Source organism: Enterobacter cloacae complex sp. P42RS (genome assembly GCF_014930595.1).
GTDB classification, from domain to species: Bacteria; Pseudomonadota; Gammaproteobacteria; order Enterobacterales; family Enterobacteriaceae; genus Enterobacter; species Enterobacter bugandensis.
Map to the genome: position 1 here is coordinate 57439 of NZ_JADBRK010000001.1, position 114249 is coordinate 171687.

113 protein-coding genes (2 of these 113 cut by a window edge) are annotated in these 114249 nt (G+C 56.5%); 40 read left to right on the forward strand and 73 right to left on the reverse strand.

All coding sequences use genetic code 11. The features are described from left to right. Nucleotides 1-842: the 5' portion of a purine nucleoside transporter PunC gene (gene punC / locus IM314_RS00285; protein ID WP_163332421.1), read on the reverse strand. It extends 349 nt beyond the left edge of the window; the window shows 842 of its 1191 coding nt (coding positions 1-842); it begins with the start codon at nt 840-842; the stop codon falls past the left edge of the window. Between the two features lie 114 nt (nt 843-956). Here punC and punR point away from each other — a divergent pair, with 114 nt between their 5' ends. Continuing rightward, nucleotides 957-1868 carry a DNA-binding transcriptional activator PunR gene (gene punR / locus IM314_RS00290; protein WP_193358338.1) on the forward strand — a complete coding sequence of 304 codons (912 nt, stop codon included), beginning with the start codon at nt 957-959 and terminating at the stop codon, nt 1866-1868. Between the two features lie 17 nt (nt 1869-1885). On the opposite strand, the gene purR is transcribed toward punR, so the two are convergent. Then, complete coding sequence (gene purR / locus IM314_RS00295) at nt 1886-2911, reverse strand: HTH-type transcriptional repressor PurR (protein ID WP_008500597.1); 1026 nt, start codon at nt 2909-2911, stop codon at nt 1886-1888. A 297-nt stretch (nt 2912-3208) separates the two neighbouring features. On the opposite strand from purR, the gene IM314_RS00300 reads away from it, so the two are divergent. Both IM314_RS00300 and IM314_RS00305 read left to right on the forward strand, forming a co-directional pair. Beyond that, nucleotides 3209-3298, forward strand: coding sequence for a YnhF family membrane protein (locus tag IM314_RS00300; protein ID WP_020688313.1), 90 nt, complete (start codon nt 3209-3211; stop codon nt 3296-3298). Nucleotides 3299-3461: 163 nt separating this feature from the next. Continuing rightward, entirely contained in the window at nt 3462-4628 is a 1167-nt protein-coding gene (locus IM314_RS00305; protein ID WP_028012891.1) for an MFS transporter, read from the forward strand. Between the two features lie 37 nt (nt 4629-4665). Here the strand turns inward: IM314_RS00305 and sodB are convergent, their stop codons facing one another. Together sodB and IM314_RS00315 are read right to left on the reverse strand one after the other, a co-directional pair. After that, nucleotides 4666-5247 (reverse strand): superoxide dismutase [Fe], encoded by a 582-nt coding sequence (gene sodB, locus IM314_RS00310; RefSeq protein ID WP_028012892.1) that lies wholly within the window; start codon nt 5245-5247, stop codon nt 4666-4668. A gap of 122 nt (nt 5248-5369) precedes the next feature. Then, complete coding sequence (locus tag IM314_RS00315; protein WP_028012893.1) at nt 5370-6143, reverse strand: C40 family peptidase; 774 nt, start codon at nt 6141-6143, stop codon at nt 5370-5372. Nucleotides 6144-6481: 338 nt separating this feature from the next. Between IM314_RS00315 and grxD the strand changes: the two genes are divergently transcribed. Beyond that, entirely contained in the window at nt 6482-6829 is a 348-nt protein-coding gene (gene grxD / locus IM314_RS00320; RefSeq protein WP_003832760.1) for a monothiol glutaredoxin 4, read from the forward strand. A gap of 44 nt (nt 6830-6873) precedes the next feature. Here the strand turns inward: grxD and rnt are convergent, their stop codons facing one another. The 5 genes from rnt to eptA all read right to left on the reverse strand — a co-directional run bounded on the left by rnt (nt 6874) and on the right by eptA (nt 11545). Beyond that, nucleotides 6874-7524 carry a ribonuclease T gene (gene rnt / locus IM314_RS00325; protein WP_028012894.1) on the reverse strand — a complete coding sequence of 217 codons (651 nt, stop codon included), beginning with the start codon at nt 7522-7524 and terminating at the stop codon, nt 6874-6876. Nucleotides 7525-7619: 95 nt separating this feature from the next. Then, entirely contained in the window at nt 7620-8027 is a 408-nt protein-coding gene (gene gloA / locus IM314_RS00330) for a lactoylglutathione lyase (RefSeq protein ID WP_013096923.1), read from the reverse strand. Between the two features lie 100 nt (nt 8028-8127). Further along, entirely contained in the window at nt 8128-9225 is a 1098-nt protein-coding gene (locus IM314_RS00335) for an alkene reductase (RefSeq protein ID WP_028012895.1), read from the reverse strand. 53 nt (nt 9226-9278) lie between these two features. Then, nucleotides 9279-9878: a TetR/AcrR family transcriptional regulator gene (locus tag IM314_RS00340; protein WP_041910343.1), complete on the reverse strand. Its 600-nt coding sequence runs from the start codon at nt 9876-9878 to the stop codon at nt 9279-9281. Nucleotides 9879-9919: 41 nt separating this feature from the next. Next, entirely contained in the window at nt 9920-11545 is a 1626-nt protein-coding gene (gene eptA, locus IM314_RS00345) for a phosphoethanolamine transferase EptA (RefSeq protein WP_193358337.1), read from the reverse strand. Nucleotides 11546-11694: 149 nt separating this feature from the next. On the opposite strand from eptA, the gene IM314_RS00350 reads away from it, so the two are divergent. The 3 genes from IM314_RS00350 to sodC all read left to right on the forward strand — a co-directional run bounded on the left by IM314_RS00350 (nt 11695) and on the right by sodC (nt 13478). Next, a complete protein-coding gene (locus IM314_RS00350; protein ID WP_028012898.1) occupies nt 11695-11934 on the forward strand; it encodes a DUF1289 domain-containing protein in 240 nt (79 codons plus the stop codon). 48 nt (nt 11935-11982) lie between these two features. Next, nucleotides 11983-12879 (forward strand): aldo/keto reductase family oxidoreductase, encoded by an 897-nt coding sequence (locus tag IM314_RS00355; RefSeq protein ID WP_028012899.1) that lies wholly within the window; start codon nt 11983-11985, stop codon nt 12877-12879. An 80-nt stretch (nt 12880-12959) separates the two neighbouring features. Further along, a complete protein-coding gene (sodC, locus tag IM314_RS00360) occupies nt 12960-13478 on the forward strand; it encodes a superoxide dismutase [Cu-Zn] SodC (RefSeq protein WP_193358336.1) in 519 nt (172 codons plus the stop codon). Here sodC and IM314_RS00365 read toward each other — a convergent pair. The 3 genes from IM314_RS00365 to IM314_RS00375 are packed head-to-tail and all read right to left on the reverse strand — an operon-like array spanning nt 13457 to nt 16589. After that, a complete protein-coding gene (locus tag IM314_RS00365) occupies nt 13457-15490 on the reverse strand; it encodes an FUSC family protein (protein ID WP_193358335.1) in 2034 nt (677 codons plus the stop codon). The genes sodC and IM314_RS00365 overlap by 22 nt on opposite strands. Further along, nucleotides 15490-16350 carry an HlyD family secretion protein gene (locus tag IM314_RS00370; protein ID WP_193358334.1) on the reverse strand — a complete coding sequence of 287 codons (861 nt, stop codon included), beginning with the start codon at nt 16348-16350 and terminating at the stop codon, nt 15490-15492. Before IM314_RS00370 ends, IM314_RS00365 begins: the two co-directional genes overlap by 1 nt. 2 nt (nt 16351-16352) lie before the next feature. After that, nucleotides 16353-16589: a DUF1656 domain-containing protein gene (locus tag IM314_RS00375; protein WP_028012903.1), complete on the reverse strand. Its 237-nt coding sequence runs from the start codon at nt 16587-16589 to the stop codon at nt 16353-16355. A 186-nt stretch (nt 16590-16775) separates the two neighbouring features. Between IM314_RS00375 and slyA the strand changes: the two genes are divergently transcribed. Further along, nucleotides 16776-17216 (forward strand): transcriptional regulator SlyA, encoded by a 441-nt coding sequence (gene slyA, locus IM314_RS00380; RefSeq protein WP_028012904.1) that lies wholly within the window; start codon nt 16776-16778, stop codon nt 17214-17216. 37 nt (nt 17217-17253) lie between these two features. On the opposite strand, the gene IM314_RS00385 is transcribed toward slyA, so the two are convergent. After that, a complete protein-coding gene (locus IM314_RS00385) occupies nt 17254-18615 on the reverse strand; it encodes a GGDEF domain-containing protein (protein ID WP_041910331.1) in 1362 nt (453 codons plus the stop codon). A 196-nt stretch (nt 18616-18811) separates the two neighbouring features. Next, complete coding sequence (gene slyB / locus IM314_RS00390) at nt 18812-19279, reverse strand: outer membrane lipoprotein SlyB (protein WP_028012906.1); 468 nt, start codon at nt 19277-19279, stop codon at nt 18812-18814. 255 nt (nt 19280-19534) lie between these two features. On the opposite strand from slyB, the gene anmK reads away from it, so the two are divergent. The 5 genes from anmK to pdxY all read left to right on the forward strand — a co-directional run bounded on the left by anmK (nt 19535) and on the right by pdxY (nt 24120). Beyond that, nucleotides 19535-20659: an anhydro-N-acetylmuramic acid kinase gene (gene anmK / locus IM314_RS00395; RefSeq protein ID WP_028012907.1), complete on the forward strand. Its 1125-nt coding sequence runs from the start codon at nt 19535-19537 to the stop codon at nt 20657-20659. Nucleotides 20660-20752: 93 nt separating this feature from the next. After that, the gene (gene mliC, locus IM314_RS00400; protein ID WP_193358333.1) at nt 20753-21079 is read left to right on the forward strand and encodes a C-type lysozyme inhibitor; all 327 of its coding nucleotides are present in this window, start codon (nt 20753-20755) and stop codon (nt 21077-21079) included. A gap of 57 nt (nt 21080-21136) precedes the next feature. After that, nucleotides 21137-21793: a pyridoxamine 5'-phosphate oxidase gene (pdxH, locus tag IM314_RS00405; RefSeq protein WP_047365377.1), complete on the forward strand. Its 657-nt coding sequence runs from the start codon at nt 21137-21139 to the stop codon at nt 21791-21793. 125 nt (nt 21794-21918) lie between these two features. Continuing rightward, nucleotides 21919-23193, forward strand: coding sequence for a tyrosine--tRNA ligase (gene tyrS, locus IM314_RS00410; RefSeq protein ID WP_028012910.1), 1275 nt, complete (start codon nt 21919-21921; stop codon nt 23191-23193). Between the two features lie 66 nt (nt 23194-23259). Continuing rightward, nucleotides 23260-24120 carry a pyridoxal kinase PdxY gene (gene pdxY, locus IM314_RS00415; protein ID WP_193358332.1) on the forward strand — a complete coding sequence of 287 codons (861 nt, stop codon included), beginning with the start codon at nt 23260-23262 and terminating at the stop codon, nt 24118-24120. A gap of 60 nt (nt 24121-24180) precedes the next feature. On the opposite strand, the gene gstA is transcribed toward pdxY, so the two are convergent. From gstA to blr, 12 genes are all read right to left on the reverse strand, one after another. Further along, the gene (gene gstA / locus IM314_RS00420) at nt 24181-24786 is read right to left on the reverse strand and encodes a glutathione transferase GstA (protein ID WP_028012912.1); all 606 of its coding nucleotides are present in this window, start codon (nt 24784-24786) and stop codon (nt 24181-24183) included. A gap of 105 nt (nt 24787-24891) precedes the next feature. Beyond that, nucleotides 24892-26400: a dipeptide/tripeptide permease DtpA gene (gene dtpA / locus IM314_RS00425; RefSeq protein WP_045630187.1), complete on the reverse strand. Its 1509-nt coding sequence runs from the start codon at nt 26398-26400 to the stop codon at nt 24892-24894. A gap of 592 nt (nt 26401-26992) precedes the next feature. Beyond that, complete coding sequence (nth, locus tag IM314_RS00430) at nt 26993-27628, reverse strand: endonuclease III (RefSeq protein WP_193358331.1); 636 nt, start codon at nt 27626-27628, stop codon at nt 26993-26995. After that, on the reverse strand, nt 27625-28311 hold the full coding sequence (locus tag IM314_RS00435; protein WP_023617347.1) for an electron transport complex subunit E: 687 nt from the start codon (nt 28309-28311) through the stop codon (nt 27625-27627). The genes nth and IM314_RS00435 overlap by 4 nt, the downstream gene beginning before the upstream one ends. Before the next feature lie 2 nt (nt 28312-28313). After that, entirely contained in the window at nt 28314-28934 is a 621-nt protein-coding gene (rsxG, locus tag IM314_RS00440; RefSeq protein WP_045261492.1) for an electron transport complex subunit RsxG, read from the reverse strand. A gap of 10 nt (nt 28935-28944) precedes the next feature. Beyond that, nucleotides 28945-29997, reverse strand: coding sequence for an electron transport complex subunit RsxD (rsxD, locus tag IM314_RS00445; protein ID WP_028012916.1), 1053 nt, complete (start codon nt 29995-29997; stop codon nt 28945-28947). After that, nucleotides 29998-32019: an electron transport complex subunit RsxC gene (gene rsxC, locus IM314_RS00450; RefSeq protein ID WP_193358330.1), complete on the reverse strand. Its 2022-nt coding sequence runs from the start codon at nt 32017-32019 to the stop codon at nt 29998-30000. After that, nucleotides 32012-32590 (reverse strand): electron transport complex subunit RsxB, encoded by a 579-nt coding sequence (gene rsxB, locus IM314_RS00455; RefSeq protein ID WP_032640037.1) that lies wholly within the window; start codon nt 32588-32590, stop codon nt 32012-32014. Before rsxB ends, rsxC begins: the two co-directional genes overlap by 8 nt. Beyond that, nucleotides 32590-33171 (reverse strand): electron transport complex subunit RsxA, encoded by a 582-nt coding sequence (gene rsxA, locus IM314_RS00460; RefSeq protein WP_028012919.1) that lies wholly within the window; start codon nt 33169-33171, stop codon nt 32590-32592. Before rsxA ends, rsxB begins: the two co-directional genes overlap by 1 nt. A 76-nt stretch (nt 33172-33247) precedes the next feature. Further along, nucleotides 33248-33688 carry a DUF2569 domain-containing protein gene (locus IM314_RS00465; RefSeq protein ID WP_025758365.1) on the reverse strand — a complete coding sequence of 147 codons (441 nt, stop codon included), beginning with the start codon at nt 33686-33688 and terminating at the stop codon, nt 33248-33250. An 86-nt stretch (nt 33689-33774) separates the two neighbouring features. Further along, nucleotides 33775-33990 (reverse strand): transcription modulator YdgT, encoded by a 216-nt coding sequence (gene ydgT / locus IM314_RS00470; protein WP_013096896.1) that lies wholly within the window; start codon nt 33988-33990, stop codon nt 33775-33777. Between the two features lie 233 nt (nt 33991-34223). Further along, nucleotides 34224-34349, reverse strand: a complete 126-nt coding sequence (gene blr, locus IM314_RS00475) for a division septum protein Blr (RefSeq protein WP_168733269.1) — start codon at nt 34347-34349, stop codon at nt 34224-34226. A gap of 241 nt (nt 34350-34590) precedes the next feature. On the opposite strand from blr, the gene IM314_RS00480 reads away from it, so the two are divergent. Next, nucleotides 34591-35631, forward strand: coding sequence for an oxidoreductase (locus IM314_RS00480; protein WP_045630190.1), 1041 nt, complete (start codon nt 34591-34593; stop codon nt 35629-35631). Nucleotides 35632-35685: 54 nt separating this feature from the next. Here IM314_RS00480 and add read toward each other — a convergent pair whose 3' ends face one another. From add to malX, 3 genes are all read right to left on the reverse strand, one after another. Continuing rightward, nucleotides 35686-36687, reverse strand: a complete 1002-nt coding sequence (gene add / locus IM314_RS00485; protein WP_193358329.1) for an adenosine deaminase — start codon at nt 36685-36687, stop codon at nt 35686-35688. A 96-nt stretch (nt 36688-36783) separates the two neighbouring features. Further along, nucleotides 36784-37956, reverse strand: a complete 1173-nt coding sequence (locus IM314_RS00490; protein WP_193358328.1) for a MalY/PatB family protein — start codon at nt 37954-37956, stop codon at nt 36784-36786. 48 nt (nt 37957-38004) lie between these two features. Further along, nucleotides 38005-39597: a maltose/glucose-specific PTS transporter subunit IIBC gene (malX, locus tag IM314_RS00495; protein ID WP_028012923.1), complete on the reverse strand. Its 1593-nt coding sequence runs from the start codon at nt 39595-39597 to the stop codon at nt 38005-38007. Nucleotides 39598-39774: 177 nt separating this feature from the next. Here malX and IM314_RS00500 point away from each other — a divergent pair, with 177 nt between their 5' ends. Next, nucleotides 39775-40803 carry a Mal regulon transcriptional regulator MalI gene (locus tag IM314_RS00500; RefSeq protein WP_028012924.1) on the forward strand — a complete coding sequence of 343 codons (1029 nt, stop codon included), beginning with the start codon at nt 39775-39777 and terminating at the stop codon, nt 40801-40803. A 1-nt stretch (nt 40804) separates the two neighbouring features. Here the strand turns inward: IM314_RS00500 and IM314_RS00505 are convergent, their stop codons facing one another. After that, the gene (locus IM314_RS00505) at nt 40805-41701 is read right to left on the reverse strand and encodes a LysR family transcriptional regulator (protein WP_045261486.1); all 897 of its coding nucleotides are present in this window, start codon (nt 41699-41701) and stop codon (nt 40805-40807) included. A 107-nt stretch (nt 41702-41808) separates the two neighbouring features. On the opposite strand from IM314_RS00505, the gene IM314_RS00510 reads away from it, so the two are divergent. Both IM314_RS00510 and IM314_RS00515 read left to right on the forward strand, forming a co-directional pair. Beyond that, on the forward strand, nt 41809-42789 hold the full coding sequence (locus IM314_RS00510) for an MBL fold metallo-hydrolase (protein WP_193358327.1): 981 nt from the start codon (nt 41809-41811) through the stop codon (nt 42787-42789). 15 nt (nt 42790-42804) lie between these two features. Next, nucleotides 42805-43659 carry an alpha/beta fold hydrolase gene (locus IM314_RS00515; protein ID WP_193358326.1) on the forward strand — a complete coding sequence of 285 codons (855 nt, stop codon included), beginning with the start codon at nt 42805-42807 and terminating at the stop codon, nt 43657-43659. A gap of 38 nt (nt 43660-43697) precedes the next feature. Here the strand turns inward: IM314_RS00515 and IM314_RS00520 are convergent, their stop codons facing one another. Then, a complete protein-coding gene (locus IM314_RS00520; RefSeq protein ID WP_193358325.1) occupies nt 43698-45230 on the reverse strand; it encodes a YdgA family protein in 1533 nt (510 codons plus the stop codon). Nucleotides 45231-45329: 99 nt separating this feature from the next. After that, on the reverse strand, nt 45330-46505 hold the full coding sequence (gene manA, locus IM314_RS00525) for a mannose-6-phosphate isomerase (protein WP_193358324.1): 1176 nt from the start codon (nt 46503-46505) through the stop codon (nt 45330-45332). Between the two features lie 199 nt (nt 46506-46704). Here manA and fumA point away from each other — a divergent pair, with 199 nt between their 5' ends. Together fumA and fumC are read left to right on the forward strand one after the other, a co-directional pair. Further along, entirely contained in the window at nt 46705-48351 is a 1647-nt protein-coding gene (gene fumA, locus IM314_RS00530) for a class I fumarate hydratase FumA (protein WP_193358323.1), read from the forward strand. A 137-nt stretch (nt 48352-48488) separates the two neighbouring features. Then, complete coding sequence (fumC, locus tag IM314_RS00535) at nt 48489-49883, forward strand: class II fumarate hydratase (RefSeq protein ID WP_193358322.1); 1395 nt, start codon at nt 48489-48491, stop codon at nt 49881-49883. On the opposite strand, the gene tus is transcribed toward fumC, so the two are convergent. From tus to rstA, 4 genes are all read right to left on the reverse strand, one after another. Continuing rightward, on the reverse strand, nt 49884-50813 hold the full coding sequence (gene tus, locus IM314_RS00540; RefSeq protein WP_193358321.1) for a DNA replication terminus site-binding protein: 930 nt from the start codon (nt 50811-50813) through the stop codon (nt 49884-49886). A gap of 73 nt (nt 50814-50886) precedes the next feature. Next, complete coding sequence (gene rstB / locus IM314_RS00545; protein ID WP_047365357.1) at nt 50887-52185, reverse strand: two-component system sensor histidine kinase RstB; 1299 nt, start codon at nt 52183-52185, stop codon at nt 50887-50889. A gap of 75 nt (nt 52186-52260) precedes the next feature. Continuing rightward, nucleotides 52261-52521 carry a hypothetical protein gene (locus IM314_RS00550; protein WP_047365355.1) on the reverse strand — a complete coding sequence of 87 codons (261 nt, stop codon included), beginning with the start codon at nt 52519-52521 and terminating at the stop codon, nt 52261-52263. A gap of 227 nt (nt 52522-52748) precedes the next feature. Then, nucleotides 52749-53465 (reverse strand): two-component system response regulator RstA, encoded by a 717-nt coding sequence (rstA, locus tag IM314_RS00555; protein WP_028012938.1) that lies wholly within the window; start codon nt 53463-53465, stop codon nt 52749-52751. Between the two features lie 128 nt (nt 53466-53593). Here rstA and IM314_RS00560 point away from each other — a divergent pair, with 128 nt between their 5' ends. Next, nucleotides 53594-53929, forward strand: coding sequence for a GlpM family protein (locus IM314_RS00560; protein ID WP_014883596.1), 336 nt, complete (start codon nt 53594-53596; stop codon nt 53927-53929). On the opposite strand, the gene folM is transcribed toward IM314_RS00560, so the two are convergent. From folM to ydgH, 3 genes are all read right to left on the reverse strand, one after another. Next, a complete protein-coding gene (gene folM, locus IM314_RS00565) occupies nt 53926-54648 on the reverse strand; it encodes a dihydromonapterin reductase (RefSeq protein WP_041910292.1) in 723 nt (240 codons plus the stop codon). The two genes, IM314_RS00560 and folM, sit on opposite strands and share 4 nt — an antisense overlap. Nucleotides 54649-54687: 39 nt before the next feature. Then, on the reverse strand, nt 54688-56070 hold the full coding sequence (locus tag IM314_RS00570) for an amino acid permease (protein WP_193358320.1): 1383 nt from the start codon (nt 56068-56070) through the stop codon (nt 54688-54690). Nucleotides 56071-56254: 184 nt separating this feature from the next. Then, the gene (gene ydgH, locus IM314_RS00575; RefSeq protein WP_028012941.1) at nt 56255-57199 is read right to left on the reverse strand and encodes a DUF1471 family protein YdgH; all 945 of its coding nucleotides are present in this window, start codon (nt 57197-57199) and stop codon (nt 56255-56257) included. Nucleotides 57200-57734: 535 nt separating this feature from the next. Here ydgH and pntA point away from each other — a divergent pair. The 3 genes from pntA to IM314_RS00590 all read left to right on the forward strand — a co-directional run bounded on the left by pntA (nt 57735) and on the right by IM314_RS00590 (nt 61879). Further along, nucleotides 57735-59264: a Re/Si-specific NAD(P)(+) transhydrogenase subunit alpha gene (gene pntA, locus IM314_RS00580; RefSeq protein ID WP_047365354.1), complete on the forward strand. Its 1530-nt coding sequence runs from the start codon at nt 57735-57737 to the stop codon at nt 59262-59264. A 10-nt stretch (nt 59265-59274) separates the two neighbouring features. Further along, on the forward strand, nt 59275-60663 hold the full coding sequence (gene pntB, locus IM314_RS00585; RefSeq protein WP_013096868.1) for a Re/Si-specific NAD(P)(+) transhydrogenase subunit beta: 1389 nt from the start codon (nt 59275-59277) through the stop codon (nt 60661-60663). A gap of 106 nt (nt 60664-60769) precedes the next feature. Further along, nucleotides 60770-61879, forward strand: coding sequence for a mechanosensitive ion channel family protein (locus IM314_RS00590; RefSeq protein WP_041910286.1), 1110 nt, complete (start codon nt 60770-60772; stop codon nt 61877-61879). Nucleotides 61880-61919: 40 nt separating this feature from the next. Here IM314_RS00590 and uspE read toward each other — a convergent pair whose 3' ends face one another. From uspE to IM314_RS00625, 7 genes are all read right to left on the reverse strand, one after another. Next, on the reverse strand, nt 61920-62870 hold the full coding sequence (gene uspE / locus IM314_RS00595; protein WP_028012944.1) for a universal stress protein UspE: 951 nt from the start codon (nt 62868-62870) through the stop codon (nt 61920-61922). A 109-nt stretch (nt 62871-62979) separates the two neighbouring features. Further along, nucleotides 62980-63132, reverse strand: a complete 153-nt coding sequence (locus IM314_RS00600; protein ID WP_223239597.1) for a hypothetical protein — start codon at nt 63130-63132, stop codon at nt 62980-62982. Between the two features lie 176 nt (nt 63133-63308). Then, nucleotides 63309-64061, reverse strand: coding sequence for a fumarate/nitrate reduction transcriptional regulator Fnr (gene fnr, locus IM314_RS00605; RefSeq protein ID WP_006174991.1), 753 nt, complete (start codon nt 64059-64061; stop codon nt 63309-63311). Nucleotides 64062-64244: 183 nt separating this feature from the next. Continuing rightward, entirely contained in the window at nt 64245-64760 is a 516-nt protein-coding gene (gene ogt / locus IM314_RS00610; RefSeq protein ID WP_028012946.1) for a methylated-DNA--[protein]-cysteine S-methyltransferase, read from the reverse strand. Between the two features lie 10 nt (nt 64761-64770). Beyond that, the gene (gene abgT, locus IM314_RS00615; RefSeq protein WP_048999464.1) at nt 64771-66297 is read right to left on the reverse strand and encodes a p-aminobenzoyl-glutamate transporter; all 1527 of its coding nucleotides are present in this window, start codon (nt 66295-66297) and stop codon (nt 64771-64773) included. 41 nt (nt 66298-66338) lie between these two features. Beyond that, nucleotides 66339-67784, reverse strand: coding sequence for a M20 family metallopeptidase (locus tag IM314_RS00620; RefSeq protein WP_193358319.1), 1446 nt, complete (start codon nt 67782-67784; stop codon nt 66339-66341). Continuing rightward, a complete protein-coding gene (locus IM314_RS00625) occupies nt 67784-69094 on the reverse strand; it encodes a M20 family metallo-hydrolase (RefSeq protein ID WP_045630202.1) in 1311 nt (436 codons plus the stop codon). Before IM314_RS00625 ends, IM314_RS00620 begins: the two co-directional genes overlap by 1 nt. A 175-nt stretch (nt 69095-69269) precedes the next feature. On the opposite strand from IM314_RS00625, the gene IM314_RS00630 reads away from it, so the two are divergent. Together IM314_RS00630 and smrA are read left to right on the forward strand one after the other, a co-directional pair. Then, the gene (locus IM314_RS00630; protein WP_028012950.1) at nt 69270-70181 is read left to right on the forward strand and encodes a LysR family transcriptional regulator; all 912 of its coding nucleotides are present in this window, start codon (nt 69270-69272) and stop codon (nt 70179-70181) included. 355 nt (nt 70182-70536) lie between these two features. Further along, on the forward strand, nt 70537-71100 hold the full coding sequence (smrA, locus tag IM314_RS00635) for a DNA endonuclease SmrA (RefSeq protein WP_045630204.1): 564 nt from the start codon (nt 70537-70539) through the stop codon (nt 71098-71100). A gap of 27 nt (nt 71101-71127) precedes the next feature. Here smrA and IM314_RS00640 read toward each other — a convergent pair whose 3' ends face one another. Further along, the gene (locus IM314_RS00640; protein ID WP_028012952.1) at nt 71128-72789 is read right to left on the reverse strand and encodes a methyl-accepting chemotaxis protein; all 1662 of its coding nucleotides are present in this window, start codon (nt 72787-72789) and stop codon (nt 71128-71130) included. A gap of 143 nt (nt 72790-72932) precedes the next feature. Here IM314_RS00640 and IM314_RS00645 point away from each other — a divergent pair, with 143 nt between their 5' ends. After that, entirely contained in the window at nt 72933-73799 is an 867-nt protein-coding gene (locus IM314_RS00645; protein ID WP_041910273.1) for an aldo/keto reductase family oxidoreductase, read from the forward strand. 46 nt (nt 73800-73845) lie between these two features. Here the strand turns inward: IM314_RS00645 and IM314_RS00650 are convergent, their stop codons facing one another. Further along, on the reverse strand, nt 73846-74046 hold the full coding sequence (locus IM314_RS00650) for a hypothetical protein (protein WP_028012954.1): 201 nt from the start codon (nt 74044-74046) through the stop codon (nt 73846-73848). A 309-nt stretch (nt 74047-74355) separates the two neighbouring features. On the opposite strand from IM314_RS00650, the gene umuD reads away from it, so the two are divergent. Both umuD and umuC read left to right on the forward strand, forming a co-directional pair. Beyond that, nucleotides 74356-74790 (forward strand): translesion error-prone DNA polymerase V autoproteolytic subunit, encoded by a 435-nt coding sequence (umuD, locus tag IM314_RS00655; RefSeq protein WP_028012955.1) that lies wholly within the window; start codon nt 74356-74358, stop codon nt 74788-74790. Further along, nucleotides 74774-76036 carry a translesion error-prone DNA polymerase V subunit UmuC gene (gene umuC / locus IM314_RS00660; RefSeq protein WP_045630206.1) on the forward strand — a complete coding sequence of 421 codons (1263 nt, stop codon included), beginning with the start codon at nt 74774-74776 and terminating at the stop codon, nt 76034-76036. The genes umuD and umuC overlap by 17 nt, the downstream gene beginning before the upstream one ends. Nucleotides 76037-76416: 380 nt before the next feature. Here umuC and IM314_RS00665 read toward each other — a convergent pair whose 3' ends face one another. From IM314_RS00665 to IM314_RS00680, 4 genes are all read right to left on the reverse strand, one after another. Next, nucleotides 76417-79488 carry an efflux RND transporter permease subunit gene (locus IM314_RS00665; protein WP_193358318.1) on the reverse strand — a complete coding sequence of 1024 codons (3072 nt, stop codon included), beginning with the start codon at nt 79486-79488 and terminating at the stop codon, nt 76417-76419. Beyond that, nucleotides 79485-80633: an efflux RND transporter periplasmic adaptor subunit gene (locus IM314_RS00670; RefSeq protein ID WP_193358317.1), complete on the reverse strand. Its 1149-nt coding sequence runs from the start codon at nt 80631-80633 to the stop codon at nt 79485-79487. Before IM314_RS00670 ends, IM314_RS00665 begins: the two co-directional genes overlap by 4 nt. Nucleotides 80634-80711: 78 nt before the next feature. Next, a complete protein-coding gene (locus IM314_RS00675) occupies nt 80712-81908 on the reverse strand; it encodes a cell wall metabolism sensor histidine kinase WalK (RefSeq protein WP_045630209.1) in 1197 nt (398 codons plus the stop codon). Further along, nucleotides 81905-82600, reverse strand: coding sequence for a response regulator (locus IM314_RS00680; RefSeq protein WP_028012960.1), 696 nt, complete (start codon nt 82598-82600; stop codon nt 81905-81907). The genes IM314_RS00675 and IM314_RS00680 overlap by 4 nt, the downstream gene beginning before the upstream one ends. Before the next feature lie 124 nt (nt 82601-82724). On the opposite strand from IM314_RS00680, the gene IM314_RS00685 reads away from it, so the two are divergent. After that, nucleotides 82725-83510, forward strand: a complete 786-nt coding sequence (locus IM314_RS00685) for a MipA/OmpV family protein (RefSeq protein ID WP_045630210.1) — start codon at nt 82725-82727, stop codon at nt 83508-83510. A 28-nt stretch (nt 83511-83538) separates the two neighbouring features. Here the strand turns inward: IM314_RS00685 and yajD are convergent, their stop codons facing one another. Beyond that, on the reverse strand, nt 83539-83886 hold the full coding sequence (gene yajD / locus IM314_RS00690; RefSeq protein ID WP_003857471.1) for an HNH nuclease YajD: 348 nt from the start codon (nt 83884-83886) through the stop codon (nt 83539-83541). A 177-nt stretch (nt 83887-84063) separates the two neighbouring features. Between yajD and IM314_RS00695 the strand changes: the two genes are divergently transcribed. Beyond that, nucleotides 84064-85089 (forward strand): LLM class flavin-dependent oxidoreductase, encoded by a 1026-nt coding sequence (locus tag IM314_RS00695; RefSeq protein WP_048956325.1) that lies wholly within the window; start codon nt 84064-84066, stop codon nt 85087-85089. 28 nt (nt 85090-85117) lie between these two features. After that, the gene (locus IM314_RS00700) at nt 85118-86065 is read left to right on the forward strand and encodes a zinc-dependent alcohol dehydrogenase family protein (RefSeq protein ID WP_193358316.1); all 948 of its coding nucleotides are present in this window, start codon (nt 85118-85120) and stop codon (nt 86063-86065) included. A gap of 3 nt (nt 86066-86068) precedes the next feature. On the opposite strand, the gene IM314_RS00705 is transcribed toward IM314_RS00700, so the two are convergent. Continuing rightward, a complete protein-coding gene (locus IM314_RS00705) occupies nt 86069-87103 on the reverse strand; it encodes an AI-2E family transporter (protein ID WP_041910260.1) in 1035 nt (344 codons plus the stop codon). Nucleotides 87104-87525: 422 nt separating this feature from the next. Here IM314_RS00705 and mdtJ point away from each other — a divergent pair, with 422 nt between their 5' ends. Beyond that, a complete protein-coding gene (gene mdtJ, locus IM314_RS00710; RefSeq protein WP_028012965.1) occupies nt 87526-87888 on the forward strand; it encodes a multidrug/spermidine efflux SMR transporter subunit MdtJ in 363 nt (120 codons plus the stop codon). After that, nucleotides 87875-88204, forward strand: a complete 330-nt coding sequence (gene mdtI / locus IM314_RS00715) for a multidrug/spermidine efflux SMR transporter subunit MdtI (RefSeq protein ID WP_028012966.1) — start codon at nt 87875-87877, stop codon at nt 88202-88204. Before mdtJ ends, mdtI begins: the two co-directional genes overlap by 14 nt. Before the next feature lie 38 nt (nt 88205-88242). On the opposite strand, the gene IM314_RS00720 is transcribed toward mdtI, so the two are convergent. The 9 genes from IM314_RS00720 to puuD form a co-directional block, all read right to left on the reverse strand. Next, nucleotides 88243-89064 (reverse strand): serine protease, encoded by an 822-nt coding sequence (locus IM314_RS00720; RefSeq protein WP_028012967.1) that lies wholly within the window; start codon nt 89062-89064, stop codon nt 88243-88245. Nucleotides 89065-89166: 102 nt separating this feature from the next. Further along, the gene (locus IM314_RS22090) at nt 89167-89250 is read right to left on the reverse strand and encodes a hypothetical protein (protein ID WP_023617729.1); all 84 of its coding nucleotides are present in this window, start codon (nt 89248-89250) and stop codon (nt 89167-89169) included. A gap of 93 nt (nt 89251-89343) precedes the next feature. Beyond that, a complete protein-coding gene (gene asr, locus IM314_RS00725; RefSeq protein WP_032642591.1) occupies nt 89344-89718 on the reverse strand; it encodes an acid resistance repetitive basic protein Asr in 375 nt (124 codons plus the stop codon). Between the two features lie 148 nt (nt 89719-89866). Further along, complete coding sequence (locus tag IM314_RS00730; protein ID WP_193358315.1) at nt 89867-91354, reverse strand: carboxypeptidase M32; 1488 nt, start codon at nt 91352-91354, stop codon at nt 89867-89869. Between the two features lie 150 nt (nt 91355-91504). Next, entirely contained in the window at nt 91505-92776 is a 1272-nt protein-coding gene (gene puuE / locus IM314_RS00735; protein ID WP_193358314.1) for a 4-aminobutyrate transaminase, read from the reverse strand. Nucleotides 92777-92801: 25 nt separating this feature from the next. Further along, complete coding sequence (locus IM314_RS00740) at nt 92802-94082, reverse strand: FAD-binding oxidoreductase (protein ID WP_063438448.1); 1281 nt, start codon at nt 94080-94082, stop codon at nt 92802-92804. Beyond that, nucleotides 94079-95572: an aldehyde dehydrogenase PuuC gene (puuC, locus tag IM314_RS00745; RefSeq protein ID WP_193358313.1), complete on the reverse strand. Its 1494-nt coding sequence runs from the start codon at nt 95570-95572 to the stop codon at nt 94079-94081. The genes IM314_RS00740 and puuC overlap by 4 nt, the downstream gene beginning before the upstream one ends. Before the next feature lie 157 nt (nt 95573-95729). After that, on the reverse strand, nt 95730-96287 hold the full coding sequence (puuR, locus tag IM314_RS00750; RefSeq protein ID WP_013096835.1) for an HTH-type transcriptional regulator PuuR: 558 nt from the start codon (nt 96285-96287) through the stop codon (nt 95730-95732). Nucleotides 96288-96312: 25 nt separating this feature from the next. Beyond that, entirely contained in the window at nt 96313-97077 is a 765-nt protein-coding gene (gene puuD / locus IM314_RS00755) for a gamma-glutamyl-gamma-aminobutyrate hydrolase (RefSeq protein ID WP_028012974.1), read from the reverse strand. 214 nt (nt 97078-97291) lie between these two features. Between puuD and IM314_RS00760 the strand changes: the two genes are divergently transcribed. Both IM314_RS00760 and IM314_RS00765 read left to right on the forward strand, forming a co-directional pair. Beyond that, on the forward strand, nt 97292-98710 hold the full coding sequence (locus tag IM314_RS00760; protein ID WP_047075214.1) for a glutamine synthetase family protein: 1419 nt from the start codon (nt 97292-97294) through the stop codon (nt 98708-98710). A gap of 356 nt (nt 98711-99066) precedes the next feature. After that, complete coding sequence (locus IM314_RS00765; protein ID WP_041910246.1) at nt 99067-100458, forward strand: APC family permease; 1392 nt, start codon at nt 99067-99069, stop codon at nt 100456-100458. A 63-nt stretch (nt 100459-100521) separates the two neighbouring features. Here IM314_RS00765 and IM314_RS00770 read toward each other — a convergent pair whose 3' ends face one another. After that, nucleotides 100522-101775, reverse strand: coding sequence for an MFS transporter (locus IM314_RS00770; protein WP_041912016.1), 1254 nt, complete (start codon nt 101773-101775; stop codon nt 100522-100524). A gap of 121 nt (nt 101776-101896) precedes the next feature. Between IM314_RS00770 and IM314_RS00775 the strand changes: the two genes are divergently transcribed. The 3 genes from IM314_RS00775 (at nt 101897) to bioD (ending at nt 104969) form a co-directional block, all read left to right on the forward strand. Further along, nucleotides 101897-102793 carry a LysR family transcriptional regulator gene (locus IM314_RS00775; protein ID WP_028012978.1) on the forward strand — a complete coding sequence of 299 codons (897 nt, stop codon included), beginning with the start codon at nt 101897-101899 and terminating at the stop codon, nt 102791-102793. Between the two features lie 129 nt (nt 102794-102922). Continuing rightward, nucleotides 102923-104143, forward strand: a complete 1221-nt coding sequence (gene mlc / locus IM314_RS00780) for a sugar metabolism global transcriptional regulator Mlc (RefSeq protein WP_041910244.1) — start codon at nt 102923-102925, stop codon at nt 104141-104143. A 130-nt stretch (nt 104144-104273) separates the two neighbouring features. Then, the gene (bioD, locus tag IM314_RS00785) at nt 104274-104969 is read left to right on the forward strand and encodes a dethiobiotin synthase (RefSeq protein WP_028012980.1); all 696 of its coding nucleotides are present in this window, start codon (nt 104274-104276) and stop codon (nt 104967-104969) included. Here bioD and clcB read toward each other — a convergent pair. From clcB to IM314_RS00820, 7 genes are all read right to left on the reverse strand, one after another. Continuing rightward, nucleotides 104904-106214 carry a voltage-gated ClC-type chloride channel ClcB gene (gene clcB / locus IM314_RS00790; protein WP_193358312.1) on the reverse strand — a complete coding sequence of 437 codons (1311 nt, stop codon included), beginning with the start codon at nt 106212-106214 and terminating at the stop codon, nt 104904-104906. The two genes, bioD and clcB, sit on opposite strands and share 66 nt — an antisense overlap. 102 nt (nt 106215-106316) lie before the next feature. Then, nucleotides 106317-107465, reverse strand: coding sequence for an osmoprotectant ABC transporter ATP-binding protein OsmV (gene osmV / locus IM314_RS00795; protein ID WP_193358311.1), 1149 nt, complete (start codon nt 107463-107465; stop codon nt 106317-106319). Beyond that, nucleotides 107465-108112, reverse strand: a complete 648-nt coding sequence (gene osmW, locus IM314_RS00800; protein WP_028012983.1) for an osmoprotectant ABC transporter permease OsmW — start codon at nt 108110-108112, stop codon at nt 107465-107467. Before osmW ends, osmV begins: the two co-directional genes overlap by 1 nt. An 8-nt stretch (nt 108113-108120) precedes the next feature. Further along, a complete protein-coding gene (gene osmX, locus IM314_RS00805; RefSeq protein WP_041910236.1) occupies nt 108121-109020 on the reverse strand; it encodes an osmoprotectant ABC transporter substrate-binding protein OsmX in 900 nt (299 codons plus the stop codon). A gap of 18 nt (nt 109021-109038) precedes the next feature. Next, nucleotides 109039-109749, reverse strand: a complete 711-nt coding sequence (osmY, locus tag IM314_RS00810) for an osmoprotectant ABC transporter permease OsmY (protein ID WP_193358310.1) — start codon at nt 109747-109749, stop codon at nt 109039-109041. Nucleotides 109750-110026: 277 nt separating this feature from the next. Continuing rightward, nucleotides 110027-110764, reverse strand: coding sequence for a YoaK family protein (locus tag IM314_RS00815; protein WP_193358309.1), 738 nt, complete (start codon nt 110762-110764; stop codon nt 110027-110029). Between the two features lie 155 nt (nt 110765-110919). Then, on the reverse strand, nt 110920-111543 hold the full coding sequence (locus IM314_RS00820) for a glutathione S-transferase family protein (protein ID WP_193358308.1): 624 nt from the start codon (nt 111541-111543) through the stop codon (nt 110920-110922). Nucleotides 111544-111793: 250 nt separating this feature from the next. Between IM314_RS00820 and catA the strand changes: the two genes are divergently transcribed. After that, nucleotides 111794-112459 carry a type A chloramphenicol O-acetyltransferase gene (gene catA, locus IM314_RS00825; RefSeq protein ID WP_193358307.1) on the forward strand — a complete coding sequence of 222 codons (666 nt, stop codon included), beginning with the start codon at nt 111794-111796 and terminating at the stop codon, nt 112457-112459. Nucleotides 112460-112523: 64 nt separating this feature from the next. Here the strand turns inward: catA and IM314_RS00830 are convergent, their stop codons facing one another. Next, nucleotides 112524-112814 (reverse strand): YebG family protein, encoded by a 291-nt coding sequence (locus IM314_RS00830; RefSeq protein WP_028012989.1) that lies wholly within the window; start codon nt 112812-112814, stop codon nt 112524-112526. A gap of 69 nt (nt 112815-112883) precedes the next feature. Next, on the reverse strand, nt 112884-113237 hold the full coding sequence (locus tag IM314_RS00835; protein ID WP_028012990.1) for a helix-turn-helix domain-containing protein: 354 nt from the start codon (nt 113235-113237) through the stop codon (nt 112884-112886). Between the two features lie 333 nt (nt 113238-113570). On the opposite strand from IM314_RS00835, the gene IM314_RS00840 reads away from it, so the two are divergent. Next, nucleotides 113571-114249, forward strand: the 5' portion of a protein-coding gene (locus tag IM314_RS00840) for an efflux RND transporter periplasmic adaptor subunit (protein ID WP_028012991.1). Its footprint extends 497 nt past the window's final position; the window shows 679 of its 1176 coding nt (coding positions 1-679); its start codon is at nt 113571-113573; the stop codon falls past the right edge of the window.

A 114249-nucleotide genomic window follows, 5' to 3' on the forward strand; every position in this document is an offset into this window, starting at 1 on the left:
AGCGCATAGAGCACCAGCAGCCACGGCAGCATCTGATGGCCTTCCCATTTTTGCAGCGCCGCGCGACAGCCGTACCCGCCCACCAGGAACGCGATGGTCTGCGGAACGTAGCTCAGGCCAATGGCCGCCGGGCTATAGCCCATATCGTGCAGAATAAACGGCGAACCGGTCAGCCACGCGAAGAAGCTCGCCGAGCAGGCGGCATAGATCAGAACGTTGCCGCGATACGCTTTCGCGCTCAGCAGGGAGGTGAAGGTAATCGGCTTCGCGTCTGCGTGCGCCTCTTTTTTATGCGCGGGCTTGAGGGCGAACGCCGGCAGCATCAGCACCAGCGTGATGGCAAACAGCGTGGCAAAGATGGCCTGCCAGTCAAAGTGCGCGAGGATCCAGCTTCCCAGCAGCGGGGCGAGGGCCGGTGAGAGCCCTACCAGCGGCATGATGGTGGCGAAAATACGGTTAGTGCGGTTCGCCGGATAGTAGTCGGTGACCAGCGCCTGCCAGGTCACGGCCGCGGCACAGACGCCGACCGCCTGAACAAACCGTAGCACCAGCAGCCAGGTGGCATCGCGCACCCATAGCATCCCCAGGCAGCCCACGGCAAAAATGGCCAGCCCCAGCAGCAGCACCGGTTTACGCCCAAAGCGATCCGAAAGCGGTCCCCAGAGCAGCTGCGCGAAGGCAAAACCGGCCAGGAACAGGCTCAGGCTGGCGCTGATGGCGGCAGCAGGGGTTTGCAAATCTTCCTGCATGGCGGCAAACGCCGGCAGGTACATATCGGTGGCCAAAAAGCCCAGCACGCTTAAGCCGCCGAGCCAGACTAAAAATCCTTTCCTGGGTTGCATTCTTTTATTCTCCTGAGGAGGCAGGTGTACTTTGGCGCAGAGTGTAGGGAGTGCAAAGCGGCTTGTGAAACGCTAATATTTGGCGGGTGCATTCAAATTTTTTGCAGGCAGAAAATGTGGTCAGATTATTCTCTTGAAGTGGTCGATGCTGTCGCGCGTAACGGCAGCTTTAGCGGAGCGGCGCAGGAGTTGCACCGCGTCCCTTCGGCCATCAGCTATACGGTGCGACAGCTTGAGGAGTGGCTGGCGGTACCGCTGTTTGAACGGCGGCATCGTGATGTGGAATTAACGCCCGCAGGGGCGTGGTTTTTAAAGGAAGGGCGTTCTGTTATCAAAAAAATGCAGATCACCCGCGAGCAGTGCCAGCAGATCGCGAACGGCTGGCGGGGCCACCTTTCCATTGCGGTGGATAACATCGTTAAGCCCGAGCGCACCCGGCAGATGATTGTCGATTTTTATCGGCATTTCTCTGACGTAGAACTGCGGGTCTCGCAGGAGGTGTTCAACGGCGTCTGGGATGCGCTGGCGGACGGCAGGGTAGAGATGGCGATTGGCGCAACCCAGGCGATCCCGGTCGGGGGACGTTACGCCTTTCGCGATATGGGGATGCTGAGCTGGAAATGCGTGGTGGCAAGCGATCATCCCCTGGCGGCGACGGAAGGGCCGCTGAGCGACGATACGCTGCGCAGTTGGCCGTCGCTGGTGCTGGAAGATACCTCCCGCTCGCTGCCGAAGCGAATTACCTGGCTGCTGGACAACCAGCGGCGGGTTGTCGCCCCTGACTGGGGATCGTCGGCGACGTGCCTCAGTGCCGGGCTCTGCGTAGGCATGGTGCCCGCCCATTTTGCACGTCCGCGAATCGACACCGCTGAGTGGGTTGAGCTAACGCTGGAGAATCCGTTCCCGGATGCGGCCTGCTGCCTCACCTGGCAACAAAATGATGTCTCGCCGGCGATGGCCTGGCTGCTGGACTATCTGGGGGACAGCGAAACGCTTAACCGGGAGTGGCTGCGGGAGCCAGACTGACTGGCTCCGCAATGAGATTAACGACGGTAGTCGCGGAACGGGCCATCCGCAACGGAACGGCGTTCGATGAGGCGAGGGTGAACTTCAATGGACTGCGACTCTTCACGCTTGTTGACGATCCTGTCCAGCAGCATATTGAAGGCGGTTTCACCCAGTGAATCTTTCGGCTGGTGAATGGTGGTTAACGCTGGCGTGAAGAAGCGCGCGTTGCGCACGTTGTCATACCCGATCACGGAGATGTCCTGCGGTACGCGCAGACCCAGCTCGTCGGCCGCACAGAGGGCGCCCATCGCCATGATATCGCCCCCGCAGAAGACGGCGGTTGGACGGTGAGGCTGGGAGACGATCTGCTGCATCGCGCGGTAGCCTGATTCCGGCTCAAAGTCGCCCTGCACGATCCAGTTTTCCGGCACGGTGATTAGCGCTTCTTCCATCGCTTTCATAAAACCGGCCAGGCGGCCCGCGCCGGTGTTGCGTTCCAGCGGACCCGGGATCACGCCAATCTCGCGGTGGCCGCGTTCGATCAGATAACGGCCCGCCATGTAACCGCCTTCAAAGGCGTTATCGATAACGGAGTCGGTGAAGTCGGCGCGCGCTTCGCCCCAGTCCATCACCACCATAGGGATATGGCGATACTCTTCCAGCATCGACAGCACGGATTCCGGGTACTCTGAACACATCACCAGCAGGCCGTCCACGCGCTTTTGCGCCATCATCGACAGGTAGGCGCGCTGTTTTTCAATGCTGTTCCAGGCGTTGCCGAGAATCAGGGTATAGCCTTTCTGGAAGCAGTTTTTTTCAACCGCTTCAATGATCTCGGCAAAATAGGCCGCTTCGCTGCTGGTCGCCAGCAGACCAATTGACTTGGTGTGATTAACCTTGAGGCTGCGCGCAACCGCGCTCGGCGAGTAGTGCAGCTCTTTGATCGCTGCCCAGACGGCGTTGCGCGTCTCTTCCGCCACAAAACGGGTTTTGTTAATTACATGTGATACGGTTGTAGTGGAAACGTTTGCGCGTTTTGCTACGTCTTTAATTGTTGCCATTAAATGTCACTCCAGACCATATCCTAAACTCCTGAAAAACTTGAAGGTAAACGTTTGCCTTCTCTCACCCTTATCACGCAATTTTGAATTGCGGCACGCCGGGAAAACGACACGGGACGTCAGGAGGGGGTCAATGGCCGGTACGCTAATAAATTTAGCGTGGAATTTTGGCCTATCTTGATGAAAAGGGGAAGAGGTAAAGTGTTTATCAGCTTAAATCCAGGAAGATTTTTGACGTAAACTGTGCAAAAATGAGCAAGCTCACTTTTCGTGGGGGGATTAAAAGGAGAAAAATTGATGAGTTCCGATCTGAAGTTTTCGCTGTTCACCACCGTTATTGTGCTGGCGCTGATTGTGGCGGCTGGCCTGACGGCTGCGCTGCATTGATTTACGCGGGGGGAGAGCCTTCTCCCTCCCGAACGCTCCGATTGTTACTTCTCTGGCAAAAATCTTTTGCCATTTTGTTAACTTCTCATTTTTTGTGATTGATGTCATGCTTTCCGCTTCTTTGTTCTGTGTCACCACATGACACGGCATCCGGAGTTGACGCATGAAAATCAATTTTCCCCTGCTGGCCCTGGCGATTGGCGCTTTTGGGATTGGCACCACTGAATTCTCCCCGATGGGGTTACTGCCCGTTATCGCCCGGGGCGTGGACGTCTCGATCCCGGCCGCCGGGATGTTAATCAGCGCCTACGCCATCGGCGTGATGGTAGGAGCGCCGCTGATGACGCTTCTGCTTTCGCACCGTGCGCGCCGCAATGCGCTGATTTTCCTGATGGCGATTTTCACCCTGGGCAACGTGCTTTCGGCCATTTCGCCGGATTACACCACTCTGATGCTGTCGCGCATTCTGACCAGCCTTAACCACGGCGCGTTCTTTGGTCTGGGCTCGGTCGTGGCCGCAAGCGTGGTGCCAAAACACAAGCAGGCCAGCGCCGTGGCCACCATGTTTATGGGGCTGACTATCGCTAACATCGGCGGTGTTCCCGCGGCAACCTGGCTGGGCGAGGTCATTGGCTGGCGGATGTCCTTCCTGGCGACGGCCGGACTGGGCGTGGTCGCGATGGTGGCGTTGTTCTTCTCCCTGCCAAAAGGCAGTGCGGGTGAACGCCCTGATGTACGCAGAGAGCTGTCGGTGCTGATGCGCCCGCAGGTACTCTCCGCGCTGCTGACCACCGTGCTGGGGGCAGGAGCGATGTTTACCCTCTACACCTATATTTCGCCGGTCTTACACGACATTACCCACGCAACGCCACTCTTTGTTACCGCGATGCTGGTGCTGATTGGCGTCGGCTTCTCGATTGGCAACTATCTCGGCGGGAAATTTGCTGACCGTTCCGTGAGCGGCACGCTGAAGGGCTTTTTAACCCTGCTGATTGTCATTATGGTCGCGATCCCGTGGCTGGCGCAGAATGAATTCGGCGCGGCGATTGCGATGGTTGTCTGGGGCGCTGCCACCTTTGCCGTGGTGCCACCGCTGCAGATGCGCGTGATGCGTGTCGCCCATGAGGCGCCGGGTCTTTCGTCTTCCGTGAATATCGGGGCGTTCAACCTCGGCAATGCGCTGGGCGCCGCAGCCGGAGGCGCCGTGATTTCAGGCGGTCTGGGGTACAGTTTTGTGCCGGTGATGGGGGCGATTATTGCCGCGCTCGGCCTGCTGCTGGTGATGATGTCCGGCCGTAAACAGCCTGAAGCGGTTTGCACGGCTGAATAAGCAAAAACGCAGAAGGGTTACCCCTTCTGCGTGTCTCTTACGCGGCGAAGTTCTTCGCGACAAAGTCCCAGTTAACCAGAGCCCAGAAGTGCTCCAGGTAGTTCGGGCGCGCGTTGCGGTAATCAATGTAGTAAGCATGTTCCCACACGTCCACGGTCATCAGCGGCGTAGCGCTGGTGGTCAGCGGGGTGCCCGCGTTAGACGTGGACACGATAGCCAGTTTGCCATCCGCCTCTTTTACCAGCCACGTCCAGCCAGAACCGAAGTTCTTGATGGCGGCATCGGTAAACTTCGCTTTAAACTCAGCAAAGCTGCCAAAGGCGGCGTTGATGGCGGCTGCCAGTTCACCGGCAGGTTCGCCACCGGCATTCGGCGCCAGGCAGTGCCAGTAGAAAGTGTGGTTCCACACCTGAGCCGCGTTGTTAAAAACGCCACCCTCTGAGCTGCGAACGATCTCTTCCAGCGTTTTGCCTTCAAAATCGGTGCCCTTGATGAGGTTGTTCAGGTTAGTGACGTACGTCTGATGATGCTTGCCGTAGTGGTATTCCAGGGTTTCCGCTGAAATGTGCGGTGCCAGGGCGTCTTTTGCATACGGTAGTGCAGGTAATTCGAACGACATTGCTTCTCTCCTTATTGTATTTTGTGTTGCCAATAACCCTACAGACAACAAGGACAGGATAGCAAATTGAAAGGGTATGCAAAAGAGGAACTTACCCTGCCGCAGATGCGGCAGGGCAGGGATTAACGAATGGTTTTTGGCGTCATGACGCGACGCGCGCCGACGTAATGACGTACCCAGTAATCTTCGCTGAGCGAGGTGATCTGAATGTCCTGACCGCTGCGCGGAGACTGGATGAATTTCCCGTTGCCGACGTAGACGCCCACGTGGTCAGCCGTACCGCGACCCTGCGTGCGGAAGAAGACCAGGTCGCCGTTTTCCAGCTCACCCCGGTTAACCGGTGACGCATCGCGCAGGTGATACATCTCATTGGCGGTACGTGGAATACGGAATTTAACCAGATCTTTGTAGGCGTAATAGACGAGGCCGCTGCAGTCGAAACCGGTACGCGGCGAACTGCCGCCCCAACGATAAGGCTTGCCAATCTGCCCCATCAGTTTATTCATCGCGGTTTTTTGCGCTTTTTGCACACGCACTTTATGCACATCCGCCAGCTTTGTTACCTTCGTGCATTTTGCTTTATGGCCTTTACGGGTAATGCATTTTTCTGTAACGAGGTTAGCGGCGGTCTGCGAAGCTTTATTTTTGGCGGTGCGGGTAGTGCGGGAAGATTTTGTTTTCGTCTTGCTGGAAGCGGTTTGTTTAGTCTGAGCGGTGGTTTTTTTCTTGTCGTTCTTGCTGCTGGTTTTTTTCTTACGTTCTGTGGCTTTCACCAGATGGCTTTTTTGTACAGCAGATTGCCGCGCCTGCTGAGAGGCGTTTGCCGCTGGCGTTAACGTGAGTGATGTAAACAGTAAAGCACAGAGCGTGATCGAGATTTTAGTTATCCGCGCCACTGGGCAGTCCCCTGATATATGCAGGTCATCAATAATACCCGCGTGTGATTTACAAAGCCCGTCGATTCTAATCCATAAAAACCCGAGAAGTTAATAGCATTTTTCAATCTAAAAACGTGTTTCGTTAGCAAGTGCAAAAAAATTCATCGTTCTGACGCACAATTGTTCACTCCCTAAGCAAAACCCTGACGGGCGAAGGGGTAAACACCATTTGCAATGCAACTTTTGTGGAGTCGGGGTAAAATATATAAACGTGACGAAAATGTTATTTTCCGATGCCAGCCTGACCCGCTACAATGTCAGACTACTGCCGTAACAGAAGTTAAAGGAAGCAAGACATGAGCACCACTATTGAAAAAATCCAGCGCCAGATCGCTGAAAACCCGATTCTGCTGTATATGAAAGGTTCTCCGAAGCTGCCAAGCTGCGGCTTCTCCGCGCAAGCGGTTCAGGCGCTTTCAGCCTGTGGTGAGCGTTTTGCTTACGTTGATATCCTGCAGAACCCGGACATCCGCGCTGAGCTGCCAAAATACGCTAACTGGCCGACCTTCCCGCAGCTGTGGGTAGACGGCGAATTGGTGGGCGGCTGCGATATCCTGATTGAGATGTATCAGCGCGGCGAACTGCAGCAGCTGATCAAAGAGACGGCGGCGAAGTACAAAACGGAAGAGCCGGACGCTGAATAATTTTCTGCGTTAATAAAAAAGCGACCTGAAGAGGTCGCTTTTTTTTATTCTTCACTGTCGCCCATCGGCAGCGGCCAGCCGCCCAGACGCTTCCAGCGGTTGACGATCTCACAGAACAGCTCTGCGGTGCGCTCCGTATCGTATAAGGCGGAGTGCGCCTGGGTACCGTCAAACGGTATACCCGCCGTAATGCAGGCTTTGGATAAAACCGTTTGTCCCAGCGCCAGGCCGCTTAGCGCGGCGGTGTCGAAGGTCACGAACGGGTGGAAAGGGTTGCGTTTGAGCGATGCGCGTTCGGCAGCGGCCATGGTAAAGCTGTGATCGAAGGTGGCGTTATGGGCTACCATGATGGCGCGGCTGCAGTTGCTCTCTTTCATGCCTTTACGCACCATTTTAAAAATGGCGTGCAGCGCATCATATTCACTGACTGCACCACGCAGCGGGTTATGCGGATCGATACCGTTAAACGCCAGCGCCTCCGGCTGTAAGTTTGCCCCTTCGAAAGGTTCAATGTGGAAATGCAGCGTGGTGTCCGGTGTAAGCCAGCCCTGTTCATCCATCTTCAGCGTGATGGCGGCAATTTCGAGCAGCGCATCGGTTTTAGCGTTAAATCCGGCTGTTTCTACATCAATGACAACGGGATAAAAACCACGAAAACGGTCGCACAGACCGCTAAATTGAGCGTTATCGGACATCAGGGTCTCTTACAAGGGGAAAAAGCAGTGCGCATTATGGCAAATTTTGCAGGGTGATGCAGTAAAACTACGGGCGCATGTTGCGCCCTGAGGGATCAGTTGCCCAGACCGCGACCCGCGTCTTTGGCTTCAATCAGCTCGATCTTGTAACCGTCCGGATCTTCTACAAAGGCAATAACGGTGGTGCCGCCTTTTACCGGGCCGGCTTCGCGCGTGACGTTACCGCCGTTGCTGCGAATGCGTTCACACGCCTCGGCCGCGTTGTCCACTTCCAGCGCGATATGGCCGTAGGCGGTGCCCAGTTCATAGCTGTCTACGCCCCAGTTGTAGGTCAGTTCAATGACCGCTTCATCCGTTTCCGGGCCGTAACCCACGAACGCCAGCGAGTATTTGTATTCCGGGTTTTCGCTGGTGCGCAGCAGCTTCATGCCCAGGACGTTAGTGTAGAAATCGATAGAACGTTGCAGATCGCCAACGCGCAGCATGGTGTGAAGTAGGCGCATAATTTCCTCATTAACCAATGGAATAGACTATTTTTTTGAACAGAAACGATGTTTTAGTATAGCGGCGAAGTATCGCCGCTATCAATGAACAATGGCGAGATTACAGTGAAGGGTAGTCGGTGTAGCCTTCCGCGCCGCCGCCGTAGAAGCTCTCAGGACGCTGCGGGTTCAGGGCCGCTTTCTGCTGCAGTCGAGCAACCAGATCCGGGTTGGCAATATAGTCGCGGCCAAACGCCACGGCGTCGATCAGCCCTTTATTAATCAGATCCTCGGCTTTCTCAGGGGTATAAGCGCCCGCACCGATGATCACCCCGTGGAAGCGCTCGCGCACTTTCTGACGGAAGGCTTCCGTATAAGGCTTACCGCCGGCCCAGTCCGGCTCGGACATGTGCAGATAGGCAATGCCGCGTTTCGCCAGCTCTTCAATCAGATACAGCGCGTCCGCTTCTTCATTCGGACCGTTGTCGACGTTCTGGAACGTACCGATTGGGGAGACGCGGATACCGATACGGTCCGGGCTCCACTCCTGACAAACGGCGTCAACCACTTCCAGCACCAGGCGGGCGCGGTTTTCGACGCTGCCGCCGTACTGGTCGGTACGATGGTTAGACGACGGTGACAGGAACTGGTGCAGCAGGTAACCGTGCGCGGAGTGCAGCTCAACCAGGTCAAAACCGGCTTCACGGGCGTTGGCAACGGCCTGACGGAAATCGTTCACGATACCCGGGATCTCATCCAGCTCCAGCGCGCGTGGCGTAGAGGTGTCGACGCGGATCGCGTTGCCGTTTTCATCGCGCAGGGAGGTGCGGGTGTTCGCGTTCAGGGCAGACGCTGAAACCGGCGCCTGACCGCCAGGCTGAATGCTGCTGTGGGAGATACGACCGGTATGCCACAGCTGGACCGCAATGCGACCGTCTTCAGCGTGAACGCCCGCGGTGATTTTCTGCCATGCGGCGATCTGCTCCGGGCTGTGCAGCCCCGGCGCACCCGCATATCCCTTGGCCTGAGCAGAAATCTGCGTGGCTTCAGTGATGATCAGGCCAGAGCTGGCGCGCTGACGATAGTATTCACCCATCAGTGGGGTTGGGATATCACCCGGCTCAATGCTGCGCAGACGGGTAAGCGGAGCCATAAACACGCGGTTTGGCGCGGTGACGGCACCCACTTTTAAGGGGGTAAATAATTTTTCAGCTGACATAACGACTCCTGAGTAGACCAGTCGACTAGTAATAACGTAAATAAAAACGCCTGCTAAGCGCCAGGCGCAGTAATCGTATTTTTCACATGTGCCAGCGCGCTTTCGAGCGGCACGGCACTGCGAGAAATTTTAGCCTGCAGGTTGGCGCCTAACCAGAGGGAGTAGAGCACCTGAGCCTGCGTTAAGGGATCCCCGGGGAAGGCGAGCGTATTTTCTTCGCGCCCCTTCGCCAGCGCCTGCGCCAGCAGGGCGATAACGCCGCTGGCGCCTTTATCCATTGCTGTGCGCATATCTTCTGAGAGATCGCACACTTCGGCAGAGAGTTTAACCGTCAGGCATCCGCTGATAATGCCCTGCTGACAGAACTGGTTCAGCGTTTCCTGGTAGTAGTTCAGAACACGATCCCGATAGTTACCTTCCCCCGTGGCGAAGTGGGTCGCGAGGCGCTGGTGGTAAGCAGCATAGTGCCGCTCCAGCATCGCCACGCCAAAGGCCTCTTTGGACCGAAAGTAGTGATAGAACGACCCTTTCGGTACCTCAGCGGTTTTTAATAGCTCGCTCAACCCCATACCGGTGAAGCCGCGGTGCATGCACAGCCGCTCGCCGGTCGCCAGGAGATGTTCGCGCGTGTCGTGTTCAGTATTTCTGCTCATGGATTCACTCTAATAGACCGTTCGGTCTAATGCAAGCGCTGTTACCGGTGACACGCATTCAGAATGTCCAACTGTTGCTGATAAACGCTTGATTTAACGTCCATCATGCCCAGCACCGTCGAGAATAAATTGTCCTGCGAAACCGCATTTTTTGCTGCGTGGTCGCGTAAACACTGCGCGTTGATGCCAAAGTTTTTCGCATAGTCCGGGGACAGCCAGAACATAAATGGAATGTGCGTCTGCTGCTCCGGCGCCAGCATGTACGGCGTGCCGTGCAGATAAATACCGCTTTCACCGAGCGATTCCCCGTGATCCGAGAGGTAAATCAGCGCGGTGTTCATGTTCGCCTGACGGGCTTTCAGCGCATCAATGGTTTTGCTGACCATGCTGTCGGTATACAGGATCGTATTGTCATAGGTGTTCATCAGCGCCTGATGGTCGCAATCCTGAATTTCGTTGGTGTCACAGGTGGGGGTGAATTTACGGAAATTATCCGGGTAACGGCGATAGTACGCCGGTCCGTGGCTGCCCATCAGGTGGATAACCAGCACCGTGTCCTGCTTCAGACCGTCCAGCACGTTGTCCAGGCGGTAGAAATTCACGTCATCAATACAGGACTGGTCTTTGCAGAACTGATCCAGCTTCCACTGCGTCATGTCGGTATGGGGAATACGATCGCAGGCACCTTTACAGCCACCGTCGTTGTCGCGCCACAGGAGGTTGATACCCGCATGGTTGAGCACGTCGAGCAGCCCTTCCTGATGGTGCGCCAGGTCAGCATCGTATTTGCTGCGCGTCATACCGGAGAACATGCACGGAACGGATACGGCGGTTTCAGTGCCGCACGATGAGGCCTGCGGGAAGTTAATCACATCCTGCTTTTTCAGCTCGGGGTTGGTTTCACGCCCGTAGCCATTGAGGGAGTAGTTCGCCGCGCGCGACGCTTCGCCGATGACCAGCACCAGAACGGTTTTCTTCTGCTGACCCGTAATCAGCGCGCCCTTGTGCGCATCTTCGCCAATCCGCACCAGCGTTTGATCGCCGGCAAACCAGCGCATCTTGCTGTATTTCACCACGGCGCTGACATAGTTCGCCGGAGTGACCATTTTGACGATGCTTTTGTTATTGCGGAACAGCGACGCGTAATCTTTATAAAACACCGCGGCGATAAGAATAATCACCAGCAGGGCACCGAGCATCGCGGCAACACGCGTCAGCAGGGCGTACCACCATTTGCCGGTACGAATACGGGTCAGCGCCAGCACCAGGGATGGAACAAGACCGGCTATGACAATCCACAGAATCATCTGCGGGGTCACCAGCGCGGTGGCTTCCTGGGAGTTAGTTTCGAACACGTTCACAATCATGTTCTGATCGATGACCGCGCCGTAGGTAAACATAAAGTAAGTTGCCGCAGCGCACCCGACAGTTAAGACGATCATCAGCGGCTTACGGATATACGGGATATTGAGCAGGCTAAATACAATGACCCAGCCACAAAACAGCACCACCGGTACGGATGCGGCGAAGAGAATATCGTGCAGATGCGCAGGGGCAATAATGGCCCAGCTGCGCTGGATAAACAGCCCGTTAAGCAGAGTAAAAAAGAGTGCACAGCCCAGAGTAAATTTTATGTCGTTACATTGTAACTTTTTACTTAACCACATCGATCGTAAAACCTGTCATTGTCATGATGTGGCGAGTATAAAGAGGGAAGATTAGTGAAACCTTAATGCCACAAAACTGTGGTAAAGCCCTTGCACGCGGCGCTTTTAGCGTCTTCACTGTAGGTGAGAAAGGTTAACCGGAGGTGAGTGTGGCAGAGCAACTGGAGTTTTTCCCCATCCAGAGCCCGTGCCGGGGGATTTGTCAGTCAGATGAACGCGGTTATTGCCGCGGGTGCATGCGTACCCGTGACGAGCGTTTCAACTGGCAAAACTTCAGCGACACGCAAAAGCAGGATGTGCTGCGCCTCTGCAGACAGCGACTTCTGCGCAAAATCCGCGCAAACAAAGCCTCTGAGACCGAAGAACCCCAGCAACCTTCACTGTTTTAATGCGGTAATTGCGTATACTCATGACATCACGTCCTTGAGGAAAATGTTATGGTTCAGCGTATTACCCTTGCCCCCCAGGGGCCAGAATTCTCCCGTTTTGTGATGGGCTACTGGCGCCTGATGGACTGGAATATGTCCCCCCTCCAGCTGGCAAGCTTTATTGAAGAGCATATCGATTTAGGGGTAACAACCGTCGATCATGCGGATATTTACGGTGGCTATCAGTGTGAAGCCGCCTTTGGCGAGGCGCTCAAGCTGGTTCCGGCACTCCGGGAGCGCATGGAGATCGTTACCAAATGCGGTATTGCCACCACGGCCAAACCGGAGCATGCCCTCGGCCACTACATCACCGACAGCGCCCATATCATCAAGAGCGCCGAGCAGTCGCTGGTCAATCTGGCAACCGATCGTATCGACCTGCTGCTGATTCACCGTCCGGACCCGCTCATGGATGCCGACGAGGTGGCGGAAGCCTTCCTGAGTCTGCATCAGAGTGGGAAGGTGCGTCACTTCGGCGTCTCCAACTTTACCCCGGCCCAGTTTGCGCTGCTTCAGTCTCGTCTGCCGTTTACGCTCGCCACTAACCAGGTTGAGATCTCCCCGGTGCATCAGCCGCTGCTGCTGGATGGCACGCTCGACCAGCTGCAGCAGCTGCGCATTCGCCCGATGGCCTGGTCGTGCCTCGGCGGTGGACGCCTGTTTAATGATGATGCGTTCCAGCCGCTGCGCAATGAGCTGGAAACCATCGCCCGCGAGCTGAACGCCCAGAGCATAGAGCAGGTGGTTTACGCCTGGATCCTGCGTCTGCCGTCAAAACCGCTGCCGATTATTGGCTCCGGCAAAATTGAACGCGTCCGTTCCGCGCTGGCCGCCGAAGAGCTGCAGATGACTCGCCAGCAGTGGTTCCGCATCCGCAAGGCCGCGCTGGGTTACGACGTGCCTTAGACCGCAAGAAGGTGACTTTCCGGTGAAATCTGTGCCCCTGGTATACACTTAAGGGGCAAAAAATAACCAGCGGAGGTCATATGAAGCGTTTTACTCTGGCATTGGTCACGCTGGTTGTTTGCGCAGGGGCGCAGGCAGCCAGCGACGAAGTAGAAATGAATCTCGTCACCTCACAGGGTGTGGGGCAGTCCATCGGGACGGTGAAAATCACCGAGACCGATAAAGGGCTGGAATTCGCACCCGATCTTAAAGCACTCCCGCCGGGCGAACACGGCTTCCATGTTCATGCCAAAGGGAGCTGTCAGCCAGCCATGAAAGAGGGCAAACCGTCGGCAGCGGAAGCAGCAGGGGGCCACCTCGACCCGCAGAATTCAGGTAAACATGAAGGGCCTGAAGGTATGGGACACCTGGGCGACTTGCCGATGCTGGTGGTAAACAATGACGGTAAAGCCACGGATCCGGTCGTGGCCCCGCGGCTGAAAAAGCTGGATGAGGTTAAAGGCAAAGCGCTGATGATCCATGTGGGCGGCGATAACATGTCCGATCAGCCTAAACCGCTTGGCGGCGGCGGGGCGCGCTATGCCTGCGGCGTAATCTGAACCCCAATCGTTCCCGGCGGGGGCGCCTGTTCCAGCTGCGACAGCGAGCAGTGCAGGCGCCAGATTATCGAGGCCAAATCGCGCGCTGCGGGAAGATGATGCCGGGCAAGTGTGTCGCAGATCCGCTGCAGTTCAGCAAGCGTGGCCTCCAGAGGCCGCTGCTGAACGCCGCGCTCGCTCATCACATCGCGTAGCAGAGAGATACACACATCACGTACCTGCGACAGCGGATCGGAGCGCGTTTCCCATGCGCGAAGCTGCCAGACCACGTGCGAGCAGTTCAACAGCACCACCCCCCAGCGCAGCAGCCAGCGTCGGGACAGCGCGTCCTGGCTGTTATTTAACTGGCTGACGTGGTGATAAACCAGCGATTCATACTCGCTTTCTTGCAGATGCGGCTTGCGGCTGAGCTGGTCGACAAACCCTCTGCGCAATTCACGGATATGTCGACGGCTTTTGCGTGCGTCAGAGCCGGGACGCAACACCGCGAAGGCCAGCCACGCCAGCCCGACGCCAAGAATCTTTGCCAGGTTGTCATTCAGAAAAGCGGCGTAATCATAAACCGGCGGATTCGTCACGGAGATAAACGAGCCCATAAAGACAATCAGCTGCCCCCACAGACCCGCCAGTTTCGGCATTTGCAGCTTAAGGAGCTGCATCGTAGTTAACAGCGGAAACAGGAACAGCAGAAACTGCCAGAGATCGCTTATCTGTACCATCAGGCCAAACTTCACCACAAAACTGAACAGTGATAGCAAAACAAGCGTTCGCAGCAGCAGCGTAAGCGAGTTAAACGGCGAGGCCGCGACGGAGTAAAGCACGCAGCTGATAGCGGCAAGCGTTAACGCCGCCGAGCCTGACTCCCACTGCGTGGTAATGCTCCACGCCCCCACCAGCATCAGTGCGCTGAAGGTGCGAAAACCGCTCCACAGCGCTTCCAGATAATCGGTGTGACGTGCGAGAGCCGGGCTGCCGGGAACGGCGAACTCCGTGACCGGGGTAGCATTCTCTACCGCCTTAATCCAGCGGCTGCTGCGCAGGTATAGCCGACAAAAGTAATTCAGCCGCTGCCAGAAGGCGCGATGGCGATAATCAAACTCATCCACCGGGGCGAGCGGGGCGATGATCTTCGCGACGGTATAGATGTCCGCATCCGGTCGCGCGAGCGCCGCGAGCAGGGTTTCGATTACCGCGCGGGTGTTTTCTGGCGGTGTCGGCCAGTTGAGCAGCATTCGGCGCAGGCTGGAGATAGCGCTGGTCATGCGCAACTGCTGGTGCAATAAATAGTTAAGCAGCGTGTTCTGACGGCGAAAACGGTAATGGCTCCAGAACGCCTGAATACGCAACAGATTCATGGTCAGGATCTGCCCGATAACCTTTTCATGCGCGAGGCGGATGTCATCGCTGGTATCCGGTTGCCACAGCAGGCTCGCATGTTCCAGCAGCCGGGTATGCATGGTTTTCAGCGCAGTGATAAGCGCAGTGCCGTCAGAGGTGCTGGGCAGGATCATCATCATAAATCCGCCGCAGAGGATCCCGACAATGACTTCGCAGACGCGCGCCTGTGCGATATCCCATAGCTCGGTGGTGTCGAGCACGTTGACGACCGGGAAGGCGATAATGGCGGCGGTATAGCCCGCCAGCTGGAAAGCATAGGCCACGTTATTGGTGAAATGGGCGCAGGCCCAGGTACAGCAACCCAGCCATGCCGCCATGCTCAGCAGGAACAGCCACGGATCGTTCAGCGTGTGGCCCGCGATAATTAACGCCGCGGTGGCGCCCAGCAGGCTACCTGCGATACGGCCAAGGCTTTTGCTGATCACCCCGCCAACGGTGGGGAAGCTTACCACCGCCGCGGAGGTCATCGCCCAGTAGGGTTCATCCAGGTTCAGATAATAGGCAACAGTCAGCGCCAGGCACATGGCAATGCCGTTACGCAGCGCGTAGCGCCACTGGGGGCGCGTCGCTTTCATCCACGGCGTGTTTTGCCAGGAGAGCGCCTGCAGCTTCATTAACGGGTTCCGATAGAGACAGTGCAGGTGGTGCCGGAAACCAGCGTGATGTCCTCCGGTAAACGGTCAAACTCCACGCGCACAGGCACGCGTTGAGCCAGGCGCACCCACGGTACGTTCGGCTTGATGTCCGGCACCAGCCCGGAATCCGTTTCAACGCTTTGATCATAAATGGCGCGGCCAATGCTGGAAACGTGACCCTGTAACTTTTGCGGGCCACTATACAGCGTTATGGCGGCGGGTGCGCCTTCACGGATATGACGAAGCTTGGTCTCTTCGAAATAGCCCACGACGTAGAACGAGTGGCTGTCGACGAGAGCAAAAACCGGCTGACCGGCGGTGGCATAATTTCCCACCCGGGTGGAGAGGTTGGTCACCCATCCGTCGACGGGGGCGGTGACCACGGTTTGGGTTAATTCCCACTGCGCCTGCTTAAGCGTGGCCTCAGCCACGTTGACGCTCGCCTGCATGGCCTTGACGTTGATATTGGCAGTATCTAAATCTTCCGCGGAGATGTAGTTTTTCGACAGGTGACGGCGGCGATTGGCCTCATTATTGGCCTTTGCAAGGTCAGACTGGGCTTTAGCCAGCTGCGCCTGGGCGTTCAGAATCGCAATGTGATACGGGGTGTCGTCGATGCGGAATAACACCTCTCCCTTTTTAACATACTGGTTATCCTTAACCAGCAGCGTTGTGATACTTCCCGAGACCTGGGGGGTGATGCTGACCTGCTCAGCGCGAACTTTGCCATCACGGGTCCAGGAGGACTGCATATAATAATTCCACAACCACCATCCAGCAGCCAGGGCGAGGACAAGAACGAACAGGGTGGAAAAGTACTTCAGCGTTTTCAGAGGCATATTCACCACACGATCAGAACAGCAAGGCCCAGGCATACGGAGAGGGCAAACAGGGAGAGATCCATCAGCATGGGGTGCCAGATTTCGCCGGAGTACATCCAGTCGCGAAGCAGGCGATGCGCGATGAGCCAGAGAACAAAGCCCACCAGCACGGCTTTAAACAGGGGAGGAAAGTAGACTGACGCACCGAAGATCAGGTCCTGAAGGGGTAAACCTTCTGAGCGATGAAAAAAGATCACAGGCAGAAATCCTTTGCAGTGAACAGAATGCCGCGTTGGCTTGTCTGAGTATGAAGAAGCATCATAATTCAGTGTAAGTCATACTTTTGAGTCCGATGAATGCAGTATTGCATTTGTTTTGCCAATACAAATGCTGCACACTATTCTAAAATCAGTATAATAACTTAGCAAGCTAATTATAAGGAGATGAAATTGGAATCGCCATTAGGTTCTGATCTGGCAAGGTTGGTACGCGTCTGGCGTGCTCTGATTGACCATCGCCTGAAACCTCTGGAACTGACGCAGACGCATTGGGTCACGTTGCACAACATTCATCAGCTGCCGCCCGACCAGTCGCAAATTCAACTGGCTAAAGCGATAGGCATTGAGCAACCGTCGCTGGTGCGCACGCTTGACCAACTGGAAGAGAAGGGACTGATATCCCGGCAAACCTGCGCCAGCGATCGTCGCGCCAAGCGCATTAAGCTGACGGAGAAAGCGGCGCCTATTATCACTGAAATGGAAGCGGTGATCACCAAAACGCGCGGTGAAATCCTTTCAGGGGTTTCACCGACGGAGCTGGAAATGCTCATCAGCCTCATTGCGCGCCTTGAGCAAAACATCCACGAGCTACAGTCTCGCGACTGACCAGACAACACGGCCTTGCATCTGCAAGGCCTTGTTTTTACTTAAAGACAACAACGCGGTTACGGCCCGTCTCTTTCGCTTCATACATCGCCTTATCGGCACTTTCCACGCACGCTTCTGCGCTTACCGACGAAGAGGTTGCCGTAAACACCCCCATGCTGATGGTAATCGGCTCTGGTAACTGACCCTCGCTGCTAATTTTATCAAAACCGCTTAGCTTCAACCGAATGCGCTCCGCCACCAGATATGCGTCTTCTGCGGAGGTGTTTGCAAGCATCAGGACAAACTCTTCGCCGCCGATTCGCGCTGCGATATCCTGCGGACGTACGGAGTCCATCAGCAGATTGGCGACAAACTGCAGGACTTTATCTCCCTGCAGGTGACCGTAGTTGTCGTTGATACGCTTGAAACGATCGAGATCGCTGACGATAACCGAAACCGGGCGGCTGGGTTTGGCGATGCCCAGCGCCTGGTTTAACGATTCATAAAAATAGCTGCGGTTATAAAGGCGCGTGAGCGGATCGCGAATCGAATTTTGATACGACTGCTGATACTTCAAATGGGAGTCACGATACAACCTGAAGACATCATAGAGCAGCACAAAAATAATAATCAGCGTCGCGACGGTTTCAAATAATCGGGCGCGATACCAGGATATATCTTCTGCATGTCCGCCTACCAACAGCATAGAGAGCGTGACGACATAGCAGACACACAGAAAATTACCGCCTACCCAGAACATATTACGCACGCGCGTAATAAGCATCAGCGTGGCTAGTGTCACGACCCAGAGAACGATTAATGAAATATTAATGCTGTGGCTCCAGAGAACCATAAATTGCCGCGTTTCATTATCAACCAGATCGAGGGATAAAAACGGGGAATGGCTGGAATACATCCAGGCCAGAATCACCATACATGCGGTAAAAAGAAATGAACTGCTAACGATGATAATATGCGCCAACCGTGAAAGGGACAGATTGCGCGTGGGATAAAGTAATGCCGAAACCATCATCAGCACCGCCATTAAGAGGTGGCGGAACATATAGTAGATCATCGCATCGTTGTAGTTTACAACGTTGAACTGATAGAGATCCAGCCACGCCGGAAAGCTGGTCAATGTTCCGACCATCAGCAAGGCCGAACCGGCAAAGGCAAATGAGATGGCAATCAGATAGAGCCGCCGCTTATCACACCAGTATTTCATTGCCATAAAGCAGGCAATAAACAGGTGAAACACGAGTAAAAAAATGGTGAGTGTGGGGAACAAAAGAGGCGAAAAGGATGGTACCCAGTCAACCAGTTTTGAAAATAAAACCTGTAATATTTCGATGACAACAAAGCAACCGAAACAGAACGAGATATAACGACCTTTTACAGAACGACTATTCGCAAGCATATAAAATTTTACAAATTAAAATAATTATGAAGAGATGATTGCGAAGAGTTTAATCAATTAGCACGCTAAATACTTTGCGCAGAAACAATATATGGTGCGTTTAATAATGTGTGGGGTGAATGTATTTTATAAATATATTTGTGAGGGTGATATATATTGTAAATGGATGTGGCCTGATGACCACATCCATTTTTAATTAACGCGGAGAAACGGTAACCTGGCTGCCGTTGCTCGCCAGCACGACGCGTTGACCCGCAGAGAAGCGGGTATTGCCCTGCTTCTGAACAACCATAATGGTGCTGCCGTCGTCTTTACGAATTTCCAGCTCTACGCCCTGGGTTTTGTTCATCGCGCCTTGAACGCCCTGACCCGCGACACCACCCGCAACAGCGCCCGCTGCGGTTGCCAGAGAACGGCCCGTGCCGCCGCCAACGGTATTACCCAGGAAACCACCCAGTACAGCACCGCCGATTGCGCCCATCACGTTGTTTTCATCACCACCCTGAATTTGTACAGGACGGGCGTTAACAACGGTACCGTAAGTCACGCTCTGAACCTGTTTTGCTTCAGAAGCGCTGTAAACGTCGCCAGACAGCGAGCTGTCGTTCACACAGCCGGCCAGGGTTAAACCAATCAGCGAAACGCCCAGTACACGTACAATCATTTGAATCTCCTGTTCACCAAAAACGCCCATCTGGAGGCATCCGTTATGGCTAAATTATATGGCATAAAGAGCCATAGTTCATATCTTTGCACTAACAATAAGAAAATTGTACTTGAATTTGACTTAACGAGACATAAACAGGAGCCACTCGTCATACCGGCAAGAGATTGTTAAAAAATATTATCGTCGGATGGCAAAGGAGCGCTGTTTATGGTTGAGTGGATATCCTTAGCCCACGCAACGTAAGGAAAGCGCATGAAATCGGGTCGCTACATTGGTGTGATGTCGGGCACCAGTCTGGATGGGGTAGATGTCGTTCTGGCCGCCATTGACGAACATATGGTGGCACAGCAGGCGAGCCTGACCTGGCCAATCCCCCTTTCGCTGAAAGAGGACATTCTGAGCATCTGTCAGGGGCAGCAGTTAACCCTCTCCCAACTTGGTCAACTTGATGTTCGGCTGGGGGCGCTGTTTGCGGATGCGGTGCAGGCGTTAATGCAAAAAGAACACCTTCGTCCTCAGGATGTGGTCGCCATCGGGTGTCACGGACAAACCGTCTGGCATGAGCCCACTGGCGACGCGCCGCATACGTTGCAAATCGGCGATAACAACCAGATTGTGGCAAAAACGGGCGTCACGGTGGTCGGCGATTTCCGTCGTCGCGATATTGCGCTTGGCGGACAGGGCGCGCCGCTGGTGCCTGCCTTCCATCAGGCTTTGCTGGCGCACCCTACAGAACGCCGCATGGTGCTCAACATAGGCGGGATTGCTAACCTCTCGATGCTTATTCCGGGGCAGCCCGTTCGCGGCTACGATACCGGCCCGGGAAATATGTTAATGGATGCCTGGATCTGGCGACAGTGCGGTCAACCTTATGATAAAAACGCCGAGTGGGCGAGCGAGGGTAAAGTGGTTCTCCCGCTGCTGCAGTCCATGCTCAGCGACCCTTATTTTGCCTTACCGGCGCCGAAAAGCACGGGACGAGAATACTTCAACTTTGGCTGGCTCGAGCGCCAGCTTGCACTGTTCCCGGCACTCGCCCCGCAGGATGTCCAGGCGACGCTTGCCGAATTAACGGCCGTGTCGATCTCTGAGCAAGTGCTGCTCAGCGGCGGCTGCGAACGCCTGCTGGTGTGCGGCGGGGGAAGCCGAAACCCGCTGGTGATGGCGCGTCTTGCCGGGCTGCTGCCGGGCACCGAGGTGACGACGACGGACGAGGCCGGCATCAGCGGGGATGATATGGAAGCGCTGGCTTTCGCCTGGCTTGCCTGGCGCACTATCGCAGGGCTGCCAGGGAATTTGCCGTCGGTAACCGGCGCGCGCGAGGCCAGCGTCCTCGGGGCGATTTTCCCTGCAAATCCTCGTCATAATCAGAGTTAACTGAAATTCAGCGCGGCGCCTCGTCGTTAGAATGGAATAAAACAGGGGGGCAGCCATGCCCTCCAGGACCAGGAAAGTCTTCGGAATACGCCCATGAAAAAACTTCTTCTTCTTATTGCCGCGCCTTTATTGCTGTCAGGATGCAGCGTCTACAATCAGTTCCTTGAGCGCATGCAGACCGATACGCTGGAGTATCGCTGCGATGAAAAACCGCTGACCGTGAAGCTGAATAACTCGCGTCAGGAAGCCAGCTTCGTTTACGATAACAAGCTGCTAACCCTTAAACAGGGTATCTCGGCCTCCGGGGCGCGTTATTCGGACGGCATCTATGTCTTCTGGTCGAAAGGCGACAGCGCCACGGTCTACAAACGCGACCGCATTGTGCTGAACAACTGCCAGCTTGAAAATCCGAAGCGTTGAGATTTTTACAGGGGCGGCGCACAATAGCGCCACCCAATCTCAAGATCAGCTAACGCCATGTCAGATAACGACGAACTGCAGCAAATTGCGCATCTGCGCCGTGAATACACCAAAGGCGGCCTGCGTCGCCAGGATCTTCCCGCTGAACCCCTCGTGCTCTTTGAGCGCTGGCTGAAACAGGCCTGCGACGCAAAGCTGGCCGACCCAACGGCCATGGTCGTCGCGACGGTAGATGAAAACGGCCAACCGTATCAGCGCATCGTCTTGCTTAAGCATTACGACGAAAAAGGGCTGGTGTTCTATACCAATCTGGGCAGCCGCAAGGCGCACCACTTAGAAAACAACCCGCGCATCAGCCTGCTGTTCCCGTGGCATATGCTTGAACGTCAGGTGATGGTCATCGGTAAAGCGGAACGTCTCTCGACCCTTGAGGTGGTGAAGTATTTCCACAGCCGCCCGCGCGACAGCCAGATTGGTGCCTGGGTGTCAAAACAGTCCAGCCGGATCTCTGCCCGCGGCGTGCTGGAAAGTAAATTCCTGGAGCTGAAACAGAAGTTCCAGCAGGGGGAAATTCCGCTGCCGAGCTTCTGGGGCGGCTTCCGCATTCCGATTGAGCAGATGGAATTCTGGCAGGGCGGTGAGCATCGCCTGCATGACCGCTTTTTATACCAGCGCGAGAATGGCGGCTGGAAAATCGACAGACTGGCCCCGTAATCCCCGAAATTTGTTGATTTAAGCGCTAGCGCACACCGCGCTTGCGCTTTATTCTATGGTCCTTTCGCATCAGGCGAAAAGTCGTGTACCGGCAAAGGTGCAGTCGTTTATACATGGAGAATTTGATGGCAAGCAGTAACTTGATTAAACAATTGCAAGAGCGGGGCCTCGTGGCCCAGGTGACGGACGAGGAAGCGTTAGCAGAGCGACTGGCGCAAGGCCCGATCGCGCTCTATTGCGGCTTCGATCCCACCGCTGACAGCTTGCATTTGGGGCATCTTGTTCCATTGTTATGCCTGAAACGCTTCCAGATGGCGGGCCATAAGCCTGTTGCCCTGGTGGGCGGCGCGACCGGTCTGATTGGTGACCCGAGCTTTAAAGCCGCGGAGCGTAAGCTGAACACCGAAGATACCGTGCAGGAGTGGGTGGATAAGATCCGCAAACAGGTTGCACCGTTCCTCGACTTCAACTGTGGCGATAACTCTGCCATTGCTGCTAACAACTACGACTGGTTTGGCGGCATGAACGTGCTGACCTTCCTGCGTGACATCGGCAAGCACTTCTCTGTTAACCAGATGATTAACAAAGAAGCGGTTAAGCAGCGTCTGAACCGTGACGATCAGGGTATCTCCTTTACCGAGTTCTCCTACAACCTGCTGCAGGGCTATGACTTTGCCTGCCTGAACAAGCTGCACGGCGTCTCTCTGCAGATCGGCGGCTCTGACCAGTGGGGGAACATCACCTCCGGTATCGACCTGACCCGTCGTCTGCATCAGAACCAGGTCTTCGGCCTGACCGTTCCACTGATCACCAAAGCAGACGGTACCAAATTCGGTAAAACCGAAGGCGGCGCGGTGTGGCTCGATCCGAAGAAAACCAGCCCGTACAAATTCTATCAGTTCTGGATCAACACGGCGGACGCCGATGTTTACCGCTTCCTGAAGTTCTTCACCTTCATGGACATTGCAGAGATCAATGCTCTGGAAGAGGAAGATAAGAACAGCGGTAAAGCGCCGCGTGCCCAGTACGTGCTGGCGGACGAAGTGACCAAACTGGTTCATGGTGAAGAGGGCCTGGCCGCGGCAAAACGCATCACCGCAAGCCTGTTCAACGGTACGCTGAGCGATCTGAGCGAAGCGGACTTCGAACAGCTGGCGCAGGACGGCGTGCCGATGGTTGAGATGGAAAAAGGGGCTGACCTGATGCAGGCGCTGGTGGACTCTGAGCTCCAGCCTTCCCGTGGTCAGGCGCGTAAAACCATCGCCTCCAACGCTATCACCATCAACGGTGAAAAGCAGGCTGATCCGGAATACACCTTCGTTGACGGCGATCGTCTGTATGGCCGCTACACGCTGCTGCGCCGCGGTAAGAAAAACTACTGTCTGGTCTGCTGGAAGTAAGTAAAAGTCTCGAGGGGCGTGGGAAACCACGCCCTTTTTGTTTGTTCAGGGTTTGGTAAGAAAAAGATGAAGAACATCCTCGCCATTCAGTCCCACGTTGTGTTTGGACATGCTGGCAATAGCGCAGCGGAATTCCCGATGCGCCGCCTCGGTGCCAACGTCTGGCCTCTCAATACCGTGCAGTTCTCTAACCACACGCAATACGGCAAATGGACCGGCTGCGTGATGCCGCCTTCGCATCTCACAGAGGTTGTGCAGGGTATTGCGGATATCGACCAGCTCAAGCGCTGCGACGCCGTTCTGAGCGGCTACCTCGGCTCAGCGGAGCAGGGGGAACACATCCTCGGCATCGTCCGTCAGGTGAAAGCGGCAAACCCGGCGGCAAAATATTTCTGCGACCCCGTCATGGGACACCCGGAGAAAGGCTGCATTGTGGCGCCTGGCGTAGCGGAATTTCACGTTCGCCATGCGCTGCCCGCCAGCGATATCATTGCGCCCAACCTGATTGAGCTGGAGATCCTTTGCGAGCATCCGGTTAACAGTGTAGAAGAGGCTGTACGTGCGTCTCGCGAGCTGATAGCCCAGGGGCCGGAGATTGTGCTGGTAAAACATCTCGCCCGCGCAGGGCTGACCCAGGAGCGTTTTGAGATGCTGCTGGTGACGAAAGATGACGCATGGCATATCAGCCGTCCGCTGGTGGATTTCGGCACGCGTCAGCCGGTGGGCGTGGGTGATGTGACCAGCGGGCTACTGCTGGTGAAACTGTTGCAGGGTGCAACGGTGAGAGACGCGCTGGAGCACGTGACGGCAGCGGTGTACGAAATTATGATTGCGACGAAAGAGATGCAGGAATATGAACTGCAGGTGGTCGCGGCACAGGATCGTATCGCGAAGCCGGAGCACTATTTCAGCGCCACACAGCTATAATCGTCCAGAGTTCGTAGGCCGGGTGAGCGTCAGCGCCACCCGGCAACACAGTCGCCTCGCTTAATTCAACCCTTCCGCTTTTAGCGCCGCGGCCACCGCTGGACGCTCCGCCACGCGCGCCATATACGATGCGATGTGGTCCAACCCTTCCAGGTTCAGCTTAACCGCACGCGCCCAGCGCAGTACGGTAAACAGGTACGCGTCGGCAATGGTGAAGCGTGAACCACAAATCCACTGATCGTCTTTCAGCGATTCGTTAACATACTGCAGCTTTTTCTCCAGCAGAGCTCGCACGGTCGGCTTGTACTCTTCCGGCGTATCCGGGCGGAAGAGGGGGGTAAAACCTTTGTGCAGCTCGGTGGCGATATAGTTCAACCACTCCAGCGTTTTATAACGTGCGACGCTGCCGGTAGGGGCAAGGAGCTGGCGATCCGGTACGTTGTCCGCCAGGAACTGCATAATCGCCACGCCTTCGGTCAGCAGAGTTCCGTCATCCAACAGCAGGGCTGGAACCTGCCCTTTTGGGTTAATCGCAAAAAAGTCATCCCCGTTTTCCAGGCGCTTTTTCATCAGATCAACGCCATCCAGCGTGAAATCTTTGCCGCTCTCGCGCAGGGTGATATGGGAAGCAAGAGAGCACGCGCCCGGTTTGTAGAACAGTTTCATCGGTAACTCCTTTTTGCTGAGGTTTCAGCTATGTTAGTGCGCGAAGGGACAAAAAAAAAGCCGCTAATCTCTTAGCGGCTTCTGTTCTGTCGTTTCTCTCAAATATCACGCGGTAGCGGTTTTGTTCGCTTCCGCCGCCTTGTCGTCGTCCTGAGTCATTCGATTCAGTTTCGGCGCGGTCAGCAGCATCAGCGCCGCGATAACCGCCGTAGCGATACCAATCTGCATGAACACGGTACCGTAGACGTTCAGGGAGAGCAGCGGATCGGTCACGTTTTCTGGCACAGCCATCAGGTTCGCGATCTTACCGGCGATGATCGCCGCACCGGCAGTGGTCAGGAACCAGCTACCCATAATGAAGCCCATCAGACGCTGCGGAACCAGCTGTGCAACCATTGCCAGACCCAGACCGGAGATCATCAGTTCGCCGATAGACTGCAGCGCGTAGCTCAGGATCAGCCAGTTAACGGATACAATACCGGCGTCGGTAGCAAATTTGGTACCCAGCGGCAGCACCAGGAACGCGCCGGAGCACAGCACCATACCGATAGCAAACTTGTGCGGCATTGGCAGACGGTCGCCCATCTTGTTATAGATCGCGGCCAGAATAGGGCTACCAACCATGATCCAGAACGGGTTCAGTGCCTGATACTGCTCCGGTTCGAACGCGATGCCCAGAATAGAGTGCTCAACGTTACGAATGGCGAAGAAGTTCAGAGAGGTTGGCATCTGGCTGTACAGCACGAAGAAGATAATCGCTTCCAGCATCAGAATGAAGGCCACAATCATCTTACGACGGGCAGCACCCTGCATAGCGAATGCTTCTTTCGCGAAGATGACCACGATGCCCAGCGCAACTACGCCCAGAACGGCACGAGCGATACCCTGGTTGTGCAGCAGCCAGGTGGCGATCGCCGCCAGGACCACAACGCCCACGATGGTAGCCAGCAGCTTGCCCATATGCACAGGCTCGAAGTCTGGTTTTGAACCGTAGTTTTTAACCCAGCTGCGGCAGAACAGGAAGTTCACCACGGTGATCAGCATACCCACGAAGCTCAGTGCAAACGCCACGCTCCAGCCGAATTTCGCTGCGAGCCATGGGGTTGCCAGCATCGAGAAGAACGAACCGATGTTGATGGACATGTAGTACATGGTAAATGCACCGTCCAGACGCGGGTCATCTTTGCTGTAGCAGGTAGAGAGCAGAGAAGACGGGTTCGCTTTGAACAGACCGTTACCCACGGCGATCGTAGCCATGCCCATATACACGACAGCGGCATCATGCCCTGACCATGCTACCAGTCCATAGCCAATCGCCAGAACAATGGCGCCCAGCATAATGACGCGCTTAGTACCCAGAACTTTATCACCCAGCCAGCCGCCGATAGCAACCAGACCGTAGACGAGGGCACTGAAGGAGGAGAACAGCGTGATGGAATCGGCTTCGGACATACCCAGCTGTTTTACCAGGTAAACCGCCATGATCCCTTGCAGGCCGTAGTAACCAAAACGCTCCCATAACTCGATAGAGAAGATGAGATAAAACGCTTTCGGTTGTTTAAAAGCGTTCAGACTCACGCTTTCATCTGTTGGTTTATTGTTTGCAGTCGACACATATACCTCTTTTTTTACATCCCATATTAACGGGGGTGTTCATCGCGTGTTGGCCGTAGCCCATCCGCCTTATAGTTATATTGGGAGGAGAAACGGCGGGTAATGTTCACTATCCTGCCCCGTCTGGCAATACGTTTGTAATAATCTGTTACATATATCTTGGGCGGTATAATTGTCGGTTTCTACAAATGTTATTTAGCGTTAAATTTTATACGATAACTAAAGGTAGTTTTTTCGACTGGTATACACCCAGCGTGATGGGGTTTTGGCGATATGTTCTGCTATTTGCCGTCTGTTGTAGTGATATAGCCCATATTCTGAAAAATAGCTGGTCTTATCTTCCGGGTGAGCGCATTTAAATCTTGCCCGGCAAAGGGTTTGCGATGCCTTTGACTACAAAAAATCAACATGACGTTATCAGAGTGATCGCGATCACAGATGTATAGAAATTTTTGGCTATGAAAAAACTATTAACCTGTTTGAGCGTTATAGAGCCGAACAAGTGACAAGTCAGAAGAAAGTAAGAGCGGACAAATAACGGCCAAAAGAAGAACGAACGGTAGTCCTTCTTTTTGTAGGGGATTATGACGGGTCAGGGATAGACTTTTTCTTTATATTCGCAGAGATCTTCAATAACGCAGGAGCCGCAGCGCGGCTTTCGGGCTATGCAGGTATAACGACCGTGCAAAATCAGCCAGTGGTGGCAGTCAACCTTGAATTCGGCAGGAACCACTTTTAACAGCTTCTCTTCTACCTGCTCGACATTTTTCCCTGGGGCGAAGTTGGTCCGGTTTGAGACGCGGAATATATGCGTATCAACGGCGATGGTCGGCCAGCCAAACGCGGTATTGAGCACAACGTTCGCGGTTTTACGCCCCACGCCCGGCAAGGCTTCCAGCGCGGCGCGATCTTCCGGTACTTCGCCTCCGTGCTGTTCCATCAGGATCCGACAGGTCTTAATCACGTTCTCGGCTTTGCTGTTAAACAGGCCGATGGTTTTGATATAAGACTTCACGCCTTCCACGCCCAGCTCCAGCATGGCCTTCGGCGTATTGGCGACCGAATAGAGCAGGGCAGTGGCTTTATTGACGCTCACGTCGGTCGCCTGCGCAGAGAGCAACACCGCGATCAGCAGCTCAAACGGGGAGGTAAAATTCAGCTCCGTCGTCGGGTGCGGGTTCTCGTCCCGCAGGCGGGTCAGGATCGCAATGCGCTTTTCTTTATTCATGAGGCCTTCTCGGGTGTCCCTTCCAGAACGCTGCGCTCAGCCGCGCGGCGCTTACGTTTCTCATCAATCAGGTATTTTATTGCCAGCATCATGCCGAGGCCAATAAACGCGCCGGGCGGCAGCATCGCCAGCAGGAACGGCGTATCGGTGTGAAACACCTCAACGCGCAGCGCTTTAGCCCAGCCGCCCAGCAGCGCATCTGCGCCGTCGAACAGCGTACCGTTGCCGAGGATTTCACGCAGCGAGCCCAGCACGAACATGGCGCACGTGGCGCCCATGCCAATGGAAAAACCATCCAGCGCAGACATGGCCGGGCTGTTTTTCACCGCGAACGCTTCCGCACGCCCGACCACAATACAGTTGGTGACGATAAGAGGAATGAAGATCCCGAGCGACTGGTACAGACCAAACGCGTAGGCGTTAATCAGCATCTGGACAATACTGACCACCGACGCAATGATCATGACGTAAATCGGAATACGAATTTCCGACGGCGTCCAGCGTCTCAGGGCAGAGATGGAGAGGTTGGTCAGGGTCAATACCAGCGTGGTTGCCAGACCCAGACCGAGCGCGTTGGTGGCGGTGGATGTCACCGCCAGCAGGGGGCACATACCCAGAAGCTGTACCAGCGCGGAGTTGTTTTTCCACAATCCCTGGACAATAACCTCTTTAACCTGGCTCATGATTACTCCTCACAGGCCGGAAGATTGTTGATCTGCGCGGGCAGCGTTTCAGCGTACAGCCCGGCTCGTTTTACGGCGTTTACCACCGCCCGCGGGGTGATGGTCGCCCCAGTGAACTGGTCAAACTCGCCGCCGTCTTTCTTCACCGCAAACGCGGTGTCATCTTCACCATGGATCACTTTACCGGCAAAGTGCAAAATCCAGTCGCTCAGACGGGTTTCAATTTTGTCGCCAAGACCCGGCGTTTCATGATGTTCCGTCACGCGGGTGCCCAGGATGGTACCGGAGAAATCGCTGCCCACGAGCAGCTGAATGGCGCCGGAATAGCCGTCAGGCGCGGTCGCTTCCATCACCGCGCCGACCGGTTTATCCCCTTTGCGGGCGATAAAGAGGCGGTGCGGGCCTTTCCCAAGCTGCGGCGCGTCTACCACAAAGCAGCTTTTTTGCAGGTCATTATCGTAGAAATCGGACGGGATCACCTGATCGAACAACGCCTTTTGCTGCTTCGAGGCCTGTTCTTCGATGGTCGTTTTGGTCAGCGCATTAACCAGTGCCGTCAGCCCCGTCAGGACCGCGGCGAAGACAGCCAGCGTGACGCCGTGTTTTTGCATCGTTTTTAACATGGCGAAACCCTTAGCGATGGCCGTACACGCGCGGACGCGTGTAATAGTCGATGAGCGGAACGGTAATATTGGCGAGCAGGACGGCAAAGGCCACGCCGTCCGGGTAGCCGCCAAAGCTGCGGATGAGCCAGACCAGCAATCCAGCCAGCGCTCCGAAGATCAGGCGTCCGCGGTTAGTCGTTGAGGCCGTCACCGGATCCGTCAGGATAAAGAAGGCACCCAGCATGGTCGCGCCGGAGAGCAGGTGCATCTGCGGGCTGGCCAGGGATTCAGGAGAGAATACCCAGCCCAGCGTGGCGCAGACCGCCAGCGTCACGAGGAAGCTGACCGGAATATGCCAGCGGATGGCCTTCTGCTGCAACAGGAACAGGCCGCCCAGCAGATACGCCAGGTTGACCCACTGCCAGCCCGCGCCCGCCAGCACGCCGCTGTAGATGGCGGACTTCATGATTTGCTCAACGCTATGCCCGGCGTGCAGGGACGTTTTAAACGTATCGAGCGGCGTCGCCTGGCTGATACCGTCCACGCCCATACGCAGCGCGTTCATATCAGCACCCAGCGCCGTATGGCCGGTAAAGATCACCTGCAGAGCATCCATAAAGCCGGGCACCGTGGCTGCAATCTCGTGCGGTGGCAGCCAGCTGGTCATCTGTACCGGGAAGGAGATCAGCAGCACTACGTAGCCAATCATCGCCGGGTTAAACGGGTTATGACCGAGGCCGCCATAGAGCTGTTTGGCAATAATCACGGCAAACACGGTGCCGAGCACCACCATCCACCACGGGGCAAGCGGGGGAATGCTGATGGCCAGCAGCAGGCCGGTCAGCAGCGCGGAGTTATCGGCCAGGATGCGGGAAACCGCCATCTTGCGCAGCTTCAGCACGAGGGCTTCCGCCGCGACGGCGCTGGCGCATCCAAGAGCTATCTGGAACAGGGTTCCCCAGCCGAAAAACCAGCACTGAACGGCAATGCCCGGCAGCGCCGCCAGGCAGACCAGCATCATGATGCGCGAGGTCTGGCGCTGATTGTGGGTGTAAGGGGAACTTGCGATTCTGAAAACCATTTAATCCTCGTTTACGGCTTGCTGTGCGGCTTTCTTTGCCTGAACGCGCGCAATGGCGGCGGCGACGGCGGCCTTGCGCGGGTCATCGTTGGCGGCCTGCGGCTGCTCTTCCTGCTGTGCTGCTTTGCGCGCTTTGGCGCGGGCTATCGCCGCTTCAACGGCGGCTTTACGTGGGTCGACCGGTGCTTCAGGTTCTGCGGCTGGCGCCTGCTGCGCTGCTTTGCGCGCTTTGGCGCGGGCAATCGCCGCTTCAACGGCAGCTTTACGCGGATCGACCGGTTCCTGTTCAACCACCACTGGCTGCTCCCCGGCCTTGCGCGCTTTGGCACGGGCTATTGCCGCCTCAACGGCGGCTTTGCGTGGATCGATTTCAGCTTCCGGCTGCGCCGCTTGCGCTTTTTCCGCCTGACGGGCGCGGGCCGCAGCTTTACGCGCTTCGCGGGCGGCAATCGCTTCGCTGTTATCCGGTTTTTCACCGGCCTGGATCACCAGCGTCTGGGCGGCACTGGCTTTTTTCTCGCGAACGCGCGCCAGTGCGGCGTTGATTGCATCCTGATCTTTCCCGGCAGGCTGAACGGCGGCCTGCTTATGTCGCTCCTGACGAGCCATCTTCTCACGTTCGAGACGCGCCTGACGCGCTTCGAAACGTGCCTTGGCTTCCGCGGCGCGTTTTTCTTCCATGGAGATGGCATAAATCTCGGCCTTCTCCTGGCGGAAGTACTGCACCAGCGGAATGTTGCTTGGGCAGACCCAGGCGCAGGCACCGCATTCGATGCAGTCGGCCAGGTTATGGGCTTTGGCTTTATCGTGCAGTTGGCCTTTGCTGTACCAGTACAGCTGCTGCGGGAGGAGATCCGCCGGGCAGGCATCGGCACAGGCGCTGCAGCGGATGCAGCCTTTCTCTTCCTGCTCCTCCCCCATTTCGGTTGGGGAAGGGGCGAGCAGGCAGTTGGTGATTTTCACTACCGGAACGTCGAGCCACGGCAGGGTAAAGCCCATCAGCGGACCGCCCATGATCACCATCTGGTCGCTGGCAGGGCAAAAATCAGCCTGTTCCAGCAGATGGCGCACCGGCGTGCCGAGGCGCGCCCAGACGTTACCCGGACGAGAGACAGACTCTCCGGTCAGCGTTACCACGCGCTCGGTCAACGGCTCGCCGTCAATCACCGCACGCTTGACGGCGTAAGCGGTGCCGACGTTTTGCATCAGCACGCCGATATCCGATGAGCGTCCGCCGTGCGGGACCTGCTTGCCGGTGAGGATTTGCGTCAGCTGTTTTGCGCCGCCAGAGGGGTACTTGGTCGGAATAACGCGCAGGGCGATATCATGGCTACCGGCCAGCACGGCGCGCAGCATTGAAATAGCCTGCGGTTTATTGTCTTCGATACCGATCAGCACTTCCCGCGGCTGCAGAATGTGCGCAAGGATGCGGATGCCTTCCACCACCTGGGCGGCGCAATCCTGCATCAGACGATCGTCGGCGGTGATGTACGGCTCGCATTCGGCGGCGTTGATAATCAGCGTCTGAATCTTATCGCCACCGCCGCGCAGCTTGACGCCGGTCGGGAAGCCCGCGCCGCCAAGCCCGGCGACGCCGAACTGATGAATACGCTCGATGAGCGCTTCGCGGCTCTGGCTGCGGTAGTCGCTCCAGCCGTCACGGTCAATCCAGCGATCTTCGCCGTCGGCTTCAATAATCACGCTCAGTTCCGATAGCGCGGACGGATGCGCCACCGTATGAGGGGCAATCGCCACCACTTTCCCGGAAGTAGGGGCGTGTACCGGCAGCATACGTCCGCGTCCGAAGGTCAGCGGCTGACCGCGCAGCACCGTATCGCCTTCTTTCACGCACAGCTCGCCCTCAGCGCCAATATGCTGCTTGAGCGGCATGACGTAACGCGTCGCCAGCGGAATTTGACGCAGCGGCGTGCCGTTGGACTGGGCTTTCATCTCTGGCGGATGGATACCGCCGTCAAAGTCCCAGATCTTCTCTTTTCTGAAAGCAGAAAATAACTTAAGCATGTTGTTCCACAGGAATATTGCGAACCGGAATGGTTTGAAGATCCCACTTCCAGCTTTCGGTAGTCGTTTCAACCGGGCGCAGCTCTATACATTGCGTCGGGCAGGGGGCCACGCAGAGGTTACAGCCGGTGCAGAGATCCGCCACAACGGTGTGCATGGCGCGCGTTGCGCCAACAATAGCGTCGACCGGACAGGCCTGAATACATTTGGTGCAGCCGATGCAGTTTGCTTCGTCGATCACCGCGAGGGCACGGACCGGCTCCTGGACTTCCGCATCGCCATCAACGGGCTGCGGATCGACGTTAAGCAGGGCGGCAATTTTCAGCATCACCGCTTCGCCGCCGGGCGCACAGCGGTTAATTTTTTCACCCTGAATGCCTACCGCTTCAGCGTAAGGGCGGCAGCCCGGGTAGCCGCACTGTCCACACTGACTTTGCGGCAAAAGCTCATCAATTTTTTCAACAACAGGATCGTCCTCTACCGCGAAACGGCGGGAGGCGTAGCCCAGGATAAGGCCAAACACCAACCCCAGGACGCTGATAGAGGCGATGGCAATCCAGATAGCACTCATTACAACTTCACCAGACCACTAAAGCCCATAAAGGCAAGAGACATTAAACCCGCGGTCACCAGCGCAATGGCATTACCGCGAAATGGCGCAGGGATATCCGCTGCTGCCAGACGTTCGCGAATCGACGCGAACAGCACCATAACGAATGAGAAACCGACAGCGGCGGAGAAACCGTACAGCGCCGACTGCATGAAGTTATGGCCAAGGTTGATGTTCAGCAGCGCCACGCCAAGCACCGCGCAGTTGGTGGTGATCAGCGGCAGGAAGATACCCAGCAGGCGATAGAGCGCCGGGCTGGTTTTACGCACGACCATTTCGGTAAATTGCACCACCACCGCAATGACCAGAATAAACGCCAGCGTGCGGAGATAGATTAACCCCAGCGGGATGAGGATCCAGGTGTCAATCAACCACGCGCAGATGGACGCCAGCGTCATGACGAAGGTCGTCGCCAGCCCCATGCCCATCGCCGTTTCCAGCTTTTTGGACACGCCCATAAACGGGCACAGGCCAAGGAACTTCACCAGAACGAAGTTGTTAACCAGCACGGTGCCGACAAAGAGCAGTAAGTAATCGGTCATTATTTAGCCTGAAATAAAAAAGCCGCCTATTATCGGACAAACCGGGGCAGGCGACAACAGGTTATCTGTAAGGTTATTACGGGTTCACGAAGGTGTTTTTCACACGCGTTGAACGTTTGAAATAGGGCACCAGCAGCGCCGCAGCCAGTAACGGGAAAAGCAGCTGGCGTACAGCAAGCGCGTCAGAGACGGGCGAGAAAGCAAACGCTTTAACCGCCAGCAGGACCGAGACCAGCAGCCAGATAATGTAGTGCTTAGGCACACTCTTGCGGCGCTTAAAGAAGGCGATAGTCAGCCACAGGGTGTAGTACCACATCCCAATCGCGAAAACGAACGACACAAACCACATCGCTATATTCAGCACGCTTTGCGACATTAGGGTCTGAATAGCGTGAGGGGTAATCAATGCGGTGGTATAAAGCAGCAGCGCAAGCGATGCGCTTAATAAGGCAACCAGCAGCCATGCCAGTGGGGCGATTAACCAGCCTCCGATTCGTTCTCCAGGCGTTGCGGTCATGAACTCTCCCATTATCTGCGCGAAATGTTGTACAGCCAGTTTGCAGGGCGGAGAGTATATAACATTTCGCGCGGATGGCTACTTTCTTATAAAACGTAACGCCATACGGACTTCGGCACCTCGCCGACGTTGAACAAGCGACCGCCGGAGACCAGCTCCGCACGGCGATGGTCAGCGGCGCGATACATATTGATGATGTCCTGATTATCCGACAGGGTGTAGTTCAGATGGTCAAACAGTTTTTCCAGGCTCTCAAGCGAATTGATCTTGCGAAATTTTAATAAATAGTCCTGAACTGTCATATTAATAATTTTCCATATAAAAGTGAGTAATACCAGTTAAGGTAATTCGGTCGAATAATAAACGGATTAATACAGACGTAAACAGCCCACTCAGATAACGCGACGAAATTAGGAGTTTTCTATGCTGAAATTCAGGCACCGAAGGTGATGCCTGGAAGAGAAGGTTAACCGCGTTCACCAGGGCTGGCAATACGAAACTGACACATTATGTCACTCTTTAAAGCAGCAACCGGTTACTTAGGATGGGTGACGGCAGCAGGCTCCGGCGGCTGGTAGTTATCAATATGGCTGGCTACGCCGAGCAAAATGACCGAAACCCCAAGAACAATCCATCCCGCTAATTCAATGATTCGATTAATAATTGATGCCATGATTCACTGTTGTAATTTATCCATAAATACAGGTCGCAAATGTTACAGCGCTGTTTCTCTGACGGCAAGCGCTTTGGGAACGATTCCCTTAAACAAAATCAGAAGGTTAATACTATGTAACAAAAATAGCCGGTACAGCCTGCTATTTTAAGCGCCATGGCTCATTATTAATGAGGGCAATGCCAGAAAGGCCAGTATGAAATAAGAAACGCAAAAAGAGGACAACACGATGAGTGATAACATCCGCGTCGGGCTTATAGGCTACGGGTACGCGAGCAAAACGTTTCATGCGCCTCTGATAGCCGGAACGCCGGGAATGGCGCTGGCGGCGGTATCCAGCAGCGACGCCGCCAAAGTCCACGCTGACTGGCCCGCAGTGCCGGTTGTCTCCGAGCCTAAACACCTTTTCAACGATCCGAATATCGATTTAATTGTTATTCCCACCCCGAACGACACGCACTTCCCGCTGGCGAAAGCCGCGCTGGAAGCCGGGAAGCACGTCGTTGTTGACAAACCCTTCACCGTGACGTTGTCACAGGCGCGTGAGCTGGAGGCGCTGGCAAAAAGCCTGGGCAGAGTGCTGTCCGTTTTCCATAACCGCAGGTGGGACAGCGACTTCCTGACGGTTAAAACGCTTCTTGGGGAAGGCACGCTAGGAGAGATCGTTTTTTTTGAATCGCATTTTGACCGCTTCCGTCCGCAGGTGAGAAACCGCTGGCGCGAGCAGGCCGGTCCGGGCAGCGGCATCTGGTACGATTTAGCCCCGCATCTGCTGGACCAGGCCGTGAATCTGTTTGGGCTGCCGGTGAGCATGACAGTCGATCTGGCCCAGCTCAGGCCCGGGGCGCAGACAACCGATTACTTCCACGCGGTGTTGAGTTACCCGCAGCGGCGGATTGTGCTGCACGGCACGATGGTCGCGGCCGCGGAATCTGCCCGCTATATCATCCACGGCACGCGCGGGAGCTACGTGAAGTTTGGCCTCGATCCGCAGGAAGATCGCCTCAAAAACGGTGAACGTCTGCCGCAGGAAGACTGGGGCTATGATATGCGCGACGGCGTCGTGACACGGACGGAAGGTGAGGAGCTGGTTGAGGAAACCCTGTTAACGAGCCCGGGTAACTATCCGGCTTATTATGCTGCCATCCGCGATGCGCTTAATGGAACGGGGGAGAACCCGGTTCCGGCCAGCCAGGCGATTCAGATTATGGAGCTGATTGAGCTGGGGATTGAATCTGCCAAACATCGCGCCACGCTCTGCCTGGCATAAGTTTTAAATGCTTTTGTATGCCGGGTAAGGCGTAGCCGCGACCCGGCAAAGGGTTTACGCGGTTGCCACCTTATCCCGCAGCGCCTGCTTCTCTGCAGGCGTCAGGAAGGCGATCTCCAGCCCGTTGATCTGCGACTGGCGAATCTGCTCACGGCTCAGACCCGCCTGCGGTGCGGCGATGTTGTACTCGTGGATGATATCCACGCCCTGAACCGCCGGATCGTCCGTGTTCAGCGAGGCCAGCACGCCGTGCTCGAGGAAGGTTTTCAGCGGGTGCTGCGACAGCGATGCTACGGTGCTGGTCTGAATGTTAGACGTCAGGCACGACTCAATCCCGATACGCTGCTCCGCCAGGAAATCCATCAGAGCGCGGTCTTCTACCGCCTTCACGCCGTGGCCGATACGCTCGGCGCCCAGCTCGCGGATGGCCTGCCAGATGCTTTCCGGGCCCGCTGCTTCACCCGCATGGACGGTAATGTGCCAGCCGGCATCGCGCGCGCGGTTGAAGTGGGAGAGGAACAGGCTGCCGGGGAAGCCCAGTTCGTCGCCGGCGAGGTCGACGGCAGTGATGGCATCGCGGTGCGCCAGCAGCGCTTCCAGCTCCTGCAGGCAGGCGGCTTCGCCGAACGTGCGGCTCATAATGCCGATCAGGCGGGCCTGAACGTCGAAGGTTTTACACCCTTCACGGACGCCTTCAAGGACGGCTTCCACTACGCCTGCAACGGGCAGGCTGTGGGTCATCGCCATATAGCCCGGCGAGAAGCGCAGCTCGACGTAGTGCAGGCCGTTGCGGGCCGCGTCTTCAATGTTCTCAAACGCCACGCGGCGGCAGGCATCCAGCGACGCCAGCATCTTCACGCCCCAGTCGAGTTTGCTCAGGAAGCTGACCAGGTCCGGTTCATTAGAGGTCACCTGTACGTGAGGGATCAGGGACTCAAGGGTCTGAGCAGGAAGCGTTAAATTGAACTGGCGGCCAAGATCGAGGATGGTTTGGGCACGAATGTTACCGTCAAGGTGACGATGAATATCAGTTAAGGGCAGGCGTGTATCAATCATGGTCGCACTCTTTTCGGGTTAAAGTGCGCCATATTATAAAAACAAAACGGGGTAAAAAGCTATTTGCGCAAGGGAATATTCCGTTGCGCAAACAAATTACAGGAGCGTGTTGATCCCGGCGATGAGGCGCTGAACCCCTTGTTCCAGCTTGCTGCGCGGGCAGCCGGCGTTAAGGCGCACGAAGCCGTTACCCTCGTTTCCGTACGTGTATCCCGGCATGATGGCGACTTTTTGCTGCTCGATCAGTACTTTTTGCAGTGCCCTGTCGTCAATGTTCAGCGGGCGCAGGTCAATCCAGGCCAGATAGGTTGCTTCCGGCGGCTGCCAGTTCAGTTTCGGAAAAGCACTGTTTAATTCCTGTGCGATATACAACAGATTCTCTTCCAGATAACGACGCAAGGCATCCAGCCACGACTCTCCCTGCTGATAGGCGGCGATATGGGCCGTCAGCGCCAGCACGGAAGGGGAAGAGAGCCCATCCCGTCCTTTTAGCGCGCTGAGATAGCCGTTACGGCTCTCTTCATCGCCGATCAGGCCGTATGCGCCCGTCAGTGCCGGAATATTAAAGCTTTTCGAGCCGGAGGTGAGAAGCGCCCATTTGCCGCGCGCTACCGCATTCCACGGGGTGTGGCGATGCGCCCCCCAGACCATGTCCATATGAATTTCATCGCTGATAACCGCCACATCATAGCGCTCACAGAGTTCCGCCATCTGCGTCAATTCATCCCGCGTCCAGACCTTGCCGGTCGGGTTCTGCGGGCTGCACAGCAGCAGAATTTTGTTTTCCGGTTTCGCCAGGGCCGCTTCAAGCGCCGCCATATTGCCCTGCCAGCCAGCCGCCTGCTTTTCCATCTCAACGGCCACAACCTGACGCGCATTGCCTCCAATGGCGTTGTAAAACGCATCGTACGCCGGGGTGTGGACCACCACGCCGTCACCGGGCTTTGACCAGAGGCGGATCAGCTCTGACACCATGTAGATGACGGAAGGGCCATAAACGATGGTTTCTTTATCAATGCGGCTGTTAAAGCGCTGCCGAAACCAGTGCTCAACAGCGGCAAGAAACTCGTCGTTTTTCCAGCGGCTGTAGCCCAGCACGCCGTGGTTGATGCGCTGATGCAGCGCGTCGGTAATGCAGGGGGCGGTGGCGAAGTCCATATCCGAGATGGTGAAGGGCAGCAGATCCGCCGCGCCAAAGCGGTCGGCGACGTAGTCCCACTGCGTACACCAGGTGCCGTGACGATCCACGACGGTAGAAAAATCAAACATGACGTTAATCCTTAAAGTAAAACCCCCTCATGAGAGGGGGTTGAGGCATCAGGCTTCTACTGTTCGCATCAGGGTTGCCAGCTCATCTTTCACCGACTGAACCTGCGGGCCGATAACCACCTGCAAATTATGCTGATTTAACTGTACCACGCCGATGGCCCGGTTGGCTTTCAGGGCGTTGGTATCCACTTTGGACATATCCGCCACCGACAGACGCAGGCGGGTGATGCAGTTATCCAGCGAGGTAATGTTATCCGCACCGCCCAGCGCAGCCAGAATGGCAGGGGTGTTATACCCGGATTTGCCCACGGTACCGGCCACCGCCTGCTCAACGCTGGTGGCGGTATCGGTATCGCGGCCCGGCGTTTTCAGGTTAAAGCGGGTGATGGCGAAGCGGAAGATACCGTAGTACACCGCGAACCAGATAGCCGCCACGACCGGCACCAGATACCACTTGGTTGACAGGCCGTGCAGGATCCCGAACACCACGAAGTCAATCACGTTGCCGTCGGTGTTGCCGATGGTGACGCCGAGCACTGCCATCACGGTAAAGCCCAGGCCGGTCAGCAGCGCGTGGATGAGATACAGCACCGGCGCAACAAACAGGAACAGGAATTCGATAGGCTCGGTGGTGCCGCCCACGACGCAGGCAATCACGCCGGAGATCAGCAGCCCTTTAATTTTATGTCGGTTTTCCGGGCGCGCGCAGTGGTACATCGCCAGCGCGGCACCCGGCAGGCCGCCGAGGAAGGCCGGCATTTTACCCTGAGACAGGAAGCGGGTGGCGCTTTCAGAGAAGCCGTGGGTAGTCGGACAGCTCAGCTGCGCCTGGAAGATGGTCAGCGCACCGCTCACGTCGTGACCGCACACCTCCATGGTACCGCCCGCTTCGGTGAAGCGAATCAGGGCCACCAGGATATGCTGCAGGCCGAACGGTAGCAGCAGACGCTCGCCGGTGCCGAAGATCATCGGACCAAAATCTCCCGCGCCGTTGATGATGCGGCCAATGCCGTTGATGCCCATCGCAAAGACCGGCCAGATCAGCGGAATGATCAGGCCGAACAGACCCATAACTACCAGGGTGACAATCGGCACGAAGCGGGTACCGCCGAAGAAGGCCAGGGCATCCGGCAGGCGGATATTGTGGAAGCGCTCGTGCAGCATCCAGATAATGACCCCGGCGATCACCGCACCGAGGATCCCGGTATCAATAGACTGAATACCAATCACGCTCTGAATATTGTTGGCCTTCAGCACGGCAGCATCGGTCGTCGGCAGAATGCCTTTCGCGGTCAGCCAGAAGTTAACCGCCAGGTTCATCACGGCGTAACCCACAAACCCGGCAAAGGCCGCGACGCCTTTATTCTCGCGGGCCAGGCCCAGCGGGATGGCGATACAGAACATCACGGGCAGGAAGCTAAACGCGAAGGAGCCGACCTTACTCATCCAGATAAAGATCGCCTGCAGCACGGGAGTACCGAGGAACGGGATCAGCGTGATGACGTCTTTACTGCTCAGCGAGCTGCCGATCCCGAGCATGATCCCGCAGAACGAGAGGAGCGCCACGGGCAGCATAAAGGTTTTACCCAGTTGCTGGAAAAACTCCCACAGCGATATTTTTTGTGCTGTTTTCGCCGTCATAAAACGACTCCTTTATTGTTAAAATCAGTTTGCCTGCTTCAATGCTGCGAGAAGATAAAACGTTTTATCAAAGTTTAGTGCGCGCTAAATCACATTCTCAGGCTTTGACTGGTAGTATAAAGATAACGTATTGATAAAACGTTTTACCGATCTCATTTCAGGGAGTCACGCTGACACATGGCTGTAGCGAAAAAAGTCACCATCAACGATGTCGCGCTGGCGGCGGGGGTTTCCGTCAGCACCGTTTCTCTCGTGCTCAGTGGTAAAGGGCGCATCTCGCCCGCAACCGGCCAGAGGGTGAACGAGGCGGTTGAGCAGTTGGGCTTTGTGCGAAACCGCCAGGCGTCGGCGCTGCGCGGCGGGCAAAGCGGGGTGATTGGCCTGATTGTCCGCGACCTGACGTCACCTTTCTATGCGGAGCTGACCGCCGGGTTAACCGAAGCGCTGGAAGCGCAGGGGCGGATGGTCTTTCTGCTGCACGGCGGGCGCGAGGCCGGGCAGCTTCTCTCCCGTCTCGATATGCTGCTGACCCAGGGGGTTGACGGAGTGATCGTCGCCGGAGCGTCGGGCGTGGGTAGCGAACTGTGCGAGCGTGCCGCCGAAAAAGGCGTGCCGCTGGTGTTCGCCTCGCGCGCCAGCTATCTGGACGAGGCCGATACGCTGCGCCCGGATAACATGCAGGCCGCGCAAATGTTGACCGAACATCTTATTCGCCGCGGGCATCAGCGCATTGCCTGGCTGGGAGGGAAAAGCTCCTCCCTGACGCGCGCCGAGCGGGTCGGCGGCTACTGCGCGACGCTGATTAAATACGGCCTGCCGTTCCACAGCGAATGGGTCGTGGAGTGTGAATCCAGCCAGAAGAAAGCGGCGGAAGCGATAGGCGCGCTGCTGCGAAGCAATCCGACGATCAGCGCCGTGATTTGCTACAACGATGTGATTGCCATGGGGGCCTGGTTTGGCCTGATCCGCGCCGGGCGTCAGAGCGGCGAGGGCGGGGTGGAAACCTTCTTCGGCCATCAGGTGGCGTTAGGGGCGTTCGCCGACGTTGGTGAAAACGCGCTGGACGATCTCCCCATCGTCTGGGCTACCACCCCTGCGCGGGAGATGGGCTACACGCTGGCAGACAGAATTATGCAGCGCATCGACAACACGGATGTCCAGTCCGGGCACCAGATTGTGGCGGCGCGGCTGGTGACGGTGAAATAATTCAGCTCTGCTGCGTAAGCGGGTTGAGCGTCAGATGTGTCTCCAGGGCTTCTACAAATTTTCGTACTTTTGCCGGGATCAGCCGGGAGGTCGGGTAAACCGCCCAAATGGCCAGCGATTCCGGCTGAGCATCTTCCAGGACGATCCGCACGAGTTTACCCTCAGCAATGGCAGGCTCTACGTACCAGCGAGATAAATTTGCGATGCCGAGTCCCCCCAGACAAGCCTCGAAAATCGCCTCAATAGAGTTAGCCGAGAATCGGCCTGACACCTTTTGTTTGTAGCGCTGTTCACCCTTTTCAAACGACCAGTGTGTCGTATCTGAGGTGGTCAGGCAGCTATGTCCAGCCAGATCGTTAAGCAATTTCGGTGAACCGTACGCGGCGAGATACTCCGCGCTGGCGCAAAGCTCGCGGGGGTTATCACAGATGCGGTGTGCAACTAACCGGTTATCGCGCAGCGGTGCAATGCGTAACGCCACGTCTATGCCTTTCCCGACAATATCAATTTGCTCATCGGTTGCCAGCAGGTCGACCTGCAGGGCAGGATGTTGCTGCATAAACAGCGGCAACATCGGTGCAACGATCTTGCGTCCAAACGCCGCTGAGGCGGTAATGCGAAGGCGTCCGGACAGGTGCGTACCATCAGGAAACAGATCGGCCAGCGCGTTATTTTTATCTTCCAGCAACGCCTGCGCATGCGGCAAAAAAACGTCACCATCGCTGGTGGGTGAAAGGGATCGCGTGGTGCGATGCACCAGCCTGACCCCCAGCTCAGCCTCAAGATTGTTAAGAGAGCGTGACGCCGCCATGGCGCTCATTGAGAGCCGACGCGCGGCGCCCGCCAGGCTACCCGCCTTAATGGCTTCGACAAACACTTCTACGTCTTCCAGTTTCATTATATCGTTTTTCGTTATTCTGCCTTATCAAAGTACATATCTACAGTATTTATCGTTACGCTGCCATAGTCTCTTCACAACCTGAAAAATATCAATCTGGAGTGAAGATGAAAAAGTTGAAAACGGTTCTGGCATTCAGCAGCCTGTTACTGGTAAGTGCCGCCTGGGCTGACGCACCTGCACAGGTGAAGCAGCAGGTCCCAGGCTATTATCGTCTGGCGGTAGGGGAATATGAGGTCACGGCGCTGTTCGACGGCTATAACGACCTTTCGCCGTCATTACTCCACGGTCTTTCAGACGACAAGGTTTGTAAACTGCTGGCTCAGCATAAAATCGATGCCGACCGCATGCCGACCGCCTTTAACGCTTTCCTGGTTAATACCGGTAAACATCTGGTCATGATTGACAGCGGAGCGGGGCACTGCGTGCCGGAAACGGCCGGCCAGCTGGTTAACAATATGAAAGCATCAGGCTATCGTCCCGAGCAGGTTGATACCATTTTCCTGACGCATCTTCATCTTGATCATGTTTGTGGCCTGAGCGATGCGAACGGTAAAGCGTTGTTCCCCAATGCCACCGTCTACGTACCGCAGGGGGAGGCCGACTACTGGCTTGATCCTGCAAAAGAAGCGAGCGCGCCGGCTAATGCGAAAGAGTATTTTGCTATCGCCCGAAAAGCATTGTCTGATTATAAAGCCTCCGGACATCTTAAAACCTTCGTTCCGCCAGCTTCGCCGATCCCGGAAGTCCAGACGGCCTATGCCGTTGGCCATACGCCCGGCAGTACCGTTTATCGCTTTGCGTCGCAGGGGACGGCTATTAACTTCATTGGGGATCTGATTCATGCGCCAGCCGTCCAGTTCCCACATCCTGAAGTGTCTATTCGCTTTGATGTCGATTCGAAAAAAGCCATCTCGTCCCGGGCGCAGGAATTTAACGCCCTGGCGAAAGACGGCGAGTGGATGGCCGCTGCGCATCTGCCTTTCCCCGGTATTGGGCATATCACCGCCTGGCAGCAGGGCTATAGCTGGAACCCTGTAAATTACGGTCCTTATCAACGTGCGGCCAACGTGCCTCTGCTGAAATAAAGTGAGGTTATGAATATGAAAAGTTACACCGTAACGGCAAACGGCATTCGCCAGTTTGTGGCTGAAGAGGGTGAAGGCGCGCCGGTTATTCTTCTGCACGGTTTTCCTGAAACAAACTATGCCTGGCGCTACCAGATACCTGTATTGTCCCGGCACTACCGCGTCATCGCGCCGGATTTGCGAGGATATGGCGAAACGGATAAACCGGCTTCTGGCTATGATAAACGGAACATGGCCCGGGATATCCGGGAGCTAATGCGTGCGCTGGGGTTACAGAAGGTGGTGCTGGTGGGGCACGATCGCGGGGCGCGCGTCGCGACGCGGTTCGCAAAAGATTACCCTGAGCTGGTGGATCGTCTGGTGGTCATGGATAACGTGCCAACGCGTATCGTGGCGCGCGATTTGAATGCGTCCATCGCCCGCGCATACTGGTTCTTCCTGTTCCATCTTGTGCCCGATCTGCCGGAAGCGCTGATTGCAGGACGTGAAAATATCTGGCTGCGCCACTTTTTCTCGGACTGGACCTACGATCCGTCAACCATCAGCGGCGAGGCGTTTGACACCTATGTTCGCGCGTATCAGGCGCCCGGAGCCGTGCGAGGCGCGATGGCTGACTATCGCGCCAACGCGGAAGACGTGGCGCAGGATCTTGCCGACGCTGACGTGAAAATCGCCTGTCCGGTAATGTCGCTGTGGGGCAATGATTTTCACGCGGTCGGCAAGCTCTTCGATATGCAAAGCGTCTGGGCTGAAATGGCGGATAACCTGCGGGCGCAGGGTATCGACGAGTGCGGCCATCTTCCTCAGGAGGAACAGCCTGAGAAAGTTAACGCCTTGCTGCTGGATTTCCTGGAGGGATGGAAAGGATAAGGGCAATAAAAAACCCCTCTTGCGAGGGGTTTTGACGTTTACTGCTGCGGTGCCGCCGGTACGGCTGGCGCTGCGGGTTCAGCCGGTTCCGGCATTCCCAGCGTCGGCATACCAAACATGCCAACAAACTCTTCCAGCGGCATTTTGTCGCCGTTCAGCGTTACCTGGCCGTTGGCATATTGCAGGCTGGTGGAAATGGTGTTGTCTTCTACTTTGGTGATGCGGAACATCTGACCCATCGCCGCCAGACCTTTTACCTGCTGGTTCGCCAGCTTGCCGGCATCTTCATCGCCGTAGCCTTCCAGCTTCGCAATCTGGGTCATAAACTCGGTCGCCATATCCATCGGGATGGTCAGCTTGCTGTCGAGCGACTTCACGCTGCGATCCACTTCCTGCGCCAGAGTCTGCGGTTCACCCGTGGCGGCTGCAGGATCTTTCAGGAACAGCGACAGGTTAAAGCTGGTTTCGCCTTTGCTGTTTTTCCAGCTCAGCGGCGCAACGGTGACCACCGGCTGGCCTTTCAGCAGGATTGGCAGGTTATTGAACAGCACCGCCATCGCCTGCTGCTGGTACACTTCCGGGTTCTGCTGCAGCGCGGCGTCGGTCAGCAGCGCCTGGCTCTCTTTGCTGTATTTCTGGCTAAATTCGTGCCATGCCTGGCCGTCGATATTGCCGATCTTCAGCGACAGCTTGCCGGTGCCCAGATCCTGATTCTGCACTTTCAGGCTCTTCAGCGTGTAATCCAGATGGGTATTGATACTCTTACCGTCTTTGGATACGTCGGATTGACCGTTAACGTCCATGCCTTCCAGCACGGCCATCTCTTTTCCTTCAATTGCGATAGCAATTTTATCCACGGAGAGCTTCTGATCGCCGATACGCTCTTTAAAGTCGGTCATACGGCTGTTGCCGTCGGCTTTCAGGTTGTTGAAGGTGAGCTGAACTTTTTGGTTATATTCGTTCACGGCGTTGACCAGGCCGCTTTCCGCTTCACCCGTCATGGAGAAGACGTTGCCGTCCCGATCCGCATCAAGTTTGAAATGGCCACCGCTGAAGGCGACTTTTTCGTTCTCTTTCTCGTAGTTCAGCGGTTTCAGCGCGATATCAGAACTGGTATCACCGGAGTAGCTAATACGGGTGTTAATGTCGAAAGGTGATTCATTCTTCGCCAGGTCAAACAGCGGTTTGGTGACGTCGTTATTCACCAGTACGGTATGAACGGACGCCATGGACGGGATCAGGTTAAACGACTTTAGCTGCGCCAGCGGCAGCGGACCGTGGCTTACCACTTCATCCAGCACCACGCTCTGTCCCGGCTTCAGCCAGCCGTTTGCCGCACCGGCCACCGGCTTCACCACCAGCTGCATGCGGCTGGTGAACACGCCGCGCTGATAGTTCTGGTAGCTCAGCTCCAGACCCGCCTCCGGCGCGCTGCGCTTAATTTCTCCGTTAGCCTGCGCCACCATCTCAGCCAGACGGCCTTCCAGCTGTTTCCCGGTAAACCAGGAGGCACCCGTCCAGACCACGCCTAACGCTACAATCACTCCAACCGCTACGACCGATTTTTTCATTGCGACTATCCCTAAAATGAAACCAGGCGGTAAAAACCGCCCGGAGATATTAAGCCTTCAACTAGCTTAGCAAGAGTTGTTAAAAAATTCAGTAAGTGGTTAAAGCTTATTGAAAACGCGCGCCAGGCGACCGGTGCCGCTTACGCTGACCGGGGACTCATTGGCTGCAACGAATGCTGACTCGCCAGGCTGAAGAACCAGACGCTGCTCGCCTTTGCGCAGCGTTGCTTCGCCCTCGACGCAGAACAGGATCGCCGCGCTCTCCTGTGCGATTGTCGTTTCCGTCTGATTGAGGTCGTGCAGGGAGAACGCAAAATCCTCAACCGGAATCGGGAAGTCCAGCTGTGCACCGTTTTTCACCGGCTGAGTCAGCAGCTCCGCGGCAGGCTTCGCCACAAACTTCACGTTGGCAACCAGCTCAGGGATGTCGATATATTTCGGCGTCAGGCCCGCGCGCAACACGTTGTCAGAGTTGGCCATCACCTCCAGCGCTACGCCCTGCAGGTAGGCGTGCGGGGTTTCCGCGAACAGGAACATCGCTTCGCCCGGGTTCAGCTTCACCACGTTCAGCAGCAGAGGGGAGAACAGGCCGCTGTCGTCAGGGTAAAACTCGGAAATCAGGCGGATGGTCTCCCACGGTTCCCCTTGCTGGCTGTTCAGGGCCGCTTTCAGCACCGCCAGCGCGTGAGATTTCTCTTCACCCTGCATATTCAGCAGGCTGGCAAACAGCTGGCTGAGCGCGTCCGCGTTTGGGTTTTCGAGGAAGTGGGCAATAGCCTTGTTGGCACCCGCGACCGGCTGCAGCAGGGAGATAATCTCTGAAAACTCGCGGAACGCGTTCATCGCCAGGAACGGGGTCAGCGCGAACACCAGCTCCGGCTTGTGGTTTGGATCTTTGTAGTTACGCTCGGCGGCATCCAGCGGGATGCCCGCCGCGTTCTCTTTGGCAAAGCCGATTTCAGACGCTTTCTTGTTCGGGTGAACCTGGATGGAGAGCGGCTGGTCGGCGCACAGCACCTTAAACAGGAACGGCAGTTCGCCAAAGCGCTGAGCCACCTTGTCGCCCAGCAGTGCGGCTTTATCGGCATCAATCACGTCACGCAGGCTGCGTACCTGGCCGCTGGCGTCTTCAATTTTTGAGCTGCTCTTCGGGTGCGCCCCCATCCATAGTTCCGCCATCGGCAGGTTGTTCGGGTTCGCGATACCGTAGAGATCCGTTAACGCAGTTTTACTTCCCCAGGCGTAGTTTTGCACTGAGTTAATGAGTTTTTGCATTATCAAGCCCTGATTCAAATGTGGAATTAACTCCGGGTATTAAAGCAATAAACTACGTGGAAGTAACCTGTGGATGTAAAAAGTCGTACTAGTCTCAGTTTTTGTTAAAAAATTGTGTAGGATAAGCTGACTCGCTTTTAAGCCGGGCAGCGGAACATCTGCCCTGAATAAACAGACCGAAGCAGTAAGTGAGAGAACAATGTCGAATAAACCCTTCCATTATCAGGATCCTTTCCCCCTCAGTAAGGATCAGACCGAGTATTACCTGTTAACCCGCGATCACGTCTCCGTCTCTGAGTTTGAAGGACAAGAGATCCTCAAGGTGGATCCGCAGGCGCTGACGCTGCTGGCGCAGCACGCTTTCCACGATGCCTCCTTTATGCTCCGCCCCGCGCATCAGCAGCAGGTTGCCGATATTCTGAGCGACCCGGAAGCCAGCGAAAACGACAAGTACGTTGCCCTGCAGTTCCTGCGTAACTCCGATATCGCGGCGAAAGGCATTCTGCCCACCTGCCAGGACACCGGCACGGCGATCATCGTCGGTAAAAAAGGCCAGCGCGTCTGGACCGGCGGCGGTGACGAAGCGGCGCTGGCTCAGGGCGTCTACAACACCTACACCGAAGACAACCTGCGCTACTCGCAAAACGCGGCGCTGGATATGTACAAAGAGGTCAACACCGGCACTAACCTGCCTGCACAGATTGACCTCTACAGCGTTGACGGTGACGAGTACAAATTCCTCTGCATCGCCAAAGGCGGCGGTTCAGCCAACAAAACCTATCTCTACCAGGAAACCAAAGCGCTGCTCACTCCGGGCAAGCTGAAAAATTACCTGGTTGAGAAGATGCGTACCCTCGGCACCGCGGCGTGCCCGCCGTACCATATCGCCTTCGTGATTGGCGGAACCTCAGCTGAAAGCACGCTGAAGACCGTCAAGCTGGCCTCGACCAAATACTACGACGGCCTGCCTACTGAAGGTAACGAGCACGGTCAGGCGTTCCGCGACGTGCAGCTTGAGCAGGAGCTGCTGGAAGAGGCGCGTAATCTGGGGCTCGGGGCGCAGTTTGGCGGTAAGTACTTCGCCCACGACGTGCGCGTGATCCGTCTTCCGCGTCACGGTGCATCCTGTCCGGTCGGGATGGGCGTCTCCTGCTCTGCGGATCGCAACATCAAGGCCAAGATCAACCGCGAAGGCGTGTGGATCGAAAAGCTGGAAAACAACCCGGGTAAATATATTCCGGAAGCGCTGCGCAAAGCGGGTGAGGGGGAAGCGGTTCGCGTTGACCTTAACCGTCCGATGAAAGAGATTCTGGCGCAGCTGTCTCAGTATCCGGTTTCGACCCGCCTGTCGCTGAACGGCACGATCATCGTGGGCCGCGACATTGCGCACGCGAAGCTGAAGGAGCGTCTGGACAACGGCGAAGGGCTGCCGCAGTACATTAAAGATCACCCGATCTACTACGCGGGCCCGGCGAAAACGCCTGAAGGCTATGCCTCCGGCTCGTTAGGCCCAACCACGGCAGGGCGTATGGACTCGTACGTTGATCAGCTGCAGGCCAACGGCGGCAGCATGATCATGCTCGCTAAAGGCAACCGCAGCCAGCAGGTGACGGACGCGTGCCACAAGCACGGCGGCTTCTACCTCGGCAGCATCGGCGGCCCGGCGGCGGTTCTGGCGCAGGGCAGCATCAAGAGCCTGGAGTGCGTGGAATACCCGGAGCTGGGTATGGAAGCGATCTGGAAAATCGAAGTGGAAGACTTCCCGGCGTTTATCCTGGTGGATGACAAAGGCAACGACTTCTTCAAGCAGATCCAGTCGTCCCAGTGTTCTGCGTGCGTGAAGTAAATTGAAAAAAACGGGTGGCGCCGCCGCCACCCGACATCAAAAAGAGCGCACAAAGCGCCATACCGTTTCTCAGAAGTCATCAATACTTATCCCTTAAGCATGTGAGCAATCCCTCTTTTGTTATCAAGGAGAAAGTAATGACCACGGTACGCCATGAGAAAGACTCGATGGGCGCCATCGACGTCCCGGCCAACAAGCTATGGGGCGCGCAAACCCAGCGTTCGCTGGAGCACTTCCGTATTTCGACCGAAAAAATGCCCGTCTCGCTGATTCAGGCGCTGGCGCTGACCAAACGCGCCGCCGCGAAAGTGAACCAGGATTTGGGCCTGCTGGACACCGATAAAGCCACCGCCATTATCAACGCCGCAGACGAAGTGCTGGCGGGCAAGCATCCTGACGAATTTCCCCTCGCTATCTGGCAGACCGGTTCCGGTACCCAGAGCAACATGAACATGAACGAAGTGCTGGCGAACCGGGCGAGCGAGCTGCTGGGCGGCGTGCGCGGCATGGAACGTAAGGTCCACCCGAACGATGACGTCAACAAAAGCCAGAGCTCTAACGACGTTTTCCCGACGGCGATGCACGTGGCGGCGGTAATCGCCATTCGCGAGCAGCTTATCCCGCAGCTCAACGTGCTCAAATCCACGCTTAACGAGAAAGCGCAGGCCTTCCGCGACATCGTCAAGATTGGCCGTACGCACCTGCAGGACGCCACGCCTTTGACGCTCGGCCAGGAGATTTCCGGCTGGGTGGCGATGCTGGAACACAATCTGAAGCATATCGAGAACAGCCTGCCGCACCTGGCGGAGCTGGCGCTCGGTGGGACGGCGGTCGGTACCGGGTTAAATACCCATCCAGAATACGCGGTGCGCGTGGCGGAGGAGCTTGCTGCCATCACCGGACAGCCGTTCGTCACGGCGCCCAATAAGTTCGAAGCGCTGGCGACCTGCGATGCGCTGGTCCACACCCATGGCGCGCTGAAGGGGCTGGCGGCCTCGCTGATGAAAATTGCTAACGACGTGCGCTGGCTGGCCTCGGGCCCGCGCTGCGGCATCGGTGAAATCAGCATCCCGGAAAACGAGCCGGGCAGCTCCATCATGCCGGGTAAAGTGAACCCGACCCAGTGCGAAGCCATGACCATGCTCTGCTGCCAGGTGATGGGCAACGACGTGGCCGTCAACATGGGCGGTGCGTCCGGCAACTTCGAGCTGAACGTCTATCGCCCGATGGTGATCCACAACGTGCTGCAATCTGTTCGTCTGCTGGCGGACGGGATGGAGAGCTTTAACGAGCATTGCGCGGTGGGGATTGAGCCCAATCGCGAACGCATCAGCCAGCTGCTCAATGAATCTCTGATGCTGGTCACCGCGCTCAATACCCATATTGGCTATGACAGGGCCGCCGAGATCGCCAAAAAAGCGCATAAAGAGGGGCTGACGCTGAAAGCCTCCGCATTGGCGCTGGGCTATCTCACGGAGGCGGAGTTTGACGCCTGGGTTCGGCCGGAAGCGATGGTCGGCAGCCTGAAATAATCATCCCGCCACGTACAGGTGCAGCCGAGGAATAATCAGCTGTAGCGGCTGCGCCTGAGGTCTGTAACGGTGCTGAACATTGTCAGCATCGTAATTCAGCAGTTCCCCGATATCGGGTACCACCGCGCCCTGATCGGCATCGTAAAGCGCAATCAGCGGCGTCGGGCAGGCATACTGTACCTGCTTTTGCTGACCGGAATACCAGACGCGAGCGATAGGCTGCACCTTCACCGGGCGCTTTATCTTCAGGCGCGCATCCACCGGCAGCGAGGCGATGCTGTGGTACTCCTGCTCCAGGCGCTCAATCCACTGCTCCCGCGACCATGGCGCGACGGTGCGCGGCGTCTTCAGGCTTTTTTCCAGCTGGGCCAGAATCTCATCCCGGGTGAAGTTTTTAATGATGTGCTTATTCGCCCAGCCGAAGCGCAGCGTAGCGGGGTGACGCAGTACCGTCAGCGTCCGATAGGCATTCAGGGTAATCAGCCCCGGAAGCTGGCGGTGCACCCACTCAAACCGCGCGGCAGGGGCGAGGCCGGACTCTTCGGTGATGATCTTTTCAAAGGCCGCTTTCAGGGTGTTGATATGCGCAATATGGCTTTCCAGCGCTTCGCGCGATGTCGCATCGGTTTGCAGGCAGATGACCCCCGGCAGGCGCACGGCGGCCTTGCTGCTGCGGTTTTCTGACTGCTGCTGGATAAACAGGCGACGATAGTGTTTTAGCGCCAGCTCAAGGGCCGCGCTGCCGATGTGCTGTTCGACCTCGATGGTGTCCAGCGGATCGTGCTCGGCTCCCTTAGCCACTTCCGGCAGGGTAAAGACGCGCGCGGCCAGCAGGCGACAGGCCTGCAAACGCTCGGTCAGGGTCAGGAGTTCGTGTTCTATTTCCCGAAACGTGCCGTTAAGCCGTTCGATGAGATCGTAGTTCGCCATAAACACTCTCATTAGTTACAACATACTTATCATATAGCACAGCACGCCGGGTCAGGCCAGCGTGCGGTTGAGGTCAGGCAGGGACGGGAAGGGCGATGTTATGGTACACCGGCCAGCTAAAGCAGAAGCGCGCGCCGCCGAGCTCGCTCTCCTCGCAGTGTACCGTGCCGCCCATCGCCTGCGCGATAGAGTGGACAATCGCCAGCCCCAGGCCGCATCCGCCGGTGGCGCGATCGCGGCTGGGATCGAGGCGGACAAACGGTTCAAACACGGTTTCTCGCGCTTCGGGGGAAATTCCCGGTCCGTCGTCCTCCACCGTCAGGCTGGCCCGGTTGCCCTGCAAATCCAGGGCAATCTGGAGCGTACTTTCGCTGTAGCGCATGGCGTTGTTCATCAGGTTGTCCAGCACGCGCTCCATCAGGCGCATATCGAGCGCGCCGTAGTCACCCGGCGTGACGCGCGTCAACAGCGTGCGCTGCGGGTTTACGCTCTGAACGTCATCAATGTGGGTTTGCAGCCAGGCGGGCAGATCCGGCGTGGTGAGGTTCAGCTCGTTTTGCGGGCGGTCGAGACGCGCGTAGGTCAGCAGCTCCTCAATCAGCGCTTCAAGCTGGCCAATGTCGCGGTTAAGCGCCTGATTCTCTGCCTCGGTCAGATTCTCGCTCATCTCCAGACGGTAGCGCAGGCGAACCAGCGGCGTGCGCAGCTCGTGCGCAATTCCGTCGATCAGCTGCTTCTTACTGGCGATCAGGGCGTTGATGTTATCGGCCATCTGGTTAAAGGCCACGCCCAGACGCTCGAAGCTGGAACCGCTGTCGAAGTGAATGCGTTCGGTAAAATGCCCCTCGCCAAAACGCTGCGCGGCAGATTCCAGCTTCAGCATGTCCTGCCAGTGGGGCCGCATCCAGATAAAGACCGGAAATGCGAGCGAAATGGCGATAAAGGCCATCAGCGCCATGTCCAGCAGGCGCATCTGGTGCAGATAATAGAGATAGGGCACCGGCCCGACGGCCAGCACATAATGGCTGCGCGGAATGCGCTGGATAAACGTGTATTTCTCATCCAGCGCGACGATGTCACCGTCGCGCAGACGCTGCATGGCGGGCGGATCCAGCTCAAAATCTTTTAACGGCTCAATGCGTAAATCGAATGACAGATTGAGATCCAGCTCTTTCAGGGTTTTCGCCCAGTCGTGTGGCGGGATCTCTCTTAGCTCGCTGCGCATCAAATAGAGCGAGCTTTTCATCAGATCGTCCAGCGACTGCCGGCCCGCACGTTCGGCGGTGAATTTATAAACCAGGCCGACCAGCATGGTCATCACCAGGAAGCAGACAAACAGTAAAAGATAAAACTGCACAAACAGCTTTTTCATTGGATCTCACCGAAGAAACGCTTTGTGCAGAATATACATGAAATCCCATCGATATTTTCATGTCTGTGAAGCGCGTTACATGGCATTCGCGCTGTTTTTTACCCTGCCGATGAGTGTTTCCGTTATGGCCAGACCTTCCGCAATGTGCGGATCGATCACGGCAGTCCCAAATTCGTTAATCAAATCCAGGAGTATTTCGTAAAACTGGATGAGTTCAAGGAGGTCAATGAGCGCTTTTTGATCGGCACGTGAGGGTGAGGCATGGCTAGCTGCTGCCTGATTAACTATCCATTCAAGATTGGTTTTAATGGCTTCTACTTCAGAGTAGCTATACATATCTCATAGGCTTAAATCCTCATTTCAAGATTTCATGGGAGAGAATGTGCTGAAAAGGTGTGGGCTTATAGCCGGCCCGGCGCGACTTAAAGGAGATAACGTGTGAATAATAATTATGGATAAGTTCGCGCGCTTATCAAGTTAACTGTTGCGCAAACGTGAAAATTAACGCGCGAAAGAAAGGGCTTAGACGCCTGATGCCTTCATTTCGCGCATGTTATCTTTTATCAGGTTTCCCAGGCGTGTGGGGCAAACAGATAACCCTTGTTACGCACGGTTTTAATGCGGTAGGGCTCGGTGGCGTTATCCTGCAGTTTTTTGCGTAATCGCGAAATCGCCACATCAACGCTGCGATCCATACCGTCATAGCTCACGCCACGGAGGTTTTTCAGCAGCGCGTCGCGGTCCATGATTTGCCCGGCATGCGTGGCCAGCTCCCACAGCAGGTCAAAGTCTGCGGTAGAAAGGGCGATAAGCTCGCCGGAAAGCAGGACCTGGCGGTTAACCGGGTCAATAGACAGCGTACCGAAGCGCAACGCTTTGTGCGGCGTCAGGGACGGCGCGGGCGCTTCGCGTTCGATGCTGGCGTGCTGGCGCAAATGCAGGCGCAGGCGGGCCAGCAGGACGGCAGGCGGTGTGGTTTTCAGAATGTAATCATTGGCGCCCATCTCCAGCGACAGAATATGGTTCATATCGCTGTCCAGTGAGGTAAGCAGAACGATAGGACCGTCCCAGCGGGCGCGCAGGTCCCGGCAGAGCGTCATGCCGTCTTTGCCTGGCAGCATGATGTCCAGCAGCACTAAATCCGGGTTTTCACGGACGACCACCTCTTCGGCACGATCGCCGCGAGGCTCGACAATGACGTCCATATCATGTTTACCCAGATAGGCGGCGATCAATTGCCCGACTTCGGGTTCGTCTTCAACATATACAATCTTATTCATACAGCGTCTGTTTTCGTGAAAAAAGCCAAAATACACCGCGGAACCTTAACCTTCCATTAATCTTTCAAAATTAACGCCGCTTCCGTTATTCTGACGTTTCTTGTTATTTGATTGTTATAGGAAAAAATATGGGGCTGGTTATCAAAGCCGCGCTGGGGGCGCTGGTGGTGTTACTGATTGGCATTCTGGCAAAAACCAAAAACTATTATATTGCCGGGCTGATCCCGCTATTCCCGACCTTTGCGCTGATTGCCCACTATATTGTGGCCTCTGAGCGGGGTACGGAAGCGCTACGCACGACCATCGTGTTTGGCATGTGGTCAATCATTCCGTACTTTCTCTACCTGCTTTCCCTGTGGTATTTCACCGGTTTTCTGCGGCTTCCCCTGGCGCTGGGCGGGGCAGTGGTCTGCTGGGGGCTCAGCGCCTGGGTGTTAATCTTCTTCTGGAGCCGCTTTCACTAGCGCAGCGGGCGACCGCCGTCCACGGCAAAGGTTCTGCCGGTGACGTAGCAGCTGGTGAGCAGATAATCTACAAGGTCGATCACCTCTTTCTCGCCTGGGGCAATTTTCATCAGCGACTTATTCAGCGCCTGCTGGCGGTATTCCGCATCATCGTGTTCGTTAAACAAAATCATCGCCGGGGCGATGGCGTTCACCTTTACCTCGGGCGCGAGCTTGCGGGCAAAGGAGCGCGTCATGTTATCCAGCGCGGCTTTGCTGGCCGCGTAGGCGATATGCTTGTCGCTGCCGCGCTCCACCACATAATCGGTAAAGTGAATAATGTCGCCCGCCGCATGCCCGTGGCCGCGCAGCAGATCCTGCAGCGCGTGGTTAAGCAGATAAGGGGCGTTAACGTGGATCTGCAGCATGGCGGAGAGCGTATCGCTGAGGGACGTGCCGGGCTTCTCGGCACACCATGCGCTGGCGTTATGGATCACGGCGCGCAACCCCGTCGCGGTGGATTTAACCTGTTCGGCAAAGGCCAGAATGCCTTCGTCGGTGGAAAAATCAGCCTGAATGCAGATCGCTCCGGCTTTGCGCAGCCCCTCAATCGACGGGTATTCCGTACGGTAGCTGACAATGACCGGATGGCGAAGGTTGAGAAAGTGATGGGCGAGGGCGAGGCCGATACGGCGGCCTCCACCGGTGATCAGTATTGGGCGAAGCGGTGCATTTCCCATCGTATTCTCCTTTACAGTTCAACAATGGGAAAGACAGTGCTATCCCATTAACATCCAGGTTGCCGGTACGGCAGCAACCAGTAACAGCCCGATTAAGGCCATTTCACGGCGTTTCAGCGCGTTCTCCAGCTGATGCGTGCGGCGGGCATAGATAAACACCAGCAGACCCGGCGCATACAGCACAACCGACAGCAGCAGATGCATCGGCCCGGAAGCATACAACAACCACAGGCCGTAAATACAGGCCCCTACGCCCACAACATAGTGCGCCGGACGCGTGGCGATTTTTAACAAATACGCACCCACTAAGAAATAGGGTACCAGAATCATCTCCGAGGCGATGGTCAGCAGGGTGTTATAGTCTGAACCTGTGAGCCAGATCAGCACCAGACAGACCTGAACGCTGATGTTGGTCAGCCAGAGTGAGGCTGATGGCGCATTATTTTGGTTTTGACGAGCAAACAGGCGGGGAAACGCCTTGTGCGTAGCGGCCAGAAACGGCACTTCAGCCGCCATGATGGTCCAGCTCAGATAAGCGCCGCAGACGGAGACGATCAGCCCTGCGGCAATCACCACGTCGCCCCACGGGCCGAGCATTTTCACCATCAGGCCTGCCATGGACGGGTTACGCATTTCGGCCAGTTCAGGACGCGCCACCACGCCCAGCGACAGCAGGGTCACCAGCAGATACACGCCCAGCGCTGCCAGGACGGCCAGCAGCGTGGCGCGTCCCACATCGCGCTTATTACGCGCGCGGGCAGAAACCACGACGGCACCCTCAACGCCGATAAATACCCACAGGGTAATCAGCATCGTGTTTTTCACCTGCTCCCAGACCGGAACGCCCAGCGCAATGCCGCTGAAATCAAGCGAAAACACGTCGAGACGAAACGCGATAAAGGCCAGCACGATAAACAGGCCAAGCGGCACCAGCTTCGCCAGCGTTGCCACCAGGTTGATGCTGGCGGCGGTCTGGACACCGCGCAAAATCAGCCAGTGAACAATCCACAGCAGCACCGAGGCGCCGACGATAGACTGCCAGGTATTACCGTCGCCAAACAGGCGCAGCTCAGGGGTATCGGAAAAGAAACTGAGCGCCGAGAAGACAATCACCAGATAAGAGACGTTGGCGATGACCGCGCACAGCCAGTAGCCCCAGGCGGAACAGAAGCCGATCAGCTCGCCGAAACCTTCACGTGCATAGGTGAAAATGCCGCCGTCCAGATCCGGGCGAATGCGCGTCAGCAATAGCATGGCAAACGCCAGCAGCAATATCCCGACACCGGTAATGCCCCAGCCAATGAGCAGGGCGGCAGGGCTTGCGACGGCCGCCATGTTCTGCGGTAAACTGAATACGCCCGCGCCCAGCATTGAGCTCAATACAAGTGCAGTTAAAGCACTCAGGCCAAGTTTCTTTTCCATTGGCTTCCTGTTATGAAAAGTCCCAATCCAGAATAATTATTTCGCTAAGGCGCATAAAAATGGTGGATCACACTAAGGCGCGGGATTTTACGGAGTGTAACGAAAGCATGCAATGATGTGTGGCAGATTTTCAAAAAAAGTAACAAAAAAGGCGGCATTGCGCCGCCTTTCTTCAACGGTTTTGTTACTTGTACAGATCGGCGCTGATGGTCACGTTGTTACCACGTTCCTGCCACTGGCGGGTGATGTGGTAATACTTCGCCCCTTTCTTCGCCGCACGCTTCGCGACCTGATAAGAGACTTCCGTCATATTGCCGTAGTTGCCGGTAAACTTGATGCTGTCGAACGGCACCATCTGCGCGGCAGTGGCTTTGTTCAGCTCTTCAATTTTGGTGCCGTCCGGCAGCGTCACGGAGTAACGGCCACCTTTCGTGGACTGCGTTTCAAAGAAACGGCCCACTTCAGCGCTTGGCGCCGCAGAGGTCGCTACGCCCGGAATTTCAACTTTCTTCGCTTCTTCGCCGCCTTTGGCTATCGCCGCGCGACCCGCTTCAGAATCCGCAGGGATGGCATCCGGGCTCTGCAGAACGCGTTTTTTCGCATCTTCTTTGTAGATGAATGCGGTAATGCGCTGGTTGCCGCCCTGGTTAGCATCCACCTGACGCACGATATAGAAAGAGTAGGCACCTTTCTCTTTCGCGGCTTTGGTGATGGCATCGTTCACTTCTGGCTGGCTGCGATAGAAGCCCTGAACGGTAACGGTGTCGTAAGGTTCCAGCTCAATGGCCTGATCTTTCGGCAGCTCAACGATACCGTTGATCACGCGATTTTTCGGCGCGTCAGCCTTTGGTGCATTATCTTTATACAGCGCAATGGTCACGCGCTGGTTACCGCTGTTGCCGTAATCGGACTGGTCAACTACGTAAAACGAGGCCGCCCCGTTTTTATCCGCGGCTTTTGATGCGGCGGCGACGGCATCGCCAATAGAATTATAACGACCCACAATGACCGTATGGTCAAAAGGTTTTAACGCTGCCGCTTGCTCTGGCGTTAACTCTGTTGCGGCATTCGCAGACAGGGCGGTCGCACAGAGAAGTGCGGACGCCAGGAGTGTGTTCTTAAGCTTCATAAAAATAATCCTTCGCCTTGCGCAAACCATGCACTGGTATTGTTGTTTATTTGAGACGGCCCCGATTATGGCATTTAAAACCCGTCGCTGTCTGCGCCATTTTTCACTGCCTGTGCTCACTCAATTACCGAATTCGATAACATTTAGTGATATGTTGAAAAAACAGGCGTTTGACAAGCAAAACTGATAAAGCATATGACTTTTACAAGTTAATTTAATGTTAATAACTTGTTCTCTTATGGCGCTATATCATGTTTTTACCGTTTCGCTTGCGCGATTTATCGGTTCTGGCGATGAATTTAAGGTAAATATCACTGTCAGTGACGCCGATCGCTTATTTTTCACAGATAAAGTAAGAAATAGTGTTTTCTGGCGGTAGATCACAAGCGCTATTTTCAGTAGGTTATAGACAGTTTGTTACTGTTTTATTTTGCGGGGTTACTCATTTCTCGTCGCTATCATGCTGGCGAAAATTGATACAAACCGCGGGCATTTATCGACAAACCATCATCAAAAACCGATGGAAGGGAAAACTATGCGTATTGGGGTACCAAAAGAACGGTTAGCCAATGAAACCCGCGTAGCGGCAACACCGAAAACGGTGGAGCAACTGCTTAAGCTGGGTTTTACCGTCGCGGTTGAAAGCGGCGCAGGCAAGCTGGCGAGTTTCGATGACGAAGCCTTTATTCAGGCTGGCGCGGAAGTGGTGGACAGTGCTGAAGTTTGGCAGTCGCCCGTGATTCTGAAGGTCAACGCGCCGGAAGAGAGTGAGATTGCGCTGCTGAATCCAGGCACCACGCTGGTGAGCTTCGTCTGGCCTGCACAAAATCCTGAACTGATGGAGAAGCTGGCGGCCCGTGGCGTGACCGTGATGGCGATGGACTCTGTGCCGCGTATTTCGCGCGCACAGTCGCTGGATGCGCTGAGCTCCATGGCAAACATTGCCGGCTACCGCGCCATTGTTGAAGCAGCCCACGAATTTGGACGCTTCTTTACCGGCCAGATCACCGCGGCGGGGAAAGTCCCACCGGCGAAAGTGATGGTGATTGGCGCGGGCGTGGCGGGTCTTGCCGCAATTGGTGCGGCAAACAGCCTGGGCGCTATCGTGCGCGCGTTCGACACCCGTCCCGAAGTGAAGGAACAGGTTCAGAGCATGGGGGCCGAATTCCTTGAGCTGGACTTTAAGGAAGAAGCGGGCAGCGGTGATGGTTACGCGAAGGTGATGTCCGAAGCCTTTATCAAAGCCGAAATGGAACTCTTCGCCGCGCAGGCGAAAGACGTCGACATTATTGTTACCACCGCGCTTATTCCGGGTAAACCGGCGCCGAAGCTGATCACCCGCGAGATGGTCGACTCCATGAAGCCGGGCAGCGTGATTGTCGACCTGGCGGCGCAAAACGGCGGTAACTGCGAGTATACCGTTGCCAATCAGGTGACCACGACCGCGAACGGCGTGAAGGTGATCGGCTATACCGACCTGCCTGGCCGCCTGCCAACCCAGTCGTCTCAGCTGTACGGCACCAACCTCGTTAACCTGCTGAAGCTGCTCTGCAAAGAGAAAGACGGCAACATCACCGTCGATTTTGACGATGTGGTGGTGCGCGGCGTCACCGTCGTTCGCGAAGGTGAAATTACCTGGCCTGCGCCGCCTATTCAGGTTTCAGCCCAGCCCCAGGCTGCGCCAAAAGCGGCACCCGAGCCAAAAGAACCGGCAAAACCGGCTTCTCCGTGGCGCAAATACGCCATCATGGCGCTGGTCATTATTCTGTTCGGCTGGCTGGCTGACGTCGCGCCGAAAGAGTTCCTCGGCCACTTTACCGTCTTCGCACTCTCGTGCGTTGTGGGTTACTACGTGGTGTGGAACGTCTCCCATGCGCTGCATACGCCGCTGATGTCGGTGACCAACGCTATCTCCGGGATCATCGTGGTAGGGGCGTTGCTGCAGATTGGACACGGCGGCTGGATCAGCTTCCTGAGCTTTATCGCGGTGCTGATCGCCAGTATCAATATTTTCGGTGGCTTCACCGTGACTCAGCGCATGCTGAAAATGTTTCGTAAAGGCTAAGGGGTAGCATATGTCTGGAGGATTAGTGACAGCCGCATACATTGTTGCTGCAATCCTGTTTATTTTCAGTCTGGCGGGGCTTTCCAAACACGAAACGTCTCAGCAGGGAAATAACTTTGGTATCGCCGGGATGGCGATTGCGCTGATTGCCACCATCTTCGGGCCGGATACCGGCAACGTGGCGTGGATCCTGGTGGCGATGATCATCGGCGGCGCGATTGGTATTCGCCTGGCGAAGCGCGTGGAAATGACCGAGATGCCGGAGCTGGTGGCGATTCTGCACAGCTTCGTGGGCCTGGCAGCGGTGCTGGTGGGCTTCAACAGCTACCTGTATCACGAACCGGGCATGGAGCCGATTCTGGTCAACATTCATCTGACCGAAGTGTTCCTCGGTATCTTCATCGGTGCAGTAACCTTCACCGGTTCTATCGTGGCGTTCGGCAAGCTGCGCGGTAAGATCTCTTCTAAACCGCTGATGCTGCCTAACCGTCACAAGCTGAACCTGGCGGCGCTGGTGGTGTCGTTTGTGCTCCTGGTGGTCTTCGTGCGTACCGAAAGCGTGGGCCTGCAGGTACTGGCGTTGCTGGTGATGACCATCATCGCGCTGGCGTTTGGCTGGCATCTGGTGGCGTCCATCGGCGGTGCGGATATGCCGGTGGTTGTCTCGATGCTGAACTCCTACTCCGGTTGGGCAGCGGCGGCTGCGGGCTTTATGCTGAGCAACGACCTGCTGATCGTCACCGGTGCGCTGGTCGGTTCTTCCGGTGCCATCCTGTCTTACATCATGTGTAAGGCGATGAACCGTTCGTTCATCAGCGTTATCGCCGGTGGCTTCGGTTCTGACGGTTCTTCTACCGGCTCTGACGAAGAAGTGGGTGAACACCGTGAGATCAGCGCGGAAGACACCGCGGAAATGCTGAAAAACTCGCATTCTGTGATCATCACCCCAGGCTACGGTATGGCGGTGGCGCAGGCGCAGTATCCGGTGGCGGAAATCACCGAGAAGCTGCGCGCGCGCGGTATCAAAGTTCGCTTTGGTATTCACCCTGTGGCCGGACGTCTGCCGGGCCACATGAACGTACTGCTGGCGGAAGCGAAGGTGCCATACGACATCGTGCTGGAGATGGACGAGATCAATGATGATTTCGCCGACACCGACACCGTGCTGGTTATTGGTGCTAACGACACCGTTAACCCGGCGGCACAGGACGATCCGCGTAGCCCAATCGCCGGGATGCCGGTTTTGGAAGTGTGGAAGGCGCAGAACGTCATTGTCTTCAAACGCTCGATGAACACCGGCTATGCTGGCGTGCAGAACCCGCTGTTCTTCAAAGAGAATACCCATATGCTGTTTGGCGACGCCAAAGCCAGCGTGGATGCGATTCTGAAAGCGCTGTAATTCGCTTCACCCTGACAAACCGCCTTTCGGGGCGGTTTTCCTATTTCTGCGGCCAGCGTTTCTCCTCTGTCTATACTTTACCCTTTGTGTAATACGAGGAGGTGTAATGCAATTTCTGTCCCGCTTCGACATCATCGCGCTGATGATGACGCCGACATTCTGGATAGGCGCCGCCACGGTTGTCTTTGTGACGCTGCTGGTGTACTGGCTGCTAACGCGCCTGATCGCATTCGTTAAGAAAGGCATCACCACCTGGGGCGATAAGCACCCGACCACCAACCGGATGCGTTTTATCCTGACCGATATGCTTAACCGCACCAGCCGATTCCTGCTGTTTGTGGTGGCGCTGCTCTTCAGCCTGCGTTTCGTTGACTTGCCGGATCATCTCTTTGGCACCGTGAGCCACGCCTGGTTTCTGGTTTTCGCCATCCAGGTGGCGCTGTGGATGGATCAGGGGGTGGTGTCGTGGCTTCGTCACGTCATGCTGGCGCCCGGAAGCCATAAAAACCCGGTCACGCTGGTGATCACGGGGCTTATTCTCCGTGCCATCGTCTGGTCAGTGATGCTGCTGTCTATCCTTGCTAACGCGGGCGTCAACATCACTGCTCTGGTTGCCAGCCTTGGGGTAGGGGGTATTGCCATCGCCCTCGCCGTACAAACGATCCTCAGCGATGTGTTTGCCTCGCTCTCTATCGGCTTTGATAAGCCGTTTGAAATTGGCGATTTTGTGGTGTTCAACGACGTGGCGGGGACGGTAGAGCACATTGGCCTGAAAACGACCCGTATCCGCAGCCTGAGCGGGGAGCAGATCGTCTGCGGTAACGCCATTTTGCTTCAGCAGACGCTTCACAACTACAAACGCATGCAGACGCGTCGCATCGTCTTTACCTTTGGCGTTGCCAGCGACACGCCGCCCGATAAGTTGCGCTACGTGGGGGATATGGTCAGGCAGATCATTACCGATGTCGGCGAGACAAAATTCGATCGTGCCCATTTTCTGGGATTTGACCGCGACCGCCTGACGTTCGAAGTCGTCCATATCGTTAATACCGCGGATTACAACAAATACATGGACATCCAGCAGGAGATCAATATCCGTATTCTTGAAGGGCTGAACGCCCAGGGGATTAAGCTGGCGCTGCCCAGCATGGTATTGCACGCGCCGTGGATGCAGGATGAGTCAGGTGAACAGCCGAAGCCGGTAATGGAGAGCTGATGAGAAAAGCCCGCCGGAGCGGCGGGCTTTGATGTTTACGTTAATCGTCTTCCGGGTCGTCCAGCTCAATCGGCGTCTGATACTCATCCGGCTTGATGACCAGCAGGTCGCAGCGCAGATGGTCGATCACCTGTTCGGCGGTATTGCCGAGGAAGGCAGCAGAGATACCGGTCCGGCCAATGGTGCCCAGCACCACAATCCCGGCCTGCAGATGTTCGGCTAAATCCGGGATCACCTCTTCAGGCAGCCCTTTTTCCACGTGCGTCATGTTCTCGTCAATGCTGAACTTCTGGCGCAGCGCTTTCATCGCCAGCAGGTGCTGACCGCGGATCGCGTCGTTATAGACGCTAGGGTCAAATTCCGGCAGCTCAATGGCGATATTGATCGGGGTAACCGGATAGGCGCCCACCAGATGCACTTCGGTATGGTTAACCTGATCGGCAAGCTGGATGGTCTCCTTCACCAGCTTCTCGTTGAGCGAATTGTGATAATCCTCTTCGCTCGCGAGATTCACCGCCACAACGGCTTTCCCGCCTTCAGGCCACGGCTGGTCTTTCACCATCCAGACCGGGCAAGGGCATTTACGCAACAGATGCCAGTCGGTCGGAGTGAAGATTACGGACTCCAGCTTGTCGTGCTGGTGCGCCATCTTCAGCAGCAGGTCGTGCCCACCGGCAACCACTTCCTGGATAATGGCCTCAAAAGGTCGGTTATGCCAGACCACTTTAATATCAATAGGCACTCCCGCTTCCAGGTAATACTTCGCCTGTTCACGGATCCACGCGGTACGCTGGCTGATGACGCCCTGACGCATAGCGGTGCGCTCGTCAGGCGACAGAAGGGTGGTCATCTCATACGAGAAGTCATAGATCGGCAAAAACGCTTTGATTTTGCCACCAATCCGTTGATGTAAATACACAGCACGTCGTAATGCCGGCTGATCGTCCTGATTCGGATCGATAGCTACCAGCATGTTTTGATACTTGGCCATACAGGTCTCCTTACTACTGTCACCACAGTCTGTAATTAAAAGAGTAACCTATATATCCTGAATGAAACAGAGGGGAGCTTTTGCCAGATCAATAATTCATGAAAATTTATCAGAGGAAAAGCACGGTGGATGTCACCGCGATAAACGCAATGAACAGCAGCACCATCACCGCTATCGCAAAGGTCGTGGAATCCTGAACGTAGGTTTTTTCCTCCCCCTTCATCGGACCAATAAGCATGATCCAGATGAATATAAAGGTCACTGAGGCGATCACGACTGAAACGAAAAACAAACTTTCTCTCAATTCATAACCTCAACGACAACCTTTCAGGCGCTGTGTGGGGACGTGCTACGGTGAAAATGTCTTAAAGCGGAAGCGATGATACCAGACCAATAAATTACTTGAATTTATCAGTCTGGTTATCAACATGCGGAGAGTTACGCCACGTTGCGGGCGTGTCCGGCAAGAACGGCCAGCGCTTCGCCGTTTTCGATAGTGATGTATTTACCCTTAACGGCCAGCATTCCGCTCTTCTGGAAACGACCCAGCAGACGGCTGATGGTTTCAACGGTCAGGCCCAGGTAGTTACCGATATCGCCACGGGTCATGGTCAGACGGAACTCACGCGGCGAGAAACCGCGCTCGGCGAAGCGGCGGGAGAGATTGTAGATAAACGCGGCCAGACGCTCTTCTGCGTTCTTTTTAGAAAGCAGCAGAATCATGTCCTGATCGCCTTTGATCTCACCGCTCATCAGACGCATCATCTGCTGACGCAGGTTAGGCATCTTACCGGACAGATCGTCCAGGGTTTCAAACGGAATTTCGCAAACCATTGAGGTTTCGAGTGCCTGAGCAAAGCTCGGGTGGTGACCAGTGCCGATGGCATCAAAGCCCACCAGATCGCCTGCCAGGTGGAAGCCGGTGATCTGCTCGTCACCCTGTTCGGTGATGGTGTAGCTCTTGATGGTGCCAGAGCGGATAGCATAGAGCGATTTCAGTTCGTCTCCCGCTTTAAACAGCGTCTGCCCTTTCTGAATCGGCTTTTTGCGCTCGATGATATTATCAAGCTGATCGAGTTCATGCTCATTCAGGGTAAACGGGATACAGAGCTGGCTGATGCTGCAATCCTGGCAATGGATAGCACAACCGCCAGACTGAATGCGTCGTATAATTCGCTTTTCCGGGATCATAGGTTTGCTCAAGCCTTAATTGATATTGGTCAATTTTAACATCTTTTTGGTAAGTACGTAAGCCTGACAAACCCTCAATAAGGACAAGAGACGGCAACGTGTTGCCATCTTCTTGAAATTCCACAGCTTGATTATGGATTTTTAGCCTAACCGATAGAAAATTAAGCACAAAAAGCCTGGGATCTACAGCAAGAGATACCCTTCGTGACGCAGTAACCACTCCTTGCGCTGCACGCCGCCGGCATAGCCGGTCATGGTGCCGTTACGGCCAATGACCCGATGGCAGGGCACCACAATGCTGACCGGATTAGAGCCATTGGCGGCACCCACCGCGCGTGCGGCGCCTGCGCGGCCTAGCTGCTCCGCGAGCTGGCCGTAATGCATGACCTGCCCGCACGGAATCGACCGCAGCGCCTGCCACACTTCGCGCTGAAAAGGGGTACCTGCCGTGGCGGTTGGCAGAGTGTCAATGATGCTGAGATCGCCTTCAAAATACGCCGCCAGCTTGTCGCTCAGCCCGCCCGGGTTGGTGGCGCTGATGCGTTCATAACCTTGTGCGCGGTAATGAATATCAAGCAGTTCCTCCATGCGGTCGCTGTGCTCTTCCCACTCAACGGCGCGCAGGCAGAACTGCTCGTCCGCGATCACCCACAGCGGCCCGAGCGGCGTCGCAATTTTATCTTCGAGTAATCTCAGCATTTTCAATCCTTTAATTTAGCCTAGGGTATATCCCCGGCCCAATTGGCAGGCCGACAAGATACCATGCCACCAGCATCACCAGCCATACCCCTAAAAAGATAAGCGGGTAGGGTAAAACCAGCGAATAGTAGGTACCCAGTCTGGCCTCGGGCTTATAGCGCTGCAGGAAACCTAAAAACAGCGGAACGAAAGGTGAGACGGGCGCCAGCGGGATCACCGAGGAGTCCGCGATGCGGAACAGGATCTGGGCAAACGCCGGGTGGAACCCGAGCATCATAAACATCGGCACGAAGATCGGCGCCAGAATTGACCAGATGGCGGAACCGCTGGCAATAAACATGCACAGCAGGGATGACAGCAGCGCCAGCCCGACAAACGCCGGTACGCCGCTTAATCCGGCAGCCTCCAGCGCGTCGGTCAGGCCCACGGCCATAAACTTTCCCATGTTGCTCCAGTTAAACATCGCCACGAACTGCGCCAGCGGGAATACCATCACGATAAAGCCCGCCATCTCTTTCATCGGCTCGATCATCAGCTGCGGCAGATCGCCCTGACGGCGGATTTTGCCGGTAGCGATTCCGTAGGCGAGCGAAACGACAAAGAAGAAGAGAATAATCAGCGGCACGATGCCCTGAATAAACGGCGACGGCAGGACGGTATGCTTAACCGGATCGCGCAGTATGCCGTTTTCCGGCACCACCATCAGCGCCACCAGCGCGATAAACGCCAGCGAGACCAGCCCGGCCACGCGCAGGCCGAAGCGCTGCTCTTTGCTCAGCGTCTCCAGCTTTTCATCGCTACGGCCTTCCCATTTGCCCAGACGCGGCTCGACGATCTTATCGGTAATCAGCCCGCCGACAATCGTCAGGACAATCACCGAGCTGGCCATAAAGTACCAGTTGTCGATCACGCTGACGTGCATGGCCGCATCAATGGTTTTCGCCGCCTCCGTGCTGATGCCCGAGAGCAGCACGTCGGTGGTGACGATCAGCAGGTTGGCGGTAAAGCCGCAGCCCACGCCCGCAATGGCCGACAGCAGACCCGCCACGGGATGGCGCCCGACGGCGAGGAAGATCAGCGCCCCCATCGGCGGCATAATCACCAACGCGGCATCGGATGAAATGTGGCTGAAGAAGGCAATAAACAGCACCATGTAGCTGGCATAGCGCGCGCTGACGTGGGACGCCATTTTTACCATCAGCGCGGGTAACAAGCCCACGCGTTCAGCCAGCCCGGCGCCCAGCACCAGCGCCAGAATGGCCCCCAGCGGAGCGAAACCGCTGAAGTTTTTGATCACGTTCGGTAAAAACCAGTGCAGCCCGTCAATGCTGAGCAGGTTTTTCACCGCCACCAGGCTGCCGTCTGCCGGGCTGCGCACGCTGACGTCAAAGGCCGAGAGCACGGCGGTGGCAACCATCAAAATCACAATCAGATAGATAAACAGCAGGAAAGGGTGCGGCACTTTATTGCCGATCCTTTCAACCCAGCCATAGAGCTTACCGGATGGGGAATGCGAAGGTATGGATGACATACTCATGGGCGTTCCTCGGGAGTGTTGTGTTGTTGTGTTGTGTTTTTTTATTTTAAAGGTGACGGTGTCACGCCCGGTGGGATCGGACACGCGTACGGTTTTTCTTCTATTTGTTGTTCGAACTCTTCACGGCATGTTTTCAGCAGGTCTGCATCCTGCAGTAGATTGAGCGCGGTTGCGCCCATCACTTTCCCGGCCAGCAGCATGCCTTTATGGGCGATAGAGGTTCGTCCCTGCGCCACCAGTTGCCAGGTGTGCAGCGGCGTGCCGACGGTAAAGCAAGGGCTGAAGCACTGGGCGACCGGCATTTTCCAGCTGACGTCACCCACGTCCGTTGAACCCGCCAGCACGTTATCGGTGATGGCATAGGGCGCGACTTCATCCACCAGCAGCGTCTCCTGATGGCGGCGGGCAAAGGCTTTGCCTGCTTCTCCCCCCGTGGCGGCAATGTTTTTCAGGCTGTTCTGCAGATCGTTTGGCGTCAGCGTGGCGCGGATTTCGCGGGCAAAGTCGCGCTCTTCATCGGTCCACTCCGGCGTGCCGTAGTGCTGCAACGCGCGGTACATCGCAGCCTCAAGCGTGCGGTTCGGCAGGTAGCTGGAGCAGGCTTTATCAAAGCGGCATTCGACGGTGGTTTCGGTCATCATTGCCGCGCCTTGGGCAATTTTTTCGATGCGTTGGTAGATCTGCTGCGCGTCGGCCATCTCCGGGGCGCGGATCAGGTACAGTACCTCGGCCTGGGCCTGCACCACGTTGGGCGAAATCCCGCCGGTGTCGGTGATGGCGTAATGGACGCGCGCTTTCTCTATGATGTGCTCGTTAAGGAAGTTGGTGCCGGTGGTCATCAGCGTCACGGCGTCCAGCGCGCTGCGCCCTAAATGGGGCGAGTTGGCCGCATGCGCCGCCACGCCGTGAAAACGCCAGGCCGCCTGAATGTTGGCGAGCGTGCTGACGTTAAACATCCCGGCAAAGGCCTCCGGGTGCCAGGTGACAGCGGCATCAACGTCATCAAACAGACCTTCACGTACCATAAATGTTTTCCCGGAGCCCCCTTCCTCACCGGGACAGCCGTAAAAACGCACCGTTCCGCTGCCGCCGTGCTGCTCCAGCCAGCTTTTTACCGCCACCGCGCCCGCAAGCGCCGCGGTGCCCAGCAGGTTATGCCCGCAGCCGTGGCCGTTCGCCCCCGGCGTGGCGGATTGCGCCGTCGCGCAGTGCGCCTGCTGGCTTAGCCCGGCCAGTGCGTCATACTCGCCCAGCAGAGCGATAACCGGTTTTCCGCTGCCGAAGCTGGCAATAAAGGCATTTGGGATACCGCCAGCCTCGCGGGTCAGCGTAAAGCCCTCGGCTTCCAGCTCGTCAGCGAGCCGTCTGGAGGACCAGACCTCTTCAAAGCGGGTTTCGGGATGATCCCAAATTGCATCGGCAATATCGGTTAGCGTCTGACATCGCGTGTCGATGGCATCGGCAATAAAAGCGTAGTTCTCCTGCATTACACACCTCGCGTCCACGGGAAATTGAGCGCAGTTCGCGCCAGCGTTTCAATGGCGACAGCCATGACCTGCTCATCGAAGTCGAATTTTTCGTTGTGATGTCCGGCGCTCAAATCCGTGCCGAACACCATATACGACGCCATGCCGCCGTTCTGCTGCACGCGGGCCATCATCAGCGTGGCGTCTTCAGAGCCTGCTGGCGCTTTCACCTTATCGATTGCGTGCACAATTCCCGATACCTGGCTCGCCTGTTCACGCAGGTAATCAACCCAGGCCGGCGTCGGCGCGCTGGAGGTGGCGGCCCCCATCAGGCGCATCTCCGCGCTCACGCCATAGAGCGCGGCCGCGCCGGTAATGACAGCCTGCGCGCGTTCAAAGACATACTGGTTTATTGCTTCGCTTTCGCCGCGGGTTTCAACCTTAATCAGTGCATTTGCGGGCACCACGTTGCGGCCGCTACCCGCCTGCATCACGCCGACGTTGACGCGGGAAGCGCCTTCGCTGTGCGGGGCGATGCTGTGCAGGGCGAGGGCGGCCTGCGCGGCGGCAAGCAGGGCGTTACGTCCATCCTCCGGTTTGCCGCCCGCGTGTGCGGCAACGCCGGTAAAGTTCACGTCGAACTTGGTGGTTGCCATAAAGTTATCGCTGCCGCAGATCGCCGTTCCGGCGGGGACGCCGGTACCAATATGGATGGCGGTAAAATAGTCCACGCCGTCCAGCGCCCCGGCGGCGACCATGGCGCGCGCGCCGCGGGTGCCTTCCTCGGCAGGCTGGAAGATCAGCTTGACGGTACCGTTGAGCCGCGCTTCGTTCTGCTTAAGCACCTTTGCCAGCCCCAGGCCAATGGTGGTGTGGCCGTCGTGCGCGCAGGCGTGCATCATTCCCGCGTTGCAGGAGGCAAAACCGTCGCGGAACGGGCGATGACTGTCGTCGAGCGCTTCGCTTAAATCAAGGGCATCCATGTCGACGCGAAACGCCAGCGTCGGGCCCGGTCGTCCGGTATTCAGGGTCGCCACAATGCCGGTAAATCCGCCTTCAAACGGTGCCAGCCATTTCTCAGGCGCGCCCTGCGACCGCGCACGGGCAAACTCTCGCGAAAGGGTAGCGTCATCGGGCAGCCCCATACGGCTTTCGGCATCGATCACGTCGCGACCCATCGCCAGTTCGTAGCCCAGGGAGTCAAGGATTTCCGCGACCTTTGCGGCGGTACGGAACTCTACCCAGCCGGATTCCGCAAAATGGTGAAAATCGCGACGCCATGCGATCAGCTGGGGGGCTAATGTCTGGATGTACTGCGCCAGTGTGTCCATATCTGTTCCTGTCATCATTAAAAAATGTGAACTGCTTCACGCTGTGATAGTTTTTACTTATCACTAACCGTTTTTTCACAGTTTTAACCGTTCAGGAATTACCCTCGCACATCCCTTTCCATTAAAGTAGATGACAATTTCTTTACTCTGATAAACAACGGTAATCGGTTGGGCTATGTCATTTCAGATTAAATTTCATCAAATCCGGGCGTTTGTTGAAGTGGCGCGTCAGGGCAGCATTCGCGGTGCCAGCCGGACGCTGAATCTCTCGCAGCCGGCGCTGACCAAATCCATCAAAGAGCTGGAGGAGGGCATGGCGGCGCAGCTTTTTGTTCGCCGGAGTAAAGGCGTTGCGCTGACCGAGTGCGGGGAAGGGTTTTACCAGCGCGCCAGGCTGATTCTGGAAGAGCTGCGTGCGGCGCAGGATGACATTCGCCAGCGGCAGGGGGATCTGGCCGGGCAGATCAATATCGGGATGGGGGCCAGCGTGTCACGCAGCCTGATGCCCGCCGTCATCACCCGTTTTCACGCCCAGCACCCGCAGGTTAAAGTGCGAATTATGGAAGGGCAGCTGGTGTCGATGATCAATGAATTACGCCAGGGCGAACTGGACTTCACCATTAACACCTATTATCAGGGGCCTTACGACCATGAGTTTACGTTTGAAAAACTCTTCGAAAAACCATTTGCGGTATTTTGCCGGGAAGGGCATCCGGCGACAGGGGCAACATCCATTAACGATCTGCTGCATTATAACTGGACAATGCCAACGCCGCGGGGAAGTTATTATAAGCAATTAGAAGATCTATTTAGCCACCGCTCGCAAATACCGCGGATTGGCGTAGTGTGCGAAACCTTTTCTTCCTGCATTAGCCTTGTTGCGCAAAGTGATTTTTTAAGTATCCTTCCGCAGGAGTTAGGCTGTGACCCGCTGCTGGCGCACCGTCTGGTCATTCTGCCGGTTGCCGAGTCGCTTCCAAAAGCCGCATATTATTTAATTCAGCGCCGGGATTCTCGTCAAACTCCGCTTGCCGAATCATTAATTACGCAATTCAGAAGGGAGGCGAGGAAAATAGTTTCAGGATGAATGTCGCATAATAAAAAAACAGAGTCTGCCCGACATCAGACAGACCCTATAGTACACACAGCAGTGCGTCCTTTCGCAAGTCCTGGGTATTATATCCATGAGGCAGGTAAATTTAGTTATAACACCTTTCCCGAAAAATGAAAGGAAGGTGAATGACTGATTTTACAAAAATTTAACGCAAATCACCTATTTTACCGTTGCTGGGGTTTTAGTTAAGTCAGGTTTAAGTACATTTTATAATGACTATATATATTCATCGGGTTAATATTTATCTCGTGCCTCATCTTCTAAGGGTTATTGAGACACCTGTCTGGCGCAGGTATAGTACAAGCCCAGATGTAGCCGGAGGATTTCCATGAACCCTGACGACAAATCCCTTTTTCTTGACGCCATGGAGGATGTCCAGCCCCTGAAACGCTGCACCGATATCCACTGGCAGCAAAGCCGTAATACCCGGGCTCGCCAGGACATCGATACCGAACAGCTCGACAACTTTCTGACCCTGGGTTTCCTTGAGCTATTGCCGCTTGACGAGCCGCTGGCGTTCCAGCGCGAAGGCGTCCAGCAGGGCGTTATTGATAAGCTGCGTTCGGGTAAATACTCCCGACAGGCCAGCTTAAATCTGTTGCGTCAGCCCGCTGAACGCTGCCGCCAGATGCTGTATTCCTTTATTCGCCAGGCCAGTCGTGACGGATTACGTAACCTCATCATCATCCACGGGAAAGGGCGCGAGCAAAATTCGCATCCTAATGTGGTGCGTAGCTATCTGGCACGCTGGTTAACCGAGTTCGAGGAAGTGCAGGCGTTCTGCGTGGCGCTGCCGCATCATGGCGGCAGCGGGGCTTGCTATGTTTCCCTGCGAAAATCCGACGACGCGAAGCAGGAGAACTGGGAACGGCACGCCAAGCGCAGCCGTTAGCGGGCGATATCTTCGCCCGCCTGAGGCTTAGAAGGTTTCCCAGTTACTGTCGGGGGTGGCGTTAGCCGTTGCCGGACGCAGCAGCTGCGGCGTTTTAACGTTGGCCGGGCGTGGGGCGGTGGCGTTTGCTTTACCGTTCAGACGAAACGCGGCCACGGCCTGACGCAGCTGTTCGGACTGATCTTCCAGCGCCGCTGCCGCCGTGGCGGACTGCTGCACCAGCGCGGCGTTTTGCTGCGTCACGCTGTCCATCTGCGACACGGCCAGGCTCACCTGCTCAATTCCGCGGCTCTGCTCATCCGATGCGGACGAAATCTCGCCCATGATATCGGTGACGCGGGTGACGGCGGCGACAATCTCCTTCATAGTCGCGCCCGCTTCGCTGACCTGCTCAGAACCGGTGTTCACCCGGCTGACTGAGTTCTCAATAAGCCCTTTGATCTCTTTCGCCGCCTGCGCGCTGCGGCTGGCCAGCGTACGAACTTCACCGGCGACAACCGCAAACCCGCGGCCTTGCTCGCCTGCGCGCGCGGCTTCCACCGCGGCGTTAAGCGCCAGAATGTTGGTCTGGAACGCAATGCTGTCAATCACGCCGGTAATATGAGCGATTTGCTGCGAACTGTCGGCAATTTCGTTCATGGTGCGCACCACGTTATCCACGACGTGGCCGCCGCGAGCCGCTGTTTCAGAGGCATTCTTCGCCAGCAGCGTCGCCTGACGGGCGTTATCGGAGTTCTGTTTAACCGTTGCGGTCAGCTCTTCCATGCTGGCGGCAGTCTCTTCGAGCGAGGAGGCCTGCTCTTCGGTGCGGGCGGAGAGATCGTTGCTCCCTGCGGCAATTTCACCCGCGCCGGTGTAGATGGAGTCAGTGCTGCCGCGTACGGCGCTGACGGTCGTCACCAGCGACTGCTGCATCTCGTGCAGGCCAGCCGCCAGTTGGCCCATCTCATTGCGGCCAGAGAGGGTGATATCCTGCGTCAGATCGCCTCCCGCAATGGCGCGAATATGGTTCATGATGGCGTTGAGCGGTTTTAACAGCAGGTGCTGTAAACCTTGCCAGATCACCACCAGCACGGCGATAACGGCCAGGAAAATGGCTGCCAGCGTCCACTGCATCTGCGTGAAGCTGCTTTGGTTCTCTTCGGTTGCCGCCTTCAGCAGCGTGTTGTTCTCGGCGCGCCAGCGGTTATAGACCGCTTCCATGTCGTCCTGGGCCTGCTGAGCGTCCAGATCGCCATAGGCCTGGTAGTTGTCGGCACGCAGATACTCAATCGACAAACGCATCACCTCGTGCATCTGATTCCATGACTTCTGCATCTCGTCGGTTAACGCCGCATTCTGGCCGTTAACCTGCGGCATTTTCTGCCATTCTTTGTTATAGGCTTCAGCTTTAGCCAGCGAGTCGCCTGCGGTGCCGAGCAGTTTGTTGATCGCGGCAAGGGATGCCGGGTCGCGCTGGTTCTTCAGGTAGCGGATTGCCACGCGAGTGACGGTAACGCGCGTTTTCACCAGCGTGTTCACGCTGTCGCTCAGGCTTTCCTGCTGGGCATTCAGCACGCCGGAGTTCTGGAAGTTATGGCGATCGTTGCTGACGGCAGAGTAGAACAACCCTCCCGTGACAACTTGCAGCAGACAGAATATGGTGAGGGCAAAGATAATTCCGGTAATCACGTGCAGATTTTTCAGCATAGCGGTCGTCCGTTAGAAAAGATGCAGAGGTACACCCATACTATCGTCGTATAGAATTTAAACTTTAATTTAACTCGCGCTTAACTTAGGGCTTCGGTCAGGAACCTGTTGTAAATCCGGATCATTTTATGAGGAAGGTTAACATGAGCAGCATTGATAAAAGCGGGACGTACGCGCTCGGAACGCGAACGGTGAAACGACTGGGCTACGGGGCAATGCAGCTTGCCGGGCCGGGCGTATTTGGCCCGCCGAAGGATAAACAGGCCGCGCTGGACGTGCTGCGCGAAGCCGTGGCGGCGGGTGTGAATCATATCGATACCAGCGATTTTTACGGCCCGCATGTGACGAACCAGCTGATCCGCGAGGCGCTTCATCCTTACCGGGACGATCTCACCCTCGTCACCAAGATCGGTGCCCGTCGCGATGACAAAGGGGCCTGGCTGCCGGCCTTTTCCGCGCAGGAGCTGACCCAGGCGGTGCATGACAACCTGCGCAACCTGAAGCTGGATGTGCTGGACGTGGTGAACCTGCGGATCATGTTTAGCGCACACGGCCCGGCAGAAGGATCGATTGCTGAACCGCTTTCCACCCTCGCAGAATTACAGCAGCAGGGGCTGGTACGCCACATTGGTCTGAGCAACGTCACGGCCACGCAGGTGGCGGAAGCGCGGAAGATGGTGCAGGTCGTCTGCGTGCAGAACATGTATAACATTGTGAACCGCGGCGACGATGCGCTGGTAGATTTACTGGCGCGGCAGGGGATTGCGTATGTGCCGTTCTTCCCGTTGGGAGGCTTCACGCCACTGCAGTCCACCGGCCTGCAGGCCGTCGCGGATTCCCTGGGCGCAACGGCGATGCAGGTTGCGCTGGCATGGCTGCTGCAACGGTCGCCGAACATCCTGCTGATCCCCGGCACGTCATCCGTGGCGCATCTGCGGCAAAACCTCGCGGCGGGAGAGGTGCAATTGCCGCCTGAAGCACTTGAAAAACTGAATGCGCTGATGGGTTAATCACAGCATGGGCAAAGCCGGAAGGACACTTCCAGGCTTTGCCTGCTCAGACTCCGCATTGACTTTTCTGTCTGTGAAGCGCTAACGCTTCTGCCACAATTTCCTGCTTGCTTTTTCGCGTCTCAAAGGCGGTGATTCTGATGTATTCCATCAGGTCAGGCTCAATGCGGGCGCTCAACATCCTGAGATCGGCCTCCTTTGCTAAACCGCGGGCAACTCGCTTGTCGGGATAGTCACGGGCTGGCATAGAAAACGTCCTCCAAAAATCTTGATAATTCGTGCCCTAAAATATGCGTTATTCTGATGTTTAAGTCAATTAATAGTGTTTCTATAGTGATTTAATGATCTTTTTTCACATGAAGTGATTTTAAAGTGTTGGTTATTGACTTTTTTATGACTTTTGGTTGGCCCGTCTGCGATCGCCAGCAGGAGAGGTTGCTAAATTAAATCCGCTCAAACTTCAACGCGTTTGCGGTCTTTGTCGGAAATGACCTTGATCCTGTGCCGTAATCCGTAATACTGTGTTTATATACAGTATCTGGCGGGAAAGGCATTTATGGACACTCTCTTTTCTTATCATCCAAAGCAACTTATTGAATTACCTTTATATCTTGAGCGTGTTGCCTGTGGCTTTCCAAGCCCTGCGCAGGATTATGTGGAGGATCGTCTCGATCTTAACCGGCTGGCGGTCAGGCACCCCAGTGCGACCTACTTTATCAAAGTGAGCGGGGACTCCATGATCGGCGCAGGGATTAGCGACGGCGATCTGCTGGTGGTAGACCGCTCGTTAAATGCCGAACACGGGGACATTGTTGTGGCGTCGGTCGGCGGCGAATTTACGGTGAAAGAGCTACAGACCCGCCCGGTTCTGCGGCTGCTGCCGCGTAATGCCCGCTATCAGCCGATCGCCTTTCAGTCCGAAGAGGAGCTGCAAATCTTCGGTGTCGTCACGCATACGCTCAAAACGCATAAACATGTTCGCGCTGGTTGATGTGAATAGCTTCTATGCCTCCTGCGAGAGGGTGTTTCGCCCCGATCTGGTGGGTAAGCCCATCGTGGTGGTGTCCAATAACGACGGCTGTATTATTTCGCTGTCGCGGGAGGCAAAGCAGTTCGGCATAAAAATGGGGGAGCCCTATTTTAAATTCAAAGAGAAGGGGTATCCGTCGCGGGTTTACGTCTTTAGCTCCAACTATGCGCTGTATGCCGATCTCAGCAGCCGGGTGATGCAGACGCTGACCGATCTCGCGCCGGCCATTGAGATCTACTCCATCGATGAAGCATTTGTGAACGTTTCGGGTGTCAGCAACTGCATCTCGCTGGAAGCATTCGGTCATCAGATGCGTACGCAGGTCTTTAAAAACACAGGCTTAAGTGTGGGCGTCGGGATTGCGCCGACTAAAACGCTGGCGAAGCTGGCCAACTATGCGGCGAAGCGGTGGTCAGCCACCGGTGGCGTGGTCGATCTCTCGGATCGTGGACGACAGCGTAAGCTGCTGGCAAAGGTTCCGGTGGAGGAGGTGTGGGGCGTAGGACGACGCATCACGAAAAAGCTTAACGCGATGGGGATAACCACGGCGCTGGAGCTGGCGGAAGCGTCATCCTGGGTCATCCGCAAACATTTTAACGTGGTAATGGAGCGCACGGCGCGCGAGCTTCGAGGTGAGCCCTGCCTCGATCTGGAAGAGTTTACTCCTACGAAGCAGCAAATTATCTGTAGTCGTTCGTTTGGACACCGTATTACGCAGTACGAGGAGATGCATCAGGCCATTTGCGCCTATGCAGAACGTGCTGCGGAAAAACTGCGTGGCGAGCATCAGTATTGCCGCTTTATCAGCGTGTTTGTGCGCACCAGCCCGCATGCCGACAACGAAATTTATTACGGCAATCAGGCTTCCGTCACCCTGATGACGCCCACCAATGATTCGCGCGATATCATCCGTGCCGCCACTGAGGCGCTGGGGCGTATCTGGCTTGACGGATATCGCTATATGAAAGCGGGGGTGATGCTGGCAGACTTTTTCAGCAGCGGCGTTGCCCAGCTGAATTTGTTTGACGATAACCGCCCGAGCGCCAACAGCGCGGCGCTGATGGAAACCATCGATAGCTTAAATCATTCCGGCAAAGGGAAAATATGGTTTGCCGGGCAGGGGATTGAGAAAGCCTGGGCGATGAAGCGGGAGATGCTGTCACCGGCCTATACGACGCGCTACGCGGATTTACCGGTGGCGAGATGAAAGGCGGCTATGTGTGACAAAGAGCCGAAGACGGTTTACGGACGCCGCTCCTGTGCAGCGTCCATAGCATCAGGGTTAAGGGCTTACTCAACCGTTAACGCATCGACAACCTTGTCGCTTCTCTATCCACACCGCCATCTCTCCCGCAAGGTGCGGGCCTTTACCGAGTGGCTGGAAAGTTTAGTGTAAAACCGCCACCGGAGAAGAGCCGCCAGTTCATGACACCGCGCGCCAGTCTGTTCCATGGCATTCAGCAGGCGAGGCGTGGGTTCGTTTGCGCAGTTTAGCCGCAGCTGACGGAGGATGAGATCCCCCGGATCCTGAGGAACCGTTTTGCGCTGACGGCTGTGTAATCTGCCGGGGAACGATTGAGCCTCAGCTCACCTTTCTTCTGCGGCTTTGCGCTGACTCCCCCACTGTAACAGCAGGCTAAACGACGCGGGTAATACGGTCAGCGTTACCAGCGTCGCGACCAGCAGCCCGCCGATAATCGCATAGGCCATTGGCCCCCAGAATACCTGATGAGAGATCGGGATCATGCCCAGAATGGCGGCGCAGGCGGTCAGACAGATGGGTCTGGCCCGATGCTCCGCGGCCGCCACAATCGCGGCATCGTTTGCCATCCCCTGAGCAAGATTACTGTCTACCTCGCTAATCAGTATCACCGCGTTACGCACGATCATCCCCGCCAGGGCGATGACGCCCAGCAGCGCGACAAATCCCATCGGCGTGCCGCCGGGCAGCATAGCCAGCACGATCCCCGGTAAACCAAACGGGGCCATCAGAAGCGCCAGCAGCATCCGGGAATATCGGCGCAACTGAAGCATCAGCAGCATCAACATGATGACAAGCGTCACCGGAAGAACGCTAAAAACGGAGCTGTTCCCCTTATCTGATTCGGCAACCGCGCCGCCTTCTTCTATGCTGTAACCGGCAGGCAGCTCCGCGCGCAGCGTGTCGATCGCCGGACGCAGCGCCGCCGATACCGCTTCGGCCCTCAGCCCCGGCGCGAGGTCAGTTTGCACCGTAATAAAAGGCAACCGCTGTCGACGCCAGATGACCGGATCGTCCACGCTCCAGACCAGCGTCGCGACGGCGCTGAGCGGAATTTTTTTACCGTCATTCCCCTGAACGGTCAGCGAGGAGAGGGTGGCGGTGCTGTGACGTTCATTGTCCGTGGCCCGCAGTACCACGTCGACAAGGCGATCGTTATCCCTGACCGAGGTGACAACGCTGCCGGACCAGAGGGTATTCAAGGTGCGGGCGAGAGCTTCTGACGATATTCCTGCCGCCCTGGCCGCCGTCTGATTCACCTTAAGAGTAATGATCCTCTCTGGCTCTCCGGCCGTCTGGTTAACCTCGCGCGACAGCGGCGATTGGCCAATCGCGTCGGCCAGACGGTTCGCAAGCGCCCGGACCTGCAGATAATCAGGCCCGCTCACCCGGTATTTGATTGGCCAGCCGACGGGCGGCCCAAGCTCCAGGGGCGACACGCGCGTGATGATGTCGCTAAACTGCGCCGCCAGCAGTCTGTTCAACTGCCCTTGCAGACGATCCCGCGCCTGAAGATCCTTCGCCACCACCACAATCTGGGCGATGTTTTCATTTTCCAGCAGCACGTCCATCGGCAGGTAAAAACGGATGGCTCCTGACCCGACGTACGTCGAGTAGCGCTCGATATTGCTGTTGCCGGCCAGCGCGTGTTCCAGCTTTTCCACCTCTCTTAACGTTTCGGGCTGCGACGCGTTGGCCGGAAGCGTCAGGCTGACCAGCAGCTCAGGCCGGTCCGACGCGGGGAAGAACTCACCCTGCATAAACGTCGTGCCGTAAACGGACAGCCCCAGCGCGGAAAGCGCAATCAGCACGGTGGCGAGCCGGTGGCGTAGCGCCAGCCCTAAAAGCCGCCCGTACCCGCGCGCGACCCTTCCAGGGCCTGCCGCGCGATGTCTGACCTTCTCCGGCAGCAGCCACGTGCCCGTCAGTGGCGAAAACAGGATCGCGACAACCCAGGAGCAGAGCAGGGCAATCAGCACTACCGCAAACAGGGAAAAACAATATTCACCGGCGCTGGAGGCCGCAAAACCAACGGGAATAAACCCGGCAATCATCACCAGGGTTCCGGTGAGCATCGGGAAGGCCGTCGTTTTGAATGCATGGGTGGCCGCATGCCGACGGGAATCCCCGGCTTCCAGTCGGGAGACCATCGTTTCGACGGCGATCATGGCGTCATCCACCAGCAGACCCAGCGCAATGATCAGCGCCCCAAGCGAGATACGCTGAAGCCCGATGCCGGCGAACATCATGCCGGCAAACGTCATGGCGAGCACCAGCGGAATGGCCGCAGCCACCACCAGCCCCGCCCGCAAACCCAGCGAGACAAATGAAACCGCCAGCACGATAACAACAGCTTCAATAAGCACCCGGACAAAACCACTTACCGCGTCACTGACCACCGCCGACTGATCGGCAACTTTCACCATCTCAATACCGTGCGGCAGCCCGGCGCTGAGGACTGTCATTCTGGCGTTCAGCGCGGCGCCAAAACGCAGCATGTTGCCTGTTGGCGCCATTGACACCGCCAGCCCGATGGCCGGTTTGCCGTTTACCCGGTAGGCGGGGGCCGGTGGCTCGGCGGCTTCCCGGGTGACGGTGGCGATATCGGTCAGCGGAATATAGCGATTGTTAATGTGCAGCGTGACGGCGCGTAAACTCTCTTCGGACGTGAGCGCCCCGCTGACCTTGATCGCGATGTTCTCCTGCCCGGTACGCATAACGCCAGCCGGGACAACCGCGTTTTGCGCCCGCAGCGCATCGGCGACCGCCTGAATATCCAGTCCCATACCCGCCAGACGGGCCGGAGAAAAGGCGAGAACCATCTGATCCTGCTGTTCGCCCAGCAGGGTGGTTTTGCCGATATCTGGCAAGGAGGCGAGCTCACGACGTATTGTCTCAACGCGATCCCGCACTTCCCGTAAGGTGTAGCCGTCGGGAATAAAGCCGTAAATCGTGCCGAACGTATCGTCAAATTCGTCGTTCACGGCCGGGCCCTGAACGCCTTCCGGTAAAGACGGCGCGATGTCCTGCATTTTTTTGCGGATCTGATACCAAATGTCCTGCACCATTTGCGGCGGGGTATTGTCACGGAGATTCACATGGATAACCGTGCTCCCGGCGCGGGTTTCACTTTCGAGATAATCAAGCCAGGGCGTTTCCTGCAGCTTTTTTTCAAGCGTATCGGTCAGCAGACGGGTGGTGTCCGTTACGGACGCGCCCGGCCACTGCGCGGAGACGACCGCCGTTTTAATGGTAAAAACCGGATCTTCATTACGCGGCAGTTTTTCATAGCAGAACACGCCCATCGCCACGATCAGCAGCATGAAGAAACTGACCATCTGCTGATGGTTAAGCGCCCATGCGGACAGGTTAAATTTCGCTTCCGGTTTCGTGTTCATGGCTGGACCTCCCCGGGTACCACCGGCTCTCCGGAACGGAGTTTGCTCACGCCAGCCGTAATCACCCGGTCGCCTGGCTCAAGGCCGGAGGCGATAATCACCGAGGAGGCCGTATAGCAGGCAGGCACCACCGCGCGCAGCTGCGCCTGCGAATGCGGGTTGATCACGAACACCGCCGGTCTATCTCCTGTTCGGCTCAGCGCCGATGCGGGAATGACGTAACCTCGCGGGCCAGTCGAGGGCAGGGTGATGGTGACGCTGGCACCCAGCGCTATCGCCGCTGGCGGGTTTATCAGGGTGGCTCTGACGCGCCAGGTGCGGGTCTGAGGATCGGCCTGCGGGGTGATATCCCGCAGCACGGCAGATGCCTGTATCGACGGGTCGCTGAGCAGGGAAACCCGCAATTCCGCCTTATCCAGCGGCGGTATCGCATCGGGCGTGGCGATATCAAACGCTACGTCGAGGGCTTCGCCGGTTGCCAGCGTAAGCACCGTCTGTCCCGCGCTGACAACCTGGCCCGCAGAGGCGCTGACCTCGGTGATCGTGCCGGTTTGTGGAGCGATAAGGCGCGTCCAGCCAAGGCTTTCGCGGGCGTTACGCCACGCGGCCTCGCTGCTTTTTAATCGCGCGCGGGCGACAAGCCAGTCCGCGCGGGCGCTGTCGAGTTGCGTGCGGGCTATTGCGCCCGTCGGCATGAGCTTTTGCATTCGGCTGACGTTAAGCGCGGCAACCTGCGCTGAGGCTGTGGCCCCTTCATAGTCAGCCGTTGCGCTGTCGAGCTGATTTTGTCCGGTGGTATTTTCAAGTGTGGCCAGCAGCTGTCCGGCATTAACCCGATCGCCAATATCAACGCTGCGCATCAGTATTCGCCCCCCGGTTTGAAAGCTCAGCGTCGTTTCATCGTGGGCATGGATCTCACCGGTCCTTTCCAGCGCGGGGAGGGTTTGGGCTGTACGTACGACGACGTAGCGCACCGTACGCACTGGGGCAGGCTTATTTTCCTGTTTGTCACCGCAGCCGGTGAGCGGAAAAATCACCAGCGCGAGCAGGACCAGAGGGAGAAAATTTACCCAGGAAAGAGTGCGCGCCACGCCGTACAGATGGTGCAGGCAGTGGCGGAGGGAGAGAACAAATTCGTCTGACATAACGCCGCTCCATAAAGATGAGGGCGTTATTAAATGCGCGCTACGTCGAGAAAGATTCGATGTTCTGTCAAGGGTTTATCAAGAGTGGATATTTTCATTACCGGACGGCTGCCAGGGTAACAAAATACGCACAGCAAGGCCGCCCGTTTCCGGTAATGAGGCCTCGATCGTGCCCCCATGGGCCTGACAAATCGCCCGGGCGATAGACAAACCGAGGCCGCTGCCGCCGGAATGCCGCGCGCGGGACTGCTCCTCACGGCTAAAGCGCTTAAACATGTCCGGTAAGAACTGGGGGGATACGCCCGGTCCGTCATCGTGAAATTCAATGGCGTAATGCCCGCTGGCGTAGTGCAGCGCCACCTCAAGATGGCCGCCTTCGCGCCCGTAGCGTAGTGCATTTTCCATAAGGATAGTAAATACCTGCCCCATGCGGAACGCATCGCCTCTGAACGGGCACGTACGCGGGTTACGCAGCGTAATCGTAAAATGATGCGCTTCGGCCTGCGGCATGATCCAGGCCGCCCGCTCCTGAATAAGCTCATCCAGAGAAAAGGCCTGCTCTTCCAGCACCAGATTTCCCGCGTCCGCTAACGAGAGAAGGTGAAGCTCATCGGTCAGGCGATTAAGATGCTGAAGCTGTTTCATCACCATTCCCAGCTGCACCGGGCTGGCATCAAACACACCGTCCAACATGCCCTGCAGACGACCAATGGCGGCCGTCAGGGGCGAACGCAGCTCGTGCGCCATCGCGACGTGCGAGGCGCGGAGCTCTTTTTCATAGCGGGCGAGTTGCCCCGTCATGGAGTTAAAGTCGTTTGCAAAGCTGACCATTTCCGCTGGCGCATCCTTGACCAGTTCAGCCTGACGGCCAAACTGCCCGTCGGCGACATCTTTGGCGGCATCGCGAAGACGGCTGAACTGCAGCGCCAGCGGTCGGGCGTGTTTTAACCCCATCACCACAATAAACGGGATCATCACCAGCACCAGCAGGGCCACCGTAACCCAGTCCGCAGAGGCGATGGATGGCGTGGAATAACTCAGCCCCCACCAGGTATCCACAATGCTGTGGAAGCGGGCCGGATCGGCCTGTGGGTTCTGGCTGAGCGTCAGAAATTCCTGCCGGACCGCCGCTGGCATTCTACCCATTATCCAGTAGTTCTGTACCGCATAACGTAGCCACATGCAGGTGGCAATGACGATCACGCTGCCGATGGCCAGTGCCAGGATACGCGCGCAAATCCAGCGCCAGAGAGAGGAGTGCCGGTTTTTTATCATGGTTGTCTGAACCTGTATCCCACGCCGCGAACGTTAATCAACACGCCGGAAATACCCGCCGCTTCGAGTTTTTTACGCAGGTTATAAATATGGGTGTCCACCACGCGCTCCAGCGCCTCGCTTTCCGGCAGACAGTGTTCCAGCAGGTACTGACGGGAAAAGGGGCGTGCGGGAGAGCGCAGCAGCGTTGCCAGAAGCGAGAATTCCGTTGGCGTAAGATCGAGCATCACGGGCGCGTCGCCGCCGTTATCCACGCTCGCCACAATGGCGGCCACATCCACCTCCAGCGTTTGCCAGCGAAGGATCTCGTCGTCTGTCTCTTTTTTACTGCTGCGTCGCAGCACCGCCTGTACGCGAGCCACGACTTCTCCCGGATGATAGGGTTTCACAACATAATCATCGGCACCGTACCGCAGGGCACCAATGCGATCGGGGGTGTCGCCCATGGCGGTGACCATGATCACCGGTACATCGCTTTTACGACGCAGTCCGGCCAGCACTTCGGTGCCGTTAAGCCCGGGCAGCATCACGTCCAGCAGGATGAGGTCGGGTTTCCACCGCTGCGCCATATCCAGCCCGGAAAGACCGTCTCCGGTAATGGTGACATCGTAATTTTCACGACGTAAATAGGCTTCAAGCACGCCAGCCGCATCGGCGTCATCTTCAATAATCAGCACTCTTCTGGACAACATCCGTTCACCTTGACCGTTTCTTAACACTATCCCGACGATTCATTGATTTAGCCAAACCATACTGCGCCAACATTGTGTGGCAGACCGTGAATCAGCAGACGCCAGCGTCTGCGTGGAGAACAGTATGATAGCGATAAAAAAAGGCCTGTATATGACCGTTCCGCTTCTGATGGCCGTTGCCTCAGGTGTGCAGGCGGATGATGACGCCGCTTCCGGCTCTTTAACCGTCGGGCTGGGCGGTCACTATGCCCCCCGTTATTCAGGCTCAGACAAGCAGGTGTGGCAGGTGGTTCCTGTGCTGCAGGGGCGCAAGGGTGCTTTCTTTATTGATGCACAAAAAGGAGTGGGATATGACCTGCAAAACGACAGCGGTTGGTACCTGGAACATACGCTGGGTTACGACCTCGGGAGGGCAGAGAAAAATTCTGGCTGGCGTGAGGGCGCAAATAATCTGAAGGGGATGGGGGACATTGATGCCACCCTGAATACCGGCCTGGCCGTCGGCTGGCAGGCTGCGTCCTGGCTAAGCGTTGAGGGTAAGGCGACGCTACCGTTAACGGACAGCCAGGGCGTAAGTTATCAGGCGTCCGTTACGTTGATTCCCCTGCAAAACAGCGAGGACACGATCGCCCTTCAGTCTGCGGCTCTGTTTGGCGACAGCCGTTATCTGAATACCTGGTATGGGGTCAGCGAGCAGCAGAGCCGCCGCACCGGCTATCGCCGCTATTCAGCGCCGGGGGGATTTTATGGCGTCGACACCAGCCTGACCTGGAGCCATCAGTTCGATGCTCACTGGGGAACGGTCCTGAGCGCGGACTATACCTGGCTTGGCGACCATGCGAATGAAAGCCCAATAGTGATGCGGCGTAATGAGGGGTCTGCAACCGCCGCTATCACCTGGACATTTTAAAATCGCGGAGCACGAGCGGACGAGAAGATTATTTCTTCTTATCCATCATCGCTTTTAAATCGGCAAACGGGTTAAACGTGGCGACACCCACGTCTTTTTGCGCGTCTTCACCGGCGACCACGGTGGTGCCGTACTGATCCGCTTCGGTGTATTTCGAATGCTCGTGATCGTGGCAAAACAGGCACAACAGCTCCCAGTTGCTGCCATCTTCCGGGTTGTTAGTATGGTCATGATCGATATGGTGAACCGTCAATTCACGCAGGTTGGAATAGACGAACTCCCGCGAGCAGCGTCCGCAGACCCAGGGATAGATTTTTAATGCTTTCTCGCGATAGCCGCTTTCCAGTCGCGCGTAGTTTTTAGGGATCAGAGCCATTGCCGGTATTACCTGCCATGAAAAAAGTGGGGAATATTATATCCATTATGGAGCGGAATGACGAACCCCTCTATTCCGTCAATTTATTTGATGCTTTCCGTTAAATAAACGGCATTTATTCTTACCGGGTAATGCGTAAAGTGGACAGAACGCAACGCATTATCAGGACACAGGGTTATGAAAAAGATCGGTTTTTTATCGTTTGGTCACTGGACGCCTTCTCCGCAGTCCGGCACGCGCTCGGCGGCAGACACGCTGCTGCAGTCCATCGACCTGGCCGTGGCCGCTGAAGAGCTGGGCGCAGACGGCGCCTATTTCCGCGTGCACCACTTCGCTCGTCAGCTTAGCTCGCCGTTCCCTCTGCTGGCGGCAATAGGCGCGAAAACGAAAACCATTGAAATCGGTACGGGCGTGATTGATATGCGCTATGAAAACCCGATGTATATGGCCGAGGATGCGGGCGCGGCAGATCTGATCTCCGGCGGCCGTTTGCAGCTTGGCATCAGCCGCGGCTCCCCGGAGCAGGTCATTGATGGCTGGCGTCATTTCGGCTATGTCCCGCAGGAAGGGGAAAACGAAGCGGACATGGCGCGCCGTCATACCGAGGTGCTGCTTGAGGTGCTGCGCGGCGAAGGGTTTGCAAAACCGAATCCACAGCCGATGTTCCCCAATCCGCCTGGGCTGCTGCGCCTGGAACCGTATTCTGAAGGGCTGCGGGAGCGCATCTGGTGGGGCGCCGGTTCAAATGCGACGGCGGTATGGGCCGCGAAGCTCGGCATGAACCTGCAAAGCTCAACCCTGAAAGACGACGAAACCGGTGAGCCGTTCCATATTCAGCAGGCAAAACAGATCCGCGCCTATCGTCAGGCCTGGAAAGAGGCAGGGCATGCGCGCGAGCCGCGCGTCTCGGTCAGCCGCAGTATTTTTGCCCTGATGGACGACCGCGACCGGATGTACTTCGGCGCCAGCCGCAACGACAGCGATAGCGTGGGGTATCTTGATGAAAAAACGCGCGCGATCTTCGGGCGCAGCTATGCCGCGGAGCCTGACAGGCTGATTGAACAGCTGAAGAAGGACGAGGCGATTGCCGAGGCTGATACGTTATTACTGACCGTACCGAACCAGCTCGGTGTGGATTACAATGCGCACGTGATTGAGTCCATTCTCAAACATGTCGCACCGGCAATGGGCTGGCGCGATTAAGTATTCCGCCGTCAGCCGTGAGATCGTAATGGAAAATCTGGCCCTCTGGTATCGCCGTTTTGGCGAGCCAGAATCTGTTCTGCAACCTGAAACTGCGCCACCGGGCGCGCTTGCGCCGGGACACCTCCGCGTGCAAATGCTGTATGCGCCGGTGAACGCGTCCGATCTCATTCCCATTACCGGCGCTTACCGCCACCGAACCCCGCTGCCCGCCGTCGCGGGGTATGAAGGCGTCGGTGTTGTCATTCAGGCGCCCGCGTCTTTTGCGCATCTGCAGGGTAAACGCGTTCTGCCGCTGCGCGGGCAGGGCACCTGGCAGCGCTATGCGGATTGCCCGGCAGAGTATGCGATCCCCGTGCCGGATGATGTCGATTCACGCCTGGCCGCGCGGGCCTATATCAACCCGCTGGCGGCGCAGATGATGTTGAGCCACTATCCACCGCGGGGAAAGCGGGTGCTGCTCACGGCCGCCGGTTCGGATTGCGCCATTCTGCTCGGGCAGTGGGCGCGTCTGGCGGGGGCAGAGGCGGTGTACGGTATTCATCGTTCGCCCGTTCACGCTGAACGGCTGGCGGCGATGGGGATCGTTCCTGTCGCACAGCATGACATACAGCGGATTCTCTCCGTTGCCGCGCGTGCCGACGTCGTTTACGATGCAACCGGCGGGGCGCTGGCGGAAGCGATCCTGAGCGTGCTGCCGGAGCAGGGCATATTTGTCTGCTACGGGCTGCTCTCCGGGCAGACCTTCCGCCAGCAGCGGCCCCTGCCGCGCGTAGCGTGGTTCCATATTCGTAACTATCTGGATGGGCTCAGCGCAGAGGCGTGGCGCGCGGAGTTCGATCAAATCTGGCCCCGGATGCGCGCCAGTGCGTACAGCCCCGGAACGGTGTACCCTCTGACGGACTGGCAGAGGGCGCTCAGGGCTTACCGTGAAGGAGGAAGGGCAAACAAGCCCCTCATGTCGATGGCGGAATGACGGCTATTGATGGCTCATATCGCTCAGCAGCACGGCGATGCTTTGCCCGCCCGCCGTCTGTTCCAGACCAATCTTCACGATGATGGTCAGCGGAACGGAGAGCAGCATGCCTACGGGACCGAGCAGCCAGCCCCAGAAAATCAGGGACAAAAAGACGACCAGCGTCGAAAGCCCCAGCCCACGCCCCATCATTCGCGGTTCAAGAATATTCCCGAACACCAGGTTAATCGCCAGATAGCCGGCCAGCAGAATCAGCGCATCATAAAATCCACTGAACACCAGCACCTGAAGAATAGGGGGGATTGCCGCCAGCACGGAGCCGATGTTAGGAATGTAATTGAGCGCAAATGCCAGTAACCCCCAGACGAACGCAAAGCGGACGTCCAGCGCCACCAGCATTCCCCAGACCACCACCCCGGTGACCAGGCTGATGACGGTTTTCAGTACCAGATAGCGTGAAACGCTGTCCAGCGCGCGCTGAATAGCGCCCATTCCTTCAACCGGACGAACCATGATTTGCTGTAACTTTGCGGGCAGCTGTGGCACCTCCAGCAGCATGAACACCACCGTTAAAAACAGCAGGAAAATCGAGGTCATGGCATTGGAAAGCTGCGTCAGCAGGCCTGTGACGATGGTCATGGCCGCATTAGGGTCGATATATTTAAGAAGCTCCTCAACCGAGACTTCTATTCCCGCGCGCTGAAGCCAGGGCTCAAGCTGCAGCAGCGGTATCGCCAGCGAGGAACGGTATTTCGGCAGCGTTCGCGCCAGTTCGTTCAACGAGGTACCCAGATACGCAACCAGTAACACCATGGCGAAAATAATGACGCTAATTAGCAGGGTAATTGCCAGCACGCGCGGGATGCGCAGCCGCGTCATGCGCCGGACCAGTGGGTTAAGGATCACCGCAACAAACAGGGCCAGAATAAAGGGCACAATGATGTCGGCGGCAAAACGAACGCCCGTGAGTATGATCACCAGCATGCCCAGCATGATGACAATTTTTAACCCGTTGAGGGTAATAATGGGTTTAGCCATGGTGACTCCAAAAAACGCCTTTTATTTATAATAGAGGGTAAACGTCCTGCAATAAACTAACCAAAATCAAACGGGATGGGTAAAGAATTGAAAAGACTTTGAGTAAAATCTTCAGTTATGGTACAAATTTGGCGTGTTCAACTACCGAGGACAATTTTCATCCGCAAAGACGAGAAGCAACAACGCGGATAATTGTAATTTTATGGACAATTTGTTCAGGACCTATTCTTCAAACAACGCTGCTCTATTTTCTACCTCCTTCTGCCTGATTGCTGGTGAGCAACACTGGCGTACCGCACTATAGTCACCTCTTCTGCCTGAGCTGGCGCTACGCGCTTAGATATCTGATTTAATTTCATATTTTTTTGGTTTGCTGCATGCGGCGGGCCACGATGGATTATATTCTCAAGCAGGAGAAAAACATGTTTTACTGGATCTTATTAGCCCTGGCTATCCTCGCTGAAATTACCGGCACGCTGTCAATGAAATGGGCAAGCGTCAGCGAGGGCAATACCGGTTTTATTTTAATGCTGGTGATGATATCCCTTTCCTATATTTTCCTCTCATTTGCGGTGAAGAAAATTGCGCTGGGTGTGGCCTATGCGCTGTGGGAAGGGATCGGTATTTTATTGATTACGCTGTTCAGCGTTCTGATATTCGACGAAACATTAACAACAATGAAGGTCGCCGGGTTAACGACGCTGGTCGCGGGTATCGTGCTGATTAAATCAGGTACCCGTAAACCGACAAAACAGCAGAAGGAGCAGAACCATGCAACAGTTTGAATGGGTTCATGCGGCCTGGCTGGGCTTCGCCATCGTGCTGGAAATTCTGGCGAACGTTCTGCTGAAATTCTCTGACGGTTTTCGCCGTAAGGTTTATGGCCTGATGTCGATTGCCGCAGTGCTGGGGGCATTTAGCGCCCTGTCTCAGGCGGTCAAAGGTATCGATCTGTCTGTGGCCTATGCGCTGTGGGGCGGTTTTGGTATCGCCGCCACCCTGGCCGCAGGGTGGGTGCTTTTCGGGCAGCGTTTAAATAATAAAGGCTGGATAGGGCTGATCTTGCTGCTCGCGGGCATGATCATGATAAAACTCGCCTGATCAATCGGTAACCCTGATTCACAGACAGCCGCGCTGGCTTACTCTTTAGCCAGCGCTTCCAGCTTATCGCGAAAACCGGTGACGGATAAGGCCCGGTTATCGGCTCGCCAGCGGTCTTTCGCCGCCGGGGCGGAGCTTTGAACCCCAATCAACTGCCAGCCGTTATCGGTTTTCAGCATCAGCGGTGAACCGCTGTCGCCCGGCAACGTATCGCACTGATGGGAAAGCACGCTGGTCTGCGCCCAGCCCGTCACGATACAGTCCGTGTGGGTGTAAAGCGCATCGAGATGATCGACCGGGTAGCCTGACTGCGTTACCTTGCGGTCGGCGGCTTTCAGCGCGGCGGTGAGTGCCGCTTTATCGCCGTCAAATAACGGCAGCGGCGTGATGCCCGAAGGCGGGTAGCGCAAAATAATCAGGCCAAAATCCCACGAGGCTGCCGCGGGCGGCACAATCCAGCCGTCTCCATCCGGTTTAAGACGTTTCCCAAGAGAAGCATCAACCCGGCCTTCAATGCCGTGGATTTCATAGCGCCAGATCCCTTTTTGCGACACAAATCGTAAGACAACCGCTTTGTCTGGCTTACCGTTGGGTGGCGTCAACAGGCAGTGGCCCGCCGTCAGCGCTAATTGCGGGGTGATTAACGTCGCGGTACACAGGTTGCCGCTGGCGGTTTCCAGTTGGCCTATAGCGTCCCAGGGCGCCTGGGTAGGATCGGTGACGCGAGTACGATCGTCATGACCGAAAAAAAGCGTCTTTAGCTCTTTCGCGCTAATGGCGTTATCACCGCCATCATCCGCCTGTGAAAATCCAGAAAAAAGGCCAAACGTTCCCAGCAACAACACAACAGATTTACGCATATCACACTCTGGTGGGGGTAATTATGATTATTAAAAGTGAACCCTATGAAAATACTATAGACGGGACGGCGCTAAAGTGGGAGTAAAATCAGCGTGCTACAGTCAGGAAAGATAAAAGCGGCTTGCGATGAGCGCGCATAAAATAAGCAGGATAAGAATCAGCTCAAACCGATAGCGTCGCAGCATACGCCCTCCGGATAAAAAAAACGGCGCAGAACCTTTTCCGGTTCAGCGCCGGTTTACCAACGTGCCCCGCAGGGCACGGTTAAGCTTGTACGCTTACGCAGCTGGCTGTGCAGCTGGTTTAGCAGCTTCGTGTTTTACTGCTTTTTTGTGATGCTTTTTCGCAGCCTGGGCTTTCTGCTCTACGGCTGGTTTAGCGGCTTTCTTGTGGTGCTTTTTCGCAGCCTGAGCCTTCTGCTCTACGGCTGGTTTAGCGGCTTTTTTGTGGTGCTTTTTAGCTGCCTGCGCTTTTTGCTCTGCAGCCGGTTTAGCGGCTTTGTGGTGTTTCTTGTGATGCACGGTTTTTGCTGGCGCCGCGGTGGTCGTTGCAGCAGGCGCTGCAGCAGCTGGTGCAGCAGTGGTTTCAGCAGCAAACGCAGCAGAAGACAGACCCATAGCAGCGGCAACAACCAGAGCTAATACTTTTTTCATGTTCATACCCTCGAATTTGGTTTTTCATTTAACCCCACTGCGGGGCCGTTGAAATAACTATATCCCTGTAAATTCGGGGTTTCCGTGAGTGATTGGTATCCGCGTGTAACCATATGTACAAGGCCGGGGCAGAACCCCGGCCTTATCATTACAGGTAGCGTGAGGTCAGGTGTTCGCGGAAGTAGCGGATATTCAGATCTTCCCCCGTCGCCTGGGTGATTAACTGCGACGTGCTAAAGCGGCTACCGTGCTGCCAGATGTTCTGACGCAGCCACTCAAAGAGGGCGGAAAAATCGCCCTCAGCGATGGAGGCCTGCAGACCCGGAAGCGCCGTTTTTGCGGCGTGGAACAGCTGTGCGGCATACATGGCCCCCAGCGTATAGGAGGGGAAGTAGCCGAAACCGCCGTCGGTCCAGTGGATATCCTGCATACAGCCGTTGCGGTAGTTGTCTTTGGTAGACAACCCGAGCCAGGCCTGCATTTTTTCATCCCACAGGGCGGGGATATCGTCCACCTCAATCTCGCCGTTGATCAGCGCGCGCTCAATCTCATAGCGCAGCACCACGTGTGCCGGGTAGCTCACTTCGTCGGCATCGACGCGGATATAGCCTGGCTTCACGCGCTGGTTCCAGGCAATAAAGTTCTCTTCGCTGAACGCCGCCTGGCTGCCAAAGCGGGCGTGCACCGCAGGGAGAAGATGTTTGAGGAAGGCTTCACTGCGTCCCAGTTGCATCTCAAAGAACAGGCTCTGGGATTCGTGGATCGCGGTTGAGCGGGCCAGCGCAATCGGCTGTCCTGCCCACGCGCGCGGCAGGTTTTGTTCGTAGCGCGCGTGTCCGGTTTCGTGGATCACGCCAAATAGCGCGCTGAGCAGCTCGTCCTCATCATAGCGCGTGGTAATGCGCACGTCTTCCGGTACGCCGCCGCAGAACGGGTGCGCGCTCACGTCCAGGCGACCGCCGTTGAAATCGAAGCCGAGCATCTTCATGGCTTCCAGACCCAGTTCGCGCTGGGTTGCCGTCGGGAAGGGGCCCTGCGGCGGAACGAACGACCGCTGAGCCTGTTTCTCCACCGCGCTTGTCAGCAGGTCTGGCAGCCAGGTTTTCATATCACCAAACAGCACGTCCAGGCGCGCGCTGGTCATGTCCGGTTCAAAAATATCCAGCAGCGCGTCGTACGGCGTACAGCCTTTGGCTTCTGCGCGCAGGCGGGCTTCTTCACGGCTGAGTTTCACCACTTCTTTCAGGTTGGCGGAAAAGCCCTGCCAGTCGTTCGCGGGACGCTGCGTACGCCAGGCGTGCTCGCACCTGCTGCCCGCGAGAGATTTGGCTTCCACCAGCGATTCCGGCAGCAGGGTAGCCTGCTGATACTGTCTCGTCATTTCACGCAGGTTGGCCTGTTCGACGTCATTCAGATCTTCCCCTGCTGCGGCCGCTAACAGGTCGCCGACTTTTTTATCGGTCAGGATCTGATGTTGCAGGACGCTCATCTCTGCCAGCGCTTCACCGCGCGCGGCGCTGCCGCCTGGCGGCATCATGGTGAACATGTCCCAGCTGGCGATGGAGGAGAGATGCGAGAAGCGAGAGAGGCGCTGGAAGGTTTTCACAAGTGACTGATAGGCGGATGTTTTTTGCAATTCTTATTTCCTCTTGCCAGGGATGTGTTTCAGGGAGCATACAATGAAACAGACCAAATTCCCCAACATTTCCCACACGGAGGAAATCTATGCCGATCTCCTCCGTTGAAACCGTCTCCGGAATGCCGGGAGAGGGTTTTCGGTGGGCACTCAGGACTTATCGCGCATAACCTGTTGCAGGATCGCCAGCGCCTGGTTGAACTGAGCATCCGGAATGGTCAGCGGATAAAGGAAGCGGATCACGTTGCCGTACTGGCCGCAGATCAATAACAGCAGGCCCTGGGCGAGCGCCTTTTGCTGTATCGCCTGCGCGATGGCGGCCGAAGGCTCACGGCTCTCGGGATCAAAAAACTCCGCCGCAATCATCGATCCTCTCCCCCTTATCGCCACGAGCGCAGGGAAGGTGCCCTGAATCTCCTCCAGCGTGGCTTTCAGTCGATCCCCCAGATGACAGGCGCGGGCGCACAGTGACTCGTTGTCGATAATCTTCAGCACCGCGTGCGCGGCGGCCACCGCAAGCGGGTTGCCTGCATAGGTCCCCCCCAGACCGCCGGGAGCCGGCGCGTCCATGATTTCGGCGCGACCCACCACGCCAGACAGCGGCATTCCGCCTGCCAGGCTTTTCGCCATCGTCATCAGGTCGGGCTTGTCCGCGTAGTGTTCCATGGCAAACAGTTTACCCGTACGGGCGAAGCCGCTCTGCACTTCGTCGGCAATCATCACGATCCCGTGCTCATCACAGATTCGGCGGATGGCGGCCACCAGCTCTGGCGGGGCGACGTTGAATCCGCCTTCACCCTGAATGGGTTCAAAAATAATCGCCGCCACCTGTTTCGCCTCAATGTCCGCTTTGAACAGGCGTTCTATCGCCGTGATGGCATCCTGCGTCGTGATGCCGTGCAGTTCGGAGGGATACGGCACGTGATAAACCGACCCCGGGAAGGGGCCAAATCCCAGCTTATAGGGCGCGACCTTGCCGGTTAAGGCCATGGTCATATAGGTTCGGCCGTGGAAGCCTCCCCCGAAGGCAATCACGCCCGGTCTGCCGGTGTGGGCCCGGGCGATTTTAATGGCGTTTTCCACCGCTTCCGCGCCCGTGGTGAAGAACGCCGTTTTGGCCGGGCCCTGCACCGGGGCCAGCTCGTTAAGTTTTTCGGCTAATGAAACGTAGCTTTCATACGGCACAATCTGGTAGGCCGTGTGGGTGAACTGGTGAAGCTGTTTTTCCACTGCGTCCACCAGTTCAGGATGACGATGGCCGGTATTCAGCACCGCGATCCCGGCGGCGAAATCAATATAGTCGTTGCCTTCCACGTCGGTGAGGGTGGCATTCTCCGCCGTGCGGGCAAAGAAATTGCACATTACGCCTACGCCGCGCGGGGTGGCAGAAAGTCTGCGCTGATGAAATTTCTGGTTACTCATGTCAGATACCCTTTTGTCGAAACGATCATACGCCAAGACGATCGCGCAGGCTGTAGTACGCCGCGCCCATCGCCGTGAATGGAATCCGCAGGCTGCGGCCGCCCGGGAAGGGGTAGTGCGGGAGGTTGGCAAACGCATCAAAGCGCTCAGCGTCACCGCGCAACAGTTCCGAGATCAGCCGTCCGGCCAGGTGAGTGCAGGTCACGCCGTGGCCGCTGTAGCCCTGCATGTAATAGATGTTTTTATCCAGACGACCAAACTGCGGCATACGGGACAGGGTCAGCAGGAAGTTGCCCGTCCAGCGGTAGTCGATTTTGACGCCTGCCAGCTGAGGGAAGGTTTTGAGCAGCTTTGGCATCACCAGGCGTTCGACATCGTCCGGATCGCGCGCGCCATAGACGACGCCACCGCCGTACAGCAGCCGGTTGTCGGCGGTGAGACGGTAGTAATCCAGCAGGTAGTTACAATCTTCCACGCAGTAGTTATTGGGGATCAGCGTGCGGGCGACCTCCTCCGGCAGCGGAGCGGTGGTCACCACCTGGGTGCCGCAGGGCATGCTGCGTTTTGCCAGCTCCGGTTCTATCTTATCGCCCAGATAGGCATTCCCGGCGACGATCACGTAGCGGGCCGTGACCTGGCCATGCTGCGTGCTTACTACTGCCGGGCTGGTGTGCTGAATGGCGGTCACCGGAGACTGTTCATATACACGCCCACCGTTCAGGCGAATGGCGTCCGCTTCGCCGATCGCCAGGTTCAGCGGATGAATGTGCCCCCCGCTGCGGTCCAGCAGCGCACCGGTATAGCGGTCGCTGTCGACTTCCCGGCGGATGGCGCTGGCGTCCAGCAGTTCCAGCTGGGTGTTGCCGTAACGTTCCCAGTTGGCCTTTTGCTCCTCCAGCGTCTCCAGCTGCTTATGGTTTAGCGCCACAAACAGCCCGCCGGGACGATAGTCGCACTGGATCTGATAGCGCTGGATACGCTCCCGGATGATCTCCCCGCCTTCAAACATCATGCTCCCGAGCACTTTGGCAGCATCGGGTCCGTAGTTTTTCTCGATCACGTCGATATCGCGGCTGTAGGAGTTAACCAGCTGGCCGCCGTTGCGTCCGCTGGCGCCGAAGCCGATGCGCGCCCCTTCAAGGAGTACCACGTCGTAGCCCATTTCAGAAAGATGCAGCGCGGAGGAGAGGCCGGTATAGCCGCCGCCCACCACGCACACGTCACAGCTGATCGACTCGTTAAGCGTCGGGAAAGGTTCGTAAGCGTTCGCGCTGGCCGCGTAGTAGCTGGTGGTATGTTCGGTCATGATTGAGGCTCCAGGGCAATCCAGATGGTTTTCAGTTCGGTAAATTTTTCCAGCGCGTGCAGGGACTTATCGCGACCGTTGCCGCTCTGCTTATAGCCGCCAAAGGGTACGGTCATGTCACCGTCGTTATAGTTATTGACGAAGACCGAGCCGGCTTTCAGGCGGCGGCTCATGCGGTGCGCGCGAGAGAGATCGCGGGTCCATACCGCCGCGCCAAGCCCGTATTCACTGTCGTTGGCCAGCGTTAAGGCTTCCTCTTCGGTTTTAAAACGGGTGACGACCAGCACCGGCCCGAAAATCTCTTCCCGGCACAGCGGGGAGGCAGGGTCGATGTCGACAAAAATGGTGGGACCGACTGCGGAAGGCCATGATTGTTCCCGCCCGTCCAGCAGCAGCGTACCTTTCCGGGTTCCCTCGCGAATAAACGTGTGGACGGTATCGGCGTGCGCAGCGTCGATGAGCATGCCCATCGTGCTGTCGGGGTCGAGCGGATCGCCCGGCTGCCAGTGACGGGCCTGCGCTTTCAGCCTTGCCAGGAAGTCATCGGCGATGCTGTCTTCGAGCAGCAGGCGGGTACCGGCGATACAGACTTGCCCCTGGTTGTAAAAAATCCCGGCGGCGGTCGCGCTCACGGCCTTGTCCATGTCCGGACAGTCGGCAAAGATAATGTTGGCGCTCTTGCCGCCTGCCTCCAGCCAGACGCGCTTCAAGTTGCTTTCTCCCGCGTCCTTCAACAGCTGCTTGCCGGTACGGGTAGAGCCGGTAAACGTCAGCACTTCGACCTCCGGATGCAGTGCCAGCGCCTGGCCCGCCTCGTGGCCGTAACCGCTTATCACATTCAGCACACCGTCCGGCAGGCCCGCCTCTTTCGCCAGCCCGGCCAGGCGCAGGGCGGTGAGCGGTGATTTCTCCGACGGTTTTAATACCACGCTATTGCCCGCGATCAGCGCCGGGCCCAGCTTCCAGCAGGCCAGCAGCAGCGGGAAGTTCCAGGGGACGATGGCCGCGACAACCCCGATCGGCTCGCGCACGATCATCGCCAGCTCGCCCGGACCCGTAGGCGCCACTTCGCCGTAGACTTTATCCGCCGCTTCGGCGTACCAGCGAATGGCGCGAGCCGCGCCGGGAATATCGTCGCGCAGGCTGTGGCGGATGGGTTTACCGGTGTCCAGCGTTTCCAGTAAGGCCAGCTCTTCGCCGTGGCGTTCCATTAAATCGGCGAGCTTATTGAGCACGGCCTTGCGCTGGGCCGGAGACGCCTGTGACCAGTCGCCGCGTTCAAATACCTCACGTGCGGCCTGAACCGCGCGGTTCACGTCCGCCTGCTTGCCCCGGGCCACGTTCGCCAGCGTCTGTTGGGTCGCGGGATTGACGGTTTCAAACGTGGCATTATCGGCGGCGTCACAATAGGCACCGTTAATAAATAACCGGGTCTCAATGGCGCTGTTTTTTGCTTTATCCTGCCAGTAAGTCAGGTGCTGAAAATGCATATTCACTCCTTTCTTTCGCAATCAGATAAATAAAGGCATGGCCGTTTCAGGCAATACGAAGCCGTGGGGCATCCCGAGAATTAACCCGTTGAATGCCGACATTGATCGTTTTTATTTGTCCCGGCGTAAGCGCGCTTACGCCGGGACTGAGTGGTAATTAGAACGTGGTGGGGGTGTGGGCACTGATAATGCGGCAGATGCCTGCCGAGGTATTGCTGAAGCTGTGCGGTATGCCGGTATTGATGGCATAGCTCTGCCCCGCAACCAGGTGATAAGGCTGGCCATTAATGGTCAGCACTATTTCACCTTCCAGTATCGTACCGATCTCCTCACCCTGATGTTTGATCCTCTCTCCGGTCGTGGTTCCAGGCTGGTAAGTTTCAAAAATCATCGCCAGCGTACGGTTCGGATTTCCGTTATGAACCAGCTTCATCGAAACCCCCTGACTGCCTATTTCGATAAGGTCTTCCTGATTAATAACCACCTGCGGTTCATCAGGTTTTTCCGGTTCCGAAAAGAATTCCGAGAGCGACAGCCCATAGACTTTCAGCAGCTTTTGCAGCGTACTGATGGCAGGACTCACTTTGTCCTGCTCAATGGTGCTGATGGCACTGTGTGTTAACCCAGACAGTTCGGCGGCACGCCGCTGCGAGAGACCCAATTGCTGGCGGATCTCAGACAGACGTTTCCCTGGCGCCAGTCCGTCATCGCTCATAGTTGCATTTCCTTTACGGTAGTGGTCAAAGCCGTTGCTTCTCGGCAATGTGGCTTTGACAGGCGGTGATAAAACCATCAAACAACATACGTGAGAGGGCGTACTCGCTGCTGTTCCATTCGGGGTGCCATTGCACGCCGAGGGCAAAAGGGTGGTCATGAACGCTGACCGCTTCGACCAGCCCGTCCGTCGAACGGGCCTCCACGCGAAGCCGTGGTCCTAACGTTCGTGCACCTTGCCCGTGTAACGAGTTTACCCAAAATGTGTTACAGCCAGGTATTAATTGAGACAGCAGTCCTCCCTCCTGAACCTGAACCTCATGAGAAGGGGCGTATTGTAGCTCAACCGGCAGTTCAGGATCTTCCCGGTGTTCAAGCAGGTCGTTCTGCTCGAACAGGCGGCGATACAACGTCCCTCCCGTCGCAACAACCAGCTCCTGCAGCCCCCGGCAGATGGCGAAAATGGGGATGCGCCTTTCGAGCGCGGCGGCAATCAGCGCCATACTCAGAAGATCTCGCCCGGGATCGGCGTCAGGCTCATCGCCGTTTTCACCATAAAGGTGCGGCTGCACGTTACTTGGGCTGCCCGGCAGGTAAATCCCGTCCAGGGTTGGCAGCAGAGCGGTAAGTAGCTCTGGCTCTGCCAGCGCATGGGGTAAGGCAATCGGTAAGCCCCCCGCGTTAATAATGGCATTCAGGTACTTTTCTTGCAGGGTCTGGGTCTCATGACCCTTAAGCCTGTTTCTGCACATCACTACGCCAATAACTGGCTTGTTCATTATATTTTCCATGATCGCCCTCACAAAGTGGACTAAATTTAGGCCATTCTCGCCTGTGAAACGGCCTTTTCGTTCAATATTTTCTCAATCTAGCAACGGGATCTGCCTTTTGCAAACTTAATTTAACATTTGACAAACAATTTGTTTGCATACAGATTCGATAAGGTGGACATTATATTTGACAGTCCAGAGCAGCGAACGCAAATCCCAAAAACGGTGGTAAATCATGGAAACCAATATCGTAGAAGTTGAGAACTTTGTGCAGCACACGGATGAGAGGCGGGGCAGCGCCTTTACGCAGGAAGTGAAGCGCTATTTAGAAAAGTATCCTGACACCCAGTTTATTGATGTCCTCCTGACCGACCTGAACGGCTGTTTTCGCGGCAAGCGCATCCCGGTTGCCGGACTGAGCAAGCTTGAAAAAGGCTGCTATTTCCCGGCATCGGTTTTCGCCATGGACATTTTGGGTAACGTCGTGGAAGAGGCGGGCCTGGGGCAGGAGCTCGGCGAGCCGGACTGTATCTGCGTGCCGGTACCGGGTACCCTGACGCCGTCCGCCGCCGACCCGGAATACATTGGTCAGGTGCAGCTCACCATGGTCGATGAAGATGGCGCTCCCTTTGACGTTGAGCCGCGGAACGTACTCAACCGACTCTGGCAGCAGCTGCGCCAGCGCGGTCTGTTCCCCGTGGTAGCGGTAGAGCTGGAGTTCTATTTACTTGACCGTAAGCGCGATGCCGACGGCTATCTGCAGCCACCCTGCGCGCCGGGTACCGACGTACGTAACACGCAGAGTCAGGTCTACTCGGTTGATAACCTGAACCACTTTGCTGACGTGCTGAACGACATTGACGAACTGGCGCAGCTGCAGCTCATCCCCGCCGACGGGGCCGTGGCTGAGGCCTCCCCGGGCCAGTTTGAGATAAACCTGCACCATACGGAAAACGTGCTTGATGCCTGCGATGATGCGCTGGCGCTAAAACGTCTCGTCAGGCAGATGGCGGAAAAACATAAGATGCACGCCACGTTTATGGCAAAGCCGTATGAAGAGCATGCGGGCAGCGGGATGCATATCCACATCAGCATGCAAAACAACCGAGGCGAAAACGTGCTCGCAGACGCCAGCGGCGAGGATTCCGCGCTGCTGAAACGCGCGCTGGCCGGGATGATCGATCTGATGCCAGCGTCCATGGCGCTGCTGGCGCCGAACGTCAACTCCTACCGCCGCTTCCAGCCGGGAATGTACGTACCGACACAGGCGTCATGGGGACACAATAATCGCACCGTTGCCCTGCGTATCCCCTGCGGCGATCGCCATAACCATCGGGTCGAGTACCGGGTGGCGGGAGCAGACGCGAACCCGTATCTGGTGATGGCGGCGATTTTTGCCGGCATTCTGCACGGGCTGGATAACGATTTACCCCTGCAGGAAGAAGTGGAAGGTAACGGTCTGGAGCAGGACGGACTGCCGTTCCCGATTCGTCAGAGCGATGCGCTGTGGGAATTTATGCAAAACGATAGCCTTCGCGAGCGGCTGGGCGAACGTTTCTGCCACGTCTATCACGCCTGCAAAAATGATGAATTACTGCAGTTTGAACGCCTGATTACCGAAACAGAAATTGAGTGGATGCTGAAAAACGCCTGATGACGAGCCCCGGTTAGGGGCCGCTTTGTTTCATCGCATACGTATCACCAAACGGCCTGCGCGGAGCCTGGCCGAAACGTTCGCTGGCACGCCAGCTATCTCCCGGGAGTCGCGTTATGGAGCGCAGGCGGCACAGGGACTTTCTTAACGACACTGTGTGACGAGGTAGGAAATGATGCAGATGTTCAACTATCCGCAGGGCGAAGGGGGCCAGTCAGGCGCCTGCTGTGAGTGCGAGCGAGAGACGCTGCGCTGGTACGATCGCGTATGTTCTTTACAACTTCCCCCTTTGCTAAGCAGGTTTGCGTTACGGTCAACGCGATTGCAAACCACGGTAAGCATGGGGGGGATGGTTTATGGCGACTAACACCTCTCTTGACTCGCCGCGCATGGCCGGAAGAACCCGGCTGCGCAGTTCCCTCAAGCTCTGGCAGGTGGTCATGATGGGGCTGGCTTACCTCACTCCCATGACCGTGTTTGATACCTTCGGCATTGTGTCCGGTATCAGCAATGGCCACGTGCCCGCCTCGTATCTGCTGGCGCTGGCGGGCGTCATGTTTACCGCCATCAGCTACGGCAAACTGGTACGACAGTTCCCGGAAGCGGGCTCCGCGTATACCTACACGCAGAAATCGATCGGCCCTCACTTAGGCTTTATGGTTGGCTGGTCATCGCTGCTGGACTATCTCTTCCTGCCGATGATCAACGTGCTGCTGGCGAAGATCTACCTTTCCGCGTTGTTCCCTGAAGTCCCGCCCTGGGTCTGGGTGGTGGGGTTTGTGACGATCCTGACGCTGGCGAACCTGAAAAGCGTTAACCTGGTCGCCAACTTTAACACTCTGTTTGTGCTGGTGCAGGTCGCCATCATGGTGGTCTTTGTCATACTGGTAGTGCATGGACTGCACAAGGGGGAGGGGGTTGGCACCGTCTGGTCGCTCCAGCCGTTTATCAGCGAGAACGCGCACCTGCTTCCTATCATTACCGGCGCGACTATCGTCTGCTTCTCTTTCCTCGGCTTTGACGCAGTCACCACGCTGTCGGAAGAGACGCCAAATGCGGCGCGGGTTATTCCCAAAGCCATTTTCCTGACCGCACTGTATGGCGGGCTGATATTTATTGTTGCCTCGTTTTTCATGCAGCTCTTTTTCCCGACGATCGCGCGCTTCAAGAACCCGGACGCCGCGCTGCCGGAAATTGCGCTGTACGTGGGCGGCAAGCTCTTCCAGTCGGTGTTTCTGTGCACCACGTTTGTGAATACGCTCGCTTCAGGCCTGGCCTCGCACGCCAGCGTCTCACGCTTATTGTATGTGATGGGGCGTGACAACGTCTTTCCTGAGCGGGTGTTTGGCTACGTGCATCCGAAATGGCGCACTCCGGCCCTGAACGTGATTATGGTAGGGATAGTGGCGCTGTCGGCCCTGTACTTTGATCTGGTGACCGCGACGGCGCTGATCAACTTTGGCGCGCTGGTGGCGTTTACGTTTGTTAATCTCTCGGTGTACAACCATTTCTGGCGGCGTAAGGGGCTGAACAAAACGTGGAAAGATCGGCTCCACTATTTCCTGCTGCCACTCATTGGTGCCGCAACGGTCGGCGTGCTGTGGGTAAACCTCGAAGCGACGTCCCTGACGCTTGGCCTCATCTGGGCGGCACTGGGTGTCCTTTACCTGACCTGGCTCACGCGCCGCTTCCGAAAACCGCCTCCGCAGTTTGAAGCCGGTAAGATAGAGCAGGCCTGGGATTCCTGAACGTGAAACGGCACCAGTAAGCTGGTGCCGTTTATCTGGATCGGGCATCAGCCCGCAGGATGATTATCTCAGGCATTTATGAAGGCTTGCGCCCACCAGCAGTGCGGCACAGAGCATCAGCGCGATAAATCCGCCCACGCCGTTCCAGCCGTAGTGATGCCAGAACACGCCGCCCAGCGTCCCGGCGATGCTTGAGCCCAGATAATAGCTAAACAGATACAGCGACGATGCCTGGCCTTTGGCGCGACGCGCGCGCGGGCCAATCCAGCTGCTGGCGACGGAGTGAGCGGCGAAGAAGCCTGCGGAGAAGAGCAGCATCCCGGCAAAGATAAGCCACAGGGAAGAGAAAAGCGTCAGCAGCAGGCCGAGCAGCATCACCGCGGTAAACACCAGCATCACCGGCCCGCGGCCAAAGCGTGCCGTCATCGCCCCGGCTTTCGGCGAGCTCCACGTACCGGTGAGATAGGCCACGGAAAGCAAACCCACAACGGCCTGATTCAGATGCCACGGCGAGAGCATCAGCCGGTAGCCAATATAGTTAAACAGCGTCACGAAGGAACCCATCAGCAGGAATCCCATCAGAAACAGTCGCGGTAAACCTTTGTCACGCCAGTGCAGGCGGAAGTTGATAAACAGCGTTTTCGGGCGCAGAGACGTCGGGCGAAAATGGCGCGATTCCGGCAGGATTTTCCAGAACATCAGGGCCGATGCCAGCGCAAAACACCCGATCACCGCCAGCGCAATGCGCCAGCTAAAGAAGTCCGTGAATACCCCGCTCAGCAGACGCCCGCTCATGCCGCCAATCGAGTTCCCGCTGATGTACAGCCCCATCGAAAAGGCGACGAAGCTCGGGTGGATCTCCTCGCTGAGATAGGTCATCCCGACTGCCGCCACGCCGCTGAGCGAGAGCCCGATCAGCGCGCGCATCATCAAAATGCCGTGCCAGCTGGTCATCATTGTCGAGAGTAACGTACAGACCGAGGCCAGCATCAGGGCGGTTACCATCACCTGTTTACGGCCAATGGCGTCGGACAGCGGCCCGGTAAAGAGCAGGCCAATCGCCAGCATGCCGGTAGAAATAGAGAGTGAAACGCTGCTGCTGGCAGGCGATACGCCAAACTCATGGGAGAGAACGGGCAGAATCGGCTGAACGCAGTAGAGCAGGGCAAACGTTGCCAGACCGGCGGAAAAGAGCGCCAGCGTGACGCGCATAAACTGGGGGGTACCACGTTTGATGAACTGAACCGGCTGCGATGCTACAGGCAAATCATTAATATCTCTGGCCGGCTCGATATCAATGGTAGATGTACGACTCACACAGTTTCCTTGCTTAAACATCCCCGTGATTTCTGGTGACGGGTATGACCACACGTTTAGGGTAGGAAAATGTAAATATTCTGTCTAATATATTAATAATCTCAAATGATACTTTATAAATATGAATATCGAGCTGCGTCATCTTCGCTACTTTGTCGCCGTCGCCGAAGAGCTGCATTTTGGCCGCGCGGCGGCACGGCTGAACATTTCTCAGCCGCCCTTAAGCCAGCAGATTCAAATCCTCGAACAGCAGGTCGGGGCGCGTCTTCTGGCCCGCACCAACCGCAGCGTGAGCCTGACGGCAGCGGGTAAGCAGTTTCTGATCGACAGCCGACAAATTCTGAGCATGGTCGACGACGCCGCTGCCCGGGCGGAACGGCTCTATCTTGGGGAAGCCGGAGAGCTGCGCATCGGGTTTACCTCGTCCGCGCCGTTTATCAGCGCCGTCTCGCAGACGCTTTCGTCATTCCGCCGTCATTTTCCGGACGTGCATATTCAGACGCGCGAAATTAATACCCGCGAGCAGATTGCGCCGCTTAACGAAGGTGCGCTCGATCTGGGGCTGATGCGTAATACCCAGCTGCCGGACACGCTGGCGTGGGAGGTTATCCTGCGCGAACCGCTGATGGCCATGATCCCGAACGATCACCCGCTGGCGTCGCGTCCGGCGGTTTCGCTGGCGGAGCTGGCAAAAGAGCCGTTTGTCTTTTTTGACCCGCAGGTCGGGACGGGCCTGTATGACGATATTCTGGGGCTGATGCGCCGCTACGATCTGGCGCCGGTCATTACCCAGGAAGTGGGAGAGGCGATGACCATTATCGGCCTGGTCGCCGCCGGGCTGGGCGTGTCGATACTCCCGGCCTCCTTTAAGCGGGTACAGCTGCGCGAGATGCGCTGGGTTGCTATCGCCGAGGAGGATGCCGTTTCGGAGATGTGGCTGGTGTGGTCAAAACATCGCGAACAGAGTCATGCTGCCCAGCGCTTCAAACAGCGGTTAATCCAGGCTTCCGCGGTCTGATATTTCCCTGGAAAACGGGTAAAAATGTGCGGTAAATCACAAGGCTAAGTAAATATTTGACGACACCCATGGAAGTGCTTCACCATAGCCAACAGTTTATTTCGAAGCTCGAAAATAAGGGAGTACGAGGTGGTTGCTGATAGTCAGCCAGGGCATATTGATCAGATTAAGCAGACCAACGCTGGCGCGGTGTATCGCCTGATTGATCAGCTTGGTCCGGTTTCGCGTATCGATCTGTCGCGCCTGGCACAGCTGGCACCTGCCAGTATCACCAAAATTGTCCGCGAAATGCTGGAAGCGCACCTGGTCCAGGAGACGGAAATTCAGGAGCCGGGCAGCCGTGGTCGTCCGGCGGTCGGCCTGGTGGTCGAGACGGAAGCCTGGCACTACCTCTCGCTGCGCATCAGCCGCGGAGAGATCTTCCTTGCGCTGCGCGATCTCAGCAGCAAGCTGGTGGTGGAAGACCGCCTTGAACTGCCGCTCAACGCCGAGGAACCGCTTCTCGATGCGATTGTCTCCCATATCGATCGCTTCTTTATTCGCCATCAGCAGCGGCTTGAACGCTTAACGGCGATTGCCATCACCATGCCCGGCATTATTGATACCGAAAATGGTATTGTTCACCGCATGCCGTTTTACGACGATGTTAAAGAGATGCCGCTGGGCGAAGTGCTGGAAAACCATACCGGCGTGCCGGTCTATATTCAGCACGACATCAGCGCCTGGACGATGGCGGAAGCGCTGTTTGGCGCGTCGCGCGGTGCGCGGGATGTCATTCAGGTGGTCATCGACCATAACGTCGGGGCGGGGGTGATCACCGATGGACGGCTTCTCCACGCCGGGAGCAGCAGCCTGGTGGAAATTGGCCATACCCAGGTCGACCCGTACGGTAAACGCTGCTACTGCGGGAACCATGGCTGTCTGGAGACGATCGCCAGCGTGGAAAGCGTGCTCGAACTGGCGCAGGTGAGGCTCAGTCAGTCCATGAGCTCCTCGCTTCACGGCCAACCCTTAACGGTGGATTCCCTTTGCGCCGCCGCGCGTCAGGGGGATCTGCTGGCGAAGGACATTATTACCGGGGTGGGGAATAACGTAGGCCGCATTCTGGCGATTATGGTGAACCTCTTCAATCCGCAAAAAATCCTGATCGGCTCACCGCTCAGCCAGGCGGCGGAGATCCTTTTTCCGGCGATTACGGCCTGTATTCAGCAGCAGTCGCTTCCCGCCTACAGCAGAAATATTGCGGTAGAAAGTACCCAGTTTTCCAACCAGGGCACAATGGCCGGCGCGGCGCTGGTCAAAGATGCCATGTACAACGGCTCGCTGCTTATCCGCCTGTTACAGGGTTAACTCTTTTCCGCAGATGTAAGAAAAATTGCGCTATCTCAAGCCGGGTAGCGCACGCATCCCGTAGACTTCCTCCACTGAATTATTTACCTGGTTGATATTTTCGAAGCATACCCAAGAGGTGGAGTGAGTCATGCTTAAGCGTTTCTTTGTTACTGGTACAGATACCTCTGTCGGCAAGACCGTTGTATCCCGCGCATTGCTGCAGGCTCTGACAGCAAGCGGTAAACGCGTCGCTGGGTACAAACCGGTCGCAAAAGGGAGTAAAGAGACGCCAGAGGGATTGCGAAATAAAGACGCCCTGGTGCTGCAAAGCGTCTCGTCACTGGAACTGCCTTACCACGCGGTCAATCCCATTGCGTTAAGCGAAGATGAAAGCAGCGTGGCGCACAGCGGCCCGATCAATTATTCCCTGTTATCCGACGGGCTGGCGAACCTGAGTGAGCAGGTCGATCACGTAGTCGTCGAAGGAACGGGCGGCTGGCGCAGCCTGATGAATGATTTACGCCCGCTGTCTGAATGGGTCGTGCAGGAGCAGCTGCCGGTAGTGATGGTGGTGGGGATCCAGGAAGGGTGTATCAACCACGCGCTGCTGACGGCGCAGGCGATTGCCAATGACGGCCTGCCGCTGGCTGGCTGGGTGGCAAACCGTATTAATCCAGGCCTCGCGCACTACGCGGAGATCATCGACGTACTGAGCACCAAACTGCCTGGCCCGCTGGTGGGCGAGCTGCCTTATCTGCCTCGCGCCGAGCAGCGCGAGCTAGCGCAGTACATCGATCTCTCTGCCCTCGGTGGCGTGTTGACCGTAGATCGAGTCGTGGCGTAACGTCCGCGACAGTACGGACGCTATCACGCAGGCGACCAGTAAACCGGGCAGTAAAAAATACTGCCCGGTCATTTCACAGACCATCAGCGCCGACATAATGGGTGCATGCGTGGTCGCAGCGAGCAGCGTTGCCATCCCGGCCAGCCCCAGCAACATGGCCGTCTCAGAACCCGGCAGCCACAGCGCGAAAAGCTGCGCGAACAGCATCCCCGTAGCCATACCGACAAACAGCGTTGGCGTAAATACCCCGCCCGGCGCACCCGAACCGCTGCTTGCCAGCACCGCCAGCAATTTACAGATGAACACGCCGGCAATCACCGACAGCAGCGGCGGGGCGAGCAGAAAAGCCTGAACCACGCTGTAGCCGTTCCCCCAAACCTTCGGCGTCAAAAGTGAAAGCAGCCCGACAATCAAGCCGCCGAGCGCCAGCTGCCACGGCGGCGAAAGCCTGAGACGCAGGAACAGTCCGTGGCTGAACGCCATCAGCCACATCAGGAGCGGTCCGCAAAGACCCGCCAGCAGCCCTATCGCAACCAGCAGGGCATAATCGGCCGCGGTGAGTATGCCGCTTAAATGGACCGCGTAGAGCGTGCCGGCACCCGGTGCCAGGAGTTGCGTCGTAAGAAGCGCCACCACCGCCGCAATCACCACGGGGCCGAGCGAGGCCAGCATCAGCGTGCCAAACAGAATCTCTGCAATGAACAGGCTTCCCGCTAACGGAGCATGGTAGGCGCTGGCCATCCCGGCGGCGGCGCCACAGGCGATCCAAAGCTTCCATTCCGATTTGGGCGTAAAGCGCCGGGCAAAAAAGGAGGCGGCGAGGGCGGCAAGCAGGATCATGGCCCCTTCGCGGCCGATGGCGCTTCCGCTGGCAACGACCAGCAGCGAAGCAAGAGATTTAACGAGGCTCGCGCCGTAGTCAAACTGACCGTCGCCGGTCTCCAGCGCTTCCATATAATCGGTGGGGGCATGAGGCCGCTGGGCAGTCAGGCGCTGCCATCCCCAGAGCAACAGCCCGGCAGCCAGCCCGCCCAGCGCGGGCGTCAGCGCGCGCCTCCAGGGGGAGAGCGACGCGGCGGCATTCACCAGGCTGCCGCTGTCGTTGCTCAGAAGCAGCCACTCCAGCAGGTACATGCTGTGGCGGAACACCGCAACGGCCAGCGCGGCCAGCACGCCGGTGACGGTTGCAATCAGGAGTCGGCGAAACATTGCGCGGATGTCGGGGTACGTATGAAGACGTTGCATGGGTCGCGAATAAACGGGGACGATACAATATTGTGGCGGGAAATCGTGGGGTTAGCAAAAGGTATGCGTGCGAAAAAGCCGGGCGATGCCCGGCTGGAAAAATTAACTGTCGCTATGAATATTCAGCGCCCGGCGCGTACGCCCTGAACTCAGATACTCGGCAATATAATCCTGCGAAATCTCGCCGTTGTAGCGCCCGTCCTCATCCACGATCGGCATCCAACTGGTGTTGCTCTCATACAGGCGTGATAGCACCACGCGCAGGTTGTCTTCGGCTTTGCCGGTCATGCGGAACGGATGCAGGATGTCGGCGCAGGTCCCGCTGGCGTTACGCGCTTCGCGACGCTTCACAAAGCCCAGCGGCTTGCCGTGCTCGTCAACCACGGTAATCGCGCGAATATCATTATCGTCCATGGTGGCAAACGCGTCAGTAAGCGGGGTAGAGCCTCGCACCGTAATAGTAGGCTGCTGGTCGGTGACATCTCCCGCCGAGACCAGCAGCAGGCGCTTCAGCGTGCGGTCCTGACCGACAAACGAGCCGACAAATTCGTTCGCCGGTTTCGCCAGCAGCTCGTCCGGGCTGGCGCACTGGACGATTTTCCCCTGTCGGAAGACCGCAATGCGGTCGCCGAGCTTCAGGGCTTCGTCGATATCGTGGCTCACCAGCATGACGGTTTTTTTCAGCTTGCGCTGCATCTCGAGGAACTGGTTCTGGATCACCTCACGGTTGATCGGGTCCACCGCACCGAAGGGTTCATCCATCAGCAGTACCGGAGGATCCGCCGCCAGGGCGCGAATAACGCCAATACGCTGCTGCTGGCCGCCGGACATCTCGCGCGGATAACGGTGGAGGAACTTGTGCGGATCCATTGCCACCATATCCATCAGCTCTTCGGCGCGGGCTTTGCAGCGCGCTTTATCCCAGCCCAGCATGCGCGGCACGACGGTGATGTTCTCTTCAATGGTCATGTTCGGGAACAGGCCAATCTGCTGGATCACGTAGCCGATGTTGCGGCGCAGGGTCACGGTGTCCATCCCGTTGGTGTCCTCGCCGTTAATCAGGATGTTTCCGCTGCTTGGGGTGATGAGACGGTTAATCATCTTCAGGGTGGTGGTTTTCCCGCAGCCGGATGGGCCGAGCAGGACGCACATTTCCCCTTCGGGCACATTCAGGTTGACGTTATCGACGGCCTTAAAGGTCTGGCCGTGCTTCTGTGAAAATTGTTTGGTGAGGTTTTCCAGTTTTATCATTATCGAATCCCCTTTGGAGTCAGAACCACCTGCAGACGGTGCAGCAGCCAGTCGAGCACAATCGCTAAAAGACAGATCATCAGCGCGCCCGCAATCAACATACGAATATCGCTTCCGCCGATGCCGTTAAGCAGCAGCAGGCCAAGTCCGCCCGCGCCAATTACGGCGGCAATCGCCATCACGCCGATGTTCATCACCACGGCGGTGCGGATCCCGCCGAAAATCACCGGCAGCGCCATCGGAATTTCCACCCAGCGCAGACGCTGCCAGAACGTCATGCCGATGCCGCGTCCGGCTTCGCGCAGGCCCGGCGGCAGGCTGTCGAGCGCCGTGTGGGTGTTACGCACGATCGGCAGCAGCGAGTAGAGAAACACCGCCGTGATTGCAGGCAGGGCGCCAATCCCCTGACCGATCAGCGAAAACAGCGGGATCATCAGGCCAAACAGGGCAATGGAAGGGATGGTCAACACGATGGTGGCAATCCCCAGCACCGGCGTCGCCAGCCACTTGTGGCGCACAATCAAAATGCCCAGCGGGACGCCGATGATAATCGCTAAGCCCACGGCCAGCGCCACCAGCCACAGATGCTGCAGCGTCAGGGTTAACAGATAGTCCCAGTTGTCCAGAATGTAGTGAACGGTATCCATAGCGCCTCCTACAGCAGCTGTTTGCTACGCAGGAAATCGCGGGCGACCTGCTGCGGTGACTGATGGTCAATATCCACCTTCTTGTTCAGCTCGGTGATAACGTCGTTGTTGAGCTGGGCCGAGAGGGTATTGAGCGCCTCTTCCAGACCGGGATTGGCCTCCAGGGTGTCCTTGCGCACCACCGGGGTGACCGCGTAGCTCGGGAAGAAGCCTTTATCATCTTCCAGCACTTTGAGATCAAAGCCCTTCACGCGCCCGTCGGTGGTATAAACCAGCCCGGCGTCGACGAAGCCATCGCGCACGGCGTTATAGACCAGACCCGGGTCCATCTGGCGGATTTGCGGACGGTCCAGATCCATCTTATAGGCCTCCTGCAGTGGCTTCATGCCGTCGCTGCGCCCGGCAAATTCAAGGTCTAAGCCCAGCAGCCAGTTTTTGTCTGGGTTGGTTTTGCGAACCTGTTCAATTTTCGCCACCATCTCCGACATGGTGTTGATATGCTCCGCCTCGGCGCGCTTGCGCTGCATGGCGAAGGCGTAGGTGTTGTTCATGTCGGCGGGTTTGAGCCACACCAGACCGTGCTTCGCATCCAGGCGCTTCACCGTCTCCCAGGACTCCTGCGGCGACATGCGCTTGTTGATGTGGTTGAAGATGATCAGCGACGTGCCGGTGTACTCCCAGGTCATATCAATCTGCTTGTTGATCATCGCGTTGCGGGAGATCACCGTGGCGATATTGGTTTTTGGCTGAACCTGAAAACCTTTCTTTTGCAGGTACTGTACGGTCATCGCCGAGAGAATGTGCTGTTCGGTAAAGCTCTTGGTCGCCAGAATCAGCGGGGCTGCCATCGCCTGGCCGGTGAACAGCGCCGCGGCACACAGCGCCGCCAGGCTGGATATCAGTCTCATAAAAGCTCCTTGTTATTGTTATCGAGCGAGATGGGGACTCATCACGCGACCCAGCGCCGCCAGCAGGGTGTCGAGGATCAGGGCGAACAGGGCGGTGGCCGCCGCACCGAGGATCAGGGTCGGGAAATCGTTCAGGTAAATGCCCGGGAAAATCAGCTCGCCGTAGCTGCTGGCACCAATCAGGAACGCCAGCGGCGCGGTACCGACGTTAATGGCGGTGGCGATGCGGATCCCCGAGAGAATAACCGGCCAGGCGTTGGGCAGCTCAACCTGGCGCAGGCGCTGCCATTTGGTCATCCCAATCCCGTTTGCCGCTTCCAGCAGCGACGACGGGACCGAGCACAGCCCGGCGTAGGTATTGCGCACAATCGGCAGCAGCGAGGCGAGGAACAGGGCGATGATGGCGGGCGTATCGCCGATACCAATCACCACCATCGCCAGCGCCAGCACGGCCAGCGGCGGCAGGGTGTTGCCGACATTAAAGATTTGCATCACGTATTCGGCGACGCCCCGCGCGGCCGGACGGCTCAGCAGAATACCGGCCGGAATGCCCACCAGCAGGGCAAAAAACATCGACGAGAAAACCAGAATCATGTGCTGTTGCCCGAGGTAGACCAGGTCAACCTGGCGCGCCTTGATTGTCTCAAGCCCGATTCCCCAGACGAGGAGGGCGAGGACCACGAGAATGGCGCCGACAAACAGCAGCGAGCGTTTGAGTAATGGGTGCATTGCGGTGTGTCTCCCTGTGCGCATGCGTTATAGCAACCACCGGTTGCCTGTTGTTATGCCATGTTTCGGCAGGGGTAATTGACCTATAGCAAGCGTTTGGGAAGGGTTCCAGCGAAGGGGGGAAATCAGTAACGCTATGAAATTAGTGACAACCTTAATTAAAGCCTTATGGCGTAAGGGCTGGTTGCGTGCCGGGCAGAATAGTCCTAAAGCGAATTTTAAATAGTGACAGTGTCACATATCAGAGGGCGCCCTTACGCCGAGAGTCGTTCGTTATTTAGATAGAGGCACGAACCCGGCGAACGCGAACCGAGATGCTAATGATAGAAAAAATGGCAACAATCGCGAGCAGCAGCCCAAGCGCCAGCATGGCGTTAAACCCAATCCATCTGAACAGCAGCAGCCCAGCAATCCCTCCGCTCATAAACGAGAAAATGGTGGTTAAGTGAGTTTTCAGCTGACTTTTTTGTGCCGCGGTATCCTTCGAGTAATCCCTGCGAAGCATCGCCACCAGCACGGAGGCCAGTGATATGCCTGCATCCGTTAGCGTGCCGGTAATGTGCGTCGATCTCACCCGCCCTCCGGAGAGCTGCGTGGAGGTTGAATTATGAATGCCCATCAGGCCGCACAGAAAAATAATAATCTCGCGGTTGCTCGTGAGGGCGTGGAAATACATCTCGTAGAGAGAGATGCCGGTCAATAGTACCCCCTCGACAAAAAGGATTTGGCAAAAAACCAGCCTGATATTGTGGATAATGCCCCAGAGTACAATAAGACGAGCAAGGATGGCGCCGGTGACAAAAGAGAGAATAATCGAGCCAAAGAAAATCACATCGCTCAGATCGGTGGAGGAGACTTCGCTGGATAATTGTGAGGTATTGCCGGTCATGTGAGAGGGGAAAAAGCCAAATGCCCCAAGGGCGATGGCGTTAAGCAAACCTGCCGAGGTCGCCAGCCAGAGGGCAAGCCGACGATCCTCCTTATGCGTTCGTTCTTTCTTGAGTTTAATCAGCAAGAATACCTCCGGGTTGAGCTTTGCCTGAATAGTCAGGCTAGCAAAGCGGTGCAACGGGCTGTCCAGGATATGGCTTAATTATTATTCCCTCTGACGCCAATCAGGGTTTAGTAATTAAATAAAATATCCTTGCTCAAGGTGTGGGCGTAAATAATTTATATCATGCCGTTATTGCCGTGACGCAAAAACGCCGGGCGCTGGTTGAGGCGCTCATACCAGGCCTCAATCGCCGGCACGTGGGGCTTGTCAAACGGCGTCATCTTCCAGCGATTCACTGACAGCCCAAGCACAACGTCGGCAAGGGTAAACGTCTCGCCCGCCGCAAAGACCCCGGTGCGCTGCAGTTGGTTTTCCAGAATGGTGATGCAGTGGTTCCACTCTTTTATTCCCGCCGCAATGCGCGCAGGGTCGTTAAAGTCCGGGTTTTTTCGTCCCAGCGCCGGGAAGACATAGCGCCAGGCGTTATTGAATTCAGTTGCCTGCCAGTCCATCCAGCGTTCAACGTTGGCGCAGGCCTGCGGCTCTGCAGGCAGCAGATCGTGACGTCCGGCCTTGCGCACCAGATAGCGGCAGATGGCGTTGGACTCCCACAGCACGAAATCGTCATCCATCAGCACCGGCACCATGGCGTTGGGGTTCAGCGCGCGGAAGTCATCCGTTTCTGTTGAGGCAAAACCGCTGCCGTAGTCTTCCTGCAGGTAAGGGATGCCCGCTTCTTCACAGGTCCAGAGCACTTTACGAACGTTGATGGAGGTGGTTTTACCGAGGATGTTAATCATGACGCCGCTTCTCTTCAGGGGATTAATCATTTAAAAACAATACACCCTTTGCGCGAAGAGGGAGGGATAATATTGAGTGAGGAGTGCGCTGTACGGGCAGGTCAGCGCGTTTTAAGCGGAAACGTTACGTCTTCAGGGTGCGTAATAGCGGTTATTCCGCGCCGTTTTCTCCAGAGGAGCCTGCTTGCTTAATGCATGGAAAAAATTTAGGCTAACATCAGAGATATGCTTGCTCATTAAAGGCTTAGAAATGGAAAAAATAACCCCTGAATATACGTCCGTTGACTTATCTCGTTGGGCAAGGAAGGAACATTTTGAGATTTTTCAGGGGTTCGCTCAGTCGACGTTTAACCAGACGGTTTTAATCGATATTACTGCGCTGTTAAAACATATCAAAGCGGTCGGCTGGAAATTTTACCCAACTATTATTTTTCTCATTTCGAAAATCGTCAACAGTCATCCGGAGTTCCGTATGGCTATGAAGGACAATGAGCTTATTATATGGAATGAAGTTCATCCAAATTATACCATTTTCCATAATGAAACAGAGACCTTTTCATCATTATGGAGCCATTATGATGGCAATATTCAGCACTTCCAGAACACCTACGCTGAAGACATTGCGCGCTACGGTAATAATTTTTCTTATTGGCCTAAAGAAGAATCCAGGGAAAATATCTTTTTCATATCGGGTATTCCCTGGGTGAGTTTTACCAGCTTTAACGTCAACGTTGCGCACATGAAGAACTTTTTTGCCCCTATGTTTACGCTTGGAAAATACTATGAACAAGATGGCAAAGTATTATTGCCCCTTGCCGTTCAGGTTCATCATTCCGTGTGCGATGGTTTCCATGTGGCAAGACTGTACAATGAATTACAGGAGATGATTGATGCCTTGCCGCGATCCGGCGCGTGACGTTAATAAAAAAGCCGCAAGCAGCATGCTGCTTGCGGCGTCAGGCTCGGTGACGATGTGGCAATCAGGCAGCTTTTACCGCTCTGATTTTTTTACTGTCAGCCGCAGGGGCATCGAGAGCAGGGAGCTTGCTGGTGCGCAGAATATGCTGCACGGTCTCTTTCTGCTCGGCGAGATACAGACCAAGATTTTCAGCCTGCGTTTCATCCATCTGCATTCCGCTTTGCAACAGCCAGTCGGTGAACGCGTCTGCCATATCGAGCAGCTTGTCGTGAGCGTCAGCCTCTTTCTTACTGGCAAATGTCATTTTCTCTTCACCTTTTCTTACGACAACATATTTTATTTCAACAGCCATCACGCACCTCTCATACTGTATTTATATACAGTATAGCAGCTTCGGGATGATGTTGCAGTAAAAAGTGAGCTACTGGTGCATCGGCTGCGTTTCACGGCCGCCGATACTGCGTCGCCATGCGCCAGGTGCCTGACCGAATTGGCGCTTAAAGCTGCGGTTGAACGACTGCTGAGAGTCAAACCCGAGCGCGATTGCCACGTTCAGGATGGGCTCATCGCTGTGGGCTAAGCGCTCAACCGATTTTTGCAGCTTTTGCGCGCGAATATAGCCGGCGAGGGGATAGCCCGTGTGCTCTTTAAACAGGCGCTGGAGGTGCCATTTCGAGTAGCCGGAGCGCCTGGAGACGGTCTCAATGTCCAGGCGACTGTCGAGGTTGTTATCAATCCAGTCGAGTAAATCATGCATAAATGCGCCAGTGTTCATCAGGTTTCCCCCACGCAGCGATAGAAAGGTATCTTTGTCTGTTGCATTTTAAGGTGGCCTGGTTTCACGATAATTGCAAGTTTTATTGTTGCATTTAAATCCTTGCCCGAAACGGGCCTTTTATCGCTGCCTCAAATAGCACATAAAGTGCAACAATTATTCTTGCACTTAGTTAGGCGCATTCCTACAATCGCCGCGATAGTGTATTCGAAACTGTTACAGTTTTGTGGCGATGAACGACACAAATGGCCTTAAGCCAGCCCGGACAAAGGAAGTGGCGCGGCACCTCCCGCTGCGTCTTGCCCGGCGGCTACAATTACCGGAATAAAAATAATGAGCCTGCAAAAAACCTGGGGAAACTATCATCTGAATGCGCTGGGAGCGATGATGCTCTCCGTGCTGCTCGTCGGATGTGATGACAGCGTCGCGCAAAACGCCGCGCCGCCCGCGCCCGCCGTTAATGCTGCAGACGTGGTTGTGAAATCCATTAGCCAGTGGGATAGCTTTAACGGCCGGATTGAAGCCGTGGAAAGCGTGCAGCTTCGTCCCCGTGTCTCTGGCTACATCGACAAAGTGAATTTCACCGACGGCCAGGAGGTGAAAAAGGGCGAGGTGCTGTTCACGATTGATGACCGAACCTATCGCGCCGCGCTGGAGCAGGCGCAGGCGACGCTGGAGAGAGCCAAAACGCAGGCCAGCCTGGCGCGAAGCGAGGCTAACCGTACCGATAAACTCATCAATACCAACCTGGTATCCCGTGAAGAGTGGGAGCAGCGCCGTTCGGCCGCCATTCAGGCGCAGGCCGATATTCGCGCAGCCCAGGCTGCGGTAGACGCCGCGCAGCTGAATCTCGACTTCACCAAAGTGACGGCTCCTATTGATGGCCGCGCCAGCCGGGCGTTAATCACCAGCGGCAATCTGGTCTCTGCGGGCGACAGCGCCAGCGTGCTCACCACCCTGGTCTCGCAGAAGACGGTTTACGTCTACTTCGACGTGGATGAGTCAACCTATC

Coding starts and splice junctions, on each gene's coding strand:
- abgT (WP_048999464.1), bottom strand. CDS start 66,297: ATGAGTATGTCATCCATACCTTCGCATTCCCCATCCGGTAAGCTCTAT.
- bioD (WP_028012980.1), top strand. CDS start 104,274: ATGCTTAAGCGTTTCTTTGTTACTGGTACAGATACCTCTGTCGGCAAG.
- gstA (WP_028012912.1), bottom strand. CDS start 24,786: ATGAAACTGTTCTACAAACCGGGCGCGTGCTCTCTTGCTTCCCATATC.
- IM314_RS00480 (WP_045630190.1), top strand. CDS start 34,591: ATGAGTGATAACATCCGCGTCGGGCTTATAGGCTACGGGTACGCGAGC.
- puuD (WP_028012974.1), bottom strand. CDS start 97,077: ATGGAAAATATAATGAACAAGCCAGTTATTGGCGTAGTGATGTGCAGA.
- IM314_RS00695 (WP_048956325.1), top strand. CDS start 84,064: ATGAAAAAGATCGGTTTTTTATCGTTTGGTCACTGGACGCCTTCTCCG.
- IM314_RS00830 (WP_028012989.1), bottom strand. CDS start 112,814: ATGGCTGTTGAAATAAAATATGTTGTCGTAAGAAAAGGTGAAGAGAAA.
- pdxH (WP_047365377.1), top strand. CDS start 21,137: ATGTCAGATAACGACGAACTGCAGCAAATTGCGCATCTGCGCCGTGAA.
- IM314_RS00650 (WP_028012954.1), bottom strand. CDS start 74,046: ATGCCAGCCCGTGACTATCCCGACAAGCGAGTTGCCCGCGGTTTAGCA.
- IM314_RS00340 (WP_041910343.1), bottom strand. CDS start 9,878: ATGAGCAGAAATACTGAACACGACACGCGCGAACATCTCCTGGCGACC.
- eptA (WP_193358337.1), bottom strand. CDS start 11,545: ATGTGGTTAAGTAAAAAGTTACAATGTAACGACATAAAATTTACTCTG.
- rsxD (WP_028012916.1), bottom strand. CDS start 29,997: ATGGTTTTCAGAATCGCAAGTTCCCCTTACACCCACAATCAGCGCCAG.
- pntA (WP_047365354.1), top strand. CDS start 57,735: ATGCGTATTGGGGTACCAAAAGAACGGTTAGCCAATGAAACCCGCGTA.
- umuC (WP_045630206.1), top strand. CDS start 74,774: ATGTTCGCGCTGGTTGATGTGAATAGCTTCTATGCCTCCTGCGAGAGG.
- smrA (WP_045630204.1), top strand. CDS start 70,537: ATGAACCCTGACGACAAATCCCTTTTTCTTGACGCCATGGAGGATGTC.
- puuE (WP_193358314.1), bottom strand. CDS start 92,776: ATGAGTAACCAGAAATTTCATCAGCGCAGACTTTCTGCCACCCCGCGC.
- IM314_RS00665 (WP_193358318.1), bottom strand. CDS start 79,488: ATGAACACGAAACCGGAAGCGAAATTTAACCTGTCCGCATGGGCGCTT.
- grxD (WP_003832760.1), top strand. CDS start 6,482: ATGAGCACCACTATTGAAAAAATCCAGCGCCAGATCGCTGAAAACCCG.
- IM314_RS00550 (WP_047365355.1), bottom strand. CDS start 52,521: ATGTATAGCTACTCTGAAGTAGAAGCCATTAAAACCAATCTTGAATGG.
- gloA (WP_013096923.1), bottom strand. CDS start 8,027: ATGCGCCTACTTCACACCATGCTGCGCGTTGGCGATCTGCAACGTTCT.
- IM314_RS00640 (WP_028012952.1), bottom strand. CDS start 72,789: ATGCTGAAAAATCTGCACGTGATTACCGGAATTATCTTTGCCCTCACC.
- IM314_RS00740 (WP_063438448.1), bottom strand. CDS start 94,082: ATGACCGAACATACCACCAGCTACTACGCGGCCAGCGCGAACGCTTAC.
- IM314_RS00570 (WP_193358320.1), bottom strand. CDS start 56,070: ATGGAAAAGAAACTTGGCCTGAGTGCTTTAACTGCACTTGTATTGAGC.
- purR (WP_008500597.1), bottom strand. CDS start 2,911: ATGGCAACAATTAAAGACGTAGCAAAACGCGCAAACGTTTCCACTACA.
- IM314_RS00720 (WP_028012967.1), bottom strand. CDS start 89,064: ATGCGTAAATCTGTTGTGTTGTTGCTGGGAACGTTTGGCCTTTTTTCT.
- fumA (WP_193358323.1), top strand. CDS start 46,705: ATGTCGAATAAACCCTTCCATTATCAGGATCCTTTCCCCCTCAGTAAG.
- anmK (WP_028012907.1), top strand. CDS start 19,535: ATGAAATCGGGTCGCTACATTGGTGTGATGTCGGGCACCAGTCTGGAT.
- IM314_RS00680 (WP_028012960.1), bottom strand. CDS start 82,600: ATGTTGTCCAGAAGAGTGCTGATTATTGAAGATGACGCCGATGCGGCT.
- umuD (WP_028012955.1), top strand. CDS start 74,356: ATGGACACTCTCTTTTCTTATCATCCAAAGCAACTTATTGAATTACCT.
- IM314_RS00700 (WP_193358316.1), top strand. CDS start 85,118: ATGGAAAATCTGGCCCTCTGGTATCGCCGTTTTGGCGAGCCAGAATCT.
- IM314_RS00385 (WP_041910331.1), bottom strand. CDS start 18,615: ATGCTTGCGAATAGTCGTTCTGTAAAAGGTCGTTATATCTCGTTCTGT.
- IM314_RS00465 (WP_025758365.1), bottom strand. CDS start 33,688: ATGACCGCAACGCCTGGAGAACGAATCGGAGGCTGGTTAATCGCCCCA.
- IM314_RS00820 (WP_193358308.1), bottom strand. CDS start 111,543: ATGATTAACATCCTCGGTAAAACCACCTCCATCAACGTTCGTAAAGTG.
- IM314_RS00630 (WP_028012950.1), top strand. CDS start 69,270: ATGTCATTTCAGATTAAATTTCATCAAATCCGGGCGTTTGTTGAAGTG.
- IM314_RS00355 (WP_028012899.1), top strand. CDS start 11,983: ATGGTTCAGCGTATTACCCTTGCCCCCCAGGGGCCAGAATTCTCCCGT.
- rstA (WP_028012938.1), bottom strand. CDS start 53,465: ATGAATAAGATTGTATATGTTGAAGACGAACCCGAAGTCGGGCAATTG.
- IM314_RS00515 (WP_193358326.1), top strand. CDS start 42,805: ATGAAAAGTTACACCGTAACGGCAAACGGCATTCGCCAGTTTGTGGCT.
- fumC (WP_193358322.1), top strand. CDS start 48,489: ATGACCACGGTACGCCATGAGAAAGACTCGATGGGCGCCATCGACGTC.
- IM314_RS00560 (WP_014883596.1), top strand. CDS start 53,594: ATGGGGCTGGTTATCAAAGCCGCGCTGGGGGCGCTGGTGGTGTTACTG.
- IM314_RS00765 (WP_041910246.1), top strand. CDS start 99,067: ATGGCGACTAACACCTCTCTTGACTCGCCGCGCATGGCCGGAAGAACC.
- IM314_RS00760 (WP_047075214.1), top strand. CDS start 97,292: ATGGAAACCAATATCGTAGAAGTTGAGAACTTTGTGCAGCACACGGAT.
- add (WP_193358329.1), bottom strand. CDS start 36,687: ATGATTGATACACGCCTGCCCTTAACTGATATTCATCGTCACCTTGAC.
- IM314_RS00835 (WP_028012990.1), bottom strand. CDS start 113,237: ATGAACACTGGCGCATTTATGCATGATTTACTCGACTGGATTGATAAC.
- ogt (WP_028012946.1), bottom strand. CDS start 64,760: ATGCTGAGATTACTCGAAGATAAAATTGCGACGCCGCTCGGGCCGCTG.
- IM314_RS00620 (WP_193358319.1), bottom strand. CDS start 67,784: ATGCAGGAGAACTACGCTTTTATTGCCGATGCCATCGACACGCGATGT.
- IM314_RS00300 (WP_020688313.1), top strand. CDS start 3,209: ATGAGTTCCGATCTGAAGTTTTCGCTGTTCACCACCGTTATTGTGCTG.
- slyA (WP_028012904.1), top strand. CDS start 16,776: ATGAAATTGGAATCGCCATTAGGTTCTGATCTGGCAAGGTTGGTACGC.
- malX (WP_028012923.1), bottom strand. CDS start 39,597: ATGACGGCGAAAACAGCACAAAAAATATCGCTGTGGGAGTTTTTCCAG.
- asr (WP_032642591.1), bottom strand. CDS start 89,718: ATGAAAAAAGTATTAGCTCTGGTTGTTGCCGCTGCTATGGGTCTGTCT.
- IM314_RS00705 (WP_041910260.1), bottom strand. CDS start 87,103: ATGGCTAAACCCATTATTACCCTCAACGGGTTAAAAATTGTCATCATG.
- IM314_RS00675 (WP_045630209.1), bottom strand. CDS start 81,908: ATGATAAAAAACCGGCACTCCTCTCTCTGGCGCTGGATTTGCGCGCGT.
- rsxG (WP_045261492.1), bottom strand. CDS start 28,934: ATGTTAAAAACGATGCAAAAACACGGCGTCACGCTGGCTGTCTTCGCC.
- IM314_RS00370 (WP_193358334.1), bottom strand. CDS start 16,350: ATGCCTCTGAAAACGCTGAAGTACTTTTCCACCCTGTTCGTTCTTGTC.
- IM314_RS00670 (WP_193358317.1), bottom strand. CDS start 80,633: ATGTCAGACGAATTTGTTCTCTCCCTCCGCCACTGCCTGCACCATCTG.
- IM314_RS22090 (WP_023617729.1), bottom strand. CDS start 89,250: ATGCTGCGACGCTATCGGTTTGAGCTGATTCTTATCCTGCTTATTTTA.
- puuR (WP_013096835.1), bottom strand. CDS start 96,287: ATGAGCGATGACGGACTGGCGCCAGGGAAACGTCTGTCTGAGATCCGC.
- tus (WP_193358321.1), bottom strand. CDS start 50,813: ATGGCGAACTACGATCTCATCGAACGGCTTAACGGCACGTTTCGGGAA.
- rsxB (WP_032640037.1), bottom strand. CDS start 32,590: ATGAGTGCTATCTGGATTGCCATCGCCTCTATCAGCGTCCTGGGGTTG.
- tyrS (WP_028012910.1), top strand. CDS start 21,919: ATGGCAAGCAGTAACTTGATTAAACAATTGCAAGAGCGGGGCCTCGTG.
- clcB (WP_193358312.1), bottom strand. CDS start 106,214: ATGCAACGTCTTCATACGTACCCCGACATCCGCGCAATGTTTCGCCGA.
- mdtJ (WP_028012965.1), top strand. CDS start 87,526: ATGTTTTACTGGATCTTATTAGCCCTGGCTATCCTCGCTGAAATTACC.
- mdtI (WP_028012966.1), top strand. CDS start 87,875: ATGCAACAGTTTGAATGGGTTCATGCGGCCTGGCTGGGCTTCGCCATC.
- sodB (WP_028012892.1), bottom strand. CDS start 5,247: ATGTCGTTCGAATTACCTGCACTACCGTATGCAAAAGACGCCCTGGCA.
- rnt (WP_028012894.1), bottom strand. CDS start 7,524: ATGTCCGATAACGCTCAATTTAGCGGTCTGTGCGACCGTTTTCGTGGT.
- slyB (WP_028012906.1), bottom strand. CDS start 19,279: ATGATTGTACGTGTACTGGGCGTTTCGCTGATTGGTTTAACCCTGGCC.
- mliC (WP_193358333.1), top strand. CDS start 20,753: ATGAAAAAACTTCTTCTTCTTATTGCCGCGCCTTTATTGCTGTCAGGA.
- IM314_RS00335 (WP_028012895.1), bottom strand. CDS start 9,225: ATGTCAGCTGAAAAATTATTTACCCCCTTAAAAGTGGGTGCCGTCACC.
- IM314_RS00625 (WP_045630202.1), bottom strand. CDS start 69,094: ATGGACACACTGGCGCAGTACATCCAGACATTAGCCCCCCAGCTGATC.
- folM (WP_041910292.1), bottom strand. CDS start 54,648: ATGGGAAATGCACCGCTTCGCCCAATACTGATCACCGGTGGAGGCCGC.
- IM314_RS00305 (WP_028012891.1), top strand. CDS start 3,462: ATGAAAATCAATTTTCCCCTGCTGGCCCTGGCGATTGGCGCTTTTGGG.
- sodC (WP_193358336.1), top strand. CDS start 12,960: ATGAAGCGTTTTACTCTGGCATTGGTCACGCTGGTTGTTTGCGCAGGG.
- pntB (WP_013096868.1), top strand. CDS start 59,275: ATGTCTGGAGGATTAGTGACAGCCGCATACATTGTTGCTGCAATCCTG.
- osmW (WP_028012983.1), bottom strand. CDS start 108,112: ATGGATACCGTTCACTACATTCTGGACAACTGGGACTATCTGTTAACC.
- IM314_RS00505 (WP_045261486.1), bottom strand. CDS start 41,701: ATGAAACTGGAAGACGTAGAAGTGTTTGTCGAAGCCATTAAGGCGGGT.
- IM314_RS00645 (WP_041910273.1), top strand. CDS start 72,933: ATGAGCAGCATTGATAAAAGCGGGACGTACGCGCTCGGAACGCGAACG.
- IM314_RS00435 (WP_023617347.1), bottom strand. CDS start 28,311: ATGAGCCAGGTTAAAGAGGTTATTGTCCAGGGATTGTGGAAAAACAAC.
- yajD (WP_003857471.1), bottom strand. CDS start 83,886: ATGGCTCTGATCCCTAAAAACTACGCGCGACTGGAAAGCGGCTATCGC.
- IM314_RS00490 (WP_193358328.1), bottom strand. CDS start 37,956: ATGTTTGATTTTTCTACCGTCGTGGATCGTCACGGCACCTGGTGTACG.
- catA (WP_193358307.1), top strand. CDS start 111,794: ATGGAAAAAATAACCCCTGAATATACGTCCGTTGACTTATCTCGTTGG.
- punR (WP_193358338.1), top strand. CDS start 957: ATGTGGTCAGATTATTCTCTTGAAGTGGTCGATGCTGTCGCGCGTAAC.
- IM314_RS00590 (WP_041910286.1), top strand. CDS start 60,770: ATGCAATTTCTGTCCCGCTTCGACATCATCGCGCTGATGATGACGCCG.
- ydgH (WP_028012941.1), bottom strand. CDS start 57,199: ATGAAGCTTAAGAACACACTCCTGGCGTCCGCACTTCTCTGTGCGACC.
- osmV (WP_193358311.1), bottom strand. CDS start 107,465: ATGATAAAACTGGAAAACCTCACCAAACAATTTTCACAGAAGCACGGC.
- IM314_RS00775 (WP_028012978.1), top strand. CDS start 101,897: ATGAATATCGAGCTGCGTCATCTTCGCTACTTTGTCGCCGTCGCCGAA.
- fnr (WP_006174991.1), bottom strand. CDS start 64,061: ATGATCCCGGAAAAGCGAATTATACGACGCATTCAGTCTGGCGGTTGT.
- rsxC (WP_193358330.1), bottom strand. CDS start 32,019: ATGCTTAAGTTATTTTCTGCTTTCAGAAAAGAGAAGATCTGGGACTTT.
- osmX (WP_041910236.1), bottom strand. CDS start 109,020: ATGAGACTGATATCCAGCCTGGCGGCGCTGTGTGCCGCGGCGCTGTTC.
- rsxA (WP_028012919.1), bottom strand. CDS start 33,171: ATGACCGATTACTTACTGCTCTTTGTCGGCACCGTGCTGGTTAACAAC.
- IM314_RS00365 (WP_193358335.1), bottom strand. CDS start 15,490: ATGAAGCTGCAGGCGCTCTCCTGGCAAAACACGCCGTGGATGAAAGCG.
- IM314_RS00520 (WP_193358325.1), bottom strand. CDS start 45,230: ATGAAAAAATCGGTCGTAGCGGTTGGAGTGATTGTAGCGTTAGGCGTG.
- IM314_RS00685 (WP_045630210.1), top strand. CDS start 82,725: ATGATAGCGATAAAAAAAGGCCTGTATATGACCGTTCCGCTTCTGATG.
- uspE (WP_028012944.1), bottom strand. CDS start 62,870: ATGGCCAAGTATCAAAACATGCTGGTAGCTATCGATCCGAATCAGGAC.
- manA (WP_193358324.1), bottom strand. CDS start 46,505: ATGCAAAAACTCATTAACTCAGTGCAAAACTACGCCTGGGGAAGTAAA.
- rstB (WP_047365357.1), bottom strand. CDS start 52,185: ATGAAAAAGCTGTTTGTGCAGTTTTATCTTTTACTGTTTGTCTGCTTC.
- osmY (WP_193358310.1), bottom strand. CDS start 109,749: ATGCACCCATTACTCAAACGCTCGCTGCTGTTTGTCGGCGCCATTCTC.
- pdxY (WP_193358332.1), top strand. CDS start 23,260: ATGAAGAACATCCTCGCCATTCAGTCCCACGTTGTGTTTGGACATGCT.
- IM314_RS00500 (WP_028012924.1), top strand. CDS start 39,775: ATGGCTGTAGCGAAAAAAGTCACCATCAACGATGTCGCGCTGGCGGCG.
- puuC (WP_193358313.1), bottom strand. CDS start 95,572: ATGCATTTTCAGCACCTGACTTACTGGCAGGATAAAGCAAAAAACAGC.
- ydgT (WP_013096896.1), bottom strand. CDS start 33,990: ATGACAGTTCAGGACTATTTATTAAAATTTCGCAAGATCAATTCGCTT.
- nth (WP_193358331.1), bottom strand. CDS start 27,628: ATGAATAAAGAAAAGCGCATTGCGATCCTGACCCGCCTGCGGGACGAG.
- IM314_RS00510 (WP_193358327.1), top strand. CDS start 41,809: ATGAAAAAGTTGAAAACGGTTCTGGCATTCAGCAGCCTGTTACTGGTA.